The 115,343-nt window shown below is 38.3% G+C and carries 77 protein-coding genes, 1 tRNA gene and 1 pseudogene (1 of these 79 running past the window's edge); 35 read left to right on the top strand and 44 right to left on the bottom strand.

Features of this window, described 5'->3' with window-relative positions; genetic code table 11:
- Both PHO71_RS04195 and PHO71_RS04190 read left to right on the top strand, forming a co-directional pair.
- Positions 1 to 327, top strand: partial view of a DUF3822 family protein gene (locus PHO71_RS04195; protein ID WP_300199367.1) — the final stretch only. It extends 444 nt beyond the left edge of the window; the window shows 327 of its 771 coding nt (coding positions 445-771); its start codon lies off the left edge, out of view; it ends in the stop codon at positions 325 to 327.
- Positions 318 to 851, top strand: a complete 534-nt coding sequence (locus tag PHO71_RS04190) for an RsmD family RNA methyltransferase (RefSeq protein ID WP_300199364.1) — start codon at positions 318 to 320, stop codon at positions 849 to 851. Before PHO71_RS04195 ends, PHO71_RS04190 begins: the two co-directional genes overlap by 10 nt.
- A 15-nt stretch (positions 852 to 866) precedes the next feature.
- Here the strand turns inward: PHO71_RS04190 and cls are convergent, their stop codons facing one another.
- From cls to PHO71_RS04175, 3 genes are all read right to left on the bottom strand, one after another.
- The gene (cls, locus tag PHO71_RS04185; protein ID WP_300199361.1) at positions 867 to 2,306 is read right to left on the bottom strand and encodes a cardiolipin synthase; all 1,440 of its coding nucleotides are present in this window, start codon (positions 2,304 to 2,306) and stop codon (positions 867 to 869) included.
- Positions 2,307 to 2,437: 131 nt separating this feature from the next.
- Positions 2,438 to 5,272: a TonB-dependent receptor gene (locus tag PHO71_RS04180; RefSeq protein ID WP_300199358.1), complete on the bottom strand. Its 2,835-nt coding sequence runs from the start codon at positions 5,270 to 5,272 to the stop codon at positions 2,438 to 2,440.
- An 80-nt stretch (positions 5,273 to 5,352) separates the two neighbouring features.
- A complete protein-coding gene (locus tag PHO71_RS04175) occupies positions 5,353 to 5,757 on the bottom strand; it encodes a hypothetical protein (protein ID WP_300199355.1) in 405 nt (134 codons plus the stop codon).
- A 78-nt stretch (positions 5,758 to 5,835) separates the two neighbouring features.
- Between PHO71_RS04175 and aroB the strand changes: the two genes are divergently transcribed.
- Complete coding sequence (aroB, locus tag PHO71_RS04170) at positions 5,836 to 6,897, top strand: 3-dehydroquinate synthase (RefSeq protein WP_300199352.1); 1,062 nt, start codon at positions 5,836 to 5,838, stop codon at positions 6,895 to 6,897.
- Here aroB and PHO71_RS04165 read toward each other — a convergent pair.
- Positions 6,894 to 7,772, bottom strand: a complete 879-nt coding sequence (locus PHO71_RS04165) for an AraC family transcriptional regulator (RefSeq protein WP_300199349.1) — start codon at positions 7,770 to 7,772, stop codon at positions 6,894 to 6,896. The genes aroB and PHO71_RS04165 overlap by 4 nt on opposite strands.
- A gap of 464 nt (positions 7,773 to 8,236) precedes the next feature.
- Between PHO71_RS04165 and PHO71_RS04160 the strand changes: the two genes are divergently transcribed.
- From PHO71_RS04160 to PHO71_RS04140, 5 genes and pseudogenes are all read left to right on the top strand, one after another.
- Positions 8,237 to 10,882, top strand: coding sequence for a glycoside hydrolase family 78 protein (locus PHO71_RS04160; RefSeq protein WP_300199346.1), 2,646 nt, complete (start codon positions 8,237 to 8,239; stop codon positions 10,880 to 10,882).
- A gap of 457 nt (positions 10,883 to 11,339) precedes the next feature.
- A complete protein-coding gene (locus tag PHO71_RS04155) occupies positions 11,340 to 14,858 on the top strand; it encodes a glycosyl hydrolase (RefSeq protein ID WP_300199343.1) in 3,519 nt (1,172 codons plus the stop codon).
- Between the two features lie 490 nt (positions 14,859 to 15,348).
- Entirely contained in the window at positions 15,349 to 18,273 is a 2,925-nt protein-coding gene (locus tag PHO71_RS04150; protein ID WP_300199340.1) for a helix-turn-helix domain-containing protein, read from the top strand.
- A gap of 210 nt (positions 18,274 to 18,483) precedes the next feature.
- A complete protein-coding gene (locus PHO71_RS04145; RefSeq protein WP_300199338.1) occupies positions 18,484 to 20,139 on the top strand; it encodes a hypothetical protein in 1,656 nt (551 codons plus the stop codon).
- A 452-nt stretch (positions 20,140 to 20,591) separates the two neighbouring features.
- Positions 20,592 to 21,452 (top strand): annotated as a pseudogene (locus PHO71_RS04140) (alpha/beta hydrolase); the annotation flags it as partial.
- 297 nt (positions 21,453 to 21,749) lie between these two features.
- Here PHO71_RS04140 and PHO71_RS04135 read toward each other — a convergent pair.
- Together PHO71_RS04135 and PHO71_RS04130 are read right to left on the bottom strand one after the other, a co-directional pair.
- Positions 21,750 to 21,929, bottom strand: a complete 180-nt coding sequence (locus PHO71_RS04135) for a hypothetical protein (protein ID WP_300199335.1) — start codon at positions 21,927 to 21,929, stop codon at positions 21,750 to 21,752.
- Positions 21,930 to 22,034: 105 nt separating this feature from the next.
- Positions 22,035 to 22,430: a hypothetical protein gene (locus PHO71_RS04130; RefSeq protein ID WP_300199333.1), complete on the bottom strand. Its 396-nt coding sequence runs from the start codon at positions 22,428 to 22,430 to the stop codon at positions 22,035 to 22,037.
- Between the two features lie 1,632 nt (positions 22,431 to 24,062).
- Here PHO71_RS04130 and PHO71_RS04125 point away from each other — a divergent pair.
- From PHO71_RS04125 to PHO71_RS04110, 4 genes are read left to right on the top strand one after another with little or no spacing between them, the layout of a single operon-like run.
- The gene (locus tag PHO71_RS04125) at positions 24,063 to 27,161 is read left to right on the top strand and encodes a TonB-dependent receptor (protein WP_300199330.1); all 3,099 of its coding nucleotides are present in this window, start codon (positions 24,063 to 24,065) and stop codon (positions 27,159 to 27,161) included.
- A gap of 12 nt (positions 27,162 to 27,173) precedes the next feature.
- Positions 27,174 to 29,129 carry a RagB/SusD family nutrient uptake outer membrane protein gene (locus tag PHO71_RS04120; RefSeq protein ID WP_300199327.1) on the top strand — a complete coding sequence of 652 codons (1,956 nt, stop codon included), beginning with the start codon at positions 27,174 to 27,176 and terminating at the stop codon, positions 29,127 to 29,129.
- 46 nt (positions 29,130 to 29,175) lie between these two features.
- Positions 29,176 to 30,396 (top strand): DUF4959 domain-containing protein, encoded by a 1,221-nt coding sequence (locus PHO71_RS04115; RefSeq protein ID WP_300199324.1) that lies wholly within the window; start codon positions 29,176 to 29,178, stop codon positions 30,394 to 30,396.
- 8 nt (positions 30,397 to 30,404) lie between these two features.
- The gene (locus tag PHO71_RS04110) at positions 30,405 to 31,538 is read left to right on the top strand and encodes a DUF4998 domain-containing protein (protein ID WP_300199321.1); all 1,134 of its coding nucleotides are present in this window, start codon (positions 30,405 to 30,407) and stop codon (positions 31,536 to 31,538) included.
- A 169-nt stretch (positions 31,539 to 31,707) separates the two neighbouring features.
- On the opposite strand, the gene PHO71_RS04105 is transcribed toward PHO71_RS04110, so the two are convergent.
- Positions 31,708 to 32,622 (bottom strand): AraC family transcriptional regulator, encoded by a 915-nt coding sequence (locus PHO71_RS04105; protein WP_300199318.1) that lies wholly within the window; start codon positions 32,620 to 32,622, stop codon positions 31,708 to 31,710.
- Positions 32,623 to 33,406: 784 nt separating this feature from the next.
- Here PHO71_RS04105 and PHO71_RS04100 point away from each other — a divergent pair.
- From PHO71_RS04100 to PHO71_RS04085, 4 genes are all read left to right on the top strand, one after another.
- Positions 33,407 to 33,481 (top strand) — tRNA-Pro (locus PHO71_RS04100).
- A 580-nt stretch (positions 33,482 to 34,061) separates the two neighbouring features.
- Positions 34,062 to 35,156 carry a choloylglycine hydrolase family protein gene (locus tag PHO71_RS04095; RefSeq protein WP_300199315.1) on the top strand — a complete coding sequence of 365 codons (1,095 nt, stop codon included), beginning with the start codon at positions 34,062 to 34,064 and terminating at the stop codon, positions 35,154 to 35,156.
- Positions 35,157 to 35,852: 696 nt separating this feature from the next.
- Positions 35,853 to 37,073 carry an S-adenosylmethionine:tRNA ribosyltransferase-isomerase gene (locus tag PHO71_RS04090; protein WP_300199312.1) on the top strand — a complete coding sequence of 407 codons (1,221 nt, stop codon included), beginning with the start codon at positions 35,853 to 35,855 and terminating at the stop codon, positions 37,071 to 37,073.
- Positions 37,074 to 37,084: 11 nt separating this feature from the next.
- The gene (locus PHO71_RS04085; protein ID WP_300199309.1) at positions 37,085 to 37,603 is read left to right on the top strand and encodes an NUDIX domain-containing protein; all 519 of its coding nucleotides are present in this window, start codon (positions 37,085 to 37,087) and stop codon (positions 37,601 to 37,603) included.
- On the opposite strand, the gene PHO71_RS04080 is transcribed toward PHO71_RS04085, so the two are convergent.
- The gene (locus PHO71_RS04080) at positions 37,581 to 38,123 is read right to left on the bottom strand and encodes a glutathione peroxidase (protein ID WP_300199306.1); all 543 of its coding nucleotides are present in this window, start codon (positions 38,121 to 38,123) and stop codon (positions 37,581 to 37,583) included. The two genes, PHO71_RS04085 and PHO71_RS04080, sit on opposite strands and share 23 nt — an antisense overlap.
- A 514-nt stretch (positions 38,124 to 38,637) precedes the next feature.
- On the opposite strand from PHO71_RS04080, the gene PHO71_RS04075 reads away from it, so the two are divergent.
- The 4 genes from PHO71_RS04075 to PHO71_RS04060 all read left to right on the top strand — a co-directional run bounded on the left by PHO71_RS04075 (position 38,638) and on the right by PHO71_RS04060 (position 45,945).
- Positions 38,638 to 42,966, top strand: a complete 4,329-nt coding sequence (locus tag PHO71_RS04075) for a CusA/CzcA family heavy metal efflux RND transporter (protein ID WP_300199303.1) — start codon at positions 38,638 to 38,640, stop codon at positions 42,964 to 42,966.
- Positions 42,967 to 43,143: 177 nt separating this feature from the next.
- Positions 43,144 to 44,049 (top strand): efflux RND transporter periplasmic adaptor subunit, encoded by a 906-nt coding sequence (locus tag PHO71_RS04070; protein WP_300199301.1) that lies wholly within the window; start codon positions 43,144 to 43,146, stop codon positions 44,047 to 44,049.
- 27 nt (positions 44,050 to 44,076) lie between these two features.
- Positions 44,077 to 45,141 carry a sensor histidine kinase gene (locus tag PHO71_RS04065; protein WP_300199298.1) on the top strand — a complete coding sequence of 355 codons (1,065 nt, stop codon included), beginning with the start codon at positions 44,077 to 44,079 and terminating at the stop codon, positions 45,139 to 45,141.
- A 15-nt stretch (positions 45,142 to 45,156) separates the two neighbouring features.
- Positions 45,157 to 45,945, top strand: a complete 789-nt coding sequence (locus PHO71_RS04060; RefSeq protein WP_300199296.1) for a LytTR family DNA-binding domain-containing protein — start codon at positions 45,157 to 45,159, stop codon at positions 45,943 to 45,945.
- A gap of 29 nt (positions 45,946 to 45,974) precedes the next feature.
- On the opposite strand, the gene PHO71_RS04055 is transcribed toward PHO71_RS04060, so the two are convergent.
- The 15 genes from PHO71_RS04055 to PHO71_RS03985 all read right to left on the bottom strand — a co-directional run bounded on the left by PHO71_RS04055 (position 45,975) and on the right by PHO71_RS03985 (position 71,459).
- Positions 45,975 to 46,973 carry a glycoside hydrolase family 43 protein gene (locus tag PHO71_RS04055; protein ID WP_300199293.1) on the bottom strand — a complete coding sequence of 333 codons (999 nt, stop codon included), beginning with the start codon at positions 46,971 to 46,973 and terminating at the stop codon, positions 45,975 to 45,977.
- A 107-nt stretch (positions 46,974 to 47,080) separates the two neighbouring features.
- A complete protein-coding gene (locus PHO71_RS04050; protein WP_300199290.1) occupies positions 47,081 to 49,807 on the bottom strand; it encodes a hypothetical protein in 2,727 nt (908 codons plus the stop codon).
- Positions 49,808 to 50,227: 420 nt separating this feature from the next.
- Positions 50,228 to 52,546 (bottom strand): GH92 family glycosyl hydrolase, encoded by a 2,319-nt coding sequence (locus tag PHO71_RS04045; RefSeq protein WP_367279878.1) that lies wholly within the window; start codon positions 52,544 to 52,546, stop codon positions 50,228 to 50,230.
- A 20-nt stretch (positions 52,547 to 52,566) separates the two neighbouring features.
- Positions 52,567 to 53,358: a basic secretory protein-like protein gene (locus tag PHO71_RS04040; RefSeq protein ID WP_300199284.1), complete on the bottom strand. Its 792-nt coding sequence runs from the start codon at positions 53,356 to 53,358 to the stop codon at positions 52,567 to 52,569.
- An 11-nt stretch (positions 53,359 to 53,369) separates the two neighbouring features.
- Positions 53,370 to 55,718: a GH92 family glycosyl hydrolase gene (locus tag PHO71_RS04035; protein WP_300199281.1), complete on the bottom strand. Its 2,349-nt coding sequence runs from the start codon at positions 55,716 to 55,718 to the stop codon at positions 53,370 to 53,372.
- Positions 55,719 to 56,028: 310 nt separating this feature from the next.
- The gene (locus PHO71_RS04030; RefSeq protein ID WP_300199278.1) at positions 56,029 to 59,973 is read right to left on the bottom strand and encodes a helix-turn-helix domain-containing protein; all 3,945 of its coding nucleotides are present in this window, start codon (positions 59,971 to 59,973) and stop codon (positions 56,029 to 56,031) included.
- Between the two features lie 218 nt (positions 59,974 to 60,191).
- Positions 60,192 to 61,580, bottom strand: a complete 1,389-nt coding sequence (gene glmM, locus PHO71_RS04025) for a phosphoglucosamine mutase (protein WP_300199275.1) — start codon at positions 61,578 to 61,580, stop codon at positions 60,192 to 60,194.
- A 34-nt stretch (positions 61,581 to 61,614) separates the two neighbouring features.
- Complete coding sequence (locus PHO71_RS04020; protein ID WP_300199272.1) at positions 61,615 to 62,274, bottom strand: DUF4827 domain-containing protein; 660 nt, start codon at positions 62,272 to 62,274, stop codon at positions 61,615 to 61,617.
- A gap of 155 nt (positions 62,275 to 62,429) precedes the next feature.
- A complete protein-coding gene (locus PHO71_RS04015) occupies positions 62,430 to 63,401 on the bottom strand; it encodes a hypothetical protein (protein ID WP_300199269.1) in 972 nt (323 codons plus the stop codon).
- An 858-nt stretch (positions 63,402 to 64,259) separates the two neighbouring features.
- Positions 64,260 to 65,297, bottom strand: coding sequence for a bifunctional oligoribonuclease/PAP phosphatase NrnA (locus PHO71_RS04010; protein WP_300199267.1), 1,038 nt, complete (start codon positions 65,295 to 65,297; stop codon positions 64,260 to 64,262).
- A 45-nt stretch (positions 65,298 to 65,342) separates the two neighbouring features.
- The gene (locus tag PHO71_RS04005; RefSeq protein ID WP_300199264.1) at positions 65,343 to 67,439 is read right to left on the bottom strand and encodes a ComEC/Rec2 family competence protein; all 2,097 of its coding nucleotides are present in this window, start codon (positions 67,437 to 67,439) and stop codon (positions 65,343 to 65,345) included.
- 8 nt (positions 67,440 to 67,447) lie between these two features.
- Positions 67,448 to 68,098, bottom strand: coding sequence for a ribulose-phosphate 3-epimerase (gene rpe, locus PHO71_RS04000; RefSeq protein ID WP_300199579.1), 651 nt, complete (start codon positions 68,096 to 68,098; stop codon positions 67,448 to 67,450).
- 28 nt (positions 68,099 to 68,126) lie between these two features.
- Positions 68,127 to 69,095 (bottom strand): methionyl-tRNA formyltransferase, encoded by a 969-nt coding sequence (gene fmt, locus PHO71_RS03995; protein WP_300199261.1) that lies wholly within the window; start codon positions 69,093 to 69,095, stop codon positions 68,127 to 68,129.
- Between the two features lie 6 nt (positions 69,096 to 69,101).
- Entirely contained in the window at positions 69,102 to 70,895 is a 1,794-nt protein-coding gene (locus PHO71_RS03990; protein WP_300199258.1) for a chloride channel protein, read from the bottom strand.
- Entirely contained in the window at positions 70,896 to 71,459 is a 564-nt protein-coding gene (locus PHO71_RS03985) for an L-threonylcarbamoyladenylate synthase (RefSeq protein ID WP_300199254.1), read from the bottom strand.
- Positions 71,460 to 71,537: 78 nt separating this feature from the next.
- Here PHO71_RS03985 and PHO71_RS03980 point away from each other — a divergent pair, with 78 nt between their 5' ends.
- Entirely contained in the window at positions 71,538 to 71,978 is a 441-nt protein-coding gene (locus PHO71_RS03980) for a thioesterase family protein (RefSeq protein ID WP_300199251.1), read from the top strand.
- A 103-nt stretch (positions 71,979 to 72,081) separates the two neighbouring features.
- Complete coding sequence (locus PHO71_RS03975; RefSeq protein ID WP_300199249.1) at positions 72,082 to 72,912, top strand: hypothetical protein; 831 nt, start codon at positions 72,082 to 72,084, stop codon at positions 72,910 to 72,912.
- 599 nt (positions 72,913 to 73,511) lie between these two features.
- Here PHO71_RS03975 and PHO71_RS03970 read toward each other — a convergent pair.
- The 6 genes from PHO71_RS03970 to PHO71_RS03945 all read right to left on the bottom strand — a co-directional run bounded on the left by PHO71_RS03970 (position 73,512) and on the right by PHO71_RS03945 (position 84,318).
- Positions 73,512 to 74,366: a phosphodiester glycosidase family protein gene (locus PHO71_RS03970; protein WP_300199246.1), complete on the bottom strand. Its 855-nt coding sequence runs from the start codon at positions 74,364 to 74,366 to the stop codon at positions 73,512 to 73,514.
- 355 nt (positions 74,367 to 74,721) lie between these two features.
- Positions 74,722 to 77,535, bottom strand: coding sequence for a pitrilysin family protein (locus tag PHO71_RS03965; protein WP_300199242.1), 2,814 nt, complete (start codon positions 77,533 to 77,535; stop codon positions 74,722 to 74,724).
- A 13-nt stretch (positions 77,536 to 77,548) separates the two neighbouring features.
- Positions 77,549 to 79,120 (bottom strand): DUF6850 family outer membrane beta-barrel protein, encoded by a 1,572-nt coding sequence (locus PHO71_RS03960; RefSeq protein ID WP_300199240.1) that lies wholly within the window; start codon positions 79,118 to 79,120, stop codon positions 77,549 to 77,551.
- A gap of 7 nt (positions 79,121 to 79,127) precedes the next feature.
- Positions 79,128 to 80,378, bottom strand: coding sequence for a DUF4876 domain-containing protein (locus tag PHO71_RS03955; protein ID WP_300199237.1), 1,251 nt, complete (start codon positions 80,376 to 80,378; stop codon positions 79,128 to 79,130).
- A 30-nt stretch (positions 80,379 to 80,408) separates the two neighbouring features.
- Complete coding sequence (locus tag PHO71_RS03950) at positions 80,409 to 83,204, bottom strand: TonB-dependent receptor (protein ID WP_300199234.1); 2,796 nt, start codon at positions 83,202 to 83,204, stop codon at positions 80,409 to 80,411.
- A gap of 154 nt (positions 83,205 to 83,358) precedes the next feature.
- Complete coding sequence (locus PHO71_RS03945) at positions 83,359 to 84,318, bottom strand: FISUMP domain-containing protein (protein ID WP_300199231.1); 960 nt, start codon at positions 84,316 to 84,318, stop codon at positions 83,359 to 83,361.
- A gap of 616 nt (positions 84,319 to 84,934) precedes the next feature.
- On the opposite strand from PHO71_RS03945, the gene recJ reads away from it, so the two are divergent.
- The 8 genes from recJ (at position 84,935) to dnaG (ending at position 96,167) form a co-directional block, all read left to right on the top strand.
- On the top strand, positions 84,935 to 86,653 hold the full coding sequence (gene recJ, locus PHO71_RS03940; RefSeq protein ID WP_300199229.1) for a single-stranded-DNA-specific exonuclease RecJ: 1,719 nt from the start codon (positions 84,935 to 84,937) through the stop codon (positions 86,651 to 86,653).
- The gene (locus PHO71_RS03935) at positions 86,646 to 88,550 is read left to right on the top strand and encodes an ATP-dependent DNA helicase RecQ (RefSeq protein ID WP_300199226.1); all 1,905 of its coding nucleotides are present in this window, start codon (positions 86,646 to 86,648) and stop codon (positions 88,548 to 88,550) included. The genes recJ and PHO71_RS03935 overlap by 8 nt, the downstream gene beginning before the upstream one ends.
- A 39-nt stretch (positions 88,551 to 88,589) precedes the next feature.
- The gene (locus PHO71_RS03930; protein ID WP_300199223.1) at positions 88,590 to 89,552 is read left to right on the top strand and encodes a tetratricopeptide repeat protein; all 963 of its coding nucleotides are present in this window, start codon (positions 88,590 to 88,592) and stop codon (positions 89,550 to 89,552) included.
- Between the two features lie 350 nt (positions 89,553 to 89,902).
- Positions 89,903 to 90,751, top strand: a complete 849-nt coding sequence (locus tag PHO71_RS03925; protein WP_300199220.1) for a prephenate dehydratase — start codon at positions 89,903 to 89,905, stop codon at positions 90,749 to 90,751.
- Complete coding sequence (locus PHO71_RS03920) at positions 90,726 to 91,907, top strand: aminotransferase class I/II-fold pyridoxal phosphate-dependent enzyme (protein WP_300199217.1); 1,182 nt, start codon at positions 90,726 to 90,728, stop codon at positions 91,905 to 91,907. Before PHO71_RS03925 ends, PHO71_RS03920 begins: the two co-directional genes overlap by 26 nt.
- Before the next feature lie 81 nt (positions 91,908 to 91,988).
- A complete protein-coding gene (locus tag PHO71_RS03915) occupies positions 91,989 to 93,050 on the top strand; it encodes a bifunctional 3-deoxy-7-phosphoheptulonate synthase/chorismate mutase type II (protein WP_300199214.1) in 1,062 nt (353 codons plus the stop codon).
- 147 nt (positions 93,051 to 93,197) lie between these two features.
- Positions 93,198 to 93,971, top strand: a complete 774-nt coding sequence (locus PHO71_RS03910) for a prephenate dehydrogenase/arogenate dehydrogenase family protein (protein ID WP_300199211.1) — start codon at positions 93,198 to 93,200, stop codon at positions 93,969 to 93,971.
- 117 nt (positions 93,972 to 94,088) lie between these two features.
- The gene (gene dnaG, locus PHO71_RS03905; protein ID WP_300199208.1) at positions 94,089 to 96,167 is read left to right on the top strand and encodes a DNA primase; all 2,079 of its coding nucleotides are present in this window, start codon (positions 94,089 to 94,091) and stop codon (positions 96,165 to 96,167) included.
- A 26-nt stretch (positions 96,168 to 96,193) separates the two neighbouring features.
- Here the strand turns inward: dnaG and folE are convergent, their stop codons facing one another.
- The 14 genes from folE to PHO71_RS03835 form a co-directional block, all read right to left on the bottom strand.
- Complete coding sequence (gene folE, locus PHO71_RS03900; protein WP_300199206.1) at positions 96,194 to 96,784, bottom strand: GTP cyclohydrolase I FolE; 591 nt, start codon at positions 96,782 to 96,784, stop codon at positions 96,194 to 96,196.
- A gap of 7 nt (positions 96,785 to 96,791) precedes the next feature.
- Positions 96,792 to 97,241: an SPOR domain-containing protein gene (locus PHO71_RS03895; RefSeq protein WP_300199203.1), complete on the bottom strand. Its 450-nt coding sequence runs from the start codon at positions 97,239 to 97,241 to the stop codon at positions 96,792 to 96,794.
- A gap of 97 nt (positions 97,242 to 97,338) precedes the next feature.
- Positions 97,339 to 98,097: a triose-phosphate isomerase gene (tpiA, locus tag PHO71_RS03890; protein ID WP_300199200.1), complete on the bottom strand. Its 759-nt coding sequence runs from the start codon at positions 98,095 to 98,097 to the stop codon at positions 97,339 to 97,341.
- Positions 98,098 to 98,165: 68 nt separating this feature from the next.
- On the bottom strand, positions 98,166 to 99,521 hold the full coding sequence (locus PHO71_RS03885) for a BT_3928 family protein (protein WP_300199197.1): 1,356 nt from the start codon (positions 99,519 to 99,521) through the stop codon (positions 98,166 to 98,168).
- The gene (locus tag PHO71_RS03880) at positions 99,511 to 100,053 is read right to left on the bottom strand and encodes a DUF1599 domain-containing protein (RefSeq protein WP_300199193.1); all 543 of its coding nucleotides are present in this window, start codon (positions 100,051 to 100,053) and stop codon (positions 99,511 to 99,513) included. Before PHO71_RS03880 ends, PHO71_RS03885 begins: the two co-directional genes overlap by 11 nt.
- A 113-nt stretch (positions 100,054 to 100,166) precedes the next feature.
- Entirely contained in the window at positions 100,167 to 101,048 is an 882-nt protein-coding gene (locus tag PHO71_RS03875) for a M23 family metallopeptidase (RefSeq protein WP_300199190.1), read from the bottom strand.
- Between the two features lie 21 nt (positions 101,049 to 101,069).
- A complete protein-coding gene (gene ndk, locus PHO71_RS03870) occupies positions 101,070 to 101,534 on the bottom strand; it encodes a nucleoside-diphosphate kinase (protein WP_300199187.1) in 465 nt (154 codons plus the stop codon).
- 220 nt (positions 101,535 to 101,754) lie between these two features.
- Positions 101,755 to 103,851 carry an ATP-dependent DNA helicase RecG gene (gene recG / locus PHO71_RS03865; protein ID WP_300199184.1) on the bottom strand — a complete coding sequence of 699 codons (2,097 nt, stop codon included), beginning with the start codon at positions 103,849 to 103,851 and terminating at the stop codon, positions 101,755 to 101,757.
- Complete coding sequence (locus tag PHO71_RS03860; RefSeq protein WP_300199181.1) at positions 103,852 to 104,511, bottom strand: 2-C-methyl-D-erythritol 4-phosphate cytidylyltransferase; 660 nt, start codon at positions 104,509 to 104,511, stop codon at positions 103,852 to 103,854.
- 7 nt (positions 104,512 to 104,518) lie between these two features.
- Positions 104,519 to 105,070, bottom strand: a complete 552-nt coding sequence (locus PHO71_RS03855) for a DJ-1 family glyoxalase III (protein WP_300199178.1) — start codon at positions 105,068 to 105,070, stop codon at positions 104,519 to 104,521.
- Positions 105,071 to 105,098: 28 nt separating this feature from the next.
- Complete coding sequence (locus tag PHO71_RS03850; RefSeq protein WP_300199576.1) at positions 105,099 to 105,974, bottom strand: TonB family protein; 876 nt, start codon at positions 105,972 to 105,974, stop codon at positions 105,099 to 105,101.
- Positions 105,975 to 105,979: 5 nt separating this feature from the next.
- Complete coding sequence (locus tag PHO71_RS03845) at positions 105,980 to 106,396, bottom strand: biopolymer transporter ExbD (protein ID WP_300199175.1); 417 nt, start codon at positions 106,394 to 106,396, stop codon at positions 105,980 to 105,982.
- 2 nt (positions 106,397 to 106,398) lie between these two features.
- Positions 106,399 to 107,115 (bottom strand): MotA/TolQ/ExbB proton channel family protein, encoded by a 717-nt coding sequence (locus tag PHO71_RS03840; protein ID WP_300199172.1) that lies wholly within the window; start codon positions 107,113 to 107,115, stop codon positions 106,399 to 106,401.
- Positions 107,115 to 107,828 carry a pyridoxine 5'-phosphate synthase gene (locus PHO71_RS03835; RefSeq protein ID WP_300199169.1) on the bottom strand — a complete coding sequence of 238 codons (714 nt, stop codon included), beginning with the start codon at positions 107,826 to 107,828 and terminating at the stop codon, positions 107,115 to 107,117. Before PHO71_RS03835 ends, PHO71_RS03840 begins: the two co-directional genes overlap by 1 nt.
- Before the next feature lie 147 nt (positions 107,829 to 107,975).
- Here PHO71_RS03835 and PHO71_RS03830 point away from each other — a divergent pair, with 147 nt between their 5' ends.
- Positions 107,976 to 108,854, top strand: coding sequence for an NAD kinase (locus PHO71_RS03830; protein WP_300199167.1), 879 nt, complete (start codon positions 107,976 to 107,978; stop codon positions 108,852 to 108,854).
- Positions 108,855 to 109,592: 738 nt separating this feature from the next.
- Here PHO71_RS03830 and PHO71_RS03825 read toward each other — a convergent pair.
- The gene (locus PHO71_RS03825; protein ID WP_300199164.1) at positions 109,593 to 110,465 is read right to left on the bottom strand and encodes a hypothetical protein; all 873 of its coding nucleotides are present in this window, start codon (positions 110,463 to 110,465) and stop codon (positions 109,593 to 109,595) included.
- A 183-nt stretch (positions 110,466 to 110,648) separates the two neighbouring features.
- Between PHO71_RS03825 and mdh the strand changes: the two genes are divergently transcribed.
- The 4 genes from mdh to PHO71_RS03805 all read left to right on the top strand — a co-directional run.
- Positions 110,649 to 111,590 carry a malate dehydrogenase gene (mdh, locus tag PHO71_RS03820; protein ID WP_300199161.1) on the top strand — a complete coding sequence of 314 codons (942 nt, stop codon included), beginning with the start codon at positions 110,649 to 110,651 and terminating at the stop codon, positions 111,588 to 111,590.
- Between the two features lie 229 nt (positions 111,591 to 111,819).
- Positions 111,820 to 113,283 carry a TolC family protein gene (locus tag PHO71_RS03815; RefSeq protein ID WP_300199158.1) on the top strand — a complete coding sequence of 488 codons (1,464 nt, stop codon included), beginning with the start codon at positions 111,820 to 111,822 and terminating at the stop codon, positions 113,281 to 113,283.
- A 65-nt stretch (positions 113,284 to 113,348) separates the two neighbouring features.
- Positions 113,349 to 114,341, top strand: a complete 993-nt coding sequence (locus PHO71_RS03810) for an HlyD family secretion protein (RefSeq protein ID WP_300199155.1) — start codon at positions 113,349 to 113,351, stop codon at positions 114,339 to 114,341.
- 2 nt (positions 114,342 to 114,343) lie between these two features.
- On the top strand, positions 114,344 to 115,343 hold a 1,000-nt coding region (locus PHO71_RS03805; protein ID WP_300199152.1), incomplete at its 3' end, for an ABC transporter permease.

The following is a 115,343-nucleotide window of genomic DNA, read 5'->3' as shown; positions in this document are numbered from 1 at the left end:
TATCTCTCTATCAAAAGCAGACTGGGAAATAGTAAAAAGATGTATGCTTCTCTCCGTAAAGATGCCATTGACATTTATTGCTTCGAAAGAGGACATTTACTGTTAGTCAATTCTTTTAGTTGTACACATACGGAAGACCGTATTTACTACTTATTATATATCTGGAAACAAATGGAATTTAACCAGGAACGAGATGAGTTGCATCTTACAGGAACACTATCTGATAAAGAAACTTTAGTCAATGGACTGAAGAAATTCATTTTACAGGTATTTATTATGAACCCAGCTTCTAATATTGACATACAAGCCATATTATCATGCGAGTAATCAGCGGAATTTATAAACGAAGAAGATTTGATGTGCCACGAACTTTTAAGGCACGTCCTACTACAGATTTTGCCAAAGAAAATCTGTTTAATGTGCTCAATAATTATATTGATTTCGAAGATGGCGTAACAGCCCTTGATTTATTTGCCGGCACTGGCAGTATCAGTATAGAGTTGGTATCCAGAGGTTGTGACCGAGTTATCAGTATAGAAAAAGACCCGGCTCATTATTCTTTTATCTGTAAAATTATGAAAGAAGTGCAAACAGAAAAATGTTTGCCTATACGTGGAGATGTATTCAAATTCATCAATAACAGCCGTGAAAAGTTCAATTTCATATTTGCAGATCCACCCTATGCTTTAAAAGAACTGGCTTCCATACCGGAATTGATATTCCAAAATGAATTGCTTAAAGAAGATGGGCTGTTCGTATTGGAACATGGAAAAGAGAACAACTTTGAGGATCATCCACATTTTATTGAAAGAAGAATCTACGGTAGCGTAAATTTTTCCATCTTCCGGTAACCTCAATTCACACAACTAAAGTAGCGGAGCCAACAGACGAACAACAGACTCCGCCGCCTTTCGTCTCCATGAACGCTTTACCCAATTTTTCAAAAATATTTGTGTGCTTTCATGTTGATCTTGTAAAAATATCTCTTTCATTTCAAGTGCTGTATTCATATCATACATAAATGCATTCACTTCAAAGTTATGTTCAAAACTACGAAAATCGACATTTGTAGATCCTACCGTACAAAGCATATCATCTGAAACCATCAATTTGGAATGCAAGAACCCCTTTTTATAGAAATAAACTTTCACTCCCGCCTGCAGCACATCGGCCAAATAAGAATGCGATCCCAGATGAGTAATCCTGTTATCAGCACGTTCAGGCAACATCAGACGGACATCCACACCAGCTAATGCAGCCACTTGCATTGCAGCTAATATTTGTTCTGTTGGCAAAAAGTAAGGAGTTTGCATATAGAAATATTTCTTTGCCCCGGAGATAGCCATAGTCAATCCTTGCATAATTTCTTTCCATGGCCCGATAGGTTCACTAGTAACAATTTGTACCAACGTGTTTCCACAGGATTCTATTTTCGGAAAATAACGGGAAGCAGTGATCAACGTACGGTCTACAAAGTACCAATCAAGCAAGAAAGCTGTTTGTAGACCATGCACAGCTTTACCTTCCAATAATATATGTGTATCACGCCAGATTCCCCAAGAAAAGCCACGCATATAGCGTTCGGCCAAATTCATTCCTCCCACAAACCCTATGCGTCCGTCAATTACTACAATTTTTCTATGGTTCCGATAATTGACTCTGCTGGTAAACAAAGGGAAACGTACTTTCAGGAAACTTCTGACTTCAATCCCTGCATTACGCATTGCCTCAAAGAAACGGCTAGGCACGTGCCAGCAACCAACATCATCATAAATCACTCTGACTTCAATGCCCTGAGAGGCTTTCTCTATCAGTACATCTCTTACCATACGCCCTATAGCATCGTCCTCAAATATGTAATATTCCATATGAATATGCTGCTTTGCGTTATGAAGTTCACATAATAATGATTGCAATTTGGTATACCCCTCAGTATAAACGGCAACCCGGTTTCCTTCGAATGGAAAAGCTTGATTTGTATGTTGAAATAGCTGAATGAGGCGAGTATATTCATCGGGAATATCGGTACAATCCTGAGCCAGATATTCTGCCATAGGTTTCTTTAAAAGGCGATTATAACTCTTCCGACCAATGATACGTTCACGCCGCTGGCTTCTACCGAAAAAAATATAGAAAACGAGTCCAACAAAAGGAAGAAAGAGTAATATAAGTATCCATGCCAAAGTCTTAACCGGGTTCCGATTATCAAGAATGATAATGACAATCGTACCGATAATGGCTCCGAAATAGACAATATCGAATGCTACTGTTGCTATCTGGCTTACTACAGAATTCCAATCAATCATAAAATCTCCTTTCTATACGGATACTAAACAACAAATATAGAGGATTTTATCGGATATACAAAAAAGTCCCGACAACAACTCACATTATCAACGGGACTTACTGACTATTCAATTTATAAAACCAGATACTTTTAAAAACGCATCGGTCGTACACCTCCACCGAAGCCACGTCCACCACCTCTAGTACCATCGAAGCCATGTCTTTCGCCTCTTTCACCTCCACTACGTGCCACCTTTCCTCCTAATGTGTTAAAGCGATAAACAAAGTGCACCATGAAATAACTACCTAAAGTATTATACTCAGTATCACTTATCATCGTCTCACTAATAGAACGGGATAAACTGCTTTGTTGTTTCAGAATATCATATATTTTAAGACGAATCATAGCAGCATTGTTTTTCAGGAAGCTTTTAGATATTTGTGCATTCCACAACACTTCATTATTATTCAATCCGCCGGTATATCCATTCTTAAACCGCCAATTAATATCTGTTGAAATAGCAATCTGCCACGGTAAATTAACGTTTGTACTTCCTCCGACATAATAGTCAAATGTTTCGCGATTGCTATTTTCCTGTTTACTGTTTCTAACCAAGTTATATTTCACAGAACCATTTAATGATACATCAAACACCTCACTGCGATAACTACCCACAAGTCTTTCTCTCAAGTCCAGACTATGCGTCGTACTCAATTCCTGTTCTGAATTTCTTGCATTTCCCACACTTGTATAACTTACAGCATCGCCATAACCCACATTCGAAGTAGATAAAATCGTGAATTTTGGGTTCCTCAAAGGAGTATTAAAATTAAAGTATCCCTGTGTCCGCCAATTACCATTTACATTCTCTTTCTTATAAATACGTGCTCCAGTCTGAGGATCATACGTCATCTTATTAGCAACCGAATTCAAAGTGTTCGAATAGCTCACATCCAACGTATAGCTACGCATAGATTCCGGAATAAACCGTCTGTAGTTTAAACTAAAGTTACTATTGAAAGAAGGTTTCAAATTGGGATTACCATATCTAAGGTTCATAGGATCGGTAATATCAATTACATCTTGCAAATCTTCGATATTGGGAGTACTACTTCTTCCACTATAACGGAACATCAACACGTGTTGTTTAGTAAACATATACCGAAACATCATTGAAGGTGACCAATTCAGCACATTCTGTTCAGGAATATTCTTTTTGTAGTTTGGCCCAATCGTTGTTTTACTTAAAGAAGATTGTGGAGTAAGTCCTACACCTACATCATAAAACATTTTTGTATACACACCACGAATAGAGAGATTAGCCGTATGAGTATCATAGAAATTCTCAACCCGTGTACTCAAATCATTATCATATCCACGTTCCATATATTCCGGATAAGGATAATAGTTAATACTATCATATACCAATGATTGCGATAACTGTTTACGGTGAGCAAATTCATAACGTAATTGGAGAAAATGATTCTTGAAAACAGGCTCTGTATAAGATGCAGACACACTCCAGTTACGGCTATCACTGTTCCGGTCAGTATAACGAGAAATATCCGAGATGCTATCCAATTCAAAAAATTGAGTCTGTGAATCAGAATAACCGTCCGATTCGCTGTCACTATATCCGAAACGTGCACCCAAAGACAAATTTCTACCTTTATCATTCAAACGACGAAATGCCATCAAACTTCCATTAAAAGACCAATTATACCCATTGGAAGAAGAAGCTGATTCTCTTTCATTGACAGGATTATGAGAATTATTATCCGTTCGCGACCAAGAACTACTGCTTGTTTCTGTTTGCGAATAACTACCATTGGGACGAAAAATAATAGTAGTCAATGTATCCGGCCGCCATTCCATACGAAAATCAACTCGGAGATCATGTCTGTCACGATTCGACAAGTTTTTACTTTGTCCAAAAGAAGACGTTTCTCCCAAGAAAGTTTCAGAAGAGCTCGTACGACGGGCATCATTATTAGAATGTCCATACTGCACATTTCCTCCTACCTGCATTTTAGTTGTTTCTTTTGCATAAGTAACACCAAGCGATTGAGAAGTGGTAATACCAGAACCGGCATTACTACTGCTAAGCCCCTGGCCAGCATCTCCAAACTCTGAAAATCCTTGATTATTTGTATTATTAGCAGAAGCTATGACAGAAATATTCGAATCATCCTTAAAACGACTGACCATAGCTCCACCTTCATAACGATCTTTGTTACCATAACCAGCAATCAGGTTACTAATTATCCCATTTTTCATTCCTTTTTTGACCGTCAAATCCAAAACCGACTCTTCATTTCCATCATCAATTTGGGTGATACGTGCCATATCACTTTTCTTTTCGTATGATTTGACTTTATCAACGATATTTGCAGGCAGGTTTTTCATTGACACCTTTGGGTCATCAGAGAAAAACTCTTTTCCATCTACCATGATTTTCTTTATTTCTTTACCATTGATAGTGATTTTTCCGTCATCACTAACCTCAGCCCCCGGAATTCTCTTCACCAGTTCCTCCAACATAGCTCCCTCCGGAACGGGATAAGCCGCAGCAGAATACTCGGTTGTATCCCCTTTCACGACAACAGGCGGAACTACCGCTGTCACCACTGCTTCTTTCAACATCACAGCATCCGGTTCCAATGAAATATTTCCCACTTGTTTATCAGAAACACTATCAGTCAATTGCAAGGGAAGGAATTTAGTACGAAAACCTATATAGGAAACCTTCAACAGATATTTCCCGGCTTTGACCTTAGGAAGAGTGAACCACCCTTTATTGTTACTTGCTACACCAGCAGCATGAGTACTATCCGGCAATGACAACAATTGAACAGTAGCCTGTGCCGCCGGTTCTTCCGAGTCAGATTCCAAGATACGTCCCGAAACAGTAATTGCCTTATTTTGCGCGGAAATAGAGAAGGTGCATAACAATATCAGCACCATCAAAACTGAAAATTTCTTCATTTACCTTATTTACGATTTAGTAGTAAAATACAATGCCTTTTTGACAAATTGAATCGTAAAAGGTTTAATTTAAACGAAAACTATCTTTTAAATAATCGATCAACTACCGCTTTTTTTAGACCAAACTCCAAACAAAGCACATTAAAGATCAAAAAAGTTAGAAATGAGGAAGTATCTACGTTGATCACATCTTTTTGAATGACACGCCATAACATCCCGCCAAAAACAAAAAGAAACGTTAAAAAGATAGCATTACGGACTGCTGTATTACGAATTTGTTCCGTTTCATGACTCTCATTCTTGCTCAACGCAAAGATGATCATCAAGCATCCGGACATCATAAGCAACTTCGTACATTCTTTATAAAACAACAGGTTCTGATCGGTGATCATTCCATTCATATACAATACAGGAACAATAAATAAGGAGATAATAAGAATAAGATATCCTATCGGACGACTGAATACAGGTAGTAATGCTTTCATAATTCTACGTTTTATGAGACAAAAGTAAGTAAAAAAAGATATTTTATATACATTTGCACCAAGAAAAGCGAAAGAATCATGAGTAAACAAGAAGTTATTCTCTGCGAAAGTCTGGAAACAAGCCTCGGTCGTGCCATTGAAAAATGCCCGCATGACAAGTTATTCATTCTCATAGACAAGCATACACAGCGTTTATGTCTCCCTGCTTTAAAAGAAGTATCATATCTCAAAAATGCCATTGAAATCTGTATCGGTGCTGAAGATGTGCATAAAACATTAGAGACCTTAGCTTCCGTCTGGATGATACTAAGTGAAAAAGGAGCTACACGCCATTCATTACTTATCAATTTGGGAGGAGGAATGGTCACAGATTTGGGAGGCTTTGCTGCTGCCACATTCAAGCGCGGAATTTCTTATATAAATATTCCTACCACTCTATTAGCTATGGTCGATGCTTCTGTAGGTGGTAAAACAGGTATCAATTTCAACGGATTGAAAAATGAGATCGGTGCATTTGCTCCGGCAAACTCCGTTTTGATTGAAACTGAATTTTTACGCAGCCTTGACGCACAAAATTTTTTCTCCGGATATGCTGAGATGCTCAAACATGGATTAATCAGTAATACAGCTCATTGGGCAGAATTATTAAACTTCAACACCTCAAGTATTGATTATTCTTATCTTAAACAATTAGTGGGTCAATCGGTACAGGTAAAAGAAGATATTGTAGAGCAAGATCCTTTTGAACACGGAATACGTAAAGCATTGAATTTGGGACATACTGTAGGACACGCATTCGAAAGTCTGGCATTAGCAGAGAACCGTCCGGTTTTACATGGATATGCTGTAGCATGGGGAATTGTTTGCGAACTATATCTGTCTCATCTTAAAGTCGGATTTCCCAAAGACAGGATGCGACAGACAATCCAGTTCATCAAAGAAAACTACGGAGCATTTATATTCGACTGCAAGCAATATGAACAACTGTACGCATTTATGACGCATGATAAAAAGAATACCTCAGGTACTATCAACTTCACTTTATTGAAAGACATAGGAGATATTTGTATCAACCAGACAGCAGACAAAGATACAATCTTTGAAATGTTGGATTTCTATCGCGAATGTATGGGTATCTAAACACAGATATCCAAGCCATTCGTGCGATATTGCGACAAAGACATTCCTGTATGTTTCCTAAAAAAACGTCCCAGGGATGATTGATTCGCAAAATTTGTTTTAAGAGCTATTCCCTGAATATTTAGGTTGGTATTCTTCAGTAAAGCTTTTATCTCTAATATAATATACTCTATAATCCAGTCTTTAGCAGATTTCCCACTAATTTCCTTTATCACCATAGACAGATATTTGGAGCTAATACATAATTTATCAGCATAAAATGCCACATCTTTATTTTCTCTGAAATGCTCCATGATAAGTGCAAAAAACTTATTAGTCAATTCTTCTTTGCGGGTTTCTTGTTTATTTCCCAATGACAAAATTGTCTGTTTCTGAAAATTATTGTATAGCTCCAAATACAAATATCTAAGCAGATGAATTACCAATTCGCGCCTATATAAATCGCGTGACTTTATCTTTTCTTTCATTAATCCAAAGAAATTAAATAAACGTTGGATACCAGTTTCTGTCTGACGATATACAAAATGACTTCTCATGTAAAAAAAGAAATGTGGAGAAAACAAAGGTACGCCACTTAATGCATCACTATGTAAGGGAAGGGATACGACTAACGTAATAGTTAGAAAATCATCACTGACCTCACTAAATGAAATAAATTGTCCCGGAAATAAAATAATCAACTCTTTAGGTGCAATCCAATGCATACTATCATACACATGAAGCTGCGCCTTACCCCTAAAACAATATACAATCATAGCTGATTGAATACTCGCCGGATAGGGATTCAAGGGAAGATACTTCAGATTCTCGTAATATCTAATATCATCACCTAAGGTATAGGTCTCTAATGTTTCTCTATTTTTACTATACAGCATTTAACGCGTTTAATAATACTTTTCACAAAAATATAATATACCAGTTTAGCTTTATACCTTATATGGAAGTATGGTATTATATTAAAGAAGTTGTGACCTTAATATTTGCATTATTTCATAAACACAATCCCCTTTAATTAGTTTACTCCCTAAAATATTATTTATATTTATTACAAATAATCAAGTAGCACATTTTATAAAAACAAATAAGTTTTATAGATATCTGATTCCTTTTTTTAAAATAAAAGCTTAATCCATTTTCTTCGATGGTTATTTTTCCAGCCTTTGTGTCAAAAATGGAATAAAAAATATCAGATTCTTACATATAAAGATCTAAGCAACCGCTATTTTTGCAAACATCATATTAAAAAAACAAGATGTAAATCCTTTTAATATGGTACGAACAACCTATATTTGTAAATTATGAAATGCTTATTTAAGCGACACACAAAATAATAATTGAAATGAAACAGTTTATTTTATGTACTGCATTGGCACTTTCTGTGCTACAAGTTGCATCTGCTCAAAAACAAGATGTATGCAAACCTGTGAATCTTATTTGTGATTATCTGGTAAAACCATTGGGAATAGATAATCCCAATCCCAGACTATCGTGGATGTTAGACGATTCACGGAAAGGGGCACGACAAACTGCTTATCAGGTGGTCGTGGGATGCGACTCTCTTGAAGTGGTTAATGGAAAAGGGGAAGCATGGGATACGGGAAAGAAAAACTCGAATGATATCTTGGTTAATTATTCGGGACAAGCACTCCAACCTTTTACTAAGTATTATTGGAAAGTGAATGTTTGGGATAAAGACGGCATAAATTCCACTTCGGATGTTAATAGCTTCGAAACAGGAATGATGGGAATGAAAAACTGGCAAGGTGCATGGATTGGTGATAACAGAGATATCGACTATAAACCGGCTCCTTATTTCCGCAAAGTATTTGATGCAAAGAAAAAGATCAAATCGGCAAGAGCCTATATTGCAGTGGCAGGTTTATACGAATTGTATCTGAATGGAACCAAGATAGGCAATCATCGCTTAGATCCCTTATATACTCGCTTTGATAGAAGAAATTTCTATGTGACATATGACGTAACCCACCAATTACAACAGGGTAAGAATGCGATAGGAGTTTTACTAGGGAACGGTTGGTATAACCATCAGTCGATGGCCGTATGGGATTTCCATCGTGCCCCGTGGCGTAACCGCCCTACTTTTTGCATGGACTTACGAGTTACTTACGAAGATGGTACAGTAGAAGTTATCCGTACCGAAAGAGATTGGAAAACATCATCAGGTGGATTGATCTTTAACAGTATCTATACTGCCGAACACTATGATGCACGTTTGGAACAGAAAGGCTGGAACACAGCAGATTTTGACGATTCAAAATGGAACGGTGTGGGCTATAGAGGAGTACCTTCTCAAAATGTAGTTTCTCAACAAGTACAGCCTATTCGTGCAGTAGAAACAATTCCTGTAAAAACTCTCAAGAAGTTTAATGACTCTACTTATGTATTCGATTTTGCCAGAAATATGGCAGGAGTTACTCGTATTAAAGTGTCCGGAGAAGAAGGTACAGTTGTAAGAATCAAGCATGGAGAACGTATACATGACAACGGACGAATAAATATGTCTAATATTGACGTGTACCATCGTCCGGTAGATGATTCGGATCCATTCCAAACGGATATTCTTATCTTGAGTGGTAAAGGAGAAGATGAATTTATGGCTCGATTCAACTACAAAGGTTTCAGATATGTCGAGGTAACAAGTAATAAACCTATCACACTAAACGAAAATAGCCTGACTGCTTATTTTGTACACAGCGATGTCCCTCAAAAAGGAGAAATCAACACTTCAAACCCACTTATCAACCGCTTATGGTGGGCAACTAACAATGCTTATTTATCAAACTTGATGGGATATCCGACAGATTGTCCGCAACGGGAGAAAAACGGATGGACGGGCGACGGCCATTTCGCTATTGAAACGGCACTATATAATTATGATGGTATCACCGTATATGAAAAATGGCTGGCCGATCATCGGGACGAACAACAGCCTAATGGCGTATTACCCGACATCATACCTACCGGAGGATGGGGATATGGTACAGACAATGGATTGGACTGGACCAGTACGATTGCAATTATTCCTTGGAATATTTATATGTTCTATGGTGACAGCAAATTACTGGCAGACTGTTATGAGAACATCAAACGATATGTGAACTACGTTGATCGTACAAGCCCGGACGGTTTAACCTCATGGGGCAGAGGCGACTGGGTTCCTGTTAAATCACATTCCTCCAAAGAATTGACTTCATCTGTTTATTTTTACGTAGACACCAAAATACTTGCTAATGCAGCAAAGCTATTCAACAAGCCGGAAGATTATAAATATTATTCTGCACTAGCTGAAAAAATTAAAAATGCAATCAATGCCAAATTCCTGAATCGGGAAACAGGTATATATGCTAGTGGTGTTCAAACGGAATTAAGTGTACCCTTGATGTGGGGAGTCGTTCCTGAAGAAGTAAAAAAGAAGGTAGTGAAGAATCTGGCAAAGAAAGTGGAAGAAGCAGGTTTTCATTTAGACGTAGGTGTATTGGGAGCAAAAGCTATTCTGAATGCATTAAGTGAAAATGGAGAAATTGAAACTGCTTATAAAGTAGCTGCACAAGACACATATCCTTCATGGGGCTGCTGGATAGCTAACGGTGCTACTACATTGCTCGAAAACTGGGATTTAAAAGCTACGCGGGATATTTCGGATAACCACATGATGTTTGGTGAAATTGGAGGATGGTTCTACAAAGGCTTGGGAGGTATTTTCCCGGATCCACAGCAACCCGGATTCAAACATATTCTGCTCCGCCCTAACTTCCCAACCGGGTTAAATCAGTTTGAGGCTAAACATCAGTCACCTTATGGTGAAATATGTTCGAAATGGGAACGTAAAAAAAATAATATTCTTTATTCAGTAATAATACCGGCCAACAGTAGTGCGACTCTTTATTTGCCCGATAATGTGAAAGGAGAACCTACTATGGAACTGGAAGCTGGAGAATACAATTTTAAGTTCAAATTGAAATAAGGTGATCAAAGTTTCATTATTATATTTTGAAACTTATTACATCACTGATTAATAATATAGGGGACACTTGAAAATGTTTTTAAGTAGTCCCCTATATAAATCTCCACTATAATTTACCTTCATTCATACTTGCTATCCACAATGGTTCTCAGCCACTATTCCACCAAGAAATACCGCTGAAGAAAAAACAAACAGCAATCACTTTATTGAAACATTTCAAGGCATAATTTCAGATGTATTAAGCCTGTTTCTGGAGTATTAATGGCTGATTTGTACGGTATTAATAGTTGAGAAGTAGAGTATTAACACCTGAGATTAGACTATTAATAGCCTACAAACGGGTAAATAATACCCCTTAAATCTGCTGAAAGTAATTGTAAAACCGAATTATAATAAGTATTACAAGCAACTCCATTTCAGATAATATAGATTGAAATCGAATATAACAATCCTGAATATGAGAAAAAAAACATTCTTAATTTATGTAACTTGTTTCCTTGTAACGATGGCCGGAGCTACGCCTTTACAAACCGGGTTTCAAAATCCTCCCACATCGGCAAAAGCACGTACCTGGTGGCATTGGATTAATGGAAACGTAAGCAAAGAGGGAATTACCGCCGATTTGGAAGCCATGAAACGTGTAGGCATTCAAGAGGCGCAAATCTTTAATGTAGATCAGGGATATCCTGAAGGTTCTGCGGCCTTTTTATCTCCCGAATGGTTGGAACTTTTTCATTTTGCAGTCCTAGAAGCTAAACGACTGGAACTTGAAATTGGATTCCACAACGGTGCCGGCTGGTCATCGAGCGGAGGTCCGTGGATAACACCTGAGTTTGCAATGCAGACCATAGTGTATAGCGAAAAACAGTGTAATGGTGGAGAACAACCGTTTGTAAAATTACCACAGCCACCAACCAAACTTGGTTATTATAAAGATATCGCTGTATTGGCATTCCCTACCCCACAGAACGAAACACGATTGGACAATCTCGAATCGAAAACATTGTCCGGCCATTCCTTTTCCAATCATATGCAACCGGACGCAAAAGAAATTCCACAAACTGCATTGATACGTAAATCAGAAATAATCAATCTGACTGCCAACATGACTTCGGACGGTAGATTGAAATGGAAAGTACCCACCGGTAAATGGACTATTCTTCGTATCGGCCATACTCCTACCGCAACGGAGAATCGACCGGCTAATGGAACCGGACGTGGATTGGAATGCGATAAACTCAGTCGTGCAGCCGTAGATGCTTATTGGAAAGGGGGAATCGATCCAATCATGCAGAAACTAGGTCCCCTTGTCGGCAGCAACTTGACAAATTGTTTGATAGACAGTTATGAAGTAGGTTGTGGAAACTGGACTACGGGCTTTGAAAAAGAGTTTGCAAAACATTGTAATTATGATTGCATAGCCTACCTTCCTACTCTTGCCGGATATTATGTGGAAAGCGGAGAGATCTCCGAACGTTTTCTTTGGGATTTCCGGAAAACGATTGGTGAGCTGATGGCGGACAACTATTTTGGTTATTTTAGCGAATTATGCCATAAGCATGGGATGAAATTCTCCGTTGAACCATACGGTGGTCCTTTCAATTGTATGCAATCTGGTGCTGTTGGAGATATTCCAATGAGTGAATTTTGGGTAGGTGGTAAAGTCTTTACAGAAATGTCCAAGTTAGCAGCTTCTATAGCACACCTGAATGGTACAGCAGAAGTAGGCGCGGAAGCTTTTACAGCCAATAATAACCACAGCAAATGGTTGAACCAACCGGCTACTTTGAAACCTTTAGGCGATTGGGCATGGTCAGAAGGAGTCAATCGTTTTATTTTTCATACCTATGCACATCAGCCATGGAACATAGCTCCGGGCATGACATTTCATATGTATGGCACAGAGATAAGCCGTTTAAACACTTGGTGGGAACCGGGAAAAGCATATATGGATTACTTGGGACGATCACAGTTTTTGCTTCAACAAGGAAGATGTGCTGCCGATGTGTTGGTATTTACAGGGGAATCGTCACCCAACGACGGGATATATCGACAAGACATCAAAGCTTTGGGATACGATTATGATGAAATCGGAATCAACAAAATGGCTTCTCTAACGGTAAAAAATGGCATGATTCGGACACCAGCAGGAGGTCAGTATCGCATTCTGGTGCTCTCTGAAAATGAAAGAATGACTCCCGAATTATTGCTGAAACTAAAAGAACTCGCTAAAAAGGGAGCTACGATTGTTGGACCCAAACCTTTGAAATCTCCTAGTCTGCAAAAGTTTCCGCAATGCGATTATGAAATAAAGAAGCTAGCCGATGAATTGTGGGGGACGGACGCTGTAAGTGCCAAGACTGCACTTATCTGTAATTTATCAGTAAAGGATGCATTAAACCATGCAAAATTGAAGCCGGACTTCTCTGCCGGATTGAGTGGTTCCGATCTTCTCTTTATACACCGAATAACAGATGACGCGGATATTTACTTTATATCTAACCAACAAAAACAATATCGGAAAGAAATATGTAAGTTTCGTGTCACAGGAAAACAACCGGAACTTTGGAATGCAGAAACCGGAAAAATAAAAACAATTGCCGAATGGCAGTGTGAAGGAGAAGTCACAAGCATTCCTCTCAGCTTTACACCGGAAGAATCATTTTTTATCGTATTCAAAAATAGCGATGAACATTCTGCGGTCAATGACCCAGTGGTGAAAGTCAGCTTAAATATGCCTGTCACCGAAACCAAAGTTCTTCCTGATTTGAAAATTATCAAAGCAGAATATGGATATTTCCTTCCCGAAGGGATAGTAGATGTAACGGATATTTTATCAGCTAATATCAAAGAGAATCGTCTAAAAATAACCGCAGACAATAATATCGTAAATGACCCTGCTCCCGGAGTTAAAAAGGAAATGAGGGTAGAATATAGTGTAGATGGAAAACTTCACACTATTTGCGTTGAAGAATTGCAAACATTAACAATTCCATCAGAAGGAGAAAATGGAGAGCTTAAGTTAATCAAAGCTCTTTATGGACGGTTTGCATCGGGTTTTGACGGAAATTTACCGGAACTTCCCATCAATGTAACGCAACAAATAAATGATAAAATTGCTTCTCGGAACCTTATATTTCCAGTGGATGACAGACTAATAGATAGCTTCCTGGCAAATACCAGCAAAGAAGGTAAAAAACTGCATCTGATTTATTCTGTAGCAGGTGAACTATTTGAACAGGAAATTCCGGAAGGAAAAACAGTAAATCTCGCACCATATAATCCTGAACCTAAATTAGCCATTGAAGAGGGAAAATTGACTTGGATAACCCCTCAATCAGGAAATGTAGTATGTACTTTGGCATCAGGAAATATCAAAAAGGCAAATGTCAAAACCGTACCCGAAACTTTAAAAGTCGAAGGAGCATGGGATGTTAGTTTTCCTCCAAATTTGGGAGCACCCTCACAGGCTAAATTTAATAAGCTTCATTCATGGTCGGAATCTTCGGACGAAGGTATCCGTTATTTCTCAGGTACGGCAACTTATCAGAAACAAATCTATATTCCCGAAGAATATGTGCGTCCCTATATATCATTAGAAATAGACTTAGGGAGAGTTTGTGTGATAGCAGAAGTAATTGTCAATGGCAAAAATCTGGGTGTATTATGGAGAGCTCCATTCCGCATTGATTTGGGAGATGCTGTCCGGGCAGGAGAAAATGATATACAGATACAGATTACCAATTTATGGGTGAACCGTCTGATTGGCGATGCTCATTATCCGGAAGATTGTGAATGGGGCGATTGGCTTCCTAAGAGTTGGCCCGACTGGTTGAAAGAACCGGAAAAACGTTCTTCCAAGCGTATCACATTTACTACCTGGAAACATTGGAAAGCTACCGATCCATTACAATCTTCCGGCTTGATAGGACCGGTACTTATACGCCCTTATATACATACCGAACTATCCCGGTAAATTATTCTCCTTTCAAGGTGTGAGAATGAAAACCGAAACAAGTTTGTCATCTGTCATATTTTGGCATATATCACTATCAATCAAATCATTGTATTGCGTCATCTTTTTTTAGTACTTCCCGACATATGTTTAGTCCTCAAAATCAGATGACGCAATGCACTTCTTTAACAATAAGCACATTATATAAAAACATGACGAATAAAAAAAGTGTTTGCAAATATGCGTCTTATCATAAAATAAGGAGTAATGCTCCAAAAAAAGATTTCAATGTTTGTTACCGTTCTTCCTTATCTTTGAAAAAAAGACCGTAATGATCGAAAACAAACTTCCCATAGTTTGTGATATCAGATAAATTCAGATAGTATTAGATACCCCAAAAAACGCAGATACTTTTGTAAAAATGATCAAATTAAAACAACAACGAATTTGCTATTTAAACCTGAAAAGCTACCTTTGTAACATTAAACTGAATAGCATTCCAATATTTACAATGAAAATGCGATCACTGCTTATACTACTGGCCCTCCTTTATTCATTTACATCTTTGGCGGAAAAAGAACGAAATTCTTATTCTTTCAAAAAAATAGATCACGCGCAAGGTTTGTCTAGCAGTGCTGTAATAAGCATATTTCAAGACAATACCGGAATCATGTGGATTGGTACCTATGATGGCATTAACTGCTATGACGGAAAAGAAATAGAGACATTCCGCTCTGATTTCTCAGCTAAGAAAACTTTAAGCAACAATATCATCCATGCGATTCAACAGGCCGACAGTAATTGCCTTTGGATTTCCTGCAATCACAATATCAATCGCTTCTCAATACCTTCAAAGCAAGTTGTAGCCAATTACGAATTTCCGGGATTCTATACCCCTCATTCCAATAAAAGCGGAGATACCTGGCTGATTGGAACTAACAGTATACGCTATTACAACACTTATCACCACAATTTCATCCAAATAGAAAAACCGGATATAGAAATGGGCGATCCAAACAATCACGCTTTCGTTACTGAAAACGGTGAGTTATGGCTTTTTCCCAAACATTCCACCGAGCTATATAAGCTATCTCTCAACTCATTTGGACTGGACACTTTAAATACTCGGCTCACTATCGTAACTTCCCATTTTCACTCTAAACCTCTGGAAACCATATCTTACCAAAATGGAATACTCTGTTTTGTCGATATGGACAAAGACTTATACATTTACGATATCGTCGGTAAATCTAAGATATACACGCGCAACATAGCAGCATTACTTGAAAAATATGGACCGATACAAGGAATCATTCCTTTTTACGATGATATAATTATCGGTTTCAAAACCAATGGCCTCATATTACTCAGAGCATCCCAAAAATACGAGGAAAGTATTCTTAATCGTAATATCTGTATTTTCAGTATTTACAAAGACCCTCATCAGGGAATATTCTGGATAGGATCTGACGGTCAAGGAGCTATCATGTATGCACAAGATCATTCTATCGCCACTAACATAAAATTGAACAGCCTATCACCCAATCTAACCAGACAAGTGCGCTCTTTGATGACTGATAAAAATGGCGGACTATGGTGTGGAACTAAAGGAGACGGCTTACTATACATCCCGGATTTTCAGAAAGGGATTGATATCTCAAAAACAAAAGTATATTCACCTCACAATGCACAAAATGTAGCCTCCTACTCTAAATGGGATAAAGATTTCGAAATATTTACCTTGCAACAAAGCCGCTATTTAAACGGTTTTTGGGTGGGAACAGGAGATACCGGACTATATTATTATTCTAATGCCGACAAAAAACTTCATGCCATACTTCCCCCGTCCGGCAATCCCATTGTGCACATACACAAAATATACGAAGAGAATGATTCCACTTTATGGTTATCGTCCTCCGAAACCGGTATCCATAAGGTACGGTTTAAACAAGCAAATTCTTCCCCTACCATCCAAAAAGAAAAGAAGTTCCATTTCTATCGCGAGCAACACGAGATAAATTCATTATGTTCGATGATACCCCAAGGAGATTCCATTTTATGGTTTGCCAGCCGTAACAATGGCTTGATTAAAATGAATAAGCAAACTGAAGAATATCAGGTTATTTCTCTTAAAGAAATGTTTCACAAATCCGTAGATGATATTCTTTCCACTTACGTGGATAAGAATGGGAAAATATATCTGGGCACAACAGCCGGCCTGGTGAGCTTAACTCAAGAAAACGGTAAATTAAAACCTCATTATGTAGGACTGGCAGAAGGATTACTTAATGACATGATTCATGGTATTCTGGAAGATGACAATGGTTTCCTCTGGCTTTCTACCAATAAAGGTATCATCAAATATAATCCCCAAAATGATTCTTCACATACTTATTACTACAGTAGTGGTGTGCAAATTGGAGAATTCAGCGACGACGCATATTATCAATGTCCTTATACCCAAAAACTCATATTCGGAGGGACAGACGGTCTGTTGTATCTGGATAAAGATGTGATTACTCCTTCCGGTTATTACCCGGACATCATCCTGCGAAAGCTTAAAATAGAAAGTAAAGAAGCCAATCTCTCTCACTATTATGCCCCCGATGGAAAAACCTTGCGTATCCCCGGTTCGAAAGCATCTTTTACCCTTACATTTGCAGTACCGGATTATTTGACGGGAAGTGAAATTGAATATTCATATAAACTTGAAGGGAAAGACACAGATTGGACTAACTTTTCCCCTAATAATGAAGCCATTTATTCAGATATTATAGCCGGAAAATACACTCTCAAAATCCGCTATAAAAAAGATGTTACCGATAGCTATAAAACACTGACTATACCTATCTCAATTGTATCCCCCTGGTATCAATCAATACCGGCTTATTTAATATACACTTTATTGCTAATCGGTGTTGGAGCTACAATTTTCTATTTATTGAGCAAATATTCTCAACTTAAAAACAAAGTAAAACAACTTTCAATAAATAATAGCGAAAGTATCTCATGCGAATCATCCTGCCAGTATATCAAACAAATACGTGAAACAGTAACGTTGAAACTCGGCATTCCTTCTGATCAAATGAAATGCACTACGACTGATCAGATAAACTTTATTTGGAAAGTCACACACATCATAGAACAGAATCTGAATAAAGAAGACTTAAGTACCACATTCATTGCCGACCAAATGGCTATGAGCCCCCGACAATTTTATCGCAGATTCAAGGAGATTTCTGAGATCTCACCTAGTGATCTAATCAAAAATTGCCGAATAGAAAAAGCAGCCGGATTATTATTGACCACCGATACATCAATACAAGATATCATTGCAGATGTAGGAATCTCCAGCCGTGCTTATTTCTACAAAGAATTCACACGAAAATTTGAAATGACTCCTAAGGATTATCGTGAAACTAACAAAAATAAGTAGACCTCGGTTGTACTCCACCCTTCCTTCAAATATCGACAATTCGCTAATAACCAAACAATTACCAGATACTCTACAGTAACATAGCTGTACTCTGGAAAGACATTTTTAATTTGACAGAAATTTGGCACAATAGAGTATCATTAGTTACTTTCTATTTACTAGCTTTGTGTCATCAATATAACCAACAAATTTAAATTAAATATAGACAGAATGAAAAAAGTTAGAAATGTACTACTATTATTACTACTATTAGCTTCAACAAATACCATAGCTAAAAGTAGTTCTTCGCAAGACAGCCCAAGAATCGTGAATATTATTAATTTTATTCGTCAAGTAGAACCTAGAGATAAAAATATAACAGAACAGGTTTTATATGAGACCGTGCATGAACAAGTGAAATTACTCACAAAATATAATCTGAAAGGAACCTTCCTATTACAGTATGACGCACTAATCAATCCACACTATCAAACCCTATTAAAGAAAGAAATAGATCGTGGTTCAGAAGTAGGCGGATGGTGGGAAATCACACAGCCACACGTAGAAGCAGCCGGATTAACATGGAGAGGGCGTTATCCTTGGGATTGGCATGCTGATGTAGGGTTTGCTACCGGATACACACCCGAAGAAAGAGAAAAACTAGTAGATATCTATATGGAAAAATTCAAATCTATCTTTGGTAAATATCCGGCATCTGTTGGTTCTTGGTTTATAGACGCACATTCGTTAGGATATATGTATGATAAGTATGGTATCATAGCGTCTTGTAACTGCAAAGATCAATATGGAACTGACGGCTATACATTATGGGGAGGATACTGGAATCAAGCATACTATCCCAGCCGTCTTAATGGATATATGCCTGCACAAACTAGCAAAGGACAAATACCGGTGCCCATCTTCCGAATGTTGGGAAGTGACCCTATTTATCAATATGACACAGGCATAGGACATTCAATACAAGGAGTAATTACTCTGGAGCCTGTATATGAAAATGCAGGTGAAAGCGAAAAGTGGGTAAGAAGTTTCTTCAAATCTATCTTTGAAGACCCATGTCTTGGATTCAATTACACACAAGCTGGTCAAGAAAATTCATTCACATGGAATGGTATGAAAAAAGGGCTTGAAATGCAAATGCCAATTCTCGCATCATTACAACAAGAAGGTAAAATCAAAATAGAAACATTAGAAACTTCGGGAAAATGGTTCAAAAAGAAGTACCCATTAACCCCGCCAACATCTGTCACAGCACTCACAGACGCTTATGACAATGGACAAAAAACAGTATGGTTTAACAGTCGCTATTATCGGGCAAATCTTCTATGGGAAAACAATACAATCCGTTTCAGAGATATCCATCTTTTTAACGAGAACTTAGAATCTGATTATCTAAAACAACCTTGCACCTCTAATCAATGTGTTTATATGACTTGTCCCATCATAGACGGTTTCTTATGGAGTGCCCCCAATGATTTAGCCGGTATCCGACTGTACACTGTAGACACCAACAATCATCCCAAGGAAATAATCATGGACAAAATGTTGGTTAAAGTACTAGGAGAAAAAGCAACTGAAATAATTTGTCGGGCTACTTCGGGTAAAGAGTATACTTTTACTATGAATGAAAGACTGATTGAAATAAAGAGTAATGATCAGAATCAATGGATGATGAAGTTGAATGTAGCCAAAGGAAAAACGTTTCCTTTAAATATAACCAATAACCAACGAACAATGAAAGCACAAATGAAAAATATCAATTATGGAATCATTTGTGAAAAAGGAACAATGAAGCAAGCTGAAAATGGGGTTTTGTTTATTCCTGAAAAAAACAAGATTGTAATAGATTGTTCAAATCAAAAGATTTAAGATTGGGATAACAACAAAAATGTAAGAATGGCATCTTATTTTGGAAAAAGATGTCTATGATGAAGTGTCTCTCAAAAGTTGAATAAATCAAACTTTCGAAAGACACTTCTCTACAACAAAAACAATCTATAACAGTAATAAGTATGAGATGCAAATTCATTTATATCATACAATATTTTCTTTCTGTCATTCAGGCGACCACAAGGAGAAAGAATCTCTTCTCTGGGGATACTGAAGGAGAATATCCTTTGCTATATTCTGGATGACAGAATGATGACTCCTTTGAAAAATAATAAATTATAATGATGAATAAGTACTTACTCAAAGCCTGTAAGAAAAACTAAGTTATAACATAATAAGATTGTTTCTTCTTTCCGTCCAAGTAATTATTTCCTATCATTAATACAGATTAGATAAAGCCTCAAAATACAATTATTAATACAAAGTTTATTATGAAAACAATAAAATCTTTCTTTGCTTTTCTGACATTTATTGTCATCTGCAACCCAATTTTTGCCCAATTTACAGAAAAAGAATTTGATGTGGATCTATGGACAAATGGACTCCCAAACACAAATGGCATAGATCATACACCTTTTGATGATAATATTCAAAATTACAAACCTTCATTACGAATATTCCTACCTTCGAAAGAGATTGCAACCGGACGTGTAATTATTGCTTGCCCGGGCGGTGCTTATGGTGGACTAGCCTATGAACATGAGGGTTATGACTGGGCACCGTTCTTCAACGAATTAGGTATTGCCTATGCTGTTCTGAAATATCGTATGCCAAGAGGTAACCGGGAGGTTCCATTCTCTGATGCAGAAGAGGCTATACGATTAGTAAAAGAAAAAGCGAAAGAATGGAACATAAACCCAGCAGATATCGGAATTATGGGTTCCTCAGCCGGTGGTCATCTGGCCTCAACAATAGCTACACATACAAAGAAAGATTTGTGTCCGGCATTCCAGGTATTATTTTATCCGGTAATAACGATGGACAAAGCCTTTACCCATATAGGATCACATGACAACTTATTAAAAAAAGATGCCTCTAGCGAACTCGAAGATATGTATTCTAATGAAAAGCACGTGACAAACGAAACTCCCAGAGCCTTTATCGCTTTTTCTGACGATGATAACGCTGTACCCACACCTAATGGAGTGCACTATTATCTGGCATTAAAGAAAAATAGAGTTCCGGCTTCCATCTTCATTTATCCATCCGGAGGACATGGATGGGGATATAAAGAAGATTTCAAATATCACAAAGAAATGTTACAAGACTTGAAAGCTTGGCTCGGAAGTTTCTAAGAGATAAAGGGGGAGGTAGATTTTCTTTAATGACGAACACTGAATAAGTTTAATTCAAAAGTTATTAAAAATAATTTTGGCTTCATCATAACAGACCGATATACTATTTCCTCCTTCATATAGGCTTTAATACTCAAGATGCAGTTCTTTATCGCTTTTCGGGCACAGGCTGAAAACTCAACTTACATTAGTTCGGCATAACATCTCGAAACCTTTGACAACCCAATGTTTGCAACTTGAAAAAGCAGCTGTAGGATATTAAGTTATCACTCCACATTTGCGGTTTATATCCTTTTAGCCCAAGTGAGTATCATAAACCGGGCTTTCAGCCCATACACAAAAAGAGAGGAAGAACTGCTTATCATCCTGACAGATAAAAACAGTCTCTTCCTTTCCTCTATCAATGTCTCTCAGCAAGAAAAGGGCGTTATTGAGAGCATCTGAAAATTTCAACACAATATCTTTTGCAATCATTTTATCACCTAGTCATTTCCAGCGATTAGTATCCCACCAATACTACTCGTAAGTATCACCCAACTGAATCATATTACCGTCAGTTCGGGAAATATAAATAATCTTTTAAAACGTAAGCTTTTCTCCGAAATCCATTCCTACCCACGCTGCGTCCCTGACGGGAGTATCCAAAGAGGTAAGAGGATCACCATCAAAAACTACTTCTTTACGCTTATAAGGATCGTTATCAAAACTTCCTCCGGTTCCTATGATTCTCCCTTTTGTCTGCTTTACCGAATCCTTCTTGAAAAAAGTCAATTCAGAGATATTACCATAAGAATTTTCAGGAGACACATAACGCCAGTAACGCCATGCGGAATTTGGAATATTTGTAAACTCACCACTACTACATAAATCTGATATTTGATATATGGATAAAGAATCCCTGAAATCCTCATAATTAGCAACCTGTATCTTACCACCGAGCATTCTCTCAGCTCCAAATAAAATTCTTTCCATCATAGGGTATTTCCTGTTCAAGCAGATCGTTCGTGTAGACAATGTATCTGCTTTTAAAATATGTACTTTTCCTTTGGAATCCAATAAAAATAGATACGACATAGGCCGAATACCCTCAGAGGTACAATAAAAAGGCATATATATGATATCATTACCCATATTTTCAAATAAGGCTTTACCATTTTTACCTTTGCCCAGTGTATTGGAGCCCATTGTCGATTATCGAAGATGGCCAAATAAGCATACTGATTGTCATGTTTCAATTCGGGCAAAATCTCAATTTCGACATCATATGTGTGCGTATCTTCCGAAGTTACATCTCAAACTTGTGGTTATAAATTAAGATCACAATTATCAATCTCAAGCCAGATGCAATTTAAAACTCCCCAAAAGCTTATTGCTCCATAGAAAGAAATAGCAAACAAATATTATTAATAATCTGATTGATAAATGCAGTAATATTACAGAAAATACATAAAACAACAAAGAAAGTAATTAAGAATATAAGATAGTTTTCTAATCTCTCTAAGAAATGTGTTTCAAAAGTTAAATAAGTTAATATTTGGATAGGTTATTCTACTAAATGCCAGTTCAACTTATTATTTCATCTTGTTTTTATGAATATAATTATATACTTACATAGATTAAAGTGAATAAATTACTAATTTTACTAATTATATATATCATAAAGCATAATTAAGTCTATATTTTATTCAGTTTAGTCATTTAGAAAAAAACATGAAATACTTTCTTGATTTGTCTATTTATAAATCAAAATAAATTTGATACAAATATCTCAGGCACAAAATACAAAAAACAATCAGAAAGCTAATATATTATTAAACAGTATTTTATCTCCAAAAAATCTAACTGTTTTATGTCAAAATCAGATTAGGTTAGGGCTAAAAACACATTCAGTAATACATTAACCCCATATAATTCACTAAAATATCCGAAGGCCATTTCTATCATAATTGATAAACTATACACGAAAACCAAGCTAGTGTCATATTTGAAATAATAAAAATCATATTTTTAAACTTAATATATTTAAATAAACGTACGTTTGCAATCGATAATAGCACTTTTTATTATAAACAGCACAATCAAGAATACATAAATAATAAATATTAAATTAGTTAAAATCAAAATGCTTATGACGTAATAAAATCACCTTTCTTAAAACAATTCCACGCATTAAAGATATGCAAAAAAGAGCCGAGTTTAGTCCATGAATCAATACAATAAAAAAAATGAAATACAATAATGATTATATAATCATCAGGACTATAAGCACTGTACTAAAACAGACATTTAAAAAGTAAAGAGAAGTCATACATCACTCTTTATGCTGTTTCCTCTTAATTTCTCATTTCTTACCAAAGACATCTAAGTCATTGTAGGAAATAAAAACGAATTTTGTTAGCTTACAAATTAATACAATTAACTTTAAACTCTTATTTCATGCAACATTTTAAAGATATTCTAAAAAAGGATTCTCATTTCCATAGGAATGAGAATCCCAAAAAAAAGAGCTACGGAAGATGGTTTCTTCCCTACTCTTTTCGATCTATTTTATTACCTCTAATCAGTATTTCTATTATATTATTATCTGCTCCAACTTATGCTAATAATATGTATGAAATAAATTCTGTAGATGATGTTATGCAAAATAGTAAAATTGTAGGTGTTATCTCAGATATAGACGGTCTATTCATACCTGGAGTAAGCATTGCTATTGAAGGCACAAATATCGGAACAATCTCCGATATGGATGGTAATTTCTCAATTGAAGCCCGAATCGGAGATGTCTTGAAATTTTCTTTTATTGGAATGAAAACTCAATTAAAGAAAATTGTAGATAACAAACGACTTAAAATTATCATGGAAGAAGAAAATAAAGCATTGGATGAAGTGGTAGTTGTAGGTTTCGGCACTCAGAAAAAAGAAAGTGTTGTCAGTTCTATCACAACAGTTGATGTCAAAGATATTAAAGGTCCAACAAGTAACTTGACTACCATGTTATCAGGACGTATAGCCGGTATCATATCCTATCAAACGAGCGGAGAACCGGGACGGGATAATGCAAAATTCTTTGTCCGCGGAGTAGGTTCTTTTGGAGCCGGCAAAGTAGACCCGTTAATACTAATCGATGGAATAGAATCAAACAATAATGATTTGGCTCGTTTACAACCTGATGATATTGAATCTTTTTCTGTTTTAAAAGATGCTACAGCATCTGCTGTATATGGTTCTCGTGGTGCAAATGGTGTGATTCTGGTAAATACCAAATCAGGTTCAGAGTCTAAAACCAAATTCAATTTCCGAGTGGAGAACTCTATTTCCACCAATACAAGAAACTTCAAGTTTGCAGACAACATCACATATATGGAGCAAGCCAATGAAGCTGCACTAACCAGAGACCCATTGGCTTCCTTGCCGTATACGCAGAATAAAATCGATCATACCCGCAATGGAGATAACCCATTACTCTATCCCAACAATAATTGGATCGACCAATTAATTAAAGACAATACCATGAACCAACGATACAATATGAATGTATCAGGCGGTGGTAAAGTTGCTCAATACTACATTGCTGGTACATTGAATATAGATAATGGTATATTGAAAAGTGGTGCTTCTAAGCAATTCGACAATAATTCAAAATTAAGAAATTATTCAATCCGATCAAACACCAATCTTCATGTCACTCCAACCACTGAAGCTATTGTACGTGTTTATGGGCAATTCGATGATCAAAATGGTCCTATTGGTGGGGGAAACTCAGTCTTTAACTCAGCTATCTGGTCAAACCCTGTAATGTTTCCTGCAATTTATCCGAAATCAATGTCACCATATGCCAATCACGAATTATTTGGAAATGCGTTGATTCCTAATAGTACTACTCTATACGACAATCCTTATGCTAAAATGGTTTCCGGCTATTCAGCGAAGAAAACGTCCAGAATTAATGCTCAGTTTGAATTAAGACAAGATTTAAAATTCATTACCGAAGGGCTCAAAATACGTGCTATGGGATATGTGGAAAGATATTCTGAATTTGAAGTCTCTCGTAATTTCAGCCCATTTTTTTATAATAGCAATATAGATGAATATGGAAATATCTCATTACTGCCATACAACGATGGTGGTTCTAATTCAATAGGAAACGTTGGAACCGAATACCTGAGCTACAACGAAGGAGGAAAAATTGTAAATAGTAAGATGTATGCTGAAGCAGTAGTGACCTACGATCGTATGTTTAAAGACACACACAATGTAAACGCATTGTTAATCGGACGTATATCCGACTATTCAACAGGTAATGCCGGTAATTTACAAGCTTCCCTTCCTTCCCGGAATGTAGGTTTGTCCGGTCGTGCAGCTTATAATTACGGTTCTCGTTATTTTGTCGAATTTAATTTCGGGTTGAATGCGAGTGAGCGTTTCCACAAAAACAATCGCTGGGGATTCTTTCCTTCTATAGGACTTGCATGGAATATGGCGAATGAGAAGTTTTGGGAACCTTTAAAAGATAAAATTGAAAGTTTTAAAATCAGAGGCTCCTATGGTTTGGTAGGAAATGATCAAATCGGAAACGAAAACGACCGTTTCTTTTATCTTTCAAATGTAAACCTGTCAGATGATGGTTATGGTTACACTTTTGGAGAATTATATAGTTATCGTCGTCCGGGGGTTTCTATCAGCCGTTATTCAAATGAACAAATCGGATGGGAAACGTCTAAACAGACGAACCTTGCAATAGATGTATCGGGTATGGGTTTTAACCTTACAGCGGAATATTTCACTCAATACCGTTCCAATATTTTAATGGACCGTTCGTATATCCCCAACACGATGGGATTGACGGCTATGGTAAAAGCTAACGTAGGAGAGATATCCAACCGGGGGATGGATTTGTCTTTAGAGTACAATAAGGCATTCTCCAGTACTGTATGGCTACAGTCGCGCTTCAACTTCACTTATGCACACAACAAGCTGGAAGTTTATGATGAGCCTGCATATCCTTCTAACGAATATTATCGTACCCGGGTCGGACTCTCTTACAATACAACATACGGACTCATCGCAGAACGACTATTTATAGATGATGCAGACGTTGCGAATTCTCCGACTCAAACATTCGGTAAATATGGAGCAGGTGATATCAAATACCGGGATATGAATGGGGACGGACAGATAACAGACGCAGATGCAGTTCCAATCGGACTACCGACAGAGCCGGAGATGAACTATGGTTTTGGTGCGTCTCTAGGATGGAAGGACTTTGATGTCAGCTTTTTCTTTCAAGGATTAGGTCATCGCTCTTTCCAAATCAATCCGGCAAATTTATCTCCATTCGTAATTAACGGAGGAAGCCAAAATGGATTGTTGGAAGTTATTGCGGACAACCACTGGTCAGAAGACAACAGAAATATTTATGCTTTCTGGCCTCGTTTAAGTCCGGTACAAGTAGAAAACAACAATAGGACCTCCACTTGGTGGTTACGAAACGGAGCGTTTTTACGTTTGAAAAATGTAGAAATTGGCTACAATCTTCCGACCAGAATTCTTTCAAAGTGGAACATGAGCAATCTGCGTCTGTACTTCAATGCATCCAATCTGTTTGTTTGGAGTAAATTCAAGATGTGGGACCCTGAAATGGGAGGTAATGGTATAGGATACCCTGTTCAAAGAGTCTTTAATATAGGTTTAACAATTGGAATTTAAACGATAATAGAAATGAAAATAAATCATTCAAGTCATATAGGAAAGTTTCTTGAAATACTGAAAGTTTCCAGCGTGTGTATTTGGACATTAGTCGCATTTTCTTGTGATTTCCTAGATGTTGTTCCAGATAATGTACAAACTATAGAACACGCATTTTCTAATAGTACAGAGGCTGAGAAGTATTTATTTACTTGTTACTCCAGACTTCCATCGAATGGAAGTGAAAATGGTAATGTAGGATTCTTTGGAGCAGACGAAGCCTGGCTACCGGAGGATCTGGATGAACGAGTTGTTAATAAAGATGCCTGGTCCATAGCCAAAGGATATCAAAACATAAATAGTCCTTATCACAGTGCCTGGAATTCTTCCAGAAGTGCCAGTGGTTATTTTATCGGGCTGAGACTTTGTAACACATTTCTCGAAAACATTCAAAATGAATCGATTGTCAGAGATCTCGAATTGGACAAAAGAAGCCGTTGGATCGGTGAAGCTCTTTTCTTAAAAGCATATTATCACTATCTGTTATTAAGAATGTATGGTCCTATTCCTCTTATAGACAAAAACATTCCTATATATGCTTCACCGGAAGGTGTGCGTGTAAAACGTGTCCCGGTTGATAAGTGTGTGGATTATATCGCAGATTTACTGGATCAAGCTTATGAAAAGTTACCCACGAGTATTTCTCGTCCGACAACAGAATTGGGACGCGTTACCAAGCCTATCGCTTTAGTTGCAAAGGCAAAGTTATATTTATTAGCTGCCAGCCCGCTGTTCAACGGAAACTCAGATTACGCTAATTTCAAAAATAAAGATGGAGAACTTCTGGTCAATACAGAGTATGATGCAACAAAGTGGGAACGTGCGGCAACTGCAATAAAAGCAGCTATAGATGCAGCCGAGGGAGACGGAGCTAAATTATTTTACTTCGAAAACACATCTCAGATTAGTATGACAGATGAGACCATTACTCAAATGAGTATTCGTAATTCTATTTGTGATCCGTGGAATAAAGAAGTAGTGTGGGGAAATTCCAATTCGCGCGCCGACCGTTTACAACAGATCTGCATGGCTGCCTTAAGAGATGATTACTCATACGACGCATATCTTGCACAAATGGCTCCTCCCTTAAAAATGGTAGAAATGTTCTATACAAAGAATGGAGTACCTATTACTGAAGACAAGTATCTGGCACAAAATTATATTCGGTATGAAACCATAAGAACTGCCACCAAAGATGAAAGCGTTAATATCCAGCCTAATGAGCAAACAGCTACGTTGCATTTTGATCGCGAACCTCGCTTCTATGCAGATATTGCATTTGATAGATCTGCTTGGTTAATGTATGATATACCTTCTAAATCGGATAAGGAACCTTATTGGTTGAAATGTCGGTTAGGAGAACTAGGTGCGGGAGTCATTCAGGGTCGGTATTCGGCAACCGGATATTTCGTAAAGAAACTGGTTAATTGGGAATCTACCTTCACAAAATCAAGCCAACGTAAAGTATATCCTTGGCCTGAAGTTCGTTTGGCCGATCTTTACTTAATGTATGCGGAAGCACTTAATGAATGGAAAAGTGCCCCGGATAAAGATGTTTATTATTATATAAACGAAGTACGAAAACGTGCCGGTCTGAAAGGAGTTGTCGAGTCATGGACAAATTATTCGACGAATCCGAGTAAGCCTACAACTAAAGATGGTATGCGTGAAATCATACAACGTGAAAGATGTATTGAACTGGCATTTGAAGGGCATCGTTTTTGGGATTTACGTCGTTGGAAAACTGCAAACAACGAGTTGAACCAAGCTATTAAAGGCTGGGATATCAGTCAGAAAGAGCCAAGAGCATATTATCAGAAACGAACTCTCTATATGCAAGAATTTATAGCTCCGCGGGATTATCTGTGGCCTATTCCGGAGCAGGATCTTAGAGTGAATACCGACTTGGTTCAAAACCCGGGATGGTAGGTATTATCAAGAAAATATTGGAAATAAATAAAAAAGATAGATTATCATGAGACATATAAAAGGTATCAGATTAATCCCATTATTCTTATCTTGCTATTTGGGATTTATTGGATGTAGTGAAGACAACAACATGAAGCCTTTCAGTGACAACCAGACGCCTCCGGGGCAGGTTACGAATTTGCAAATGAAACCGGGAGCAGGAAGTGTTGATATCAGCTACACATTGCCCGACGACAAAGATCTGTTGTACGTCAAAGCTGTATATACATTACAGTCGGGCAAACAACGGGAAGTCCGGGCTTCTTATTACACGAATTCAATGACATTGGATGGTTTTTTTGATACGGAAGAGCATGAAGTGAAAATATATTCATATAATAAAAGTGAAGTGGCTTCTGATCCTGTCATAATCAAAGTGCAACCGAAGGAAAGTCCTATTTGGGAGGTACGACGTTCTATGGAGTTAAGAGCAGATTTTATGGGAGTAAAAGTAACTGGAAAGAATGACGAGAAGACTAATCTGGCGATTCAAGTATTCTATAAAGACTCATTAGATAAATGGGTGAATATGGAAGGTATTTACACTCAAACGGTAGATATAAATCAAACTCTACGTGGATTGGATACGCTAACTTACCAGATAGGTGCTGTTATTCGCGACAAATTCCAAAATTACACTGATACTATATTTGCAGAGATCAGCCCGTATTTTGAGACAGAACTGGCAAAGAGTAAATATAGAGACGGGCGTTTACCGGGAGACACTCCCGAACGTGGTGGTTCTGAGGGAATAGGAAAGTTGTGGGATGGTAATACTACAGCAGCCCAACGCTATATGACAGCACAACCGGAAGATGGCAGTCCAACATATTGCACGGTAGATCTCGGACAGACAGCTCAATTAAGCCGTCTCAAATTCTGGACATATCCGGAATGGATGGCAAGTGGACCGTGGCCATACTATTATCGGGGAACGCCTCGTATCATTGAAGTCTGGGGTTCGCAAAAGCCTAATCCTGATGGTAGTTGGGATAATAGTTGGTATTTACTAAGCAGATATGAAGTAATAAAGCCATCCGGTCTGCCCTACGGACAAATGAGTGATGAAGACAAGCGTTATGCAGAAGCCGGATTTAATGTAGAACTCGACCCACTGACACCTCGTACTAAATACATAAGACTTAAGCAGATATTAAACTGGGAGGGAACTACTTGGCTAGACTTGACAGAGATACAAGCTTATGGTGATAACAGAGAACAAAAATAAGAACAACTATGAAACGAAAAATATATAGTAATCTAGCAATTGCAGGTTTCCTATTTGGAGGAATACTGGCATGTACTCCTATGGATGATTATAAGAAATTCATCGGAGACGGAGAAATCTCATATACAGGAAGAATAGACTCAGTAAAAATATATTCCGGTAAAGAACGGGTAATGATTGAAGGATTATTCATTTCGGACCCGAAAGTCTGTGGTTGTTTAATCTTTTGGAACAATAAAATGGATTCACTAGATATACCTGTTGAAAGAACTGAAAAGGTAGATACGTTAAGGCATATAATTAATTTACCGGAAAACTTATATAATTTCGAGTTATATACATACGATCAGTTTAACAACCGTTCCGTGCCTGTTTATAAGTCCGGCCACTCGTATGGTGAAAATTTCATGGCTCGATTAACAAACCGCCCCCTCAACGGGACTCCTATATCGTCGGATGAAGGGTTGGCTGTAAGCTTTCTGCCGGTAGACAAAACACTGGGACCTATCTATACCGTGATTAATTATACCAATAATCAAGAGAAGAAAGATACAGTCCATATTGCTATTGACCAAGAAAGCTATTCAATCAAAGACTATAAATTAGGAAGTAAGTTTTCTCACTATACTTTGTATAAACCCGACACTTTATGCATTGATACTTTTAGCACTGTCATGGAAAGTAACATAGCACCTATGACAAAGATTAGTAAGAAGAACTGGGAAATAACAGATTTCGATACTCAGGAAGAAACCGGAGAACAAGGTGGTAAATACGGATGGGCAAGGCAGATTATTGATGATGATATTACAACTTATTGGCATGCTTGTCATACTTGTAATCCACGTCCTCCATTTCCTCATTGGATTAGTTTTGATATGAAAGAAACTCACGAAGTAACTAGTTTTGAATTAACTCCCCGGCAAGATGGTGGAGATCCGTTCAAAGAATTCGAGATTCTGGGCAGTATGGATGGAACCAATTGGACAAGTTGCGGAAACTTCACACTTCAAAATAATCGTTCAACCCAAAGATTCAGTTTCACAAAACTGTGTACAATGAGGTATGTACAAATTTACATGAAGAATGACTATTCCGGACAGCCGTACACCTATTTGGCAGAAATCACTCTTTTTAAATAAAAAAATAAAAGGTAGCAGATTTCAGGTCTGCTATCTTTTATCTTCTCCCTACCACAGATGACACAAATTATTATAGATTTTCTTTAAGATATTCAATAGGATTTAGTATATGGTTCTCTTAGTAATTTTGTGAAATCTGTGGTATTTATCCATATCTCCAACTATAAATTCAGGTTTCTTTTCCTGTTTTTTCCGGTAGTTGCAACATCTCTCTAAACTTTGTCGGTGATACCCCTTCTCTTTTTCGAAAGAAAGTAGAAAACTGTCCTACAGTCTCAAATCCAAGGCGATAAGCTATTGATGCAATTGTAAAAGAAGGGTCATTCAAATATTCTTTTGCCTGAAGCATTTTTTGTTGTAGCTGATACTGTACGGGAGAAACACCGGTATATTCCTTGAACACCCTACGAAACCATGAATATCCTAATCCAAGCTGATTAGCCAGTTTTTCAGGATTCAATGTTTCTTCCAAAGTTTGCTTTATAATAATACGAGCTTGATTTATCTTATCAATAACCTCTACATTACCAAATGAGTTATTCTTATCTTTATAATAGACTGCTCCCAAAATATGTACCACAATACTAGAAATCATTTGTTGATATCCGGACTCTTCTTTAATAGCCAATCTTAATATATCTTCATAAAGACCTACAACAGTAGCACTCAATCTAATTTGGTGCAGAGGTTCTTTCTTTGAAAAAAATCCTTTTTCTACTTGCTGATCCATATAGGAACCACGGAAACCAACCCAATATTCATCCCAACCAGTATCCTTATCCGGATAATAATTATGCCATTCACCTGGAAATAATAATATCATTGTTCCTCCATATATCTTCCTTTTTTTACAAGATTGAGAAGAGAAATAGCCACTACCTTTCGTAATATATACTAGTTGATATTCACTAAGGATACGTCCGGTCTGTGGTTTAAGATTATATTGTTCCGGATGATGCGAAGAAGGATATTGACCTTGAGGCAGAATGAACTGACAGCCAATAGTTGTAACCACCATCCCCCAATTCTCATCTGTCACATTTATCGCCAGATAACGTGATTGATCATTCTTCCATTTATCCATATTAAAATATTACTATATAATGGTAATTGAAAATCACCATCAGATTTGTTACAACTTAAGTAGAGCGTATGAAAGTGTCATCTCATAGCTTACATAATAAATTATACAAACATAAAATCTCCAACAATGCAGTTTTAACCGTTGCCAAAAAGATAGTTTTTAATTGTTTGGCATTTCTATATTCCACTTCTTTATTGACATTAATTCTCCAGCAAATATAATAATTTATATTCAAATACGGCTATAATACTAGATAAATTCATGCTTTACTAATAAAAAAGCAATATATTTATTCTGTTTAAATATACTGCAGATTATTTCATAAGCGAATCAACATTTAAGTGAGTCACTCTTTTATCTATTTTTTTAATTAATAATTACATATATTCTTCATAAAATAATTTTCCAATGATGTATATTAAGTAAATATCCTGTAAAAAAAGAAGGTTTTCATCTCATATTTATTCATCTGCACTACCTTATAAAACTTTCGTCATTTACAAACATCACTTATTATTTGTAATAATAGAAGACCATTTATCCATGGTAAAAGACCTTCAATATAATCTCTTTTTATTTCATTTATTATAACTTTAAAACATAAAGAATATTGGACTTCAAAAGCAAAAAGCACAGATTTTCACCATTAAAATGACAATAAAGATATAACTCAAATACTATGTACCAATCACCGATATACTAATTAAATCATCTGGGCTATGCACAAAAACCAAAAGAATAATTTGCTATTTTAAAATTAATCCGTACTTTTGCATCCGCAATTCGGGGTGTAGCTCAGCCCGGTTAGAGTACGCGTCTGGGGGGCGTGTGGTCGGAAGTTCGAATCTTCTCACCCCGACGAATTGAGAATTAGAGAGTTAAGATTAGCATCTTAGCTCTCTTTTTTATTGGTGGGAGCAAAATGGAAACAAAACCAGAAAGTATAGCAGACATAAAGATAGTTTGTTGAGAAAATGCAGAACACCTAAAAACGTATCGACTTTTCTATTTTAATAGTAGCTCTCATCATCGTATAAAACAGCATTATATAGCCGGAGCATTGATTCTTCGAATAAACAAGGAAAACGAAGAACAACCCCAATTAATTTACAATTAGTACTTAATTAGCTTAATTCCCCTATTTTAAAATGACTGAAATCTTTTGCTACTAAAGTTCCCTATCCGCCCGATGATTATTTTCTTAAAAATGACAAACTAAAAAAAAGTGCGTCAGATTGATGTAATGGAAAGAGAGTGGCATTATATAACAAGCGTATTACACCTTCAATTAAGTAAGAAGGTGCAACTATGAAATCTATTAAGAAATGACGGACGACGATACTTGTCAATTGATGAAAAAGGGTGCTGATTTATGAACTTTTATTTGTAAGGAGTTGTTTTAATACGAGTTAATTATAAACCCATTAAAAATCATCTGTATGAAGAAAAAACATCTGACGCTATTTTTTATTGCTATTTTTATGCTAAGCACTCAGGGCGTTTTCCCTTGTACCGGTATTTCTCTTAAAAGCGAAAAAAATGAATATGTTTTTGCTCGTACCATGGAATGGGGTACATTCAACCTCGATTCAAAACTAGCTATTATACCAAGAGGTATATCGATGATTGGTGAAACTCCCGATGGTAAAACAGGAAAACAATGGACCTCACGTTACGGAGTGGTAGGAATATCGCTTGCAAATGCTCCTATTATTGGGGAGGGAATCAATGAAAAAGGCTTATCAATTGGAGTATTTTACTTTCCAGGATATGCCAGCTATAAACCATTCAATAAAAGCGAAGCTTCTAAAGGAATTTCTGTACTTCAGTTTGGGACGTATCTTCTTACACAGTTCGCTACAGTCGATGAGGTCAAAAAAGGACTCTCTGAAATAGTCGTAGTACCAATGATTTGGGAATCCATAAATTCAGTACCTCCGGTACATTGGCGTATTGCCGATAAATCAGGAAAGGTAATTGTTCTTGAAATTATTAATAATGGAGAAGTGAAAGTGTATGATTCTGAAATAGGAGTTATAACCAATTCACCGACATACGATTGGCAATTAACGAATCTTCGTAATTATGTAAATCTTCATCCGGCTGCTGCCAGTGATAAAGAAGTGATGGGTGTTCTCAAGTTGTCTCCATTTGGAGTTGGTTCGGGTTTTTTAGGTATTCCGGGTGATTTTACCCCTCCATCACGATTTGTACGTGCCACTGCATATTGTGCTACTGTTCCTCCTTTACGGGATGCATATAAAACAATGAATCAGGCTTTTGTTATTCTTGATAATTTTAACATTCCTATTGGCTCGGTATACCCTTACCATCAAGCTCCTGATCTTCCATCGTCTACACAATGGACAAGTGTAAGTGATGTTACTAATCTTGATTTCTATTATACAACTTATTATAATCGGCAGATTCGGAAACTTGACCTGAAAACGATTGATTTTGCCAAAGTTAAGCTTCAGGTAATACCTTTGGATAAAATAGAAAAGCAAAATATAGAAGAAATTACTATTCGCTAATTATCTCTTTTTAATAGTAACGAATAGGAAAGGACGAATCATCTTAATTTTTTAGATAATTCTTTTCAGAAGAACTATAAATAAACATTTGCTTCGGCAGAGGAAATGACCCAAACTTAGGACTATAAGACTTAATTGAAGAGAAATGAAACACCTTCTTCTATAGGTCAAACTTATGATAGAAACTGAGATGAGAAATTCACCTCTGGGAGGGGTATTTGGTCCGAAGTTCGAATCTTCTCACCCCGACAGCTGAGTGAAATAAAAAAAGGAGTTAAGTTTATTACTTAACTCCTTTTTATTTTTTCAACTGACGGATTCTGACAGTTGAAAAAAATGAATAGTATCAAATATATAACTGACATTTCTTTTATTAGTATTTTCCCTTTCTGTAGCTACCGAACTTTTCAACGACTTTGCTAATACTGCATACTTTCCAATCACTTTTATTGCGTATGTTTTGCTTTCATATAAATCGAAAATTAGGCATCTGTCGCAGAAAAACCTGATATCATGCATTTCAAATACTAGCAAATATATATCTTTGCGACAAGTATTGGAAACATCAAAATTCGCCCTTATGGTGACTTTAATGTCAGTTGTAGTGTTTTCAGCTCAATTAGTGCCTGAGAATTAGGTGCTTTTACAAAAGGAGGCGAAAACTCTTTTGAGTCGTGCCTTTTAGCAATAAAAAAGATGAAAGTAAATCCGAAACACATTCGTATCAGTGAATACAATTATCCTTTGCCGGATGAGCGTATCGCAAAATTCCCATTGTCCGTTCGTGATCAATCCAAGTTATTGGTATATCGTCGCGGCGAAGTAAGTGAGGACACCTTCACTTCTTTACCGGATTATTTACCACAAGGTAGCTTGATGATCTTTAATAATACCAAAGTCATACAGGCACGCCTTCATTTCCGAAAAGAGACAGGTGCCCTCATTGAAGTATTTTGCCTGGAACCTATTGAACCGAATGATTATGTATTAAACTTTCAGCAAACAGAACACGCTGCCTGGCTTTGCATGATTGGCAATCTGAAGAAATGGAAGGATGGAGTACTGAAACGCGAAATGACAGTGAAAGGTTTCCCCATCACCTTAACGGCAACCAAAGGGGACTGTAGAGGAACTAGTCATTGGATAGATTTCTCATGGGATAATCCGGAAGTAACTTTTGCGGATATCCTCGAAGTGTTCGGTGAATTACCCATTCCACCATACTTGAACCGAGATACTCAAGAGAGCGATAAAGAGACTTACCAAACTGTTTATTCCAAAATAAAAGGTTCGGTAGCGGCACCAACAGCTGGATTACATTTTACTCCCCGTGTATTGGAGGCACTTCAGGAGAAAGGGATAGAACTCGAAGAATTAACACTTCATGTAGGTGCGGGAACCTTCAAACCTGTAAAGAGTGAAGAGATTGAAGGGCATGAAATGCATACAGAGTATATTTCCGTCAATCGTGATACGATAAAGAAACTAATAGACCATAATGCTTGTGCTATTGCCGTTGGAACAACTTCCGTACGCACTCTGGAGAGTCTATACCATATTGGAGTGACACTCGAAAATAATCCCCATGCCACGGAAGAAGAGCTGCACGTCGAGCAATGGCAACCTTATGAAAAATATGACGAAATCCCCCCGATAGTTGCTTTACAAAAGATTTTAGGCTATCTCGACCGTCATGGAATGGAGGCTCTGCACACCAGTACACAAATTATCATTGCGCCGGGATACAATTATAAAATAGTAAAAGCAATGGTTACCAACTTCCATCAGCCACAAAGTACATTATTGCTGCTTGTTTCCGCATTTGTAAAAGGAGACTGGCGGACAATTTATGATTATGCCCTAAGCCACGATTTCCGTTTTCTGAGTTATGGTGATTCCTCTCTATTAATTCCTTAGAAAGAAACAGTATGCCAAGCGATAATAACCAAGAAATGTTTCCCATTGTTGATGAGCAGGGAAATATCACAGGAGCTGCTACCCGTGGGGAATGCCATAATGGAAGCAAGATATTGCATCCGGTAGTCCATCTTCATGTATTCAATTCCGAAGGAGATTTGTACCTCCAAAAGCGTCCCGAATGGAAAGATATCCAACCCGGCAAATGGGACACAGCGGTAGGCGGACATATTGATTTGGGCGAGAGCGTGGAAATGGCCCTTAAACGCGAAGTCCGTGAAGAACTAGGCATCACGGACTTTACTCCTGAATCATTAACCAATTATATATTCGAATCCGACCGTGAAAAAGAATTGGTCTTTGTCCACAAGACTGTGTACGACGGAGAAATACACCCCAGCGACGAGTTGGACGGAGGTCGTTTCTGGAGCGTTGAAGAAATAAAAGAGAATCTCGGAAAGGGAGTTTTCACCCCTAACTTTGAAGGAGAGCTAAAAAAAGTTTCCCTTATTCCTTCTCTATCCAAGTAACAATTTCTTCTGAGAGCGGACTATCTTTTGGGGAGACAAAACCTACCCAACCTCCGTTCTCATCAATCATAAACTTTTGAAAATTCCATTGTACGGGAGCATCTCCTTTACCATTTAGTTTTTTCTGTGTCAGCCATTGGTAAAGTGGAGCCATATCTTTACCTTTTACCGAGATCTTAGCCATCATTGGGAAAGTAACATTATAGTTCAGAGAACAGAATTTAGCAATTTCTTCATTGCTACCCGGTTCCTGCCACAAAAAGTTGTTTGCCGGGAAACCGATGACTACAAAGTTCTTATCTTTATATTTCTCATACAGTTCCTGCAATTTAGCGTATTGCGGAGTAAATCCGCATTTGGAAGCAACGTTCACCACCAATACCTTTTTTCCTTTCAGTGAAGAGAGAGGAAATTCTTTTCCATCAATCGTTTTCACCGTAAAATCGTAGAACGATTTATTCTGAGCTTCTGAAGAAATAGTAAACATCATAGTCATTATCATTAAAATGAATGTTTTCATATCGAATGCAATTTAGTTTCTCTATTTTTATAAAACGAAGAAGGAGAAAGTTTTGTTTCATAACCAAGACAATATAATACTGCTGAGACTTCGCTTATTAACCGGAAACAGTGAAGACTATTATAAATTCCCTTCTCATCCATTAATAGAAAAGTTATTCTCTATTGGAATCAAAGTTGTCGTTACCAAATAGAAAAGATATTTTCTATTTGATTTAAACTATAAATGCAACTTGCAATTGTACAAATGCAAGTTGCATTTATAAAAACAAAAGTTGCATTTATAAAAACAGAACTTTCATTTATAGTTATCCGTTAGATAAGAATAAGTTTTCTATTAGATACAAGCAAGTTTGATTCCAATAGAGAATAACTTTTCTATTAATACTTATCGAGTCTTCAACCTATCATTCCGTCACTTCACTCCGCAATACTTCCGCTTCACTGTTTTTTAATAGCTATGAGTGAAGTTAGTCCGTAGTTTTGTATCATGAAACAATAACACATAGAGAATCATGTTTAAAGCTATTGTACGTTTTTCTATTAAGAAGAAACTATTTGTGGGACTCACCACACTCTTCCTGTTTATCGGAGGGATCTATGCCATGATGACATTGCCGATTGACGCAGTGCCGGATATTACGAACAATCAGGTACAGATTGTGACGGTGTCTCCTACCCTTGCACCGCAGGAAGTAGAACAACTTATCACGATGCCTATCGAAATAGCGATGAGCAATATTATGAATGTGGAAGACATTCGTTCAGTCAGTCGTTTCGGGTTATCAGTAGTAACGGTGGTCTTCAAAGAGAGTGTCCCTACTCTCGATGCCCGGCAACTTATCAACGAACAGATACAAACCGTAGCCGGAGAAATTCCTACAGAACTGGGCACTCCTGAAATGATGCCCATTACCACCGGATTGGGGGAAATCTATCAATACGTACTGAAAGTGGCCCCCGGATATGAAGAGAAGTATGACGCGATGGAACTGCGCACGATTCAAGATTGGATGGTGAAGCGGCAACTGTCCGGTATACCGGGTATTGTAGAAATCAACAGTTTCGGTGGTTACCTCAAACAATATGAAGTAGCGGTAGATCCGGATGCTTTGTTTTCACTGAACATTACTATCGGCGAAGTATTTGAGGCCCTCAGCAGTAACAACCAAAACACGGGAGGCAGCTATATAGAGAAAGCCAAAAATGCTTATTACATCCGTTCGGAAGGAACGATTACCCGTCCGAAAGATATCGAACAGATTGTAGTAGCCAACCGCAACGGGATTCCCGTACATATCAGCGATGTAGGAACCGTTCGCTTCGGCTCTCCCAAACGTTTCGGTGCGATGACGAAGGATGGTGATGGAGAATGTGTAGGCGGTATTGCCATGATGCTGAAAGGGGCTAATGCCAACGTAGTGACTCGTGAACTGGAAAAGCGGGTAGAGAAAATACAACATCTGTTGCCCGAAGGAGTCAGTATCGAACCTTACCTGAACCGTTCGGAACTAGTAAACCGGAATATCTCTACAGTAGTCAATAACCTGATTGAAGGAGCAATTATCGTATTCCTCGTATTAATTCTCTTCCTCGGCAACGTCCGTGCAGGACTGATCGTAGCTTCTGTCATCCCACTGGCAATGCTTTTTGCGTTTATCATGATGCGTATCTTTAATGTCACAGCCAATTTGATGAGTTTAGGTGCTATCGACTTTGGTATTGTGGTAGACGGTTCCATTGTTATAGTAGAAGGAATCCTCGCTCACATATACGGAAAACAGTTTCGCGGACGAACTTTGTCGAAAGAAGAAATGAATGCGGAAGTAGAAAAAGGAGCTTCGGGCGTTGTCCGTTCCGCTACTTTTGCAGTACTGATTATTTTAATCGTATTCTTCCCTATACTGACACTTAGCGGAATCGAAGGAAAGTACTTTACTCCGATGGCAAAAACACTGGTATTCTGTATCATCGGTGCATTGATCCTGTCATTGACTTACGTTCCTATGATGGCGTCACTTTTCCTTAAACACACCATTGTGGTGAAACCAACGCTTGCCGACCGTTTCTTTGAGAAGCTGAATAAGATTTATCAACGGATATTAAGATTCTGCCTCCGTTTTAAGTGGCAGACAACGGCAGTAGCTTTTGCCGCCCTCATTACTTCACTTTTCCTTTTCACACGACTGGGAGCTGAGTTTATACCTACGCTTGATGAAGGAGACTTCGCCATGCAAATGACACTTCCCGCCGGGAGTTCTCTCTCGGAAAGTATCGAAGTCTCCAACTTGGCTGAAAAGGCATTAATGGATAAGTTTCCTGAAATCAAACACGTAGTAGCCAAAATTGGTACAGCAGAAGTCCCTACCGACCCGATGGCAGTAGAAGACGCCGATGTAATGATTGTGATGAAACCTTTCAAAGAGTGGACAAGTGCCGGAAGTCGTCCCGAAATGGTAGAGAAGATGAAAAAAGCATTGGAGCCATTGGCAGATCGGGCAGAATTCAATTTCAGCCAACCCATCCAATTACGCTTTAATGAATTGATGACAGGTGCTAAAGCCGACATTGCCGTGAAACTGTATGGAGAAGACACACACGAACTGTACGAGAGAGCCAAGGAAGCTGCAACATTCGTTGAAAAGGTTCCGGGAGCCGCAGACGTCATTGTGGAACAAACGATGGGACTGCCTCAACTGGTGGTAAAATATAACCGCGGGAAAATAGCTCGTTATGGCATCAACATAGAAGAACTGAATACAATTATCCGAACTGCTTACGCAGGAGAAGCGAGCGGGGTGATTTTTGAAAACGAAAGAAGGTTCGATCTTGTCGTTCGTCTCGATCAAGAGAAGGTAGCCGACCTCAACCTTGACAAATTGTTTGTGCGCACCTCGGAAGGAATACAAATCCCGGTAAGCGAAGTAGCAAATATTGATTTGGTCAATGGTCCGCTACAAATCAACCGTGACGCTACCAAACGCCGCATTGTGATCGGGGTGAATGTACGTAATGCCGACATTCAGCAGGTAGTAGCCAATATCCAAAAGACTTTGGACAAGAATATCAAACTGAAACCGGGATATTACTTTGAATATGGAGGACAGTTCGAGAATCTGCAAAATGCAATTAACACATTGCTCGTAGTAATTCCAGTGGCATTGATGCTTATCTTGCTGATCCTGTTCTTTGCATTCAAGAATATCACTTACACGCTGATGGTATTCTCCACAGTACCATTGTCTCTTATCGGTGGCATCCTGGCTTTGTGGCTACGCGGTCTTCCGTTTAGTATCTCTGCCGGCGTAGGATTCATCGCACTTTTCGGTGTGGCAGTACTGAACGGTATCCTGATGGTGAGCCACTTCAACGAACTTCGTAAACAAAATAAGTATGCCATGTCTACCAACCGTATTATTTCTTTGGGAACGCCTCATTTATTGCGTCCTGTATTCCTGACCGGATTAGTTGCTTCGTTAGGATTTGTACCAATGGCAATCGCAACTTCCGCAGGTTCCGAAGTACAACGTCCGTTGGCAACCGTAGTGATCGGAGGGCTGATTATCTCTACCATATTAACTCTGCTCATCATTCCGGTATTCTATAAGATAGTCAATTCATGGGCAACGTGGAGACGTCCGGGAAGTAAATTCCGGTTACCGTTTTTCACCATACTATTGCCGCTATTTTTAGTAATTCCCACTTGTGTTACTGCTCAACAGTCCCAAGTTGTCAGTCTGGAACAGGCTATTGAAATGGCCAAACAGAATCATCCTCGTTTGAAAATGGCAACCAATGCCATACAACAAGCAAAGGCTACTCGCGGTGAAATAATAGAAGCCACTCCTACTACCTTCAATTATTCGTGGGGACAACTGAATGGAGAAAACAAGAATGACAAAGAACTGGCTTTTGAGCAAAGTCTGGGCTCCCTGCTCACACCTTTCTACAAAAACGCCTTGGTGAGCCGACAGATAAAGACAAATACTTACTATCGCCAAATGGTAGAGAAAGAAGTGACCGCAGAAGTCAAACGCGCCTGGGCTTACTATCAGTATGCTACAAACCTTAGCTCCATGTATCGCGATCAAGATCAATTGGCTGAGAAACTTCAACACATTGGTGAACTTCGCTACCAACAGGGTGAAATCACCTTGCTCGAAAAGAATATGATGTCCACCTTGGCTGCGGACCTACACAATCGTATGTTCCAGGCACAGGAAGAAGAAAAGATGGCTTTGACACGTTTCCGATGGAGTTGTTATTCAGACTCTCCCATCGTCCCGGCCGATTCTACTTTATCTTTACTGCACACTTCACTTTCGACAGGAACTCTGTCCGAAGCGCATACCCAGTATTTCCAAAGTCAGGCAGACGAGGCGAAAGCAATACTTAATATAGAACGCAGCCGCTTCTTTCCGGAAATCAGTCTTGGGTACACACGCCAGAATATTCTTCCTTTGAAGAATCTGAATGCCTGGATGGTAGGAGTATCGTTTCCCGTTTATTTCCTTCCACAGAAAAGTAAAGTGAGACAAGCCAGGCTTGCCGCTACTTCCGCCCAACTTCAAGCTGAATCAAATCTCCGGGAGTTGAATAATAAAGTCACCGAATTGGAGGCCAATCTCAGGAAGTATAATGAAAGCCTTCGTTTTTATACCTCTTCTGCTCTGAAAGAAGCAGAAGAGCTGATTAAAGCAGCCAACTTGCAATTACAGCACAGTGAAACAGGTGTTGCCGAATATATACAGTCCATTACTACCGCACGGGATATCCGACGGGGATACATCGAGACTGTTTATCAGTACAACATCGCTGCTTTGGAATACGAATTATTTAAATAACTGTTCATAATTAATTCGTATCATAAGTATCTGTCATTCAGACGACCGTAGGGAGGAAGAATCTCGTCTTCCGAAACCACAAAGAGGAGATGCTTCGCTACACTCTGCATGACAGGGAGCAGATTGATAAAATGCCTGTCACAAATAAATTAAAAACAGATTGTAAATAAATAGAATATGAAAAAGATAATTTACCCACTCCTATTACTTGCACTGGCAGCTTGCAAAGGAAACCAGCAACCGGCAGATACAGACGAAACAATCGCAGTTGCTACAACCAAAACTGATAGTACGGCACAACCGGAAGTAGACGCCATGACATCTGCCACTTCAAAACCGAATCAGGTTTCTTTCAACGGTCGGATCATGCTCCCTCCCCAACGGCAAGCAACCATTGCTTTGACTATGGGTGGAATAATCAAAAACACCTCTTTGCTACCGGGACAACGCGTAAACCAGAATACAGTGTTAGCCACTTTGGAGAATCCGGAATTTATCACTCTGCAACAGACTTATCTGGACAGTCACGCACAAACGGAATATCTTCAAGCGGAGTACGAACGACAGAAAACACTTTCTGCCGAACAAGCAGCTTCCCAAAAGAAATTCCAACAGAGCAAAGCAGATTATCTATCAATGAAAAGCCGTCAAGATGCCGCAGCTGCTCAACTTCTACTCCTTGGTGTACATCCGGAGACTCTCATTCAAAACGGTATCCAACCTTTATTGGAAGTAAAATCTCCTATCAGCGGTTACGCTACGAACGTAGAAATGAATATCGGCAAATATATAAATCCGGGAGAAGCCCTTTGTGAAGTGATTGACAAAACAAACCCCATGCTTTGCCTGACTACTTATGAAAAAGATCTTGCAGATATGCAAGTCGGAAGTCCCTTACAGTTCCGTGTCAATGGCATGGGTACAAAAGTATTCTATGGTACGGTAGTCTCTATCGGACAGAAGGTAGACGAAGTAAACCGTTCACTCGAAGTATATGCAACTATCAAAGAGACAGACCCGGAATTCCGTCCGGGAATGTACGTGACTGCGCATATCCAAAAACAACCGGTCGCAACCAAGTAATTCGTAATTAACAACTATCTTTGCACAATGATAGTAAAGACCATCATAAAAGATAAGTATCTACTGGCTACAGTCATCATCTCCACAGTGGTGGCTGTACTTATCCATTTCCCGGAATTAGTCTCTCTCTTCGACCGCTTCGAGAGTCACTCACTTTTCCCGGGAATGAGGTTTATTGACGTAGTAAATGAGGTCTGGTTCACTTTCCTCTCATTACTGTTGCTCTTTGCTATCAATACGCGCTTGTTTCATTTCAACCAAGCATCTATCAAAATAACAGGGACGAAGATTATTCTTTCCTTCGTCCTGACCTGGGTGCTGAATAATCTGTTGGGACAGGTCTTTGTATTCATGCACAATACCTTGAATATTCCCGCCATCGACGCAATGGTACATCATTACCTGCATCCTTTACGTGACTTTATCATTTCCTGTCTCGTGACCAGCAGTTGCTACATTATTTACCTTATTCGTCGCCAGCAATTTGTATCAATAGAGAACGAGCAATTGCAAGCAGAAAACCTCCGCAATCAATATGAAGTATTGAAAAACCAGCTTAATCCGCATATGCTGTTCAACTCCTTGAATACTTTACAGTCGTTGGTTCGCGAAAATCAAGGTAAAGCACAAGACTATATTCAAGAACTTTCACGCGTATTACGATATACATTGCAAAGTAGCGATTCGCAAAGTGTCACTCTCCGGGAAGAAATGGACTTTGCCTCTGCATATATATTCTTGCTAAAGATGCGGTTTGAAAACAATTTGCAATTTGATATTCAGATAAATAAGGCTTTGGAAAACTATCTTCTTCCTCCAATGGCGGTACAAGTATTAATCGAAAACGCAGTTAAACATAATGAAATCAGCAATCGTAAGCCTCTGACCATCCACATCACTACGGATAACGAAGGATACTTGTCTGTAAGCAACGCTATACAGCCCAAATGGACTGCTACTCCCGGTACAGGTATCGGTTTGGTAAATCTAGCCAAACGGTACCACCTTTTATTCAAGCAGGATATTCAAATCACAGAGGATAAGGAGTTCACCATACGCATTCCTCTTATCTGTAAGAATCTACAATCTTGATTCGAAAGAAAGCCTATGAAAACAGCCATTATTGAAGACGAAAAAGCAGCCGTACGCAACCTTGCTTCACTACTCAACGAAGTAAAACCGGACGCGGAAGTTATCACAGTGTTGGATAGCATCGAAGGAACTATCGAATGGTTCAATAGTAATCCAATGCCCGAACTGGTATTCATGGATATTCATCTGGCAGACGGTTCCGCCTTTGAAATATTCGAGCACATCCATATTACGTGTCCAATCATATTCACTACGGCTTATGACGAGTATGCTTTACGCGCATTCAAAGTAAACAGCATTGACTACCTGTTAAAACCTATCTGCAAAGAAGATGTAGAACACGCTTTTGAAAAGTTAGAAAGTTTGCAGGATTTTCCTGTAAAAAATGAAGATGACTCACAAATGCATGACAATGAGTTACTGCAATTAATTCATTCCCTCAAAAAACAAGAAAACTATAAAACTCATTTTCTCATTCCTCTGAAAGGAGATAAGTTATTGCCTATTTGCGTAGACATGATACAATTGTTTTATATCAAAGATTGCCAGGTAAAAGCTGTGTTGGCAGATGGAACGGAACACTATTTTCCGCAGACATTGGATGAACTTACCGATTGTTTAAATCCGGCACTATTCTTCAGGGCAAATCGACAATATCTGGTTTCAAGAGAAGCAATTAAAGATATTGATTTATGGTTCAACAGCCGGTTATCTATCAATCTGCGATATTCGGGAAATCAAGAAAAGATATTAGTCAGTAAGGCAAGAGTGGCAGAATTTAAGGAGTGGTTCTCAAGAAAATAAGTACCACTCCTATAAGTTATAATATCAAATTAACGAGACTTTTTAAGAGGACTAGCTTTTACTCCTTCGAAAGTCATCTTTACTGGCTTTATATAACCATCTTTATCAAAATAGATGCGGTCAATGCAGGTTGCACGACTATTAGCTGCTGTTTCTCCTAGCGGACGACGGTGATAAATGATGTACCATTCATCTTTTCCCTTACCTTTTACCAAAGAATGGTGACCGGCTCCGGTAGCTACAGAAAGGTCTTGCTCCAAAATCTTTCCAACTCTCTTGAATGGACCGAAAGGAGAATCTGCAATAGCATATGCCACAGAATAATCGGGACCACCCCATCCGCCTTCAGACCACATGAAATAGTATTTTCCTTTTCGTTTCAACATAAACGGACCTTCCACATAATTTTCGGGGGTTACTTCCTTATACATAGTTCCATCTTCAAAAGGAACTATACTCAATAAATCCGGAGCCATCTTTACCATATTACAGTGTCTCCATCCTCCATAGTACATATAATACTGACCATCATCATCTTTAAATACAAACTGGTCGATAGGCTGCGCTCCATTAATAATTTTATCAATCAACGGTTTACCCAACGCATCTTTAAAAGGGCCTGCCGGATTATCGGCTACAGCGACTCCAATTCCTCCCAGTTCATTATTGTTCTGGATGTCATTAGCCCCAAAGAATAAATAGTATTTTCCATTTTCCTGAACGATTGCCGGAGCCCATAATGCGCGACGTAACCAACTGATATTCTCTTTTTCAATTACTCTGGGATGCTTCTTCCAATGTACCAAATCAGTGGATGAGAAGGCATCCATAAATATCTGATCATCATAAGGAGCAGAATATGTGGGATAAATCCAATATTCATTATTAAACACAATCCCCTCCGGGTCAGCATACCATCCCTGAAAAAGAGGATTACCGCTCGTTTCCTTTGGAGTAGAAGCTTTTTGGGCACAGAGAGAAGTAGAACAACCTAATACTATAGAAAGAAAAATATTTCTATACTTCATATTACAAAAAATTTAAATTATTATATAAACTAACATTCGTTTTCAAAATTATTGATCAAGCTATTCGGGTATGCCAAATAGCAATCTACCTGAATAGTTACCTATTTTTATTCTGATACAGGAGCTTGCTCTAATACAGGAGCCTGCTCTAATACAGGAATCGTTGAATAAGTTAAACTTCCAATCCGACCTTCAATCAGAGTTTCTGCCTGAATAACCAAAGGAGTGGAATATTGATTATTATAACATTCAATGACCACTTTTCCATCTGCATCTGTTTGCACAGTAGGGTTCCAATAAAGAGTACGTCTCCTATCAACTCTATCCATGTAGATTTGCTTTTGCGGATAAGAAGGAGAATAACATTCTAACATAGGTGTATAACCTTGTATAATAGTCTTACGAGTTCCCCAAGCAGCAGTCTCGTTCTTATTCATAACATCATGACGCGGAAGAGGAATCAGATAGACAAATATAAATTCGTCCAAATTAGTCATGTCCAATTTCTTATTGGTATTTAAAGTATTACTATTACTGGGAGTACTTGTACCGTTATTCGTAGACAAAGAACTTGTATTACTACTATTATCAGTTGCATTCATATCTGTCAAGTTGCCATCATCAGTAGTACTAAGGTCCAGTACTTCATTAACACCGGACAAACTTGAGTTTTGAAGAATCTCATCACGAATAGCCTGATTTCCTTTACAGATAATCATCGAGGCCAAACCGTCAATCTCCGTCAGCATCATCCTTTCTTCAATACGTGACAGAAGTTTACCATTTAAAATAAACTTTATCGGTTTCAAACGATAAGTATATGAATCGTCCCTCTTGTCCCAGAGAAATTGCGAGCTTTGCATTTCTAAGAATTCAGGAATCGAACTAACAAATTTTCCCTCGTCACGCAATAAATCAACAGTCTGACGTACATCATAGTAAGCATCTATACTCTTTTCATTGATTTTCGTATCCATATAGCCTTTGCGCTTTTTACTTTTGATGACAACTTCATCCAGCAAGAAATCACTTTCTACCCTACGAAGAGAATCCAGAAAGAGAGAATCGAAATTATCAACTTCTTGTTTCCATTGATCCAAATCTTTCCATTCCGGATGAGATTCTAAATAATCAAGAGGACGTATTTTAGGAGAGAAATTACGATCAATCATAATAGAAGCATCTTTATTACGATTTTTATTCAATCTGCGTGTCTGGAATAAAGCTTCTTCGCTTCCTTCAAAATCTTCCATAGGAATAGAAAAGCGTCCATTCTCATCGGTTACAGTTTGCCCGGTAATGATACCTTCATCCCTCTTAATCATTACACTAAGACCGATATTTTTCAATTCATTCTTTAGAATAGACGATTTTATCTGACCATTCAAAACCAACTGAGTTTCGGGGTTTTGAAGTGGCGTGTAAGGAGTAACCCCAATAATTTGTTCCATATCATATTTACGCCATCCATGTACAAGCATCAATACATCCAGTTCTTCCAGTTTTTTAGGATTCATGTTAGCTAAATAATAACCCGGTTGATGAATATAACCTTTCAAATCGGAGGTAAACAAAAGATCGGTAAATAGATTATTATCATACTCCAAGTAATCAGAGCGCAATGCATCTCGTACACTGACAGACAAATTACCCACTAGAGGGTTACCTACCGGATCTTTTAGCTGCAATTCACAACGAATAGGTGCATACGGTTCATATACTTTTTTCAATCCGGAAGCGGATATCTTTAAAGGCGACTTAGGAAGAGAAAAAGTAAAACGTTCACATAATGTATGTCCTGCACGGTTGATCAGACTAACCTGGATAACACCGGAAGGCAAGTCACGAGAACGCATATTCATCTGTTGAGGTGCATCTGCACAGCAATCTATTGCCTTATAAGCATAAGGTCTGCCGGCATGGCTGATATAAACAGCCAAAGAATCCTGAGCTGTTTTTGCATTACAGAAAACATTGACCAAAAGAACTCCTGATGTATTATCTACCTTCATTACATAGCCTGAAGGAAGTGCTTTCGGAAGTTCAAACTTATATTCATTTCCTTGATAATTTACTTTAGCAGTAGCCGGCAAAGAAGTAGGAGTATAATTAAAATACCCCATGCCGTCGTGCATGGTTTCTATTTTTGTAAGTTCCTTACCATCGGCGGAATAAAGCGCTCCGGACAATTGAATGTCTCCGTCGCGATTGCTTTCTACTTTAAAAGCAACACGGGATTCTATTCCCTCAACTAGTTGTCCACCCTCAGGAAAGAAACCTATTTCTAATTTCTTTTTAGTTATCTCGGGACGTTGATCCATAGATGTACTCAAATCATAATTAGTGATAGTTCGTTCCGACTGATCACCTCTTGCCAATTGGTATATCGGAAAAGTACGCGAAAAATATTGCTGAGCACTAAATCCCAACATCCAACGGGTATAAGCCCGTATTTCATAGTAACCGGATAATAGCGACTTAGGAAGAGCTATCTGTCCGCTTCCTTGTCCTTGAGAGAGTTTTATAATTTGCTTGTCTCTGATATGACCGGCTTGATCTATCAATTCTATATACAATGGACGACTTATTGTACTAAATGTTGGCTGTTCTGCAAGAGTTACATAAGCCTTAAACCAAATGGTGTCACCTATATAGTAACTTGTATTATCAAAATGCAGATAAGCTTTTTCACGTGGATAGTTCGAAGCAAAAGTCTGTGCCTGCTTCATATACTGTTCAAATATACCACCTTGAGTTGGAAGCTCTTGCCCAACTACGATTGTAGCTAGCAGATTGCAAACTACAAGAATTAAGAATAGTTTTCTGTTTTTCATCTCAATAAGATTTGTGGTCCAAATATAACTATTTTTAAACAACAAAGAAAAAATACACAAACAAATGATAGTAAGAAGGATAAAAATGAGACTATTTTATCCTTTTCTGAAACATTTCATATTATAATCATCTCATTTAATAAATTCTGTTCTGATTCTTTGTTACAAGATCTCACTTTCAATAAATAAGTATTCTCCACAACTTTGTCACTTTCTTGCTTCACTACAAGACTATTTCTTCAGCCAAAAACATTCACTTAAAAGTCTTTAGAGAAGATTGGTGATGAAGACAAGAAAGCTATGAATAAAATCATTTGCTTTCTTGCCATAATCATTTTTGTTATTTTATCTATCCATCCGTAGAGACTTCAATACCTCCATATACAAGAGACTATAGACATTTTAAAATTAATATCTGTTTTATATCTTTTGTTGATATTTCATTGTTTTTCCGGGCAATGAAAGTGAAGGAGGAACTGCCTCATCAGATATAGCCCGTTTATAATTCGGTTTGGCACTCATAACAAAACGGAGTTTCACACCATCGCGAACATCATCATACGTCAAATATGACTTGTCATACTTCTTACCATTCACATATAACTCCTTCACATATACATTCTTTGGTGACCAATTATCCGCTGTCATCTCAATCATTTTACCATTACTCATACGAACAGTAATTGCTTTAGCACAAGGAGAGCCTATGTTATAAATATTGCTCGAAGGAGCAATCGGATAAAAACCGATACAATTAAACATATACCATGCAGACATCTGTCCACAATCATCATTGCCGCTCAACGCATCCGGGGTATTACCATAAAAACGATCTACAATGGTTCGAATCCACTTTTGACATTTCCAAGGCTCTTTCAAATAATTATAGAGATAAGCTACATGATGGCAAGGTTCATTGCCATGCCAATAAGCACCAATTCGTCCTTGGATATCATGTGCCCCCGGAATATCATCCGGAAGTTCAACTGTAAAAAGCTCGTCCAGACGCTTGCGAAACAGTTCTTTTCCTGCTTCATTTATATATCCTTGCACATCTTGTGGGACATACCAGGTATACTGTAAAGTAAAACCTTCTGTTATATCTCCCCAACCATTTACTGATCCCGGTCCCTGATACGCCACAGGAGTAAACGGAGTCCGCCAAATCCCTTTACTATCCCGTCCACGCATATATTTTGTTTCGGGATCAATCAAAGTCTGGTAAGAAAGTGCACGATTCAAAAAATAACGATAATCATCTTCCTTTCCTAACTTTTTAGCTGCCTGTGCAATGCAATAATCATCATAAGCATATTCCAACGTTTTAGACACTGATTCTGCTTCTTTGTCAAAAGGCACATAACCCATTGAACTATATTCCGGCAAACAGTCATAATTAGGATTCATCGCCGTAGTTTTCATTGCCTCATAAGCCCGTTCGTAATCGAATCCCTTAACATCTTTTACTATCATATCCGCCAATACGGAAACAGCATGATATCCAATCATACACCAGGTTTCATTTCCATAAAAAGACCAAATAGGCAACATTTTTTCCACACTCTTATCATAGTGGACCAACATAGAATTGGCAATATTCGCATTTACATCTTGTTGCACCAAATTGAACCAGGGATGTAGTGCACGATAAGTATCCCACAAAGAAAATACCGTATAGTTTGTAAATCCTTCGGCTTTTTCTATATTCTTATCCAACCCTCGGTAACGACCATCGGAATCTTGAAATATAAAAGGATGCAAAGCTGCATGATAAGCTGAAGTATAGAATGTTTCTTTGGTTTTCTGATCAGCTTCAAGGGTGTATTTATTCAGTTCCTTTTCCCAAAGTTCCTCTCCTTTCGTTTTCAGATCATCAAACGTCATACCATCCAACTCCTTTATATTCTGCATAGCTCCATCTGTGCTAACGGCAGATATAGAAGTTTTTACAGTAACAACCTCTCCTTGCTCCGTATCAAAAGACAGACAAGCCATCAAATTCTTTCCCCACGCTTCGTAACAACTACGAAAACGGGAAGTGTTATAAATGACCGGTTTCTTATCCTGCACAAAACGTAGTCCGGTAAGTTTCTTTGAAAAAACAGCTGTAAAATAGACATGACGTTCCGGTCCCCATCCCTTCACCAGCTTGTAGCCTGTAATCGTCGAATCATTGATCATACGTAGATTTGACCATTCACAAGATTGCCATAAAGTATGATTCATATCGACCATAATAAATGCCTTGTCAGATTTTGGATAGGTAAAACGGAAGATTCCGCTACGTAAACCCGATGTCATCTCAGCCTTCACATTATAGTCATCCAGTTTTACTGCATAATAATTGGGAGACGCACACTCCTGTTCATGTGAATAACGTGAACGGTATCCTTTATCCGGTTCTTCATGAGTACCCGGTTCTAATTTCATTTCCCCCGTTCCCGGTATAAATAAAAAATCCCCCAAATCAGGAATTCCCGTGCCACTCAAATGTGTCAGGCTAAATCCCATAATTGTCGGATGACTATATTTATATCCGGATGCTGCATCATAGAATTTAGCATCTGTATCCGGACTTATCTGTATTCCTCCAAAAGGAATCTGAGCTCCCGGATAAACATTTCCATATCCATCAGTTCCTACAAACGGATTGACATACTCAATCAGCTTCTCAGTTTGAGCCATGCCCGGCAAAGTAGCCAGGCATGACAAAACCAAAAACAACTTTTTAATTGTCATTTTTTTCATCGTGATTTATTTTATGCTTGTGAATCTCCAACTGCTACCTGATATTCGTGCCATAATTCATCAATGTTATACTCTTGGCCCAACACATGCTTAATAGCTCCATCGAATGACCAAGGAACCACTTCCAATGTACTACGATTGAACTTATGCAAAAACTCAGGATCTTTATTGTCACGTATCCATACGAAGAAATAACCTGCCGTACGATAACCATCCATATAGTTTCCTCCTTTCGGACGAGCATCCGGCCCGAATCCTCCATTGGCCACACGCACAGCATCTGCCATTCCTTCTATAAATGCCCAGAATACACGACTGTTGCCATAATTTCCAATTCCTTGTGGTTCCAACTGATAAGCATGGGTCAATTCATGCAAAAGTACGCCACGAGTTTCAAAGAAGAGTTTGGTTGTATCATTGTTTGCAAATGACTTTTCAATATGACGTGTGCTATAAAAAATACTAACATTACCCTGATTGCCGCCTTTAGCAGAAATCCCGTCAATATCCTCCAACGTGTAATGTATCTGATATACGGGCACAATGCTATCTTTAGGAGAATTATAAAGTGTTGCCAATACAGTACGTGCCTGTTCCTTAATATAAGATTCAGCATCCGGTATGATCCGGTGATAAATATCAGATCCTTTTGAATCCGGAGCTTTATCTTCAAACAAAACTGTTCCGACATTATATTTTTTCCATAAAACCTCGGCTTTGTCTTTCTGTCCTTTTTTACTTGTAGAACAAGCTACGATTCCTATCAATAGGCACAATCCATATAATAAATATTGCTTTTTCATATCCTGTGTTTTTATAAATTATTTACTCCATTCGTTAATGAATACGGTTTATCTTCTGCTGCAAGTCCACGACGTTTATTGGGCGAAGAGCTCATTTTAAATTCCCAAACACCTCCATTTAAGATGTCTTGATGAGTAACATACATCTTATCATAAGTTACTCCATTTATTTTTAAAGAATGTACATAACACTTTTTGTCACTCACGCCCGGAGCTTTAATCTCCAACGTTTTTCCATTCGGAAGTTTCAACTTCAGATAGGGCAGATAAGGCGCTCCAAGTACATATTGATCAGTTCCCGGACACACAGGATAAAATCCCATTACGGTAAACAGATACCATGCTGACATTTGTCCACAGTCATCATTTCCTCCCAAACCATTGATATCATTCCGGTACATACGATTCAGAATTTCACGCAACCAGAATTGAGTTTTCCAAGGTTGAGACGTCCAAGCATATAAATACGGAACATGATGGCTCGGTTCATTACCATGAACATAACCGCCTACCAGACAGTCTATCGTAATATCCTCATTGTGTTCGTAATATTTCTCCGGTAAGTGCATAGAGAATAATTCATCCAATTTCTCTACAAATTTCTTTTCTCCTCCCATCAAGTCCATCATGCCGAATACATCATGAGGTACATGGAATGAGAAGTTCCATGAATTGCCTTCAATAAAGCCCTCACCATAGGTTTGCAATACATCGAACTCTTTCTTAAACGTACCATCACTATAACGCGGACGCGCAAAACCGATGGTCGTATCATAGATATTCCGGTAATTCAAAGCACGTTTCCGGTAATTCTCTGCAAGCTCCTTGTTGCCGGCTTTTAAAGCTGTCTGATAAATAGCCCAGTCATCATATGCATACTCCAATGTAGAAGATGCCGCCGTACCACTCTTATCCAATGGGATATACCCTAACTTCATGTAATCTGTAATTCCCTCATAATAAGGAACCGTCGAAGTACTTACCATGGCAGCTAAAGCTTCATCTGTATTTGTAAAAACACCTTTTGTTATTGCATCTGATAACACAGATACGGCATGATAACCACTCATACACCAATTTTCATTTCCCATATGGCTCCAAACAGGAAGCATACCATGCACACTCTGTTGCTGATGTTTGATCATTGACTCTACCATATCTGCATTACGGTCGGGTTTTACCAAATTCAAGAATGGATGCTCGGCACGATAAGTATCCCACAATGAGAAGATTGTATAATTAGTAAAGTCCTTAGCCTGATGAATATTATGATCCAAACCACGATAAGAACCGTCCACATCCATATATACGGACGGATTGATCATCGTATGATAAAGTGAAGTATAGAACATTGCCTTTTGATCTTGTGTTCCTTCTATCTCATAATGATCTAACTCACCATTCCAATTATTACGAGCGGCTTCAGCCAACTGTTCAAAACTTCGTCCTTCGGTCTCAGCACGTAAATTTTTGATTGCTCCTTCGGTGCTTACACCAGAAAGCGCTACTTTCATGACCAGTTCCGGCTGTTCTTCGGTATCAAAATTGAAATAAGCAACGATTTTACGTCCGCTGATCTCCGGAAAGTTCTTCTCCATGTTAAAGCGACGCCAGAAACCATTATACAAAACTTTTGCCTGATCCTTATATCCATAGTCCTTGATCGGCTGAGACAAAGAAATAGCGAAATAGGTATAATTAGTACGTGCCCAGCCGTTCGTAATACGATAACCGGTTAGCAACGTATCATTTTCTACTCTCAAATTAGTCCACAATACTTTACCGTCATAATTATAAATACCATGTGAAAGATCCAGTATTACATGACCATTTTTATCTTTTGGAAAAGTATACTTATGCACACCTACGCGTTGCGTAGCAGTCAGTTGTGCCTTAATGCCATAATCGTCCAACATTACCTCATAATATCCAGGAGCCGCCTTTTCAGTAGTATGGCTGAAACGTGAGCGATAGCCCTCATCCGGATACTCCGCCCGCCCGGGATTTAACTTTAAATCGCCAACAGCAGGCATCAGGAGAATATCTCCCAAATCCGAATGTCCTGTGCCACTCAGGTGAGTATGACTAAAGCCTACAATTGTTTTATCACGATATTGATAACCTGCGCAATATTCATAAGCATTCTTCTGGTAAGCACCATTTACATTATGGGGGATTGTGTCAGTGTCCGGACTTAACTGTATCAGACCAAAAGGAGTACAAGCACCCGGAAACGTATGCCCCATTCCATTCGTTCCAATAATAGGATTGACATAATCTACCGGCTGCTTTTGTGCAAAAGTGGAAGAGATTCCCAATAGTAGTGTCGCAGTGAAAGAGAATAGTTTATTTTTATTCATGTTCGTGAATTAATCAATTTAGATATTATCTGATTTATTTCATTAGCAAATTAAACCGCTTTTCCAATAATCTTAATCCTCCACAGTGACAAATTCCTGTCAATCTAATTTTGTCCATTTAGAGCACAAAGGAGTCAATTAGAGTACAACATAAACTATTGATATTCAAATAGCAATAATCCATTTTGTACAATTAGAGTACAATCTTAAGCACAAATAGCTTTTGATATTTTAAAGAGAATCCATACTTTGCAAGTAATTAACGGATAACTTATGTCCACGTTCAGCTATATTTCTTTTATAACCGATCTTACTTTTTATGTTGTTCCCGATAATCTTTTGGAGTCATCCCGAAGCGACGAGTAAATTCCTTATAAAAATACGAACGGCTTGCTATGCCTACATCCGTAATCACATCTTGGATTGACAAATCATCATTCAGTAACAGACGGGCTGCTTTTTCCATTCGATAGCTTTTTATCAAATCGCCGGGAGCTATATCCGAGATTTCTTTAAACTTCCGGTAAAATTGGCGAGGACTCATCGCCATGCGGTCGGCTATCAAAGTTGATCCGAGTTCCTCCTGATTCAGATTCTGTTCGATCACTTGCAACATTTTACGTATAAAATGAGCCTGTTCGGGCGTGTTACATACAATTTGTCCGGAAAGATCGCCCAGATCCTCCATATAAATCTGCTTCACCTGACGCTTACCATAAATTGCATTATGAACAACCTCTCGCAAAAACAAGATATCATAAGGAAGTACAATGTAAGAATCGGACCATAGAATTAATTCACGCTGAATAGACGAACTAACTTTCCAAGTCAGCATTGGGATAAATGCAGTTTTCGAAAGTAATGAACGGTTTTTACTCACATACTCCATAAAGGTACTTTCTGCATTGGCATACATTGTCATATCAACTAAGAATAGAGATGGAGCCGAACGATGTAATTCTTCAAATGCAAGCTGCACACTTTTCACTTGCATCACGACATATTCATCAGCCAGAAAGTTACTAATCAACCAAGTCATTTCATCTCTATCTTCCAACAAAAGAACGGTTTTCTTCTCCTTTCCTCCCATTTCCGTCAAAATTGCCGGCTCTAAAGCTATTGACAATTGTTTCTCGAAGTCCTTATCTGTATAATGAAGCGTTGCATGAATCCTTTTCAATGCAGATTGGACAAAACATAACAGTAGCTGGACACTAAACGCATGGTCCGAACTTGTTGCATTGTCAGGAGAAGCCTCACCTGAAAGATGTTCAAATAGCATTTTTGCTGTATTATCCACAGATGAAAAATGCAACAGCATTTTTCCTTTTTCTTCGTGTACTCCTACTGTAACACCTCGTGTTTCTCTTGTCTCAGCTATCCAATAATAACAATAATAAAGAATACTATGGAGTGCATTTTTATAAACAGGAAAAGTAAATTCTTCCGGTATAGTAGATTTAATAGCGGAACTATCAATCCCTTGCTCTTTTAATCTACGTAACACAGCCAATGAAACCTCCCGTATACACATACGAGCTGCAACAATAAACCGATCCGGGAAAAATTGCTTGAGTTCCTTCATATTTAAATTAGCGGGACTAAGCAAAGCCGTCATCACCGTTTCACGTATCAATTCTACTGTATCAAGACGTTGCTCATAGGAAATATTCTCTGCACGTAATTGATCACAAAAATGATATATAAAAGTAAAACGATCGAGCACATCTCGATTATAATAATCAATACCGGAACTCTCGTGGCAACTTTCTGTCCCAAGCAAACGCTTCATCATACGTTCTTGCGCAAAATACTTACGGAGCAAATAAACTAGGTATCCAAAAGCTAAAATCAATAATAAACCATAAACAACATAAGCTGCCTTCGAGCGATACCAAGGAGAAAGTACATAAACAGGAAGGGAGAAGCAACGATATTCTGTATCAAATACGTCTTTTTTATATCGTACCTTAAATATATAGTTACCATCCGGCACATCTGTGTAAGACGCCTCATTGATACTACTGAATGAAGTCCAATCCTTATCATATCCCTCTAATATGTACGAATACTCAACATCATTTCCCAAAAGGAAGTCAGGTACTACAAAAGAAAGAGTAAAAGAGACTCCGGCTCCTTTAAACTGCAAAGCTTTATCACCATCTATATAATAATCTTTTAAATTTACCTGCGAACGTCCAATACTCAACTTACGCAACAAAATATCCGGATGATATTCAGGAGCCACTTCTACCTCTTTATCCAAAAATAATAATCCGTCAATTCCTCCGAAAAAGAGATGTCCGGTATAAGGGCAGCGATAATAAGCATCATCACTGAATTCTCCAATCTGTACGCCTGCACTATAATAATAGGCATGAGACGAACCGTTTTTGGGATTATATTTAATTAATCCCCGATTAGTTCCAAGCCATAAAAATCCATTTTCATCTTCCAGAACACCATGAATCATATCATTTAGCAATCCTTGTTCACGTCCAACATAACCAACTTTAATTTTCTTTCCCTGAAAAGATACGCAAACCAATCCGGAAGTAGTTCCAACATATATACACCCGTCATTAGCACGGTGCAAACTTAATATATCGTCTACCGACTTATGAAGCATATCTTTCAAAGAAATCAACTGATATTCTTCTGTCTTTTTATCAAACTTCACCAATCCTTTTTCACGACTTCCTAACCATAAAATTGAATCCCCCTCAGCCAACATAGGATAAAACATAGCTACTTCCCGCTGTTCACTGAAAAAATGATAACGCTTCTGACTCTTAACTTTTATAGTTCCTCCACTTTTATCTAATATAATCTTACGAAAACCAACTCCGGCTGTCACCACATAAAGTATACTATCATTCTCTTCAAAAATATCATGTATTTCAATAGCCGGGTCTTCCGAATCATCTTCTACCTGATGCAATACACCGTCTTTAAATGAATAATAAAATAATCCCGGATTTCCCGATCCAATCCAAAAGCCATCCATATATCTACTCTGTTTCAACTTATAAACATGAAACTCTTTATCCCATTTAATATAGGACGATATATTTTGTTTTCCCGTTGGAGAATAGACTACTGTTTTTACAGGATTCATTCCATCGCTATAATGGGGAATATGTAACAAACCATCTCCTTTTGTTCCAAACCATAATCCTCCATATTTATCCGTCATTACAGAACGTACCTGCCGACTCAGATTAGACGATAAATGACTGAGCATTAAGTTTGTTGCGATAGAATATTTCTTTGAATACATAATAGCCCCTTGTCCGTCCGACGCAATCCAAAGAATCCCCTGACGAGCATCCCGATAAATATCGTATATACGTATATTACGATCTACAATTTCCGCTTCATACTTTTCAGAAGCACTTAACCGTACCAGTCCATTCGTTCTAAAACCAATAATAATGTCCTCATAAAAAGGAACGATCCCCATGATATCTCCATACTTCTCCATCAACGAAGAAATATTCCGAATATAGATTTTAGATTTACGCGAAATATCATATACAAATAAGTCCCGATCTCTATCAATAAAAACAAAAATACCATTCTGATAAAATACATCATCAATAGGTTTTGCATGAAAATCGGTAAGTGTAGTAGTCACTTTATTAATAAGGGTATCTTGCTCAAAACTATCTAACGAAAATTGTTGTAGACTACCTGTGTTGGATGGGAAAAACCATAATACTCCATCATCTGCAACAAACGAACGACGTGCCACGACTTCCATTTCAGTAGATGGTTCTTTAAGATGGACAAACTTTCTATGATAAGTATTATAATAATAGATTCCATCATGACTTACTACCCAAGTATTCCCTTTAGCATTGGAATACAGATAATAATCTCCAGAGAAATCATAAGAACCGACTATCTGTCGCGCATTCTGTGAAAAACGGTTTACTCCAAGATGCGTAGTTATCCACAAGCAACTGCTGTCCGCCTGTTGAATGGAATGGATTACATTATTACTTAACGTTTGATCAGCAGAAAAGTCAGAACGAAAGATTTCCATCCCTTTGCTGTCATAACAATTCACACCATCATAAGTACCAAACCACATTAATCCTGCTTTATCCTGAAAAAGGCAAAGTACTGCACTATTAGATAATCCTTGCTGATAATCCACTTTTGAGAAAAAATAAGAATCTTTCTCATTACCAGCTAAGCATCCTAAAGAGAATAAAAGTGTAAATATGTTCAGTATTAAGCGTGTTTTCATCACAAACTATTGAAATTAGCTCACAAATAGAGGGACTATTTTTAAATATCAAAGGCAAATATAGTAATTTAAAACTATTAGCTAAGACAGTTTTAAACCATATTTCCTTTTTGGTTCTATTTATCGAAATAAAACATCCCTCAAAACAAAAAAGATAATGCCGCTATCCAATGATGGATAGCGGCATTATCTTTTATTTATTTTATTAGAATTGGCTTTTATTTCGCCAACTCATTAATCACATTCATGATCTGCTGACCAATCTCGTCTGCAGCTTCCATAGTAGAAGCCTCGCTATATACGCGGATTATAGGTTCTGTATTACTTTTACGCAAATGTACCCATTTATCAGCAAAATCAATCTTTACACCATCAATATCATTGATTTCTTCATTCTTATAGATTTCTTTCACTTTAGCAAGAATAGCATCTACATCAATTTCAGGTGTAAGGTCTACACGATTTTTAGCAATGAAATAAGGAGGATAAGTAGCACGAAGTTCACTTACCTTTTTACCTTCATGTGCAAGATGACTAAGGAACAGAGCAATACCTACCAAAGCATCACGTCCGTAATGACTTGCCGGATAAATGACTCCACCATTACCTTCTCCACCAATAATAGCATGGGTTTCTTTCATCTTCGTCACTACATTGACTTCACCTACAGCAGCAGCACTATACTCCATACCATATTTACGAGTTACATCACGCAAAGCACGTGTAGAACTCAAGTTAGAAACAGTATTACCGGGAGTATGTTTCAAAATATAATCGGCTACAGTAACTAATGTATATTCTTCACCATACATTACACCATTTTCACAAATCATAGCCAAACGATCCACATCAGGATCTACTACAAAAGCTACATCAGCTTTACCACCTTTCATAAGGTTCATGATGTCGCCTAAATTCTTTTCAAGTGGTTCCGGATTATGCTGAAAATTTCCAGTTGGCTCACAATAAAGTTTTTCTATATGCTTCACTCCTAAACGTTCGAGGAGTTCTGGAAGAATAATACCTCCTACGGAATTTACACAATCGATTGCTACACGGAAGTTTGCTTTTTTAATAGCCTCTACATCTACCAAATCAAGAGCCAAAACACTATCAATATGCTTTTGATTATAAGTCAAATCTTTCCGGTAAGATCCCAAATGATCTACGTCTGCATAGTCAAACTCTTCCGCTTCAGCAATACGAAGAACTTCATTGCCTTCTGCCGCATTCAAGAATTCACCATATTCATTAAGTAGTTTAAGTGCATTCCACTGTTTGGGATTATGAGAAGCTGTAAGGATGATACCACCACAAGCACCTTCCATTGTAACTGCCAATTCAGTAGTTGGAGTTGAAGCCAGATCGATGTCTACGACATCCCATCCCATTCCCATCAATGTACCAACCACTACGTTCTTCACCATTTCACCAGAAATACGGGCATCACGACCCACAACAATCTTGTTACTCTTCACTTTACAAGTCTTGCGAATCAAAGTAGCATATGCCGAAGTGAATTTTACTATGTCAAGCGGATTCAGTCCCTCTCCTGCTCCTCCACCGATAGTACCGCGGATTCCAGAGATAGATTTGATTAGAGTCATAATTTTAACTATAGATATTATTTATGTTAGTGTTCTAATTCAGTGCTTTACTGAATGACCAAATATCGTAATGATAAGGAACAACATAATTCGAACTTTGCAACGCAGCATGTCCCATCTTAGAAGGTACGATTAAACGAACATGAGCGTTATTGCGAACAAAAGGTAAAGCTAACAGCCAACCAGCTGGCACTGTCGAATCTCTCAACTGATTACGGGCAAAAAACATCCACATATAATCCATTTCTATAACAGCACCGTAAGTATAAGAACCTTGAACATTATAACGAAAGACCAAAGGATTTGAATAAATTAGAGGATCTTCATACCCAGGATAAAAAACATTCAAAGACTCAATAGAGTCGCCCATTATATTTCTTTCTATATAACGAACACAAATTTCGTTGTTACTAACAAATGTATCAATCTTATTTTCCTCAGAACCACGATCTACAATCTGCATATACACCCCATCAGAAAGAGCTACATATTCATTTCGATCTAAATTTGTGACTGTGTCATTCCTTTCAAATTCTTCTTGTGAAATAACATGAATTCCGTTATCTCTAATAAACCGACTTACCTCTCTTTTTTCGTCTTCCAACTGTTCTGCATATGTTTTAGAGTCATCACATGCCTGAAACAGTCCCCCGGCAGCCATCAAAGAGAGAAATAAATATACAAGTTTCTTCATTATCTGTTATTTAGCTATATTTGGCACAAATGTATCTCAAATCGAGGAATAAAACGAAAAGATAAGGTTAAAAGTTTGTAACTTTTAACCTTATCCTTATGCTTTTAACCTTCAAATTTCAATAATTAAAATTCCAATACTTTTTTGTAGTTTTACTATTGCCAAATTACTCCATTATTAGTAGGAACATAAAGTTTAGTTGATGGAACTCCCTCTAATTGTTGATAAACAGCACCTCTTATCTCTTGAATAAACCAACGATCATAAGACAATGGAGCTGACTGAACAGTTTTTAAGCAACACTCCACTGTACCTGAAACATATAATGGTTCAAGAACATAACTACCATCCTCAAACCATCTATCACTTTTTAACGAAGTTGCCTGAAAGCTCCCTCCTATTAATGTTGAATGAGAACCATTCGTAAAATAAACTTTACCAACCAAATCATGAGTATATCTCCTACCTGCATTTGATGCTACCCATTTCCCATTTGGAAGCCCTCGATAATCCATTCTCAAAGACAAATACAAAGATGCTATTTTCGAATCGAATCCACGTATTGTATGTGCACTTAATTCAGCAATATAACGATATCCCCATCCACCATATTCGAAATTTTGCAATATATGATTCCCCCTAAAATCACATCCATGATCGAATCTTGTTTGAGGGATATCTTCACCTACAGCTTTATATTCCGATTTTGCAAAAACTGGATATGTTCCTTCAGACTTATCAAATTGAGAATTTCCATCAATAGATACAACCAATAAATCACCATTATTATACCAAATGACAGAATCACCAATTTGGAATTTTAAATCTTCATTAAAAAAGGTTTTAAAGGCTCTTGGACCTTCTATCAGCACAGAATCACCTTTTTCTTCCAAATTCACTATTGAAACAAAGTTTTGACTTTCTATCCATTTATCCTGTTCTTCTGGAGTCATTTGGGCCAGTTTATTATACGTTTTAAAAAACTCATTTGAACTACTAAAAACAGCTCTCGAATGCTCGATAGGGAGTTGTGTGTCATCAACATCCGTAAACTCACTTTGTGTACATGCCGCAAAGCCTAAAACCACGCTTATTAAAAAGCAACATTTAAACATAATTGTGTTCATAATAAAAATAATTTAATGAATAAAAGTATATTCTCTTCGGCCAAAGATTTTTCACACTCACATTGACAAATAGCAATAACCATTTTTTTTATCATATAAATCAATACGAAAAATTTAATGAATGATACTTATCACTGTATAAAACAGCGGCAATATAATATAAATAAAATAAATAATCAAACAAACAGAAAACTTTTCATTATTTTTCTTTTAAATATATTGCTACTGTTTTTTCATAATGAACCTTCATTCTAATTATCGTCTAAAAGAAACGCCTAAAAAAATACAAAAATTATTTGAATATTGCACAAGAGACATCTCAAAGACACAGAAAAGTGAAATGAAAAAATCTATCTTTTTACTGCTTTTTAGATTGTAAAAGAGGCTTTTTTATTATTTATCGACAGATTGATTGAAATGAATAAACAGTTTCTTTATATTCAATCTTCTATATCATTAAATCAATCTATAACAATTTTTCTTTCAACGACTTCAATTTTTCCTTCAATCATAAAGACATTTGAAAATAAACACTAAAAAAATAATAAAGAACATTGTTTATCTGATCATTTGAAATATTTTTCCATTTTGTCACATTTTCATATATTCAGATGTAAAATAACAAATTTTACTTATTTACATTTTAAAATAAATTCTATTCATACATATAGTTTTGAATTATTCAAAATAAAATGATTTATCATAAATAACTAGATTATAAACAGAGAGACAAAAGTATAACAATAACAAAATACATTTTTTTGATCATCTGCTTCGATAAAGTTCGATATATATTAAAAGCCGCCCTGACTCTCCATGTGAAGAGTCAGGGCGGCTTTAAGGAAAATATTCTTATTTTTAATCTTTAGCCGTAAGCAAAAACTTATATTTTTCAAGTGCTTTCTCGAAAACAACTTTTGCTTCATCAATTGTTCCGTAGAACTCACCTCCGGATGCATTCAAATGACCTCCTCCATTAAAGAATTCAGCAGCAACTTGATTACAGGGGAAAGTACCTACCGAACGGAGAGATATTTTAACCATTGGTCTCTCAGTATCTTCACGCAAGAAACAAGTGAAACATACATTTTTAATAGACAAAGGAATATTAACAAAGCCTTCACTATCACCTTTTATATAATCAAATTTATTCTGTTCATCTTTTGTCAAAGAGATCAATGCAGCATTACAATCCGAATATACTACCATATTTGACAATACATATCCCATCAAACGTAAGCGGCTTTCAGAATAAGTATTGTACACTTTGCGATAAATATCATCCTTATCAATATCTTTGGATAAGAGTTCACTGATAATAAAATAAATTTCGCGATTATTGGAGTTATAGGTAAAACCACCGGTATCAGTCATCATACCAGTATAGATACATTCAGCTCCTTCCTTGGAGATATCGCTAAAATAACCCATGCGGCAAATAAGACGAAACACCAATTCGGAAGTAGAAGAAACCTTAGGATAGGATATTATAATCTTACAAAAATCTTCAGGATAAAGATGATGATCTATCAAGACTTTACGCGCCGGAGATGCAGCAACGGCATCTGCCATATCTTCAATCCGCTTTAAGGCATTAAAATCGAGACAACAGATTATATCTGCTTCCGCAATTAATTTATCTGCAAAATCTTTATAACGATCATATAAAAGTATGTCTTTACTGCCTGGCATCCATTTTAGAAAATCAGGGAAAGCATTGGGAACAATTACATTCACGGTCTTATCTTGAGAATCCAGAAAGTGATAAAGTCCTAATGATGAACCAATAGCATCTCCATCGGGAGAAACATGAGACACAATTACTATTTTATCAGCCCGTTCAAACCATTTCGTAAAATGGTCAATCTTAGTCTGTTCAATTACTTTAGTTAGCATACTATATTTTTTTTTGAGTTGCAAATGTACGATAAATCTTCGTACTTAGAGCAAAAAGCGGACAGAACCTTCTTCAGATAAAGAGATATAACGAAGACCTAATTGGCGGCATTCCTTCTGGAGAAGCTGCTTTCGAGAATCAGAAAAAGAAGCATCCAAAACGATACATGACGGAGAAAATACGCGGGTAAGTTCATCCATATGTCCTCCGTAGCCTTTACACAAATAAAGATAATGAATAAATAACGGCGAAACAACAAATTTGTTTCGCCAACGGTTGTCTGTTATCATACCGATCCTGCATCCATGATAGGATAAGATTTGCTGATGACAAGAAAAACTGCTACTTTGAAAATCTGTTTTAACCTCCACAGGAGGTAAAAGTTGAATTTGTTTCCAATAATTAGCTGCAACACGCTGCAAGCTTTTTTTATCAGCTTGCCGATCAGCATAGGTAAGCCAGGAATGCCCGTCTTTCTCGATACAATGTACTGCCGGACAGCCTCGAACATTATAAAAGACAAGGCTACGTTGTGGATAATTCACCCAATTCATGATAGAATGCCCCGCTCCTAACAGGAATAAAAAGGATAAGCAAATCCATAAAACTTTTAATCGGCGCTGCGCAATATAGTATAATAACAATATAAGGAATATATAAAAACCTGCAACTTCCCATTGATAAAGCCATATACCATCAATAGATGAAAAAGGCAATTGTTCCACCCAGCGAACAAATGTATTTAGCGTCTCCAGAAGTAACCTGCACCCCATAGCTACTAAAGACCGGAGCCAGAAAAACGGGGTCAGAAAAAGCATAAAAACAGCCATATACATTATGATAGTCACCAAAGGAATCACAACCAGATTAGTCAATAGAAAATGAGTAGAAAAACGAGAAAAATAGAACATTATAAGGGGAGCCGTTCCTAACTGTGCCGCTACAGAAACCGTCATTAGCCCCCAAATATGTTTTCCAAGCCAACTTTTTACAGGTAACAATTGATATAAAGGTTTCTGAAGTAGCAAAATGGATGCTACAGCAAGAAACGAAAGTTGAAAACCTACATCAAACAGCCAAACCGGCTTAAATAATAACATAAGCCATGCTACTGCTGCTAGGGTATTTAAGGATATGGTCTTACGGCTGAATACCTCCGCCACTGCCAACATTGAAAACATACTGGCGGAACGAACGACAGATGGTGACAATCCTGTGAAAAAAGCAAAGGACCATAATAATATAAGGAGAAGAGCAGAACGTAAATATCTACCTGTAAAGCCTCCCTTCACTTCCAGCAATCTTAAAAAGTAGGAGAATAAAACATATAAAAGTCCTATATGCAAACCTGATAATGCCAAAACATGACTTGCACCGGAGACTGAATAACTTTCACGAATAGATTCACTTAATTCAGTCTTATCTCCGACTGTCAATGCTGAGAGTACAGCCAATTCATCTCCTTTAAAGCCTAGTTTCCGATACAGTGTTAGTAACCTATCCCGATAAGAATCAGCCATAAAACGAATCGAAGGTACAGTAGTAACAGACAATTCTTTCCACTTCCCGGAAGCAACATATCCGGTACCACTAATCCCTTTATACATTAAATAACGGGGATAATCAAATTCACCAAAATTTTTCCCGTTTACCGCAGCAGAGATGCGTGAGGAAACTAACAATTGATCTCCAACTTGTAAAAGCGTCACTGATGAATCTTGTTCCATATAAAGAATAGCCTTCCGCTTGACCGGAGATATAGTGACCGAATCACGACATTCTTCCAAAAAGACCTGACAGAGATAGGATCGTTCTTTTAACTCAGGCACGTCTATTAATCGTACCCGATAAATGGTTTCTTGATCAGGGTACTCATAAACAGACTGTTGCAATTGTCCTGTTATTCCAATCCAGCCTCCCATAAAACAAAGAGCAGAAACCGAAATTCCAAAACACCAGCGTAGGGAATGACGTTGCAAAAAATAAAAAGTCACAGACAAACCTGCTAAAAAACAAAAGAGAAGGATGCTCCAAAGAAGTACCGATGTATTGTCGAAAAACCTATCTCCACAAAAAACGCCTGCTATCCATGGGATAATCAGGCGTATATAAGGATACTGATGTAAATAGTAATTATTCAATGAATAAGTTATAATTCATGCAACTTCTGAATCATCTGTACCGGATCGGATGCTCCAAACACTGCATTGCCAGCTACTAACGCATCTGCTCCTGCTTCCACCAAACGTGCTCCTGTCTCCAAGTTCACTCCTCCATCGACTTCAATCAATGCTTTCGAACCTGTGCGTCTAATCAAAGCTTTAAGTTCACGAACCTTCTCTACAGAGTGCTCTATAAATTTTTGTCCGCCAAATCCGGGATTCACACTCATGATTAAAACCATATAAACATCCCGGATAATATCCTGCAACAGAGCTACAGGAGTTGCCGGATTGATGGTTACAGCCGGCTGCATTCCTGCTTCCCTAATCTGCTGAATTACCCTGTGTAAATGAGGGCAAGCTTCATAATGAACATTCATCGTATGAGCACCCAATGCTTTTACTTCCGGTATGAATTTTTCCGGACTAACAATCATCAAATGCACATCTAAAGGCTTATTCGTTAATTCAGCCACATATTTCAATACCGGAAAGCCAAACGAAATATTAGGAACAAACACTCCATCCATAATATCAATATGCACCCACTCCGCTTCACTGCGGTTTATCATTTCAATATCTCTTGCCAAATATCCAAAATCAGCGGAAAGAATGGAAGGAGCAATAATAGGTTTCATCATTTATCTATTTTAGGTTAGTAAAAGATTAATTCATTCGAAATTCTTCTGTAAGGTTGAATCCACGAAGAAGCTCATCTGTTTTAAGATGTTTCTTACCCGGAAGCTGTAAAGAAAGAATGGAAATAAATCCATCAGGTACAGCTACTCTGATATATTTTTTTCCATCTGTAGCAATGGTTCCTGGAATCAGTTCATGCGTTTCATACACTTTCTCACTCTCAAAAACTTTCACTATTATTACTTCCCCTTTAGAATCTACCAATTCAGTCCATGAAGCAGGATAAGGAGAGAGTCCACGGATAAAATCATAAACTTTCTTCACCGGTTGATTCCAATCGATCCGGCAAGTCTCTTTAAAGATTTTCGGAGCCGGACGAAGCTCACCTATCACAGCCATTTCTTCCTGAGGAATTGGTTTCACTATACCATTTAAAATGGCATCTACCGTTTCAACGACCAGCCTTCCGCCCAACATCATCAATTTGTCATGTACCACTTCCACATTATCTGTATCTGCAATTGGCACTCGTACTTGCTGAATTACTTCTCCGGTGTCTATTTCATGCTTCAGGAAAAAAGTAGTAATTCCTGTCTCTATATCTCCATTGATTACCGCCCAATTGATAGGTGCTGCCCCCCGATATTGAGGAAGCAGAGAAGCATGAAGATTAAACGTACCTAACCGGGGCATATTCCACACCACCTCTGGCAACATACGAAATGCCACCACGATCTGCAAATCAGCTTTCCAATCGCGAAGAGCCTGTACAAAAGCTTCATCCTTCAGTCTCTCCGGTTGCAACAAAGGCAGATTATGTTCCAATGCATATTGCTTCACTGGCGAATACTGTATTTTATGTCCACGCCCTGAGGGTTTATCAGGCATAGTTATCACACCTACTACATTATAGCCACCTTCTACCAACTGGCGCAAGGCCTCCACTGCAAAATCGGGAGTACCCATATATACAATTCTTAAATCTTCTTTCTTCATTTTCTTCTAGTCTTCTGAAAAATGCACCAATACCTGACGATATGAATTAAATATCTTCGATTTAGAAACAAAGCCTTCATAATGTCCTTCTTCATCTACTACAGGCAGATTCCATGCTTTCGTATCATCAAAGGTCTGCATAACTTGCTCCATTCCATCGGTATTGAATATCTTTGCCGGAGCAGACGTCATCAATTTACTAACGGTAAAACGATGATAAAGTTCTTGACGAAACATGATGTTACGGATGTCGTCCAACAATACTAATCCCAATAACTCACCTGTTTTTTTATCTGTTACCGGAAAAACATTTCGATGGGAAGCAGCAATTGCTTTCACAAGTTCTCCCAGATCCATTTCCGGATGAACTACAACAAAATCTGTTTCTACCACATTCTCCATCTTCATTAAAGTCAATACGGCTTTATCCTTATGATGTGTTAGCAATTGCCCTTTCTTGGCAAGACGCATGGAGTAAATACTATGCGGTTCAAAAACAATAATCGTAAGGTAGGAACTGACTGAGACAATCATCAATGGAAGAAACAAATCATACCCTCCGGTCAATTCAGCTATCAGAAATACCCCTGTCAGTGGAGCGTGCATTACACCGCTCATCACTCCTGCCATTCCCATTAAAGCAAAATTCTTTTCGGGCAGATAAGCCGAAAAATCAAACTCATTGCTAAAGTGAGAGAATACAAACCCGGCAATACATCCCAGATAAAGCGAAGGTGCAAAAATACCTCCACAGCCACCTGCACCATTTGTTGCGCTGGAAGCGAACACTTTAAGCAAAATAATCAGTAAAAGATATACCAACAGCAAGTTACCATAACCATAGAACATGGAGTTGTTCATAACCGTATCCCATTCAAGTGCTGTTGTTCCATTCAGCAAAAGCTCAATTGTATCATAACCTTCACCATAAAGAGGCGGGAAAAGGAAAATCAATACACTCAGCATCACACCGCCGAAAGCTAGTTTCTTATACGGATTCTTGAGTTTCCCGAAAACTCCTTCTACCGAATTCATTGCACGAGTGAAATAGAGCGAAACAAGACCACAGAATATACCTAATAAAATAACAAAAGGAATACGTTCCAACTCAAATGCCTGATCGAGATGAAACTTAAACATAGCCTCTGTTCCGGTGACAATATAAGATACAGTTGCCGCTGTTACTGCTGAAATCAGCAAAGGAAGCAATGAAGACATGGTCAAGTCAATCATCAATACTTCCAACGTAAACACCAATCCTGCAATCGGAGCTTTAAAGATGCCGGCAATTGCACCTGCTGCACCGCAACCCACAAGCAACATCAGCGTACGATGTTCCATCTTAAAGACACTTCCCAAATTCGAGCCGATGGCCGAACCCGTCAATACAATTGGCGCCTCTGCTCCGACCGATCCACCGAATCCAATGGTGATGGCACTGGCAATGGTAGACGACCAGATATTATGTCTTTTAATACGTCCTTGCCTACGGGAAATGGCATATAGAATTTTAGTTACTCCATGACTAATATCATCTTTTACTATATTCCGCACAAACAAACCCGCTAAAAAAATTCCGACTACCGGATATACCAAATAAAGGTAATTTGCTTCTGTTGCGTTAAAGTTATCTGTAAGAAAGTTTTGTATTTTATGAATCAGGAATTTCAATATCAAAGCTGCCGTCGCCGTAAAAATACCAACAAGAAAACTTAGTATCAAGATAAATTGCTTTTCCTTAATATTTTTCTCCCGCCATTTGATACAACGTTGCAACAAACTTATTTTTTCTTTCTCCATTTATTCACGAATTATCTTAATCACCCCTCCTTTTTCCAGTTTAATAATACTAGAAGGTTTTGGTCGGCTCATATCATCCTGACGATAACCCACAATATAGTCTACAGCAGATTTTATTTCATCACTTATTTCATTAAAATTAGCAGCTCCGGGTTGTCCGCTTACATTGGCAGATGTAGATACTATTGCTTTACGGAACTGCCGGCAAAGACGTTTGGAGAAATCTTCATTTGTCACCCGGATACCGACGCTTCCGTCTTCGGCAAGTAGGTTCGAAGCGAGGTTACGTGCACCAGAATAAATAATAGTAAGTGGCTTTTCCGCCACTTCAATCAAGTCCCACGCCACCTCCGGAACATCCTGCACATAAAAATCCACTTTCACAGAAGTATCTACCAGTACTAACATTGCTTTGCTGTCGGCACGTTTTTTTATATCATACACCCGGCGTACGGCCTCTTCATTAGTAGCATCGCAGCCTATACCCCATACGGTATCGGTGGGATAAAGGATAACCCCCCCTTCATTCATCACCTGACAGGCTTTTTTAATATCTTCTATCATTTCTTGATTAATTTCTGTTGAGAATAACATGCAAAAATACTACTTTTGCTCCGAATTCAAAAAGATTAAGTGAAAACTATGGAAGAAATTATATTTCACCACTCATTGCCTATCCAATTACGCTTTAATGACGTAGACAAATTCGGTCACGTCAATAACACCGTTTATTTCTCTTTCTATGATTTGGGAAAAACTGAATACTTCGCTTATGTATGTCCGGGTGTCGATTGGGAAAAAATGGGAATTGTGGTGGTACATATTGAGGCAAACTTTGTCAAACAGATTTTCGGATCGGATCACATAGCAGTGCAAACAGCCGTTTCTGAAATCGGGACTAAAAGTTTTCATTTGATTCAACGGGTTATTGATACAGAAACCCAAGAAATAAAATGTGTCTGCAAGTCTGTAATGGTAACTTTCAATCTGGAAAAGCATGAATCCATGCCACTTACGGAAGAATGGATTGAGGCCATCTGCAGATATGAAGGAAGGGATTTACGGAAGAAAAACGGAAAATGATTACAAAAAGAATTACAACGACAACTATTTTTTCTAAAAAGTAATGTAAATACTAAAAATATAGTATATTTGTTTATTAAATAATCCCTTAATAGACAAAGTTATGAGAAAGATAACAATACTCACCGCCATTCTTCTTATATCATGTTTTTCGGTAGTTCATTCCCAAACTTATAACTATACCGAAACTGAATTAGAACAAAAATGTGACTCTATTCTTCAGGAAGGTAACCTCCTATATCGATATGAAAAAGCCGCATGGATATTTTCGGATATGTACATGAATAAACCAGAGATTATGGGGAATGCCGCCACCTATTTAACTTATGAGAAAGGAGATTCTATCAAATGTATCCTGATCGACAAAGAAAAGAAATGTAATTTCGAAGTATCCTTCGTCGAGACATCAACTCCTTGCTTAGTACGTCACATATATCGAGATTTATCCAATTATGAAAACAATCTACTCGAAACCAGAACAAAGATTCTTAGAAATTTAGTCGATAATAAATATGACTTAGTCACATATGATGGATATAGTTTGAATTGGATATTACTTCCTTTTGAAGAAGGGTACAAATTTTATGCTATAAATGGAACTCAGAAAGCAGGGGAAGTTCCTATTGGAAACGATTACCTGTTCATCACCAACAAAGAGGGAGAAATACAGTCCTGGAAGAAATTCCACTCCAGACTTATCCCAATTGACAAAGGTGAACCTGGTGGAAAACATATCCACTCACACCTGAGACAAGAACCGTTCATATCAGCAACAGATATTTGTACATTCAAGTTATACCAAAATCAAGTGGGACTTACAAGTTTTGGAGTGTACTCACCAAGCCTTGATACTTTTTTTGTATATCAACTCGAAACAAATTCTATAACAATATCAAAAGATCCCAACGATTTACAAAAACACATACAACAATAATTAGTCGTCCTTAAAAAACTAATATTGCACTTAGTAAAATAAATACTAGTGACCTTAGCATATAGACAAAGCCCAACTAATATTTTTTCTAAGGTGTACTTCTCGCTTCACGTATGTAGACCATTCGGATGATGTACATAATCCGAAAGGATTACATACGTGGGGCGATGGGGCCATGTACATAAAACGATCTATATCACTACAAAGAGATATTAACTAAAACTTTAAAACAACTAAACAAACGGGTTATTTCCTTTAAATAAAAGGATATTATGCAATTTTATATGATGCTTTTAAACTGAAATCATAAGCATCATATTTTTCTATTTATCTTTAAATGAGGTATAAACATTCAATAAGAAGAAATGAAGATAACACAAACCTGAGAAAAGGAAAGCGTAAAAACGTTGAGTATAGTAGAACAACAAAGTGACAATAAAATCAGATAATTTTCTATTATCACTCTATTGTCACTAGCTATTATCACCAATTCATCACTGATTATGAAACATTTAGCTTAACAAAGTGATAAGTGACAATAAAATGAGTGTTTTTTATAGACTAGAGTATATTCCACAGATAACATCTCAATCAAAATATTATTCATATACATAAAGGAAATTAGCCACTTTACGTTCTCCTTCATGGTCAAACTTTCCATTATCACATGGATAATTCACGATTCCATTATCCGATGCTCCTGATAACCATAAAGTGGTAGACCCTCCACCGTCCAGATTAATCGCATCTTTAGCACCTAAAACCTTAAGCAAATGAGCCAATTCCGGGATATTCATTCCTTCTGCAAGTCCCTCGAAGCGTCCATCAACCGTTACAAATAAAATTTTTCCTTCTTTTGTAATGCAAACGGCACTACGGGGATGCTTTGTATTAATGAAGTCCGAATTGCACATACTCCAGTTATAATATGTTCCATCTTTCAACATCAGAGGTCCGGAAGCCAAAACCATTCCTTTTTGTCCTTTATACATTTTTTCAACCACTCTGTTCCAAGGGATTAGTTTTAATTTACCTTTCTTAATATAGACTGCTCCCGTCACCCGAAGTTTAAATTCACTTAATGTAGTAGTATCTGCCAACTGGCAATCTGTTTTCAGGAAACACACAGAATTTCCTTCCTTCATATTGAAATAAGAACCATTAACTGCCGCAATTGCCTGATAGTTAGCAGCACTAAAACTAATTTTATCCATTTTTTCATTCACAGCTATACCTACTTTCTTCCCTGTTTCCGGATTTATTTCTAGCAAATTAATGGATTGAACACCCTGATAAAGAGAAAGGACAACAACACGTTTATGCACAATTCCTTTTTGAGTTTCAACAATTTGCCAGGGAGCAGTGACAATAGCTATAGAATCTGCTTTCGTCTGAGCATTAACAACACTAATTAAAAAGACAAGCAAAATAGAAAAAGCAAAATAACGTTTCATATTCATCAGCTAAATTATAGTTTTGCATACTACTAAAAAGTAGATGCAAAGATAATCTCTATCTGTATATACAGCAAATATTTATTCAATAGAAAAAAGCACCTATCATCTTAAAAGATCCACTTATATCTATTAATGAGAACAAAAATCGCAAAATAAACTATTATTTTCATTCAGACTCACCATCTAAAATATAAATTACCCTATATATATTACCTATTAACCAATCGTCCTTTAAATATTAGTTTAATGAATATTGATAGACTTTTTCGTTCAGGCGATAAAAACACAAAAGTCAGGACGCCTATTCACCGCCCTGACTTCTTTAATTTTTTAAAAGATTATTTCCTTACCATTATTCCTCAGGTAACAATACAAACTTCATAACTGTTGAAGTATCAATACAGTCTGCCCCTGCCTGCTGAATATTATCAGGATTCAAAGCCTCTATCTGTTCTCTCTGTATAGACTCTGAATCTATTTTCTCTTGGTTACGATATGCATGGAATATATCTAATAACCAAGTAGCATTTAACTTCAAGTCAGACTCAAGTGCCATTCTCTTTTTTTGTTTCACACGCTCTACTTCTTCCTGTGTAGGTCCATCCGCTATCAGCTTATTTATTTCAAGTATTGCTCTGTCGCATAATTTTTCATAAGCTTCCATATTGGTACCAAAAGCTAGATTTAACTTAGCATAATCATCATGTAGTTTGCTCAGTGAACCGGAAACACGAACACCATAAACACCACTCATCTCAATTCGCATACTTTCGTATAAACGGCTGTTGAGAATATCTATAAATGAATTATAGCAGAACTCCGTATTCTTGTTCCAAGGAACTTTCTTTGCAAATCGAAGATTAACATTTACTTTATTATCTTTTCCTTTATGAAACACATATTCCTTCGGTCCAACCGGAGTAACAAAATTCTGCTCTACAAACGAAGATTTGGTAGAGGCATTCGCAGGAAGTCCGCCTAAATAAGTTAGTACAAAAGGTTTTAAAGATTCTAAATCAACATTTCCTACAAATATATAGGTAAAACCTGCCGCATTACCAAAGCGGCTCTTATAGATTTCTACAGCCTTCTCAAAATTCGCCCTATCTAAATTGTCAGAAGTAGGCCAAAGAAGACGCCGGCTATTTCCGTTACTCATGATTTTGTCTATCTCATACCCAAAGAATTGATCCGGGTTATCCAATAAATGAGCATATTCTGTACGTTCTTTTTGCATTACACGTTTAAAGGCTGCTTTATCGAAGTAGGGAGCCGTATGATATAAATATACTAATTGAAAAAAGTCCTTTATATCCTGAGTTCCAAACTTGCCGGACATTGATTCGTTATAGAGAACTAATGATTGAGTGATCGAAACATCCTTGCCGGCCATTAATCGTCTTAATTGAATGTTATTTATTCCATTCACACCACTTTCGTCCTGTGTGCGTGTAGCATATAAAGCTGACATATCTTCTGCTGCATCAAACATACTATATCCGCCATCAGATGTAGCGCGAAAAAGAATCTGGTTATTTTTAAAGTCAGTAGGTTTAATTACTACCTTTACTCCATTCGACAAAGTCCATTCGGTAATATTGGTATCAGAGAAATATTTTTCAGCAACTAATGTTCCTGCTTCAGGGGTGAAATTCATTAATTCATTCACTATTTCCCCTTCATCATAAGGTTTAATATTCCTATGAGGAGCGTCTTCTAAAATAGCTCGTAGTTCATCATCAGCAGGATAGTGATTTCTATCTTGCGGACCGGTAATGACTATTGTCCTGTTTTTCTTAGTCATATATTCCGAGGCTAATTTATTCATCATATCCACACTTACTGCAGGAAGTGCATTCAACAGAAAATGATATTCAAAATCAATCCCCGGCATTGGAATTCCTGACAGATAATTCACTTGACACTCATCAGCATATAGGTCAGAGGCTGTTTTATCACGTTCCTCATACCATCTATAATATTTTGCCAACAGTTTTTTCTTAGCTCTATCCAGCTCTGTTGCACTAAATCCATATCGACTGATCCGTTCGTTTTCATCGGCCAGTGCCGTTAGTGTTGCGGTTACTTTATCGGGTGCGCAACGTGCATAACACGAATAGGTATCTACATCTCTAAAGTAATTGGAATATCCTATTTCAGCTTCTGAGAAAGGAACCTTACCTTGCTCTGTTTGTTCAGACAAACGGGCATCTACCATTGAGGAGTATAAAGAATGGCAAATGTTTTTTAAATACTCCTTCTGAGTAACTATCGGTCGGGGTTTATGCTTATATGAAATTTCCACAGAACATCCACTCGTCTCTTTATCGGTGGCCACTACTACTCGCAGGTCTTTATGGTCGGGTACATAATGGCGTGTACGTTTCTCCACTTTTGAAGGCATTGCATAAGCTGCAAATTTCTCTTTGATGGATTTTTCTACAGTATCAGGGTCTATGTCTCCTATCACAATAATAGCAGTAAGATCTGGGCGATGCCATTTTTTATAAAAATTACGCAGTACATCATAGGGGAAGTTTGCAATGACTTCTTCTTTACCTATCGGCAATCGTTTGGGATAATCCGAACCTTTAAACAAAACCGGCAGATATTGTTCTCTTATGCGGATAGAGGCTCCTTTTCCCAATCGTAGCTCTTCAATAATAACTCCACGTTCACGGTCAATTGCCTTCTCAGTCAGAGCCAGATTCATAGCCCATTCTTGTAAGACATGAAGCCCCAGATCAAGTTGTTCAACGGGGATTGGCAGGTAATATACTGTTTCTTCAAAAAAAGTAGCGGCATTGAGTTCACGTCCTAAATGTACGCCAATGCCTTCTAGCTTATTCACCAGTTCGGTTCCCGGAAAAGAACTGGTTCCGGTGAACGACATATGTTCCAGAAAGTGACTAAGTCCTTGCTCTTCGTCCGTTTCAAGAATAGATCCGGCATTAAACACTAATCGCAATTCTGCCTTCTGAGCAGGTACGGCATTGCGACGAATGTAGTAAGTCATTCCGTTATCTAGTTTGCCCACCTTTACATTCTCGTCTAAAGGTATCTTTTGCGACGGGCGATAAAGATAGTTTTCATTCTCTTGTCCGACGATAATAGTCGGAGATAGCAGCATCAATCCTAATGACAGTACTGGTATTTTTATGTTCATAGATTTTGTTTTATTAGAAAATATAGCCAAAACGAGCCCATACATTATTTCTCTGTAAATGGTGCTGGGCTTGTAAACTTTGATATCCGACTCTTAGATAAAGCGTACCTGACTTGGTAAGTTGGTGGCTGAACGTCACATCTCCGCCTAGTGTATAATAGCTACTCCACAAGATATCCCGATCCGGATATATTAATCCCCGGGCAATGGTCTGATCAGTTGTTTCCCGCTCTGTATAGTTGAAAGACTTGTCCGAAGGTGAATGATAACCACCATTCACATGTATAAGAAGTGAGTTGTTTCCTTTCAGAGCAATATTATGTGTCGCACCCGCTTCCATATGGCAGGAGGCATATTTCAAATAAGAATCCATCACTTTGTAGGTATCCGAATAAGTCTCATATCTTGCTTCCAGGTCAAATCTCCATAAATAATCATCTTTCTCTTTCGAGCGATTATTTCCAAATAAGAATAATGAATAAGAACCCTTCGCAGCCGTCTGCTTATTTACCGACCGGCGAGGAGCTTCGGAGTCTGTCTGCCAGGCATTCACTATTGGAGAAGAGTTAAATATCTGGATAATTTCGCGTCCGGATCTCTCTTGCCAGAAATAAGAAGCACCAATTAAATGTTTAGCTCTTTCACTATAGATGTTTATATGTGTGCCGGCTGTATATTGCGTTTCATAAAGGCGCCCCCGTTCACGTGGCTTATTGCTTTCTATATCCATCGCATCTTCTGTATAGTTAGCATAATCTACATATATATCCATAGAAGTATGTTCCTTATTCACCCCGAAGGTCAAACCATACCCCAAACCGTCACCTTGATACTTACGTTCACGTTCATTATTACTGAATATGTCATACACATACTGTCCCATTCCTTTCAGCATATAGATTTTCTGAGGTTCGCTGGTGTTATACAAGATTATGTTTGAGTTCTCGCGAAATCTGCGATAACGTACATAAGCTCCCAAAGAGAAATCATTTTGTTTCAATGTGACAGAGGGAGCTACTGAAATGCTATTCACATTGGATTGAGGTCTTGGATCTATTTTTTTTGATCCGCGATCAACGTTCAACTGCAAATCCAGCCCTATTGAGATAAGATCATAAAAAAATGGTGATGCTCCTTTGGCCCACAAAGCATATGATTGTTTTTGCCAATTCCCCCCTGTACTGTCGGCTAAAATATAAGGTGTACCTCTATAAGGGTCGATAATAGAATTGAACCGGACGTTTTTATTGTAACTTTGCTCAAGAGCAAAACCGCCGGCTATTCTGTACTCACCCATTTTAAGTGCACCCTCAGCGGAAAACAGGTAATCTGTGGCTGAAGAGGATTGTTGCGGACGATGAAAAGTCCCATCTTTATAATTAATGCCTACGTAGATATTAGAATAACTTTTCCATTGTCCCAACGCCAAAGCTGAGGCGTCCGAACGGTCGAGCGCAAATTCTTCACGTTGATATAAGTCCAATTTAGCTATACTTTCCCCTTTGTTGTCTTCCGTCTGGGCAGAAATCCCGGCAGAGCCCAACAGCAACAAGCCTATTAGTAGATTATATTTTATATTCTTCATGACGCACTTATTTGGATAAAGGAACTTCGTTAATTTCAAAGTCATCTGTTGAGTTATTCGTATCTTGATAGATGGTAACTCCATTCTCTACACTCTTCACTTTTCTTATCACACTACGGCCCGTATAAACACCGTCTGTAGTGGCATATCCGCTGTCCAATGTAGGAGGAAAGCGTTTAGTATTGGTAGATGTGGCATTTTGAATCAAGTCTACCGCATCAATAACATACTTCAATGGTACTTTCTTACATAGCCAATACTCTTCATCTTCAAAAGGATCCTGAAAGGTTTCCGGCAAAGTAACAGTCTCAAGACTTTCAACTTCATCGCTAGAGGCAGAAACAAGCACCATCCCTTGACCAAAGACGCTAATACGCCATAAGTAACCATAATCCGGCCAGAAAATTAATCGCATATTGGTAGCATCATAGTCAGTATATTTATTAGCAGGATCATTGCTATAAGCTTCATAATCAGCTTTAGATAAGTCTACCGGAGAATTCAGATTGAATTGTCCGTCTTTATTGTGAGGCGCAGCCATCACTGCAACCACAATACTTTCACCACCATTCAACATAACAGCCTCATCACTTGCTACGACTTTCCACAGTGTACGGATATATACATTCCGATAATTACCTTGTTCCTCATTGGGCCATAATGGTCCCGGAGAGTTCATAGTTCCATAATGTTCTACATTACCGATATAAAGATTGTTCAGAAGAACCGGCTGAGTGGAATTATTATAGATGGAGTAAAAGCCATCATTCCGGTAAGTTCCCGAAGACGGTGTACGCGATCCACAATAATACAATTCTTTAAATATCAGCGTACTTGACAAAGAGGATACCAGCTTCAGGTCATTTAGTTGCGGGACTTCATTCATTCTGAGATTCACGTTCGACAGGAAAGCCACCAAATTGGCTGCTTTCGCTTCTTCCTCACCGGTTATTTGTGCTACTTCGTCGGCTGATAAAGCACCGGTTGCATTGATGGTATATTCACCGGGCAAAAGCTTTTCTAATGTCAGTTTACCCCATTTATCGGTTTGTTTTGTATAGCTTATTTGTTCACTATTATTAGTTAGTGTTACAATAAGAGGCTGAGAATAAGGAGTCTCTGTACCGAAAATGCCATAAGATAAATGGATCTCAAAAGTTTTCACATAAGGAGATTCGCTTGCTGTGTCTTCTTTGCAAGCTGTGCACATCAGTACAGTCAGACAAAGAAAAAGAAGCCTGTTTATATATTCTTTCATATTTGACATTTGTTAGTTAGCATTATAGGATTAAAATTTCAGCCAGACTTCCGCGCCGAAGAATTGCTCCGGGTTACGGGTCTTATAAGTACCCGGAGATCGTCTGCTTTCTTCTAAAGGAGTATACATAAATAGATTATTGACAAAGAATGCAAAACCGCCAAAACGCTTTAATTCTTTGGTCAAGCGTAAATTGAACAGCCACAATGGTGAATATCTATCAACGATTTCACGATTCTCCAGTATTTGTTTCTGCCAGTCGGGGTTAATTGCATCACCCGGTTGAAGCATATGCATAGAAAGGTCTTTGGCTGATATATATCCGATAGGTGTCTTATTTTCTATTCCCAAATAGCTTTGCGAATCATGCCAAATGGTTTGTATGGACAAGGATATCAAAAAACTGATCTTAGGTATATTGTGAATGATGCGCAGATTGGTGGAGAAACGTTTATATTCAGTACCATCACCGGCTTCATAAATACCTATATCCTTGTAGTTTCCGTCGGCATCAGGATTTTTTTGATAGAAAGAATAAGCTGTGGAATAGCTACGACTACGCATCCAGGCTCCATTGAATACAAACTGGGTACGAAGGGCAGCAATCTGCCCCGAACTGAAATCAAACTCAATACCCTGATTCTTATTCACTTTGTCGTTCATCGGAGTGTTGTATCCCAGAATAACATTAGAGGTCTTATCAGTAACTATTTCAGGATAGGTTCCGGGACGATTGCTCAAAGTTTTATATTTTACTAATTCAAATTGATGAAATGTATCAAGGGTCCGCCCAAAGGTATATCCATTTTTAAGTACTTCATTATAACCGGTTACGGAAAGGCTTGTTTGTCCAAAACGAAAATCCGCACCGATCTCGCTCTTCGTATTCTTAGCAATTTTTAGTTTCTGGCTGACTGTATCATATACTTTAGTCGTAATGACACTAAGCTTTTGGTCATCCACAACCCCTGTTGCACCTAAATTGTCGTAATTCACGTAATCAAAATAAGCCTTGTCCGGATATAGAAACATCAATGGAGGAGCCTTGGCTGTAATCCCCCAGCCACCCTTCAAAGTCATTATTTCCGGAATTATTTCATAAGAGACATTGAATCGAGGGGAAATTATTGTCCTGTTTTCTTTGTGTCCGGGTTGAATCGCATCTGCTCTCACACCCAATTGCAACATAAAATCACGACCCGCAATTTCTGCTGTAACGTTATCTTCTACATAAACAGACAATTGATTTAATGCAGGAATATCACTATAAGGTCTCATTCTTAAACCACTTGATGGAGGCATCAAAGGATCAAAGACTTTACCTTTTCCAAAATTAACATCCATTTTCCAGTCAGTACCTGCCACAATTCTATTCTTAACACTACCTATTTCTTTATAGAAGTTGGCAGACAGTTTCGTGAAAACATTCAGTGGGTTGCCATATGTAGTCATCTTTGTTAAAAACTCATAGGGAAGTATGTTAGTTAGTGAAGTAGGGTCCAGCTTACTGGCATTGGTGATTTGCTGACCATTTGCATCAAAAATATCTTCTTTCCGGTTGGAAGTAATTGTACCATCTTGCATAGCAGATGTTACCATATAACCAAAGTTTCCCTGAATTTCCTGGTTATAACCTTTTTGCCGGGCATAGTTGGCAGACACATTCAGTTTGATGAATTTAAAGAAATCGCTAGTCTGGTTCCAGATGATATTGGTATTAAACTTAAAGCCTAAATTTTCAGCACGACGTTCACGTTGGTATCGGGCATCCGAAGGATCCAACTTGGTTGCATCCAAATCGGAATAGAAACCAAAACCAGTAGTAGTATAAAAATTCTCTCCAAAGGTTTTGCTGTATAGCAGATTGGAAGTAAACCTCTGGAAACCTTGATAGGGACGACGTTCGTCACTTAAAGACTTGGCATAGTCGAAATCTACGCTTAGATTACCTCCTTTTTTGCCTATTTTGAATCCTTTACCAATGGATGCTTGTGTCAGGGTAGGATTAATTTTCATCTTCACCTGAAAAGGGTACACACCGGCTTTCGGATTGACAATGATTACACCCGAAGTCATATCGCCATATTCTACGGAAGGAATCCCTCGTATAACATCCACAGACTCTATATTATCCACAGATATTTCACGCAAATCCAGTCCTGTACCTGCAGAAGAGGTGAAACCAGTATTCAGTGTACCTTCTTTAGCAGTATTCCCAATCTGGAGATTAGCATTGTTTGAAAGGGGAGCGCCATTAAATACGATAGAGGTACCCATACTATTCAAAGGATCATTTTGGATTTGTCTGAGTGTAGCTCGTGATGGCGAGTTTAGTGTCGGATTAGAAGCAAGATGACCGGGCAGCAGTTCTAAGATATCGCCCAAGCTGGTAGCTTGCAAGTGATCAATGGCTGAACGTGAAATGGAGGAAGAAGTAGCAGCACCCGTTTTGTTGTTAGTAGCCACCACAGTAACCTCTTTCAATGAAAAGTTTTCTTCATACATCTCGTACTTCTTGACTTTACCCTGTTGGTCTGCCACAATAAGCTCTTCCGTGATAGGCAACATACCCACGTAACGAATATTTATAGTAGTCTTTCCTACCGGCACATCACGAAGGAGGAAGAAACCATCTAAATCAGTAGTGGCAAATATGCTATATTGAGGCAAACTGATAACTGCTCCAGGCAATGCCTCTTTCGTTCTGATATCCAATATCTGTCCTTTGTAATTGACCTTTTGCGTTTTCTTCTGCGCATAAGCATTGGGGGTGGATAAAAGAAGGATAATGATTAATATGGGAATAACCCGTAGATGATGAATCATAAAGTGTATTTTATTCAATGCTGAACATATTCTTTGGAAAGATTAGAAAGAAACAACAACCGAACAAGGGAGGATATGCCCTCATTCGGTTGGTATATGAAACGCATCAAAAAGATGTAGTAGCGTAGTGCTCTTTATAGAAATAAATAACTACTTATTCAGACTTCACACAACGTATTGGCATGGCATTAACAACCGGCTGTTTTTTATCTAATGTTGCAAAATTATTATCTGCATAAGCATAAGCTACCTTCATTTCATCAGTAATAGTACTATTGATTTCACAACTCCAAAAATAAGCAGCTTTAGGTAAATATTTTACAACTGATCCCTCGTTAATTTTCCATAGTCCACCGCGCGCAACCAATATTTTTTCTTGCAATGCTTTCGCAGCTTCAAGTTCTTCTTCAGTCATCATACCCATATCTACGAAATCCCAATCCCAGAAAGTAGCATCTGCTATCTTTTTAGTTTCTGCCTGAGTCGGTATTCTCCATCCTGTAGGACAAGGAGTTTTTCCAACAATAGTCCAATCTTTATAGTCTTCTCCAACAGCGTTCCAAGTATTGTTGAAACTTGAATTCACGCTTGTATCACCATTTTTGGCAACTGGTGTATTATTACCAAACTGGTAGTAGTTACCAACAGCCGCAGCATTAGGCTCAGAAGGGTTGTTATTATATGCTTCTGTGGCACCAATATTACGATCAAGAATCAGTAAACCAACTTCAGTAGTAGCATCAATTACTTTGTATCCACCTTCAAGACAAGCTTTTAGTTGAACTGCACAAGTACCAGTCTTACCATTGGCTGAGGTAGCAGTAATAGTAACTGTTGCATCCGTATCTATGTCTTTCGCCAAAGTCAAGACTCCTTTGTTGTTTACAGTCAGATAAGCCTTATTGTTAGAAGACCAAGTGATGGTTGGATCATCTGCGTTCTCCGGAGTAATAGTAGCACTTAAAGTTGGTAATGTAGCCTGCTCCTGATAGATAATTGCAGTAGATGGGGTAACAGAAATACCAGTTACTTCATTTGAAGTTGGATCGTCGTCGTCACCACAAGAGAATGCAACAAATGCACTCATAGCTAAAAACAAGAATTCTTTTTTCATTTTTTTATGTATTAGATAGAAAATATATAATAGGCTAATCAGATTTCTTTTTGTAGGTATTCTCTATGTCTACGACAATAAGAGAAGGCAAACGATCTAAGATTCTACAAAAATAACATTTATTTAATTCAATTCCAAATATTTTGTATGTTAATATTTCATATTTGTGTGAGAAATAATAAAACAGAGTAGAAAATGAATAAAAAAGAAATATCTTCTTTATAAAATAAAAACCTAAAAAGTAATGAACCACTTCTGGAACTTTTGTTTTTAAATAGTTGTGTCTTTAAACCTTATTCGTACTCACGCATAATTCAAATTAGTTTTAAGCAATTCATAGAATGTGTATTCATCATTTTTTAATTGTGTTATTATAAAACCATATGAAAAAGGAAAGCTATACACAGATAAAAGATATGTAATTTGCCAAATAGCCAAAATGGATCTTTGTTTAATGCTTATACGAGCCTATTCTAATCTGAACTTTCATATCTCTCAGAAATATTTTCGCAACATCTTACTATAAGCTTCCGCTTTTTTTTGTACTTTTACCCCTTGTTGGAAAGAAGTGCCTTTCTGACCCTTGAGAAAAGAAAAAGAAAAAACAATATATAAAATGAATCACAAATGGAATTATCAACCCATTACACCCGAACAGGCAGAGATAAGCCAGACATTGACCCAAGAGTTAGGGATTAGCCCGATACTTGGACAATTATTGGTGCAGCGGGGAATAACAAAAGCTTCAGAGGCTAGAAAGTTTTTCCGCCCGCAATTGCCCGATCTGTATGACCCATTCCTGATGAAGGATATGGACATTGCAGTGGAGCGTCTGAACAGGGCGATGGGAAAGAAAGAGCGTATTTTGATTTATGGAGATTATGATGTAGATGGCACTACGGCTGTGGCACTTGTCTACAAGTTCATTCAACAGTTCTATTCGAACATTGACTATTACATACCTGACCGCTATAACGAAGGGTATGGCATTTCTAAAAAAGGTGTAGACTATGCCGCAGAGTCCGGTGTAGGTTTAATTATTGTACTCGATTGCGGAATAAAAGCAGTGGAAGAGATTTCGTATGCCAAAGAAAAAGGTATCGATTTCATTATCTGTGACCACCATGTACCGGATGACATTCTACCTCCTGCAGTAGCAATTCTGAATGCCAAACGTCTGGATAATACTTATCCCTACACACACCTTTCCGGATGTGGCGTCGGTTTTAAATTTATGCAAGCGTTTGCTATTAATAATGGAATTGAATTTCACCTTCTGATTCCATTACTTGATTTAGTTGCTGTAAGTATCGCTTCGGACATCGTACCGATTATGGGAGAAAACCGGATTTTAGCTTTTCATGGTTTGAAGCAGTTAAACAGTAATCCAAGTATCGGAATGAAAGCCATTATTGACGTCTGTGGACTCTCTGAACGAGAAATTACTGTCAGTGATATCGTATTCAAAATAGGTCCGCGCATCAATGCTTCAGGAAGAATTCAGAATGGAAAGGAAGCAGTAGATCTGCTGACTGAAAAAGACTTTTCAGTTGCTCTCGAAAAAGCAGGGCAGATCAACCAGTACAACGAAACCCGGAAGGATCTCGACAAAAGCATGACAGAAGAAGCTAATCAAATTGTAGCCAACTTAGAGGGTCTGGTAGACCGCCGATCTATTGTCTTGTTTAATGAAGAATGGCATAAAGGAGTAATCGGTATCGTAGCTTCCCGTCTGACGGAAATCTATTATCGCCCGGCAGTCGTACTGACACGTACAGATGACATGGCAACAGGTTCGGCACGTTCTGTATCCGGTTTTGATGTTTATAAAGCAATTGAATACTGCCGCGATCTTTTAGAAAACTTTGGAGGACATACTTATGCTGCCGGATTGTCTATGAAGGTAGAGAATGTAAAAGCATTCACACAGCGATTTGAAGATTTCGTTTCAAAGCATATTTTACCGGAACAAACCAGAGCTGTGATTGATATTGATGCCGAAATTGACTTCAAGGATATAACTCCTAAATTCTTTAATGATTTAAAGAAGTTTAATCCGTTTGGACCGGATAATACAAAACCTATATTCTGCACGCATCATGTATATGATTACGGAACCAGTAAAGTAGTTGGACGAGATCAAGAGCATATCAAACTGGAACTAGTGGATAATAAATCGAATAACGTAATGAATGGAATTGCCTTCGGACAAAGTTCACACGTTCGGTATATCAAAACGAAACGTTCATTCGACATCTGTTACTCCATTGAAGAAAATACGCATAAGCGCGGTGAAGTTCAGCTTCAAATTGAAGATATAATGCCGATTGAATAAGTATCAGGAGATATTAAAACAATATTGGGGATATGACTCCTTCCGCGATTTGCAGGAGGAGATCATTACCAGTATCGGCGAAAGAAAGGATACGCTGGGATTAATGCCTACCGGGGGCGGAAAATCCATCACATTTCAAGTACCTGCTCTCGCTCAAGAGGGACTTTGTATTGTTATCACTCCGCTAATTGCCTTGATGAAAGACCAGGTACAGAATCTTCGGAAACGAGGTATCAAAGCATTGGCTATCTACTCCGGAATGACCAGGCAAGAGATTCTCACTGCCTTAGAAAACTGCATTTTTGGTAATTACAAATTCTTATATATATCACCGGAACGTCTGGATACGGAAATATTCCGTACCAAACTACGTTCGATGAAAATCTCCATGATCACAGTGGACGAAAGTCACTGTATCTCGCAATGGGGATACGACTTCCGTCCGGCTTATCTTAAAATAGCGGAGATACGGGATTTACTGCCCGGCATCCCGGTATTGGCTTTAACCGCTACCGCAACTCCCGAAGTAGTAAAAGATATTCAATCCCGGTTGAATTTTCGGAAAGAGAATGTCTTTCGTATGAGTTTTGAACGAAAGAATTTGGCTTATATTGTTCGTAAAACAGATAATAAAATGGGGGAACTATTACATATTCTACGACGAATAGCAGGTAGTTCAATCATTTACGTACGCAACAGACGTCGCACGAAAGAAGTGACAGAACTGCTTATGAACGAAAATATTACAGCCGACTTCTACCATGCAGGATTGAATAATGCAGTAAAAGATATCAGACAAAAACGCTGGCAAAACGGTGAAGTACGCGTCATGGTAGCTACAAACGCTTTTGGTATGGGTATCGATAAACCGGATGTACGAATTGTTATCCACCTTGACCTTCCCGACTCACCGGAAGCTTATTTTCAGGAAGCCGGACGTGCGGGAAGAGATGGAGAAAAAGCCTATGCTGTCATTCTGTATGCTAAATCCGACAAGACCACACTGCATAAAAGGATAACCGACACATTTCCGGAAAAAGAATATATCTTAAGTGTATACGAGCATCTGCAATACTATTACCAGATGGCAATGGCTGATGGTTTTCAATGTGTCCGCGAGTTTAATCTGGAAGAGTTTTGCCGAAAGTTCAAGTACTTCCCGGTTCCGGTAGATAGTGCTTTAAAAATACTCACGCAAGCAGGTTATCTGGAATATACGGACGAACAAGATAATTCCTCCCGTATTCTCTTTACCATTCGCCGCGATGAACTTTATAAACTGCATGAAATGGGAACGGAAGCCGAAGCATTGATCCAGGCAATTCTCCGTTCATATACCGGTTTATTCACCGACTATGCCTATATCAGTGAAGAATCACTTGCTGTGCGTACCGGACTGACGCGCCAACAGATCTACAATATATTGGTAACTTTGACTAAACGTCGTATCGTGGATTATATACCTCATAAAAAAACACCTTATATTATATATACGCGCGAACGGGTGGAAATACATAATATACACATTCCCGCTTCTGTATATGAAGATCGCAAAGTACGGTATGAGGCACGTATTAAGGCAATGGAAGAATATGTCACCACAAAAAACATTTGTCGAAGCCGAATGCTACTTCGGTACTTCGGAGAGAAAAATGAACATAACTGCGGGCAATGTGACGTTTGTCTTAGTCATCATGCAAACAACAATCTATCTGAAACATCTTTTGAAGAACTAAAAAAACAGATACTCTACTTACTCAATGAAAAGAAACTTACTCCTGCGGATATAGCCAATCAGATAGAAGCAGAGAAAGAACAAACGGGAGAAGTTATTCATTATTTATTAGAAGAAGGAATATTGAAGATAGAGGATGGAATGATTTATATTTCAAAATAAGTTATTACATTTGCAGATAAACTCAAAAACAATAGAATCATGTCAAACTTTTTTAAATCTTTCTTCTCAGGGAAGACAGAAACACCGGAAAGTGAAAAACAAAAGAACAACCAAAAGAATTTTGAGATATTCAAATATGACGGTCTGCGTGCACAGCGTATGGGACGTCCCGATTACGCAATAAAATGCTTTACCGAAGCTCTTGCTATCGAACAAGATTTCGAAACAATGGGTTATCTTAGCCAGCTTTATATCCAAGTGGGGGAAACTGAAAAAGCACAAACGTTATTGGAAAAAATGACTGTAATAGAACCCCAAATAACAAATACTTTCCTGACATTGGCTAATGTATATTATGTTCAGGAAAACTATAAAGCAATGGAAGAGGTTGCTAACAAAGCTATTGCTATTGAAGAGAGAAATGCTGTTGCACATTTCCTTTTAGGAAAAGCTCGCAAAGGGCAAGATGACGATATTATGACCATTGCCCATCTTACCAAAGCTATCACCTTAAAAGCTGATTTCATTGAAGCACGTTTGATGCGTGCGGACGCATTAGTAAAAATGAACCAATATAAGGAGGCAATGGAAGATATCGATGCTGTATTGGCACAGAATCAGGAAGAAGAGACTGCTATCCTCCTACGTGGTAAAGTAAAAGAATCCAATCGACAAGAAGAGGAAGCGGAAGCTGACTATAAATTAGTTACAGAGATAAATCCTTTCAACGAACAAGCTTATCTCTATCTCGGACAACTTTTTATCAACCAGAAAAAACTGTCAGAAGCAATCTGTTTGTTTGATGAAGCAATCGAACTGAATCCGAACTTTGGGGAAGCTTATAAGGAACGTGGACGTGCCAAATTGCTAAACGGAGACAAAGAAGGTTCTGTTGAAGATATGAAAAAGTCACTGGAACTAAATCCAAAGAATGGAACAAATCTAAACGGAGAGTTCAAAAACTTAGAAGCAAAACCGAAAACTTTACCCGGAATCTTCTAAAATTAAAAGAACAAGTAATCAAAATTGAAATATTTTTGTTACATAGAGTAATATTTTCATCTAAATCAAATGAAAAACTAAAAAAAATATCGTTTTTTATTTGCATCTAACAGAAAATTATTACTTTTGCCCCAAGATTTAAAAATTCAAAGCAAAAATAACGATTTGAAATGAGATCATTTACTTATGCATATTACTTCTTTTTTTACTTTTACTTTAGCAGCAAAGTAGAGCGGGAGTTTGTATGTATCAAGTGACAGTGATGCTTAAGGACTAAATGAAGAAATCAATCATATGAATCCCGCTCCGATATGGACGCGGGATTTTTTTATTTATAGAAATTTAGAATAATGAAAAAGATAGCAATTCAAGGAACAATCGGCTCGTATCACGACATCGCCGCACACAAGTATTTCGAAGGAGAAGAAATAGAGTTAATCTGTTGTGCTAACTTCGAAGACGTGTTCACATCGATTCGAAAAGACAGTCAAGTCATCGGGATGCTTGCCATTGAAAACACAATTGCAGGAAGTCTGCTACACAACAATGAGTTGTTGAGACAAAGCGGGACACAGATTATCGGTGAATACAAATTGCGTATTTCGCATAGTTTCGTCTGTCTTCCGGATGAAGACTGGAGTGATCTGACTGAAGTAAATTCCCACCCTATTGCATTGATGCAATGCCGTGAGTTTCTGAACCAACATCCACAGCTAAAAGTGGTAGAAGGTGAAGATACTGCGCGGAGTGCAGAAATTATCAAGAAAGAAAACCTGAAAGGGCACGCAGCTATCTGCTCCAAAACAGCAGCAGAACGTTATGGAATGAAGGTTTTGCAAGAAGGTATCGAGACTAACAAACACAACTTCACTCGCTTTTTGGTTGTAGCTGACCCTTGGCAGGTAGATGAACTTCGCCAACATCATACCAAGGCTACTAATAAGGCAAGTATGGTATTTACACTTCCACATACAGAAGGAAGCCTATCACAAGTGTTATCAATTTTATCGTTCTATAATATCAACTTAACTAAGATACAATCGTTGCCGATCATCGGGCGAGAGTGGGAATATCAGTTTTATGTAGATGTAGCTTTCAATGATTATCTAAGATATAAACAATCTATAACAGCAATCACTCCATTAACCAAAGAACTTAAATTATTAGGCGAATATGCAGAAGGAAAATCAAACATATAAGATAACTCCAGCCGATAGACTGAGCAGTGTCAGCGAGTACTACTTCTCAAAGAAGCTAAAAGAAGTAGCACAAATGAATGCAGAAGGCAAAGATGTAATTAGTTTGGGAATTGGGAGCCCCGATATGCCACCTTCTGAAAAGACCATCGAAACATTGTGCAATAACGCTCACGACCCAAACGGTCACGGTTATCAGCCATATGTGGGAATCCCCGAACTTCGTAAAGCTTTTTCCGATTGGTATCAACGTTGGTATGGAGTGGGACTCAACCCGAATACCGAGATACAACCACTTATCGGTTCAAAAGAGGGTATTCTTCATGTCACATTAGCCTTCGTCAATCCGGGAGAACAAGTTTTAGTTCCCAATCCGGGATATCCAACTTACACTTCTTTAAGTAAAATTCTTGGTGCAGAAGTGATTAATTACGATCTGAAAGAAGAAGATGGCTGGATGCCGGATTTTGAAGCTATGGAAAAGATGGACCTCAGCCGGGTAAAATTAATGTGGACAAACTATCCCAATATGCCGACAGGTGCCAATGCAACTCCGGAATTGTATGAACGCTTGGTAGATTTTGCACGTCGTAAGAATATAGTAATTGTTAATGATAACCCATACAGTTTTATCCTGAACGATCATCCAATCAGTATTCTTAGTATACCGGGAGCAAAGGAATGTTGCATTGAATTCAACTCCATGAGTAAAAGTCATAATATGCCGGGCTGGCGTATCGGAATGATTGCTTCAAATGCAGAATTTATACAATGGATATTGAAAGTAAAAAGTAATATCGACAGTGGAATGTTCCGTGCCATGCAACTGGCAGCGGCAACTGCTCTGCAAGCAGAAGAAAGTTGGTATGAAGGTAATAATAAAAATTACCATAATCGTCGCCATCTGGCAGGTGAAATAATGAAAGCACTAGACTGCACCTACGATGAAAAGCAAGTAGGTATGTTCCTATGGGGAAAAATCCCTGCTTCCTGCAAAGATGTGGAAGAACTAACAGAGAAAGTACTCCATGAAGCGAGAGTGTTTATCACACCGGGATTTATTTTCGGTAGTAACGGAGCAAGATATATCCGCATCTCCCTCTGTTGCAAAGATGCCAAACTGGCAGAAGCCTTAGAAAGAATAAAAAAACTTTCATAAACTCTAATTGAGAAACAGAGAGAATAAAGCAAATCTCTTTAAAAACAGAATATTAGAATAAAATAAAAACAAATAAAGAATATGGAACTCGAATCAATTTTATTACCGGGCGTTGAAGCTAAAAGACCGATTATTATCGCCGGTCCGTGTAGTGCTGAGACTGAAGAGCAAGTAATGGATACTGCCAGACAACTGGCCGCAAAAGGACAAAAAATATATCGTGCAGGAATTTGGAAACCTCGGACCAAACCCGGAGGTTTTGAAGGTGTTGGCGTAGAAGCACTATCTTGGTTGAAAGAAGTAAAAAAAGAAACTGGTATGTATGTTTCTACCGAAGTGGCAACAGCAAAACACGTTTACGAATGTTTAAAAGCGGGAATTGATATTCTTTGGGTAGGTGCTCGTACTACAGCCAATCCTTTTGCCGTACAAGAGATTGCCGATGCTTTGAAAGGTGTAGATATTCCTGTACTTGTAAAAAATCCGGTAAATCCAGATCTCGAACTATGGATCGGTGCTTTGGAGCGCATCAATAATGCCGGTTTGAAGCGTTTAGGAGCTATTCACCGTGGTTTCAGCAGCTACGACAAGAAGATTTACCGCAACCTTCCTCAATGGCATATTCCAATTGAGCTGCGCCGCCGTATTCCTAATCTGCCTATCTTCTGCGATCCAAGCCACATCGGAGGCAAACGTGAATTGATAGCTCCTCTTTGCCAGCAAGCGATGGATCTGAATTTCGACGGGTTGATTGTAGAAAGCCATTGTAATCCGGATTGTGCGTGGAGCGATGCTTCCCAACAAGTAACTCCGGATGTGCTGGACTATATTCTTAACTTGTTAGTTATCCGTACTGAAACTCAAACCACAGAAAGTTTAACTCAATTACGTAAGCAAATCGATGAATGCGACGATAATATCATTCAGGAGTTAGCAAAGAGAATGCGTATAGCACGTGAAATCGGAACTTATAAAAAAGAGCATGGCATTACTGTTCTCCAAACCGGACGCTACAATGAAATTCTGGAGAAACGCGGTGCTCAAGGCGAGCAATGCGGCATGGATGCAGAGTTTATGAAACAGATTTTCGAAGCTATCCACGAAGAATCTGTCCGCCAACAGATAGAAATTATTAATAAGTAATAGGAAGTTAGAAGGTATGTCAAGAGAATATTGACACTTACATTATTGAGGTATGGATTACACTGTTTTTTATTTGTAATCAAATTTGCGTAATCTGCACCTATATATACCTTCTTGATTTCAATATAATAAACTGATAAAAAAGATATGAGAATACTAATCCTCGGAGCCGGAAAAATGGGTTCCTTTTTTACTGATATATTAAGTTTCCAGCACGAGACGGCCGTATTTGACGTCAATCCGCATCAGTTGCGTTTTGTCTACAACACCTATCGTTTCACTACGTTGGAAGAAATCAAAGAATTTGAGCCGGAACTAGTCATTAATGCCGCTACTGTAAAGTACACGCTTGATGCATTCCGTTCCGTACTGCCCGTTCTGCCCAAGGATTGCATCATAAGTGACATTGCCTCGGTAAAAACCGGATTGAAAACATTTTATGAAGAAAGTGGCTTTCGCTATGTATCTTCTCATCCGATGTTCGGTCCCACTTTTGCCAGCCTCAGCAATCTAAGCAGCGAAAATGCAATTATTATCAGTGAAGGCGACCATCTGGGAAAGATTTTCTTCAAAGACCTTTACCAAACACTACGCTTGAACATCTTCGAATATACATTCGATGAGCACGATGAAACAGTAGCATATTCGCTGTCAATTCCGTTTGTATCAACTTTCATTTTTGCAGCGGTTATGAAGCATCAGGAAGCACCCGGTACCACTTTCAAAAAACATATGGCTATTGCTAAAGGGCTTTTGAGTGAGGACGATTACCTGCTTCAGGAAATTTTGTTCAATCCGCGTACTCCTTCACAAGTTACCAATATCAGGACAGAGTTAAAGAATCTGCTCGAAATCATTGAAAACAAAGATGCGGAAGGAATGAAAATGTACCTGACGAAAATTCGTGAGAAAATTAAATAATCCTTCAGCTTGTATAGGTAATATTTAACGGTCCTCTGCAACAAAGATTTTTTGCAGAGGATTTTTTTATGCGTAACTTTGTATCCGCAAAAAACGGATTTACAGGAGAAAAGAATAATGATTGACCAAGCAACCATAGACCGGATAATAGATGCTTCACAGATAATAGATGTTGTATCAGATTTCGTCACACTGCGCAAACGCGGAGTGAATTATGTCGGTTTATGTCCATTTCATAGTGACAAAACACCTTCTTTTTATGTTTCTCCCGCCAAAGGACTTTGCAAATGTTTCGCCTGCGGAAAAGGTGGTAATGCTGTTCATTTCATTATGGAACACGAGCAGATGTCTTATCCGGAAGCTCTGAAATACCTTGCCAAGAAATACAACATCGAAATCAAGGAACGAGAGTTGAGCGATGAAGAAAAGTTGGTGCAAAGTGAACGTGAAAGTCTTTTCATCGTTAATAACTACGCACGCGATTATTTTCAAAATATCCTCAAAAATCATGTTGATGGTCGTAGCATTGGTATGGCATACTTCCGTAACCGTGGCTTTCGTGATGACATTATTGAAAAATTCCAATTAGGATATTGCACTGAGAATCACGACGCTTTCGCACAAGAAGCCCAACAAAAAGGATATAAAAAAGAATATCTTGTTAAAACAGGACTTTGCTACGAAACGGATGACCATCGATTGCGAGACCGCTTTTGGGGACGGGTTATATTTCCTGTCCATACATTGTCAGGTAAGGTTGTTGCTTTTGGCGGACGCGTACTGGCCAATGCGACAAAAGGGGTCAAAGTAAAATACGTCAATTCTCCTGAATCCGAAATTTATCATAAAAGTAACGAACTATATGGTATCTATTTTGCCAAACAAGCGATCGTAAAACAAGATCGCTGTTTTCTGGTAGAAGGCTACACAGATGTTATTTCCATGCATCAATCGGGTATAGAGAATGTCGTTGCTTCCTCAGGGACTGCTTTAACACCAGGACAAATCCGAATGATCCATCGCTTTACCAATAATATCACTGTCCTTTATGACGGCGATATGGCAGGTATTAAAGCTTCTATCCGAGGAATCGATATGCTACTCGAAGAGGGAATGAATATAAAAGTCTGTTTGCTTCCTGATGGTGACGACCCGGACTCTTTTGCGCGTAAGCATAACTCCACTGAATTCCAAACTTTCATCAAAGAGCATGAAAGTGACTTTATCCGCTTCAAGACAAACCTACTGCTAGAAGATGCCGGAAAAGATCCGATCAAACGTGCAGAACTTATCAGTAACCTGGTGCAAAGCATTTCTGTCATTCCGGAAGCCATTATACGAGATGTTTACATCAAAGAATGTGCTCAGCTACTTCACATAGAAGATAAACTACTTGTATCAGAAGTAGCCAAAAGACGGGAAACACAATCTGAAAAACGGGCAGAGCAAATAGAGCGGGACCGTAGAACTGCTGAAAGAGCAGCCAATATCTCTCAAGATAGACCCGGAGAAAATATCCCAATGCCTGATGGTGATGTTCCAATGCCTCTCGAGACGGATGCAGGATATCTGGAGATTCCACCTACTTTACAGGGGGATAGTTATACTTCTTTTATTCCTCAGGAAGGAAAAGAAGGACAAGAATTCTACAAGTTTGAACGTTTAATCTTGCAAGCAGTAGTCCGCTATGGTGAAAAAATAATGTGTAATCTGACCGATGAAGAAGGAAATGAAATTCCTGTAACTGTTATTGAATACATTATCAACGATCTGAAAGAAGACGATCTGGCTTTTCACAACCCATTGCATCGTCTTATCCTCTCAGAAGCAGCAACACATATTCATGATTCCAATTTTGTAGCAGAGCGTTATTTTCTGGCACATCCAGATCCAACTATCAGCAGACTAAGTGTAGATTTAATTAATGTACGCTATCAATTAAGTAAATATCATTCCAAATCACAGAAGATTGTAGCAGACGAAGAACGTCTTTATGAATTAGTTCCCATGTTAATGATTAACTTCAAATATGCAATTGTAACAGAAGAATTAAAGCATATGCTATATGCTTTACAGGACCCTTCACTCGTTGATAATAACGAAAAATGTGATGCGTTAATGCAACGTTATAATGAATTAAGAGGAGTACAAAATATTATGGCTAAACGTCTGGGGGATCGTGTAGTTCTACGATAATCCCCTTGTCTCAAAGCACAACTTTATCACATATTTCCATGCTGAATCAAATTCATAAACTCCTCACGAGTTTTAGCTTGATTGAATGCACCTGTAAAATCAGAAGTAGTAGTTATAGAATTTTGTTTTTCTACCCCACGCATTTGCATACACATATGTTTTGCTTCCACTACAACCATTACTCCCAAAGGATTAAGCGTTTCCTGAATGCACTCCTTGATTTGCAAAGTCATACGTTCCTGCACTTGCAAACGGTGAGAAAAAATATCAACTACACGGGCTATCTTACTCAACCCTGTAATATAACCATTGGGAATATAAGCGACATGTACCTTCCCATAAAAGGGCAACATATGATGTTCACAAAGAGAGAAGAAATCAATGTCTTTCACAATTACCATCTGGCTGTATTCTTCTTTAAACTTAGCTGAGCACAACACCTCATGAGGATCTATATGGTAACCTTTTGTCAAACTCAGCATTGCTTTAGCCACACGTTCCGGAGTTTTTAATAATCCTTCCCGTTCAGCATCCTCTCCCAACAAAGTGATGATACTGCGATAATGACTTTTCAATTCCTCCAAATTCGGAGAGATGATTTCTTCTTTTTCTAACATAATAAAATTATAAAGGAATATTAATTTGATCCTTAACGATAGAGACTTCTTTAAACACACCAGTTGCTTTCATCTTACGCATCATGGCATCAGCTTCTTCAATACTTTGAAAATCACCGACACGACAAAGCCAACGGGGAGAATTGAACGAAGTATATACTGTAAGTTCCGGGAAATATTCTTTGATACGCAATCCTACTTTATAAGCCTCATTCTTAGCTTCATTAGTATTATTACCTGCATATGCCTGAATTCTGAATCCGGAAGTCTTTATTACTTTCTGTTCACCTGCTCCAAGATGTTCCACGCCTATCAATGCCTCAATAGCAGGATCCTGATGAATGGTCACCTTTCCCTGTCCCGGCACAGTACGTTCTAAACTCTTAATAATATTTTGAGCATGTGCACCAACACCAGTAAAAACAAACAATAGAATAAATAAAGATAGCTTTTTCATTCAGTTGATTTTAATATAGGCACGGATTTCACAGATTAAAAGCCTCCTTATACAAGAGTTTCCTATCCCCATGCAATCCGTACCTAAAAGTTTTTAATTATGCATTAAACGCATCAATGATACCTTTGAAGTCAGCAACTTTCAAAGCAGCACCACCAATCAGACCACCGTCTACATCAGGGTTAGCAAACAATTCTTTTGCATTAGAAGCCTTGCAACTACCACCATAAAGGATAGAAGTGTTATCAGCAATCTCTTTGCCATATTTGTTTGCTACAAGCGAACGAATGAAAGCATGAATTTCTTGAGCTTGTTCTGCAGAAGCAGTTTTGCCAGTACCAATAGCCCAAACCGGTTCGTAAGCCAAAACAATTTTAGAGAAGTCCTCAGCAGTCAAAGAAAATACAGATTCCAACTGAGCAGCTACTACTTCATTTTGCTTATTAGCTTCGCGTTCTTCCAAAACTTCACCAATACAGAAAATCGGAGTCAGACCGTTAGCCAAAGCTAATTTTACTTTTTCATCAAGGATAGCAACTGTTTCGCCATAATAAGCACGACGTTCTGAGTGACCCAGAATTACATATTTAGCACCTGTAGAAGCTACCATAGAAGCAGAAACTTCACCAGTATAAGCACCTGATTCTTTATCAGCACAGTTTTCAGCACCTACCCCAATCTTAGCAGCGTCTACCAACGGAGTTACAGAAGCCAAGTGAATAAAGGGAGTACAGATAACGACATCACAGTTAGGTTTTTCGTTAGCCAATGCTTCGTTTAGTTCTTTTGCCAAAGCGATACCCTCTTGAAGGGTTTTGTTCATTTTCCAGTTTCCTGCAACAATGTTCTTTCTCATTTTTGTTTTTTATTTAAAGGGTTAGTAAATTACATTCTGTCTCGTTTATAGATCTTCAAGGGAATAAGTTAAGAATTGAATATTTCTTTATTATCCGTCTTCCCATTTTCTTTTGTCTCGTTTTCATTATTTCGCAACTTCGTGACTTTTTTTCGTTCTCGCCTCCGAATAATCAAAATATCGATTCCCAATACCAGCAACAATGGGATAACAAACCATAAGACTACAAAACCAATTGTGTGACTATCACTTTTTACTTTGACTTGCCCTAGTTTCAGATTTTCCAACTTATCAGTCAGCGCATACTCATCCGGAATATCTTCATCGCTCCACTTATTCAGGATTGTTCCATTCTTGATCAACATCAGCCCCGGATTAGAGCGTATCATTGTTTTCAGTGTAATATCATCCATTTGGCAAAAAGGATATTCTGCTCCGGTCTTATCCTTCCAAAGTTCAATTTGTTCTTCCGGTGAAGAGGTCAAGCAATAAAACTTATAATCATGTTCAACCGAATAATCATAAACTTCATTAATCAAATCAATGTTGCTATCGTCAGCCTTCTCAATACGGTGAGTTACTAACAAGAAAGTATATCCCATATCAGTCAGCACATCATCTGTTATATCCTCTCCGGTGCTTAGCTCCATCATAGAAAAATCATGAATAGGAGGTTCATACCCTTTTTCTTTAAGAATTGTACGAGTATCTACAAATTTCCAAGTACTATCGGGATAATTCTCTAACGTGAATTCTTTCTTCTCTCCATTTTTCTCTAAAGTGAAAATACTTTCGTATACACTGGACTTAGCTCCTTCAGGGATAGTCATACCTTCCTGAATATTTTTCCCTATTTTGTAAGGACGAAAATCTAAAACAGGCAAACGATCAAGACAATAGAAAGACAATACAAATACAAAGAAAATAGTATATAGAGATACCAGCCACTCCATCTTATAGCTTACAAACCTGATCAACAATTTTCTTTCTTTAAATACAATAATCGCTGCAATTAATAAGACTACATTTTTTCCAAATGTTTCCCAATTGGTCAATACCCAAGCATCACCAAAGCAACCACAGTCTGAAACCGGATTAAAGAGTGCCAGATACAAAGTCAGCGGAGTCATAAAAATCATCAGAATCAAGGCCAAAGTAGATGCTACCGATCTTCTGACACCAAAAAACAAGAATATACCGACAGAGAATTCAATAGCAGATAAAATAATTCCCCCTATTAACGGGAAAAAAGAAGGGAACCAAGAATCTAAACCAAACGCAGTCAGATAATCTTGTATCTTATATTGCGAACCTAGTGGGTCCACCGACTTCACAAATCCGGAAAAGATAAATGCTGCTGCCAAAAGGAAGCGACAAATATTTGCTCCTATCTGCTGAATGATATGTAAGTTCTTATCCTTCAAATTCTATTTTAATCAGTCCGAAAACAGAATAATTAATCATATCCATATAATTAGCATCTATACCCTCCGATACTAGAGTGTTTCCTGCCAAGCTTTCAATTTGCTTCGTACGGTAAATTTTCATCAAAATCAGATCTGTATAAGAGCTGACACGCATACTTCTCCAAGCCTCATCATAATCATGATTCTTGGCAAGCATTAATTCCAAAGCCTCTTTGGCATACTTATCATACAATACCAAAGCTTCTCCATTGTTTATATCAGCTGATTCGGCATATCCCAATTCTAATTGAATCAACCCAATAATACCGTAATTAACAATTGCAATAAACTCTGAACGGATTCCCTCATCTACCAAGGTTATTCCTTTTGTCTCAATACTGCGAATCCGATTAGCTTTAATGAAAATCTGATCAGTTACCGAAGCCGGACGCAGAATTCGCCATGCAGGCCCATAATCGTGCAGCTTCTTAGAAAATAAGTCACGGCATAAAGCAATGACATGTTCAAATTGTTGCTTGGTATCTTTCATTTTCTTCCAAATAGTGCGCAAAGGTAACAATAATTAAGTGAAAACAGAAAGAGGGCACTCTAAATTATATTAAAGTGCCCTCTGCAAAAGATTATATTATATTGTATTACTTTTTATGAACAACGTAACACTTGATTCAGCCGTAAGATGCTCTTGGTGGTAATACGATTCAACTTACAGAGTGTCGAAATAGAAACTCCGGTTCTCTTAGATATACGGGATAGAGAATCACCACTTTTAACTTTATAATAGCGAACAGAACCGTCAGCTATTTCCGCATCGTGTGAACCTGCACGCCTAGAGTTGGTTCGCATATTTTTACGGAAAGTATAATTATCAGCTACGATATCTTGTTTTGGGAAATCAAACATATAAGCCGGATTAATGGCAACTCCCAAGAAACGTGTTTCAAAATGAAGATGTGAACCGGTTGAACGACCTGTATTACCACCCAAGCCAATTATTTCACCAGCTTTCACCAATTGGTTTTCTTCTACAAGTTGCTTGGACAGGTGACCATAGACTGTTTCCAAACCATTATCATGACGGATGACTACATATTTGCCATAACCTCTACGCTCATATTTCACAATACGGACTTTACCATCGAAGGCAGCTACAATTGTATCACCTACATTTACTTTCAAATCCAAACCATTGTGCATTCTTCTCCAACGAGGACCAAAAGGTGAAGTAATTTTCGTACTTGGAGTCGGCATATGGAAACCGGTCAAGTCAATTGTGTAATTATCAGGAATAACAGCATCCTTTCCGTAAGCATGGACATATTGGTTATTCCAATTCGGATAAAGACTAAGGGCAGGATATTCAGCCTGTTCGACACGAATTTGCTTCTGCAATGCCAAAGAGTCTACTGTTTTTAATTTTTTATCTATTGGTGCCTGACGGGCAATCAAGTCTTGAGAAAAAGAGCTCAAGCTGACCATAGCCGCTACAGCGACCAATCCTGTTTTAATAATACAATTAAAATTCATTCGTTCTCATAAATTGTTCAATCAATATTCGTCATTTGCATACAAGTAGTCAAAAGTAACTTGTTGGTAATCGAATATTTCTTCCGGTTTAAAAAATCTCGTTAATTCAGAAGCTGCAGTCTCCGGAGAATCCGAAGTATGAACTATATTTTCCTGAAAACTCATACTATAATCTCCACGAATAGTTCCCGGCGCAGCCAGACGTCCATTAGTTGGTCCCGCCAACGTACGAACTGTTTGAATAGCATCCACACCTTCAAAGCAACACACAATAACAGGAGCTGTCATCATTGAATCTTTCACTCGTTGAAAAAAAGGTTTGCTACTCAAGTGGGAATAATGTTCACTTAACAATTCATCTGTCAATTGCATCATTTTCATTCCTGCCAACCGCAATCCTTTACGTTCAAAGCGGTGAGTAATCTCACCAATCAATCCTCGTTGGAGGGTGCAAGGTTTTAAAATGACTAATGTTTTTTCAAACATAATATGTAATATTCAGATGGTTAAACAACAACATTTTCTAAAAAATTCTCTCAAAGATAGTGTTTTCTGCCGAAATGGCAAGTCTGTCATTAACTATTTTTCAGACAACCGATACCAAAAGAATCAAAAAAGTGCTCTTAAATCCCTATGAATAGGTGAGATAAGAAGAAATATGTTTTGCAACACATTTACGTAAATAAACTGTATGTTTAACCGTTTTTCAACTAATAGCAGCCCAATTAACGTTCGACTTACGGAGTGTCTTCAATTGACGCCACAAGATTTCATTTTCCGGTTGCTGCGCCATAGGATCATGCTCCACAATATCTTCAGCTATCGAACGAACATATTGCAGTAATTGTCCGTCACGTGCAATATCAGCAATTTTCAGATCGAAAGCGACCCCACTTTGCTGCGTGCCCTCCAAATCACCAGGACCACGTAGTTTCAGATCAGCTTCTGCTATTTCGAAACCATCATTTGTTCGTACCATGATCTCAAGCCGTTTACGGGTATCCTCGGTTAGTTTGTAGTTAGTTACTAGAATACAATAAGACTGTTCGGCACCACGCCCTACCCGACCGCGCAACTGATGCAACTGCGAAAGTCCAAAACGTTCTGCATTCTCTATAATCATTACAGAAGCATTCGGCACATTTACTCCTACCTCAATTACTGTAGTGGCTACCATTATCTTAGCTTCACCGGAAACAAAAAGCTGCATTTGTGCATCTTTCTCAGCAGATTTCATTTTACCATGTACTTTGCAAACCGTATATTTATGGAATTCTTCCTGAATATACTGATAACCTTCCTCCAAATTCTTCAAATCAATCTTCTCGCTTTCCTTGATTAAAGGATAAACAATATACACCTGCCGTCCTTCCTCTATTTGTTTGTGTACTGAACGATATAATGTCTCACGCCGGTTATCAAATTGATGAATTGTCGCAATTGGCTTTCTACCCGGCGGAAGTTCATCAATAACTGACACATCTAAGTCACCATACAAGGTCATCGCCAATGTACGTGGAATGGGTGTTGCTGTCATTACAAGTACATGTGGAGGCTGGGTATTTTTATTCCAAAGACGGGCACGTTGTGCAACTCCAAAGCGATGTTGTTCATCAATCACCACAAATCCCAGAGAGGAGAAGTTTACTGTATCCTCAATAACAGCATGAGTGCCTATCAATATCCGTACTTCACCTGTTAATAAACCCGAGAGTATTGCTTGTCTCTTTTTCCCTTTCACAGAACCCGTCAGTAATTCAACACGAATATCCATTCCGAAAAGCAGTTCTTTGATGGTCTCATAATGTTGGTTTGCTAATATTTCGGTAGGAGCCATCATACAAGCCTGATAACCATTGTCTAACGCTAACAGCATACTCATCAAAGCAACTAAAGTTTTCCCACTTCCCACATCTCCTTGCAAAAGGCGGTTCATCTGCCTCCCACTCCCCACATCATTTCTTATTTCCTTTAGTACTCTTTTTTGCGCACCAGTCAGTTGGAAAGGGAGATTTTGTGTATAAAAGGTATTAAAAACATTACCTACTTTTTCGAAAACATATCCTCGGTAGCGTCTTTGTCTATCTTTGGCATAACGAAGGATATTTAATTGCACGTAGAATAGTTCTTCAAATTTAAGGCGATACTCTGCTCGCCGTAGCAGATCGGGACTAGCCGGAAAATGAATATTCCGCAGAGCTTCTGTCAAGGGCATCAAATGATGGTCTGCCAATATCTTTGGAGAAAGTGTTTCGGCCAAAGGTTCCTGAATCTGCTGGATTACTGTTGTCATCATCTTCTCAATCGCATGAGAATTGAGAAAACAACGTTTCATCTTTTCGGTCGTATTATAATATGGTTGTAGCCCTACCGTAGAAAGTTTCAGCTCGTCTGCCTTGTCTATATCGGGATGTGCCACATTGATCCGTCCGTTAAATACAGACGGTTTGCCAAAAATAATATATTCTTCGTGAAGTTTGTATTTCTGTAATATGTATTTAATACCTTGAAACCACACCAAGTCCACACCCCCCGTACCATCCGAAAAATGAGCGGTTAAGCGACGTTGCCGCCCCTCGCCAAAAGTTTCGAAACCGAGAATTTTGCCTTTCAATTGGATATAAGGCATATTACCATCTATCTCTTGGATGTAATAGATGCGGCTTCGGTCTACATATTTATATGGAAAATAATAAAGTAAATCATGTAAGGAGTATATTTCCAACTCCTTATTTAATATAGTTGCCTTTTGAGGACCTACACCAGAGATATATTTTATGTCGCGTGTGGCTAAATCAAACATTTATAGAAGAGCACTTCCCACTTTCAAATCGAAAGGGGTTGTTATTTTAATATTTTCGCGATTACCGGCTACAAGATGTACAGATATCCCCATGGCCTCCACCACTGAAGCATCATCGGTAAAAAACGGAGTATACTCCTGCGCATATGCCTGTTTGAGTAAATCTACATCAAAAACTTGAGGAGTTTGCACTAATTTATAGTCATTTCGGCTGACAGTCTCACTTCCGGTACTATTGAGATGGCGCAAGGTTTCGATTACCTCTATCACTGGAATCACAGCCTTATATTTCTTTGCTGACTCATAGCAATTATGAATCACTTCAACGGATACAAACGGACGAACTCCATCATGTACGCCTACTAATCCGTGATCTTGAACTTTTGCCAATCCATTCTTTACCGAATGAAATCGGGTTTCACCACCATCGGCAAGGATGTGTTCTACTGAAAAATTATATTTCTCACAAAGTCCTTTCCAAAACTCCTGTTGTTCTTTTGGGAGTACCAAGATTATTTTAAGATTAGGATCATACTTCCTAAAAACGTCGAGTGTATGCATCAACACAAGCTTATTGCCGATGGGAAGAAATTGTTTGGGAAGTTCACTTCCCATCCGCAAGCCCTTACCACCGGCAACAATAATCACATATTGATTCATAAGTGGTTTAGCGTTTAACACACATGGCTTCTACCAATTCTTTTACCTTTTCCTCGCCAACCAACATTTCAACAATAGCTAAAGAAAAATCCATTGCTGCTCCCGGTCCCACAGCAGTAATTATATTTCCATCACGAACAACCGGTTCATTAACCAGTTGGGCTCCTTCAAGATATTGTTCAAATACAGGATAACAAGTTGCTTTCTTACCTTTCAGCAATCCCAATTTACCCAATACCATCGGAGCTGCACAGATAGCAGCTATAGGTTTATTTTTAGTAGCAAAGTTTAGTATCAGTTTACGCAATCCTTCGTGTTTATCGAGAGTGGCAGCTCCGGGCATTCCACCAGGCAACAGCAACAAGTCGGCATCAAAGAAGTCGCAATTTTCAAAATTAATGTCACACAGCAAAGAGACATCATGTGCACCTACTACAATTTCATCCGGAGTGACAGATACAATTTCCACATTCAGTCCGGCACGTCTTAACGTATCGACGGCAGTAAAGGCTTCTATTTCCTCAAAGCCATCTGCAAAAAAAGCATATACAGTTCCCATAATCATCTATTTTTGATTAGTAATACTACTATTTCAAATTAAAATAATAAGTAATCGTTCCACTCTGGTTGTTTACCCCATCTACAGAATTGAAACGGGCTTTCTTAGCCGCATCTTCCGCTGATTTGCGCAAAGTGGAATTTACAGTATTCGTTTGAGGATTAATACTGGTAGAGATTACCATACCTGTAGGATTTACCGTAATATTTACGACCACACGTCCTTCTTCTTGTACATTATATGCAGGTTTTGGCAAACCACCTTCACCTAAAGAACGTCCACCGAGGTTAAATGTTCCATAACCGGCAACTCCTGTTTTCGCACCAGTAGAAGAGTTTCCATCCTTGCTACCTTCCACTCCTGTACCGGATTCAGAAGTTCCTCTACTTCCCCCCATCTGTGCTCCTTTACCAAAAGCATTTGCAACTTTCTTTTTAGCAGCTTCTTCGGCGGCTTTCCGTTCACGTTCCGCTTTTGCTTCTGCCAACCGTTTTGCTTCTGCAGCTTTTTCCGCTTCCGTTTTTTCCGGTTTCTTTACCGGTTCCTTCGGTTTGGTCGTTTCTTTTGGCTTCACAGGTTCTTTTTTGGGTTCGTTTTTCGGTTTGATAGCCACCGTTTCCTCTTCCGTTTGTGTCAGCAAATCCTGTTCCGAAGGTACTTCCAATGGAATAGGTTCAGGTTCAGCAACCGGCATTTCTTCCGGCAAGATGTCTACGTCCACTAACGAAGGATCGTCAAAGCCGCGTGCTACATCTACATTTCCCATCATAACAGGTATTCCGCCAGAATCTTCATCGGGCTGGGGAACGGCAAAGCTCACCAGAATCAAAAGAGCAATCACCGCCACGTGCACCAAAAGTGCACCCAGTGCTCCGACATACTCACCCTTTTTTCTTCTGTCCATCATTCTTATTTATTTTCCGGTGGGCGGGTAGCCAACACCATTTTAAAATGATTCTCATTCGCAATATTCAATACCCTCACGATTTCACGATAAGGCACCGTTTCGTCAGCATACAATGCTACATACATTTCAGGTTCTTTCTCCGCACAAGTTTGCAAGAACGGAGTCAGTTCATCCAAAGTCAATATTTTCTCCTTTTCATTACCGAAAGCGGCATAAAAGTTCATATCTTTATCAATAATAACCCTCGTCAGCGGCTTAGCCGAAGTTTGTTGTTTTCCCTGAGGCAACAACACTTTAATCGCATTAGGCGATACCACCGTAGAAGTTATCATAAAGAAGATCAACAACAAGAAGATGACGTCCGTCATGGATGCCATACTGAAATTGGGTGATACTTTATTTCTTCTTTTTAGCCCCATAGTTACTTAGTAGGCTCGTTTAACAAGTCCATAAATTCCATTGTACGAGATTCCATCTTATTTACGACGCGGTCTACCAACATCACCAAATAGTTATAAGCAAACATAGCAATGATGCCGACAATCAAACCACCAACGGTAGTGATCATGGCTTCATAAATACCGCCAGAAAGCAATGTTATATCAATATTACCGCTTCCGGCATTCGCCATTTCGTAGAATGCACGAACCATACCGGTTACCGTTCCCAAGAATCCAAGCATCGGAGCACCACCGGAAATAGTTGCCATAACAGTCAGACCTTTTTCCAATTTAGCAACTTCAATATTACCAACATTCTCAATAGCAGCTTGCACATCATTGATCGGGCGTCCCAACCGACTGATACCTTTTTCAATCATACGTGCGGAAGGAGTATTCATAGTACGGCAATAATTTATAGCCGCTTTAATCTCACCGCTATGGATATAATCTTTGATACGATCCATAAACATTGGATCTTCTTTTCCTGCGTTACGAATCATATAATTGCGTTCAAACAGAATGTAGAAGCAAACTACCGAAAGTGCACCCAGTACAATCATAATCCAGCCACCCTTGATAGCCATATCAAGCATATTCATCTCCGGAGCACTGACCGGTGTCAATACAGGATTGGCTGTCGCAAGCGAGTCAGCCATACTCACAGCCCCTTGGGCCAAAAACATCAATCCATTCATTAGCGTAGACAGTTTTTATATTCTTGAATCGTACGTTCCAATCCGAGATAGAGCGCATCGCTGATCAATGCATGTCCAATGGATACTTCGTCCAACCAAGAAATGTTTTTATAGAAATAATTTAAGTTCACGAGACTCAAGTCGTGTCCGGCATTTAGTCCTAATCCCAGTTTACGAGCGGTTTTGGCTGCCTCTATGAAAGGAGCGATAGCCACTTCTGGGTCTTTAGGATAATCAGTGGCATAGGGTTCCGTATAAAGTTCCACACGATCTGCTCCGGCTTTTGCAGCATATTCCACCATTTCCGGATCAGCAGCAACAAATACGGAAGTACGGATACCGGCGCTATTAAATTTATCGAGCACTTCCATCAGGAATTTTAAATTCATTTTCGTATCCCAACCGGAGTTAGATGTGATCTGTGAAGGAGCATCGGGAACCAACGTTACCTGATGGGGTTTCACCTTGAGCACTAAATCTATAAATTCAGCATCCGGATAGCCTTCGATATTGAATTCAGTCCGCAACAAGGGACGTAAATCATATACGTCTGCCCGGCGAATGTGGCGTTCATCAGGACGTGGATGAACGGTAATGCCGTCGGCACCAAAGGTTTCACAATCAAGAGCTACCTTTACCACATTAGGGACATCCCCTCCTCGCGCATTTCTCAATGTAGCTATCTTGTTTATGTTCACACTTAATTTAGTCATAGTTTTATGCAATATTTGCTGCAAAAATACAAATATTATTATTAGGTGCCTAATAATACGAAACGCATTCTTAGTTCTTTTTTGGTTATTTAAAGTAGAATTCCAAGAAAAAATGCCATTTTTGCAATCAAAACTAATGATGAGCTTATGAAATTTGCCATTTTCGGAAATACTTTTCAGGCTAAGAAGTCTTCTCATGCCGCTAATCTGTTCCAACTCTTGCAAAAACATGGAGCAGAGATCTATGTATGCAGAGAATTTTATCAATTTCTGACTTCAGATCTAAAGATGCAGATTCATGCTGACCGTTTGTTTGATGGCAATGATTTTACGGCTGATATGGTAATCAGTATCGGTGGTGACGGTACTTTCCTGAAAGCGGCTAGCCGTGTAGGTAGAAAGGGAATCCCTATCCTTGGTATCAATACGGGACGTTTAGGGTTTCTAGCCGATATCTCACCGGAGGAAATGGAAGAGACATTTGAAGAGATTTACTCGAAAAGATATAGTGTGGAAGAAAGGAGTGTATTACAACTTATTTGTAATGACAAACGCTTACAGAATTATCCATACGCACTTAATGAGATTGCTGTTCTTAAACGGGATAGTTCTTCGATGATTAGTATTCGGACAGCTATCAACGGAGCTTATCTGAATACGTATCAGGCTGATGGTCTGGTAATAGCTACTCCTACAGGTTCAACTGCATATTCTCTCAGTGTAGGCGGTCCCATTATCGTTCCCCATTCCAATGCAATTGCCATTACTCCCGTAGCACCGCACAGCCTCAACGTCCGTCCTATCGTCATTCGTGACGATTGGGAAATAACTCTTGATGTAGAGAGCCGTAGCCATAATTTTCTCGTGGCTATTGATGGGCGAAGCGAGAGTTGCAAGGAAACAACTCAACTCACAATCCGTAAAGCGGATTACAGCATTAAAGTAATAAAACGCTTCAATCACATATTCTTTGATACGCTTCGCAGTAAAATGATGTGGGGAGCGGATGGAAGGAGTAATAGCTAAGGCTCTGAAAATTTTTATTAGAATAACTAATTCCCTTTTATATTAACCAAGAAATCCTACCACAGAAAAAACTCATTTTTCTCTATCACCTATCACTCATTAACACCTACTACTTCTGACCCGGAGTATTCATAGATAAATTCCTCTTCATTAAGACTAAACTTCTTTTCACTTAATAGTAAAGTTTCTTTTTATTTGATTCAAACTATAAACAAAACTTTCAATTGTACAAATGCAAGTTTCATTTATACAAATGCAACTTGCATTTGTACAATCAGAACTTGCATTTATAGATTTACATTGGGCAAAAACAAGTTTTCTCTTAGATTAGAACAAGTTTTGTATTAAGAAACAGCAATTTATCTATTAATACTTTAGGAAGAAAGAAGTAATAGTTATACGAACCGCCTATAACTATAGTCCGTAATAACATTATGGCTAGCCTTGGGCTGACAAAACTATTTGATAATAGTCCGAAGGTATGGTCATTAATTAAGGAGATAATCTATGCAGACAGCTTATCAGGGTACTTATAATTACCTTCTAAAAAGAACATAGGCACATTATCAAGGATATTTTGGAAGGTTGTCCCAGAGTATTATTAATTGATTCTCAACTTATCATAGCCCTAAAATATACAAAAAGCCTTATACCACTCACAAGTGATATAAGGCTTTTCTTTAATCTTATGATTTTCCCCGATAGGATTTATCCTTCGGAACTCAAAGACTCAGATTATTAATTCAACGTGAAACTCTGAGAACCAATCAGATTGCCACCTTCAAAAATATCTATGCGATAGTTTCCGGCATAGAGAAACTCTTCTACATCCCAGTATACATTTACATTCTGTTCTTCACCATTGTATTCGATATATTTCTTAATCGAATAAACCAATGTGCGGTTTTCATAAGGGAATGTATTCGACGCACTTTTTGTCAGTACATCATTATCCGGTTTTGTGATACGTATGTAGATGGTACGCTCACCGTTCTCAGCCGTAATATTCTTTACGATTGTAAAGCTGATAGCCAACTTCACTACATCTTTTACCTTCTTTGCTTCCTTACCTCGTTTATTACGGGGTTCCACACGAATATTGGTAACGTCAAGTTGTGCAGCCAAAGTCACTTTCTTATCCAGATTCTTCTTTTCTACAGAAAGAGCATCGACCTGTCGCGAAGCCTGATTATATTTCTTAGTAACATCAGCAATCTGTTGCTGCTGCTTAGTAGTAAGCTTATTCAGTGAGTCAATTTGAGCAATATAATTAAATAAGATGGCACGTAACGTTGCCACTTCCTTTTTCAAACGGCGAATTTCTGTAGCATTCGAACTTTTCACCGTGCGCAGTTCTTCCAAAAGTCGCTGACTCTTCAATTGCTCCTGATCCAACAATTGAGCCAATGAATCATTCGTAACGGTAATCTTCAACTCATCGTATTTCTGCACAAAGCTGGAATATTCGTTTTCCAAGTCTTCCTTATCCAAATTAAACTCTTGCACCAACTCCCGGTTAGCTTTCTTTTCGGTAATCAACAAATAAGTAATGCCAATAAAAGCAATTACCAGGACAGCTATAGCTGTAATAAGAAGGCTTTTTCTATTCATAGTTTCAGTATACTAATTAATAACGGCTGCAAAAGTAATCATTTCATAACAGAGTAACACTTAATAAGGTCTTTTCTTTAACGAAAATTATTACGGAAATATTTCTTTAATAAGGATTATCATTGTAATTTTGTCGCGTAAAAAAGATAAAACTAATTATCAACTTTTTAAATAAATAGTATTATGTCAAAAGTAACCGTAGTAGGCGCAGGTAACGTAGGTGCTACATGTGCAAATGTGCTTGCTTTCAATGAAGTAGCAGACGAAGTAGTAATGTTGGACGTTAAAGAAGGAGTATCAGAAGGTAAAGCAATGGATATGATGCAGACAGCTCAATTATTGGGCTTCGACACTACTGTAGTAGGCTGCACAAACGACTATGCTCAAACTGCAAACTCTGACGTTGTTGTGATTACTTCAGGCATTCCTCGTAAACCGGGTATGACTCGTGAAGAACTGATTGGTGTAAACGCCGGTATCGTAAAATCAGTAGCCGAAAACGTATTGAAATATTCTCCTAACGCTATTATCGTAGTTATCTCTAACCCGATGGATACTATGACTTACCTGTCATTGAAAGCTCTCGGATTACCAAAGAACCGCATCATCGGTATGGGTGGCGCTTTGGATAGCTCACGTTTCAAATATTTCTTGTCTCAGGCTTTGGGTTGCAACGCTAACGAAGTAGAAGGTATGGTAATCGGTGGTCACGGTGATACTACTATGATTCCTTTGACTCGTTTCGCTACTTACAAAGGTATTCCTGTAACTAACTTCATCTCAGAAGAAAAACTGAACGAAGTTGCTGCTTCTACTATGGTAGGTGGTGCTACATTGACTAAGTTGCTGGGTACTTCTGCATGGTATGCACCGGGTGCAGCAGGAGCATTTGTAGTAGAGGCTATCCTTCACGATCAGAAAAAGATGGTTCCTTGTTCAGTAGCTCTCGAAGGCGAATACGGCGAAAACGATGTATGCTGCGGTGTACCTGTAATCTTAGGTAAGAACGGTATCGAGAAAATCGTTGAGCTTCCGTTGAACGCAGAAGAAATGGCTAAGTTCAAAGCTAGTGCTGAGGCTTGCCGTAAGACTAACGCTGATCTGAAAACAGTAGGCGCTCTTTAAGAAAGTTCTCCTCACGGGAATATTTTTATATTGCAAGGTTACTCTTCCATTGTGAAGGGTAGCCTTTTTTTATTTTCTTCTTCGTTACTTTCTCTCCACAAATAAGCATTTAAAAAAACTAAATTCTTTGCATTCTTCAATAAAAGCACCTATTTTTGCATCGTTGCTTATGCAATTATTGTCTATTTAAGAAGCAAACAAAGTAATCTGATTTAAGATGCTAGACACAATGAAGAAAATACTGACTCTGACAATTCTATGTAGCTTGGCTCTAGTGGGCAAAGCGCAAGGCGTTCTTAGCCTAGATAGTTGTCGTGCATTGGCACTTGCCAATAACAAGGATCTACTAATTGGCAATGAAAAAATAAATGCAGCACACTATCAGCGAAAAGCTGCATTTACCAATTACCTTCCCAGTATCTCGGCTACGGGAGCTTACATGAGAAATCAGAAAGAGTTCTCACTACTGAACGATGGCCAAAAGGCTGCACTTTCAGGACTGGGGACAAACCTGGCAGGTCCCATCGGAGAGGTGGCTACAAAAATCGTAACAGCATACCCCGATCTGGCTCCACTCGTTTCTTCACTAAGCGGGAAGTTAGGAGCAGTTCTGCCCGAACTCGACAAAGCAGGAAGTTCGATTGTAGATGCTTTCCGTACCGACACAAGAAATGTATACGCAGGAGCTATCACTCTCACCCAACCTTTATATATGGGTGGAAAGATTCGTGCTTACAACAAAATCACTAAATATGCTGAGGAATTGGCACAACAACAACATCAATCAGGCAAACAGGAAGTGATTATGAGTACCGATCAGGCTTATTGGCAGGTTATCTCGCTCGTCAATAAGAAAAAGCTGGCGGAAGGATATTTGAAACTCCTCCAGCAACTCGACAGTGATGTGGAAAAGATGATTACTGAAGGGGTAGCAACCAAAGCTGACGGACTATCCGTACGTGTGAAAGTCAATGAAGCGGAAATGACCTTAACCAAGGTAGAGGACGGACTGAGTCTTGCCCGAATGTTGTTATGCCAACTATGTGGTATCGACCTAAGCTCTCCTATCACCTTAGTGGATGAAAACATGAATGACATTCCATTGATGACGCCTGATACTCATTTCGACATGGCTACTGCCTACGCAAACCGACCGGAAATACGCAGTCTTGAACTGGCCACACAGATTTATGGACAGAAAGTGAATGTGACACGCTCCGAATATCTTCCTTCCATCGCATTAATGGGAAATTATATGGCTACTAATCCTTCTGTATTCAATGGTTTTGAAAACAAGTTTAAAGGAATGTGGAATGTAGGTGTTATGGTACAAGTACCTATCTGGAATTGGGGACAAGGTTTCTATAAAACAAAAGCAGCCAAGGCGGAAGCCCGCATTGCACAGTATCAGTTGCAAGATGCAAAAGAAAAGATTGAATTGCAAGTCAATCAGGCAGCTTTCAAAGTAAATGAAGCCAATAAAAAGCTAACAATGGCTTCCAAGAATATGGAAAAGGCAGATGAGAATCTTCGTTATGCTGTGCTGGGATTCAAAGAAGGAGTGATTGCTACAAGCAACGTTCTCGAAGCACAAACGGCTTGGTTGTCCGCTCAGTCAGAGAAAATCGATTCACAGATAGATGTGAAACTTACCCGAATCTATTTAGAAAAGTCTTTGGGAACTTTAAGATGAATTAAATGAAGAGCGAAGACATTCCTCATTCAAAAACAATTTAGTAATTTAAAAATCAAGATGATATGACCTCTACAAAATCACAAAACAGTAATATGCTACTTGCATTTCTCACTTTATTGGGAGTGATCGCAATTGTTGCAGTCGTTGGTTTCTTTATGCTTCGCAAAGGTCCCGAAATCATTCAGGGACAAGCTGAGGTAACGGAATATCGTGTTTCAAGCAAAGTTCCGGGACGCATCTTGGAGTTTCGCGTGAAAGAAGGACAAAAGGTCAATGCAGGAGATACTCTAGCTATTTTGGAAGCCCCTGATGTAATGGCAAAGATGGAACAGGCACGTGCTGCTGAAGCTGCTGCCCAGGCACAAAATGAAAAAGCAATCAAGGGAGCACGCCAGGAACAGATTCAGGCTGCTTACGAAATGTGGCAAAAAGCACAGGCTGGAGTTACTATTGCTGAGAAATCTTATAAAAGAGTCAAGAATCTATTTGAACAAGGGGTAATGCCCGCCCAAAAGCTGGACGAAGTAACTGCACAGCGTGACGCTGCTATCGCTACAGAAAAAGCAGCTAAAGCACAATATACGATGGCAAAAAACGGAGCGGAACGTGAGGATAAAATGGCAACGGAAGCTTTAGTAAATCGTGCCAAAGGAGCTGTTGCAGAAGTGGAATCGTATATCAAAGAGACTTATCTCATAGCTCCGGCGGCCGGAGAAGTTTCCGAGATTTTCCCTAAGATAGGCGAACTGATCGGAACAGGAGCTCCTATCATGAATATTGCAGAACTTGACGATATGTGGGTTTCATTCAACGTACGCGAGGATTTACTCAAAGACCTGACTATGGGAACCGAATTCGAAGCAATTGTTCCTGCATTGGATAACAAAACCATCAAACTGAAAGTATATTACTTGAAAGATCTGGGTACTTACGCTGCCTGGAAAGCAACTAAAACAACTGGTCAGTTTGACCTGAAAACATTCGAAGTAAAGGCTAACACCTTGGAGACTGTAGAAAATCTCCGTCCGGGTATGTCGGTTATTATCGATAAATAATCATGAAAGAGAAAGAACAGAAATATATAGCTTTATGGCAGGTCATCCAACGAGAGTGTCGCCGATTGGTATCGCGACCACTCTATCTGTTTTGTATGGTGATTGCTCCCCTATTCTGCTATATCTTCTTCACCACCCTAATGGGTTCGGGACTTCCTCAAAACTTGCCTGCCGGAGTTGTGGATATGGATGACTCTTCCACTTCGCGCAATATTGTTCGTAACTTGGACGCTTTCTCTCAAACGGGAGTGGTAGCCCACTACAGCAATGTGACCGATGCCCGTATTGCTCTTCAAGAAGGAAAAATCTATGGATTCTTCTACATCCCGAAAGGTCTTTCTGTCGAAGCACAAAGTCAAAAGCAACCGACTCTCTCTTTTTATACCAACTATTCATATTTGATAGCAGGCTCCTTGCTTTTCAGAGACATGAAAATGATGGGAGAACTAACTTCCGGAGCGGCTGCGCGAACTGTTTTGTATGCCAAAGGTGCAACGGAGAGTCAGGCAATGGCTTATTTACAACCTATTGTGATTGACACGCACCCATTAAACAATCCCTGGTTAAACTATTCGGTATATCTTTGCAACACCATCATACCGGGGGTACTTATGTTACTCATATTCATGGTGACCGTTTATGCAATTGGTGTAGAGATTAAGGACCGTACCGCTCGCGAATGGCTTCGCATGAGTAATAATTCAATTTACATTGCATTGGCCGGTAAGTTATTACCTCATACGGTAGTCTTCTTTATCATGGGAATATTCTATAATGTCTACCTGTATGGTTTCTTACACTTTCCCTGTAACAGCGGTATTCTTCCGATGATCTTTGCCACTCTTTGTCTGGTATTGGCTTCTCAATGTTGTGGTATTGTCATGATAGGAACACTACCTACCTTACGACTGGGACTGAGCTTCGCTTCATTATGGGGAGTCATCTCTTTCTCCATCTCCGGATTTTCATTTCCGGTCATGGCGATGCATCCTGTTCTTCAGG

It is taken from the genome of Bacteroides sp., assembly GCF_028690125.1.
Classification (GTDB): Bacteria; Bacteroidota; Bacteroidia; order Bacteroidales; family Bacteroidaceae; genus Bacteroides.
This window is presented reverse-complemented; position numbering and strand designations above follow the sequence as displayed.

What these genes read in the sequence shown, in the direction of transcription:
- PHO71_RS04190 (WP_300199364.1), top strand. Translation starts at nt 318, where the DNA reads ATGCGAGTAATCAGCGGAATTTATAAACGAAGAAGATTTGATGTGCCA.
- cls (WP_300199361.1), bottom strand. Translation starts at nt 2,306, where the DNA reads ATGATTGATTGGAATTCTGTAGTAAGCCAGATAGCAACAGTAGCATTC.
- PHO71_RS04180 (WP_300199358.1), bottom strand. Translation starts at nt 5,272, where the DNA reads ATGAAGAAATTTTCAGTTTTGATGGTGCTGATATTGTTATGCACCTTC.
- PHO71_RS04175 (WP_300199355.1), bottom strand. Translation starts at nt 5,757, where the DNA reads ATGAAAGCATTACTACCTGTATTCAGTCGTCCGATAGGATATCTTATT.
- aroB (WP_300199352.1), top strand. Translation starts at nt 5,836, where the DNA reads ATGAGTAAACAAGAAGTTATTCTCTGCGAAAGTCTGGAAACAAGCCTC.
- PHO71_RS04165 (WP_300199349.1), bottom strand. Translation starts at nt 7,772, where the DNA reads ATGCTGTATAGTAAAAATAGAGAAACATTAGAGACCTATACCTTAGGT.
- PHO71_RS04160 (WP_300199346.1), top strand. Translation starts at nt 8,237, where the DNA reads ATGAAACAGTTTATTTTATGTACTGCATTGGCACTTTCTGTGCTACAA.
- PHO71_RS04155 (WP_300199343.1), top strand. Translation starts at nt 11,340, where the DNA reads ATGAGAAAAAAAACATTCTTAATTTATGTAACTTGTTTCCTTGTAACG.
- PHO71_RS04150 (WP_300199340.1), top strand. Translation starts at nt 15,349, where the DNA reads ATGAAAATGCGATCACTGCTTATACTACTGGCCCTCCTTTATTCATTT.
- PHO71_RS04145 (WP_300199338.1), top strand. Translation starts at nt 18,484, where the DNA reads ATGAAAAAAGTTAGAAATGTACTACTATTATTACTACTATTAGCTTCA.
- PHO71_RS04135 (WP_300199335.1), bottom strand. Translation starts at nt 21,929, where the DNA reads ATGATTGCAAAAGATATTGTGTTGAAATTTTCAGATGCTCTCAATAAC.
- PHO71_RS04130 (WP_300199333.1), bottom strand. Translation starts at nt 22,430, where the DNA reads ATGATGGAAAGAATTTTATTTGGAGCTGAGAGAATGCTCGGTGGTAAG.
- PHO71_RS04125 (WP_300199330.1), top strand. Translation starts at nt 24,063, where the DNA reads ATGTATGAAATAAATTCTGTAGATGATGTTATGCAAAATAGTAAAATT.
- PHO71_RS04120 (WP_300199327.1), top strand. Translation starts at nt 27,174, where the DNA reads ATGAAAATAAATCATTCAAGTCATATAGGAAAGTTTCTTGAAATACTG.
- PHO71_RS04115 (WP_300199324.1), top strand. Translation starts at nt 29,176, where the DNA reads ATGAGACATATAAAAGGTATCAGATTAATCCCATTATTCTTATCTTGC.
- PHO71_RS04110 (WP_300199321.1), top strand. Translation starts at nt 30,405, where the DNA reads ATGAAACGAAAAATATATAGTAATCTAGCAATTGCAGGTTTCCTATTT.
- PHO71_RS04105 (WP_300199318.1), bottom strand. Translation starts at nt 32,622, where the DNA reads ATGGATAAATGGAAGAATGATCAATCACGTTATCTGGCGATAAATGTG.
- PHO71_RS04095 (WP_300199315.1), top strand. Translation starts at nt 34,062, where the DNA reads ATGAAGAAAAAACATCTGACGCTATTTTTTATTGCTATTTTTATGCTA.
- PHO71_RS04090 (WP_300199312.1), top strand. Translation starts at nt 35,853, where the DNA reads ATGAAAGTAAATCCGAAACACATTCGTATCAGTGAATACAATTATCCT.
- PHO71_RS04085 (WP_300199309.1), top strand. Translation starts at nt 37,085, where the DNA reads ATGCCAAGCGATAATAACCAAGAAATGTTTCCCATTGTTGATGAGCAG.
- PHO71_RS04080 (WP_300199306.1), bottom strand. Translation starts at nt 38,123, where the DNA reads ATGAAAACATTCATTTTAATGATAATGACTATGATGTTTACTATTTCT.
- PHO71_RS04075 (WP_300199303.1), top strand. Translation starts at nt 38,638, where the DNA reads ATGTTTAAAGCTATTGTACGTTTTTCTATTAAGAAGAAACTATTTGTG.
- PHO71_RS04070 (WP_300199301.1), top strand. Translation starts at nt 43,144, where the DNA reads ATGAAAAAGATAATTTACCCACTCCTATTACTTGCACTGGCAGCTTGC.
- PHO71_RS04065 (WP_300199298.1), top strand. Translation starts at nt 44,077, where the DNA reads ATGATAGTAAAGACCATCATAAAAGATAAGTATCTACTGGCTACAGTC.
- PHO71_RS04060 (WP_300199296.1), top strand. Translation starts at nt 45,157, where the DNA reads ATGAAAACAGCCATTATTGAAGACGAAAAAGCAGCCGTACGCAACCTT.
- PHO71_RS04055 (WP_300199293.1), bottom strand. Translation starts at nt 46,973, where the DNA reads ATGAAGTATAGAAATATTTTTCTTTCTATAGTATTAGGTTGTTCTACT.
- PHO71_RS04050 (WP_300199290.1), bottom strand. Translation starts at nt 49,807, where the DNA reads ATGAAAAACAGAAAACTATTCTTAATTCTTGTAGTTTGCAATCTGCTA.
- PHO71_RS04045 (WP_367279878.1), bottom strand. Translation starts at nt 52,546, where the DNA reads ATGACAATTAAAAAGTTGTTTTTGGTTTTGTCATGCCTGGCTACTTTG.
- PHO71_RS04040 (WP_300199284.1), bottom strand. Translation starts at nt 53,358, where the DNA reads ATGAAAAAGCAATATTTATTATATGGATTGTGCCTATTGATAGGAATC.
- PHO71_RS04035 (WP_300199281.1), bottom strand. Translation starts at nt 55,718, where the DNA reads ATGAATAAAAATAAACTATTCTCTTTCACTGCGACACTACTATTGGGA.
- PHO71_RS04030 (WP_300199278.1), bottom strand. Translation starts at nt 59,973, where the DNA reads ATGAAAACACGCTTAATACTGAACATATTTACACTTTTATTCTCTTTA.
- glmM (WP_300199275.1), bottom strand. Translation starts at nt 61,580, where the DNA reads ATGACTCTAATCAAATCTATCTCTGGAATCCGCGGTACTATCGGTGGA.
- PHO71_RS04020 (WP_300199272.1), bottom strand. Translation starts at nt 62,274, where the DNA reads ATGAAGAAACTTGTATATTTATTTCTCTCTTTGATGGCTGCCGGGGGA.
- PHO71_RS04015 (WP_300199269.1), bottom strand. Translation starts at nt 63,401, where the DNA reads ATGAACACAATTATGTTTAAATGTTGCTTTTTAATAAGCGTGGTTTTA.
- PHO71_RS04010 (WP_300199267.1), bottom strand. Translation starts at nt 65,297, where the DNA reads ATGCTAACTAAAGTAATTGAACAGACTAAGATTGACCATTTTACGAAA.
- rpe (WP_300199579.1), bottom strand. Translation starts at nt 68,098, where the DNA reads ATGAAACCTATTATTGCTCCTTCCATTCTTTCCGCTGATTTTGGATAT.
- fmt (WP_300199261.1), bottom strand. Translation starts at nt 69,095, where the DNA reads ATGAAGAAAGAAGATTTAAGAATTGTATATATGGGTACTCCCGATTTT.
- PHO71_RS03990 (WP_300199258.1), bottom strand. Translation starts at nt 70,895, where the DNA reads ATGGAGAAAGAAAAAATAAGTTTGTTGCAACGTTGTATCAAATGGCGG.
- PHO71_RS03985 (WP_300199254.1), bottom strand. Translation starts at nt 71,459, where the DNA reads ATGATAGAAGATATTAAAAAAGCCTGTCAGGTGATGAATGAAGGGGGG.
- PHO71_RS03980 (WP_300199251.1), top strand. Translation starts at nt 71,538, where the DNA reads ATGGAAGAAATTATATTTCACCACTCATTGCCTATCCAATTACGCTTT.
- PHO71_RS03975 (WP_300199249.1), top strand. Translation starts at nt 72,082, where the DNA reads ATGAGAAAGATAACAATACTCACCGCCATTCTTCTTATATCATGTTTT.
- PHO71_RS03970 (WP_300199246.1), bottom strand. Translation starts at nt 74,366, where the DNA reads ATGAAACGTTATTTTGCTTTTTCTATTTTGCTTGTCTTTTTAATTAGT.
- PHO71_RS03965 (WP_300199242.1), bottom strand. Translation starts at nt 77,535, where the DNA reads ATGAACATAAAAATACCAGTACTGTCATTAGGATTGATGCTGCTATCT.
- PHO71_RS03960 (WP_300199240.1), bottom strand. Translation starts at nt 79,120, where the DNA reads ATGAAGAATATAAAATATAATCTACTAATAGGCTTGTTGCTGTTGGGC.
- PHO71_RS03955 (WP_300199237.1), bottom strand. Translation starts at nt 80,378, where the DNA reads ATGAAAGAATATATAAACAGGCTTCTTTTTCTTTGTCTGACTGTACTG.
- PHO71_RS03950 (WP_300199234.1), bottom strand. Translation starts at nt 83,204, where the DNA reads ATGATTCATCATCTACGGGTTATTCCCATATTAATCATTATCCTTCTT.
- PHO71_RS03945 (WP_300199231.1), bottom strand. Translation starts at nt 84,318, where the DNA reads ATGAAAAAAGAATTCTTGTTTTTAGCTATGAGTGCATTTGTTGCATTC.
- recJ (WP_300199229.1), top strand. Translation starts at nt 84,935, where the DNA reads ATGAATCACAAATGGAATTATCAACCCATTACACCCGAACAGGCAGAG.
- PHO71_RS03930 (WP_300199223.1), top strand. Translation starts at nt 88,590, where the DNA reads ATGTCAAACTTTTTTAAATCTTTCTTCTCAGGGAAGACAGAAACACCG.
- PHO71_RS03925 (WP_300199220.1), top strand. Translation starts at nt 89,903, where the DNA reads ATGAAAAAGATAGCAATTCAAGGAACAATCGGCTCGTATCACGACATC.
- PHO71_RS03920 (WP_300199217.1), top strand. Translation starts at nt 90,726, where the DNA reads ATGCAGAAGGAAAATCAAACATATAAGATAACTCCAGCCGATAGACTG.
- PHO71_RS03915 (WP_300199214.1), top strand. Translation starts at nt 91,989, where the DNA reads ATGGAACTCGAATCAATTTTATTACCGGGCGTTGAAGCTAAAAGACCG.
- PHO71_RS03910 (WP_300199211.1), top strand. Translation starts at nt 93,198, where the DNA reads ATGAGAATACTAATCCTCGGAGCCGGAAAAATGGGTTCCTTTTTTACT.
- dnaG (WP_300199208.1), top strand. Translation starts at nt 94,089, where the DNA reads ATGATTGACCAAGCAACCATAGACCGGATAATAGATGCTTCACAGATA.
- folE (WP_300199206.1), bottom strand. Translation starts at nt 96,784, where the DNA reads ATGTTAGAAAAAGAAGAAATCATCTCTCCGAATTTGGAGGAATTGAAA.
- PHO71_RS03895 (WP_300199203.1), bottom strand. Translation starts at nt 97,241, where the DNA reads ATGAAAAAGCTATCTTTATTTATTCTATTGTTTGTTTTTACTGGTGTT.
- tpiA (WP_300199200.1), bottom strand. Translation starts at nt 98,097, where the DNA reads ATGAGAAAGAACATTGTTGCAGGAAACTGGAAAATGAACAAAACCCTT.
- PHO71_RS03880 (WP_300199193.1), bottom strand. Translation starts at nt 100,053, where the DNA reads ATGAAAGATACCAAGCAACAATTTGAACATGTCATTGCTTTATGCCGT.
- PHO71_RS03875 (WP_300199190.1), bottom strand. Translation starts at nt 101,048, where the DNA reads ATGAATTTTAATTGTATTATTAAAACAGGATTGGTCGCTGTAGCGGCT.
- ndk (WP_300199187.1), bottom strand. Translation starts at nt 101,534, where the DNA reads ATGTTTGAAAAAACATTAGTCATTTTAAAACCTTGCACCCTCCAACGA.
- recG (WP_300199184.1), bottom strand. Translation starts at nt 103,851, where the DNA reads ATGTTTGATTTAGCCACACGCGACATAAAATATATCTCTGGTGTAGGT.
- PHO71_RS03860 (WP_300199181.1), bottom strand. Translation starts at nt 104,511, where the DNA reads ATGAATCAATATGTGATTATTGTTGCCGGTGGTAAGGGCTTGCGGATG.
- PHO71_RS03855 (WP_300199178.1), bottom strand. Translation starts at nt 105,070, where the DNA reads ATGGGAACTGTATATGCTTTTTTTGCAGATGGCTTTGAGGAAATAGAA.
- PHO71_RS03850 (WP_300199576.1), bottom strand. Translation starts at nt 105,974, where the DNA reads ATGGACAGAAGAAAAAAGGGTGAGTATGTCGGAGCACTGGGTGCACTT.
- PHO71_RS03845 (WP_300199175.1), bottom strand. Translation starts at nt 106,396, where the DNA reads ATGGGGCTAAAAAGAAGAAATAAAGTATCACCCAATTTCAGTATGGCA.
- PHO71_RS03840 (WP_300199172.1), bottom strand. Translation starts at nt 107,115, where the DNA reads ATGAATGGATTGATGTTTTTGGCCCAAGGGGCTGTGAGTATGGCTGAC.
- PHO71_RS03835 (WP_300199169.1), bottom strand. Translation starts at nt 107,828, where the DNA reads ATGACTAAATTAAGTGTGAACATAAACAAGATAGCTACATTGAGAAAT.
- PHO71_RS03830 (WP_300199167.1), top strand. Translation starts at nt 107,976, where the DNA reads ATGAAATTTGCCATTTTCGGAAATACTTTTCAGGCTAAGAAGTCTTCT.
- PHO71_RS03825 (WP_300199164.1), bottom strand. Translation starts at nt 110,465, where the DNA reads ATGAATAGAAAAAGCCTTCTTATTACAGCTATAGCTGTCCTGGTAATT.
- mdh (WP_300199161.1), top strand. Translation starts at nt 110,649, where the DNA reads ATGTCAAAAGTAACCGTAGTAGGCGCAGGTAACGTAGGTGCTACATGT.
- PHO71_RS03815 (WP_300199158.1), top strand. Translation starts at nt 111,820, where the DNA reads ATGAAGAAAATACTGACTCTGACAATTCTATGTAGCTTGGCTCTAGTG.
- PHO71_RS03810 (WP_300199155.1), top strand. Translation starts at nt 113,349, where the DNA reads ATGACCTCTACAAAATCACAAAACAGTAATATGCTACTTGCATTTCTC.